At 71.1% G+C, this 114,451-nt stretch carries 95 protein-coding genes, 1 tRNA gene and 3 pseudogenes (2 of these 99 only partly in view); 54 read left to right on the forward strand and 45 right to left on the reverse strand.

What is annotated here, in order from left to right:
- From BN940_RS14140 to BN940_RS14150, 3 genes are all read right to left on the reverse strand, one after another.
- Window positions 1-1,199: the 5' portion of an acyl-CoA dehydrogenase C-terminal domain-containing protein gene (locus BN940_RS14140; RefSeq protein WP_043684063.1), read on the reverse strand. The gene continues 607 nt to the left of window position 1, outside the view; only the first 1,199 of its 1,806 coding nucleotides appear in the window; the start codon lies at window positions 1,197-1,199; its stop codon lies beyond the left edge, outside the window.
- 191 nt (window positions 1,200-1,390) lie between these two features.
- Window positions 1,391-2,005 (reverse strand): phenylacetic acid degradation protein PaaY, encoded by a 615-nt coding sequence (gene paaY / locus BN940_RS14145; RefSeq protein ID WP_043684065.1) that lies wholly within the window; start codon window positions 2,003-2,005, stop codon window positions 1,391-1,393.
- Between the two features lie 111 nt (window positions 2,006-2,116).
- Window positions 2,117-3,646 carry a DHA2 family efflux MFS transporter permease subunit gene (locus BN940_RS14150; RefSeq protein ID WP_198408273.1) on the reverse strand — a complete coding sequence of 510 codons (1,530 nt, stop codon included), beginning with the start codon at window positions 3,644-3,646 and terminating at the stop codon, window positions 2,117-2,119.
- Between the two features lie 226 nt (window positions 3,647-3,872).
- On the opposite strand from BN940_RS14150, the gene BN940_RS14155 reads away from it, so the two are divergent.
- The gene (locus BN940_RS14155; RefSeq protein WP_043684067.1) at window positions 3,873-4,760 is read left to right on the forward strand and encodes an NAD-dependent epimerase/dehydratase family protein; all 888 of its coding nucleotides are present in this window, start codon (window positions 3,873-3,875) and stop codon (window positions 4,758-4,760) included.
- Between the two features lie 258 nt (window positions 4,761-5,018).
- Here BN940_RS14155 and BN940_RS14160 read toward each other — a convergent pair whose 3' ends face one another.
- From BN940_RS14160 to ettA, 3 genes are all read right to left on the reverse strand, one after another.
- Entirely contained in the window at window positions 5,019-5,246 is a 228-nt protein-coding gene (locus BN940_RS14160; RefSeq protein ID WP_043684069.1) for a glycine zipper 2TM domain-containing protein, read from the reverse strand.
- Between the two features lie 177 nt (window positions 5,247-5,423).
- Complete coding sequence (locus BN940_RS14165; RefSeq protein ID WP_043687433.1) at window positions 5,424-5,981, reverse strand: isochorismatase family protein; 558 nt, start codon at window positions 5,979-5,981, stop codon at window positions 5,424-5,426.
- A 341-nt stretch (window positions 5,982-6,322) separates the two neighbouring features.
- Window positions 6,323-7,996 (reverse strand): energy-dependent translational throttle protein EttA, encoded by a 1,674-nt coding sequence (ettA, locus tag BN940_RS14170; RefSeq protein WP_043684071.1) that lies wholly within the window; start codon window positions 7,994-7,996, stop codon window positions 6,323-6,325.
- A 190-nt stretch (window positions 7,997-8,186) separates the two neighbouring features.
- On the opposite strand from ettA, the gene BN940_RS14175 reads away from it, so the two are divergent.
- Window positions 8,187-8,696 (forward strand): hypothetical protein, encoded by a 510-nt coding sequence (locus BN940_RS14175; RefSeq protein ID WP_043684073.1) that lies wholly within the window; start codon window positions 8,187-8,189, stop codon window positions 8,694-8,696.
- A gap of 124 nt (window positions 8,697-8,820) precedes the next feature.
- Here BN940_RS14175 and BN940_RS14180 read toward each other — a convergent pair whose 3' ends face one another.
- From BN940_RS14180 to BN940_RS14185, 3 genes are all read right to left on the reverse strand, one after another.
- Complete coding sequence (locus BN940_RS14180; RefSeq protein ID WP_043684075.1) at window positions 8,821-9,783, reverse strand: glycosyltransferase family 2 protein; 963 nt, start codon at window positions 9,781-9,783, stop codon at window positions 8,821-8,823.
- 128 nt (window positions 9,784-9,911) lie between these two features.
- Window positions 9,912-10,040 carry a hypothetical protein gene (locus BN940_RS20155; protein WP_003803595.1) on the reverse strand — a complete coding sequence of 43 codons (129 nt, stop codon included), beginning with the start codon at window positions 10,038-10,040 and terminating at the stop codon, window positions 9,912-9,914.
- 173 nt (window positions 10,041-10,213) lie between these two features.
- The gene (locus BN940_RS14185) at window positions 10,214-10,774 is read right to left on the reverse strand and encodes a YceI family protein (protein ID WP_043684076.1); all 561 of its coding nucleotides are present in this window, start codon (window positions 10,772-10,774) and stop codon (window positions 10,214-10,216) included.
- Window positions 10,775-10,984: 210 nt separating this feature from the next.
- On the opposite strand from BN940_RS14185, the gene uvrA reads away from it, so the two are divergent.
- From uvrA to BN940_RS18060, 4 genes are all read left to right on the forward strand, one after another.
- A complete protein-coding gene (gene uvrA, locus BN940_RS14190; protein ID WP_043684077.1) occupies window positions 10,985-16,663 on the forward strand; it encodes an excinuclease ABC subunit UvrA in 5,679 nt (1,892 codons plus the stop codon).
- Window positions 16,660-17,949: an aminodeoxychorismate synthase component I gene (gene pabB / locus BN940_RS14195; protein ID WP_052355890.1), complete on the forward strand. Its 1,290-nt coding sequence runs from the start codon at window positions 16,660-16,662 to the stop codon at window positions 17,947-17,949. The genes uvrA and pabB overlap by 4 nt, the downstream gene beginning before the upstream one ends.
- A 155-nt stretch (window positions 17,950-18,104) precedes the next feature.
- Window positions 18,105-18,818 carry an aminotransferase class IV gene (locus BN940_RS14200; RefSeq protein ID WP_052355891.1) on the forward strand — a complete coding sequence of 238 codons (714 nt, stop codon included), beginning with the start codon at window positions 18,105-18,107 and terminating at the stop codon, window positions 18,816-18,818.
- Between the two features lie 142 nt (window positions 18,819-18,960).
- Window positions 18,961-19,323 (forward strand): coiled-coil domain-containing protein, encoded by a 363-nt coding sequence (locus tag BN940_RS18060; protein WP_052355892.1) that lies wholly within the window; start codon window positions 18,961-18,963, stop codon window positions 19,321-19,323.
- Between the two features lie 24 nt (window positions 19,324-19,347).
- Here the strand turns inward: BN940_RS18060 and BN940_RS14210 are convergent, their stop codons facing one another.
- Window positions 19,348-20,280, reverse strand: coding sequence for a tRNA threonylcarbamoyladenosine dehydratase (locus tag BN940_RS14210; RefSeq protein ID WP_043684078.1), 933 nt, complete (start codon window positions 20,278-20,280; stop codon window positions 19,348-19,350).
- A gap of 172 nt (window positions 20,281-20,452) precedes the next feature.
- Between BN940_RS14210 and BN940_RS14215 the strand changes: the two genes are divergently transcribed.
- The 4 genes from BN940_RS14215 to purU all read left to right on the forward strand — a co-directional run bounded on the left by BN940_RS14215 (window position 20,453) and on the right by purU (window position 23,197).
- Window positions 20,453-21,091 carry a gamma-glutamylcyclotransferase gene (locus tag BN940_RS14215; RefSeq protein ID WP_052355893.1) on the forward strand — a complete coding sequence of 213 codons (639 nt, stop codon included), beginning with the start codon at window positions 20,453-20,455 and terminating at the stop codon, window positions 21,089-21,091.
- Between the two features lie 25 nt (window positions 21,092-21,116).
- Window positions 21,117-21,749 (forward strand): pyridoxamine 5'-phosphate oxidase, encoded by a 633-nt coding sequence (gene pdxH / locus BN940_RS14220; RefSeq protein WP_043684079.1) that lies wholly within the window; start codon window positions 21,117-21,119, stop codon window positions 21,747-21,749.
- Between the two features lie 7 nt (window positions 21,750-21,756).
- The gene (locus BN940_RS14225; protein ID WP_043684081.1) at window positions 21,757-22,287 is read left to right on the forward strand and encodes a flavin reductase family protein; all 531 of its coding nucleotides are present in this window, start codon (window positions 21,757-21,759) and stop codon (window positions 22,285-22,287) included.
- A 61-nt stretch (window positions 22,288-22,348) separates the two neighbouring features.
- Window positions 22,349-23,197, forward strand: coding sequence for a formyltetrahydrofolate deformylase (purU, locus tag BN940_RS14230; protein WP_043684082.1), 849 nt, complete (start codon window positions 22,349-22,351; stop codon window positions 23,195-23,197).
- A gap of 69 nt (window positions 23,198-23,266) precedes the next feature.
- Here purU and BN940_RS14235 read toward each other — a convergent pair whose 3' ends face one another.
- On the reverse strand, window positions 23,267-23,719 hold the full coding sequence (locus BN940_RS14235; protein WP_043684084.1) for a MaoC family dehydratase: 453 nt from the start codon (window positions 23,717-23,719) through the stop codon (window positions 23,267-23,269).
- 182 nt (window positions 23,720-23,901) lie between these two features.
- Between BN940_RS14235 and BN940_RS14240 the strand changes: the two genes are divergently transcribed.
- Window positions 23,902-24,810, forward strand: a complete 909-nt coding sequence (locus tag BN940_RS14240; protein ID WP_052355894.1) for a helix-turn-helix transcriptional regulator — start codon at window positions 23,902-23,904, stop codon at window positions 24,808-24,810.
- Between the two features lie 123 nt (window positions 24,811-24,933).
- On the opposite strand, the gene boxA is transcribed toward BN940_RS14240, so the two are convergent.
- From boxA to boxC, 3 genes are read right to left on the reverse strand one after another with little or no spacing between them, the layout of a single operon-like run.
- Entirely contained in the window at window positions 24,934-26,211 is a 1,278-nt protein-coding gene (gene boxA, locus BN940_RS14245) for a benzoyl-CoA 2,3-epoxidase subunit BoxA (protein WP_043684085.1), read from the reverse strand.
- Window positions 26,212-26,266: 55 nt separating this feature from the next.
- Window positions 26,267-27,694 carry a benzoyl-CoA 2,3-epoxidase subunit BoxB gene (gene boxB / locus BN940_RS14250; RefSeq protein ID WP_043684087.1) on the reverse strand — a complete coding sequence of 476 codons (1,428 nt, stop codon included), beginning with the start codon at window positions 27,692-27,694 and terminating at the stop codon, window positions 26,267-26,269.
- Window positions 27,695-27,727: 33 nt separating this feature from the next.
- A complete protein-coding gene (gene boxC, locus BN940_RS14255) occupies window positions 27,728-29,389 on the reverse strand; it encodes a 2,3-epoxybenzoyl-CoA dihydrolase (protein ID WP_043684089.1) in 1,662 nt (553 codons plus the stop codon).
- A gap of 310 nt (window positions 29,390-29,699) precedes the next feature.
- Between boxC and BN940_RS14260 the strand changes: the two genes are divergently transcribed.
- The 9 genes and pseudogenes from BN940_RS14260 (at window position 29,700) to BN940_RS14300 (ending at window position 38,999) form a co-directional block, all read left to right on the forward strand.
- Window positions 29,700-30,239, forward strand: a complete 540-nt coding sequence (locus tag BN940_RS14260; protein ID WP_084330866.1) for a 4-hydroxylaminobenzoate lyase — start codon at window positions 29,700-29,702, stop codon at window positions 30,237-30,239.
- Between the two features lie 41 nt (window positions 30,240-30,280).
- Window positions 30,281-31,822, forward strand: a complete 1,542-nt coding sequence (locus BN940_RS14265) for a 3,4-dehydroadipyl-CoA semialdehyde dehydrogenase (protein WP_043684091.1) — start codon at window positions 30,281-30,283, stop codon at window positions 31,820-31,822.
- 95 nt (window positions 31,823-31,917) lie between these two features.
- Window positions 31,918-33,483, forward strand: coding sequence for a benzoate-CoA ligase family protein (locus BN940_RS14270; protein WP_043684093.1), 1,566 nt, complete (start codon window positions 31,918-31,920; stop codon window positions 33,481-33,483).
- Between the two features lie 34 nt (window positions 33,484-33,517).
- Window positions 33,518-34,342 (forward strand): alpha/beta fold hydrolase, encoded by an 825-nt coding sequence (locus BN940_RS14275; protein ID WP_052355895.1) that lies wholly within the window; start codon window positions 33,518-33,520, stop codon window positions 34,340-34,342.
- Window positions 34,343-34,385: 43 nt separating this feature from the next.
- Entirely contained in the window at window positions 34,386-35,543 is a 1,158-nt protein-coding gene (locus BN940_RS14280; RefSeq protein ID WP_043684095.1) for an ABC transporter substrate-binding protein, read from the forward strand.
- Between the two features lie 27 nt (window positions 35,544-35,570).
- The gene (locus tag BN940_RS14285) at window positions 35,571-36,452 is read left to right on the forward strand and encodes a branched-chain amino acid ABC transporter permease (RefSeq protein ID WP_043684097.1); all 882 of its coding nucleotides are present in this window, start codon (window positions 35,571-35,573) and stop codon (window positions 36,450-36,452) included.
- Window positions 36,453-36,455: 3 nt separating this feature from the next.
- Window positions 36,456-37,547 (forward strand): branched-chain amino acid ABC transporter permease, encoded by a 1,092-nt coding sequence (locus BN940_RS14290; RefSeq protein ID WP_173424584.1) that lies wholly within the window; start codon window positions 36,456-36,458, stop codon window positions 37,545-37,547.
- On the forward strand, window positions 37,544-38,305 hold the full coding sequence (locus tag BN940_RS14295) for an ABC transporter ATP-binding protein (RefSeq protein ID WP_043684099.1): 762 nt from the start codon (window positions 37,544-37,546) through the stop codon (window positions 38,303-38,305). Before BN940_RS14290 ends, BN940_RS14295 begins: the two co-directional genes overlap by 4 nt.
- Window positions 38,293-38,999 (forward strand): annotated as a pseudogene (locus BN940_RS14300) (ABC transporter ATP-binding protein). The gene BN940_RS14295 and the pseudogene BN940_RS14300 overlap by 13 nt, the downstream one beginning before the upstream one ends.
- Here the strand turns inward: BN940_RS14300 and BN940_RS14305 are convergent.
- The 5 genes from BN940_RS14305 to fba form a co-directional block, all read right to left on the reverse strand.
- Window positions 38,977-40,122 (reverse strand): L-threonylcarbamoyladenylate synthase, encoded by a 1,146-nt coding sequence (locus BN940_RS14305; protein ID WP_084330709.1) that lies wholly within the window; start codon window positions 40,120-40,122, stop codon window positions 38,977-38,979. The pseudogene BN940_RS14300 and the gene BN940_RS14305 sit on opposite strands and share 23 nt — an antisense overlap.
- Window positions 40,115-41,365: a 5-(carboxyamino)imidazole ribonucleotide synthase gene (locus BN940_RS14310; protein ID WP_084330710.1), complete on the reverse strand. Its 1,251-nt coding sequence runs from the start codon at window positions 41,363-41,365 to the stop codon at window positions 40,115-40,117. Before BN940_RS14310 ends, BN940_RS14305 begins: the two co-directional genes overlap by 8 nt.
- Window positions 41,362-41,832 carry a 5-(carboxyamino)imidazole ribonucleotide mutase gene (gene purE / locus BN940_RS14315; RefSeq protein ID WP_052356101.1) on the reverse strand — a complete coding sequence of 157 codons (471 nt, stop codon included), beginning with the start codon at window positions 41,830-41,832 and terminating at the stop codon, window positions 41,362-41,364. Before purE ends, BN940_RS14310 begins: the two co-directional genes overlap by 4 nt.
- Before the next feature lie 137 nt (window positions 41,833-41,969).
- The gene (locus BN940_RS14320) at window positions 41,970-42,857 is read right to left on the reverse strand and encodes a phosphoribosylaminoimidazolesuccinocarboxamide synthase (protein WP_043684103.1); all 888 of its coding nucleotides are present in this window, start codon (window positions 42,855-42,857) and stop codon (window positions 41,970-41,972) included.
- Window positions 42,858-42,864: 7 nt separating this feature from the next.
- A complete protein-coding gene (gene fba / locus BN940_RS14325) occupies window positions 42,865-43,929 on the reverse strand; it encodes a class II fructose-bisphosphate aldolase (protein ID WP_043684105.1) in 1,065 nt (354 codons plus the stop codon).
- A 325-nt stretch (window positions 43,930-44,254) separates the two neighbouring features.
- Here fba and BN940_RS14330 point away from each other — a divergent pair, with 325 nt between their 5' ends.
- The 10 genes from BN940_RS14330 to BN940_RS14375 all read left to right on the forward strand — a co-directional run bounded on the left by BN940_RS14330 (window position 44,255) and on the right by BN940_RS14375 (window position 54,926).
- Window positions 44,255-45,388: an ABC transporter substrate-binding protein gene (locus BN940_RS14330; RefSeq protein WP_043684107.1), complete on the forward strand. Its 1,134-nt coding sequence runs from the start codon at window positions 44,255-44,257 to the stop codon at window positions 45,386-45,388.
- Between the two features lie 21 nt (window positions 45,389-45,409).
- Window positions 45,410-47,347: an ABC transporter permease gene (locus tag BN940_RS14335; protein ID WP_052355896.1), complete on the forward strand. Its 1,938-nt coding sequence runs from the start codon at window positions 45,410-45,412 to the stop codon at window positions 47,345-47,347.
- Window positions 47,344-48,159, forward strand: a complete 816-nt coding sequence (locus BN940_RS14340) for an ABC transporter ATP-binding protein (RefSeq protein WP_043684108.1) — start codon at window positions 47,344-47,346, stop codon at window positions 48,157-48,159. The genes BN940_RS14335 and BN940_RS14340 overlap by 4 nt, the downstream gene beginning before the upstream one ends.
- Complete coding sequence (locus BN940_RS14345; protein ID WP_043684110.1) at window positions 48,143-48,865, forward strand: ABC transporter ATP-binding protein; 723 nt, start codon at window positions 48,143-48,145, stop codon at window positions 48,863-48,865. Before BN940_RS14340 ends, BN940_RS14345 begins: the two co-directional genes overlap by 17 nt.
- On the forward strand, window positions 48,865-49,803 hold the full coding sequence (locus tag BN940_RS14350) for a uroporphyrinogen decarboxylase family protein (protein ID WP_052355897.1): 939 nt from the start codon (window positions 48,865-48,867) through the stop codon (window positions 49,801-49,803). The genes BN940_RS14345 and BN940_RS14350 overlap by 1 nt, the downstream gene beginning before the upstream one ends.
- Window positions 49,804-49,820: 17 nt before the next feature.
- The gene (locus tag BN940_RS14355; RefSeq protein ID WP_043684114.1) at window positions 49,821-50,837 is read left to right on the forward strand and encodes a dihydroxyacetone kinase subunit DhaK; all 1,017 of its coding nucleotides are present in this window, start codon (window positions 49,821-49,823) and stop codon (window positions 50,835-50,837) included.
- Entirely contained in the window at window positions 50,830-51,453 is a 624-nt protein-coding gene (locus BN940_RS14360) for a DAK2 domain-containing protein (RefSeq protein WP_043684117.1), read from the forward strand. Before BN940_RS14355 ends, BN940_RS14360 begins: the two co-directional genes overlap by 8 nt.
- 14 nt (window positions 51,454-51,467) lie before the next feature.
- Window positions 51,468-52,778, forward strand: a complete 1,311-nt coding sequence (locus BN940_RS14365) for an NAD(P)/FAD-dependent oxidoreductase (protein ID WP_052355898.1) — start codon at window positions 51,468-51,470, stop codon at window positions 52,776-52,778.
- A gap of 59 nt (window positions 52,779-52,837) precedes the next feature.
- Entirely contained in the window at window positions 52,838-53,689 is an 852-nt protein-coding gene (locus BN940_RS14370; protein ID WP_043684119.1) for a VOC family protein, read from the forward strand.
- A 115-nt stretch (window positions 53,690-53,804) separates the two neighbouring features.
- Window positions 53,805-54,926, forward strand: a complete 1,122-nt coding sequence (locus BN940_RS14375; protein ID WP_043684121.1) for a M14 family metallopeptidase — start codon at window positions 53,805-53,807, stop codon at window positions 54,924-54,926.
- 7 nt (window positions 54,927-54,933) lie between these two features.
- Here the strand turns inward: BN940_RS14375 and mog are convergent, their stop codons facing one another.
- On the reverse strand, window positions 54,934-55,566 hold the full coding sequence (gene mog, locus BN940_RS14380; RefSeq protein WP_084330711.1) for a molybdopterin adenylyltransferase: 633 nt from the start codon (window positions 55,564-55,566) through the stop codon (window positions 54,934-54,936).
- Between the two features lie 570 nt (window positions 55,567-56,136).
- Between mog and BN940_RS20250 the strand changes: the two genes are divergently transcribed.
- Window positions 56,137-56,652 carry a Rossmann-fold NAD(P)-binding domain-containing protein gene (locus BN940_RS20250; protein WP_338075594.1) on the forward strand — a complete coding sequence of 172 codons (516 nt, stop codon included), beginning with the start codon at window positions 56,137-56,139 and terminating at the stop codon, window positions 56,650-56,652.
- A gap of 32 nt (window positions 56,653-56,684) precedes the next feature.
- On the forward strand, window positions 56,685-57,503 hold the full coding sequence (locus BN940_RS14390; protein ID WP_043684123.1) for a TOBE domain-containing protein: 819 nt from the start codon (window positions 56,685-56,687) through the stop codon (window positions 57,501-57,503).
- 114 nt (window positions 57,504-57,617) lie between these two features.
- On the opposite strand, the gene BN940_RS14395 is transcribed toward BN940_RS14390, so the two are convergent.
- From BN940_RS14395 to modA, 3 genes are all read right to left on the reverse strand, one after another.
- Entirely contained in the window at window positions 57,618-58,316 is a 699-nt protein-coding gene (locus BN940_RS14395; protein ID WP_148304976.1) for an ABC transporter ATP-binding protein, read from the reverse strand.
- Between the two features lie 61 nt (window positions 58,317-58,377).
- Complete coding sequence (gene modB / locus BN940_RS14400) at window positions 58,378-59,076, reverse strand: molybdate ABC transporter permease subunit (RefSeq protein ID WP_043684125.1); 699 nt, start codon at window positions 59,074-59,076, stop codon at window positions 58,378-58,380.
- Window positions 59,077-59,080: 4 nt separating this feature from the next.
- A complete protein-coding gene (gene modA / locus BN940_RS14405; protein WP_043684127.1) occupies window positions 59,081-59,830 on the reverse strand; it encodes a molybdate ABC transporter substrate-binding protein in 750 nt (249 codons plus the stop codon).
- A gap of 371 nt (window positions 59,831-60,201) precedes the next feature.
- Between modA and xerD the strand changes: the two genes are divergently transcribed.
- Together xerD and BN940_RS14415 are read left to right on the forward strand one after the other, a co-directional pair.
- Entirely contained in the window at window positions 60,202-61,104 is a 903-nt protein-coding gene (gene xerD, locus BN940_RS14410) for a site-specific tyrosine recombinase XerD (RefSeq protein ID WP_148304977.1), read from the forward strand.
- 23 nt (window positions 61,105-61,127) lie between these two features.
- Window positions 61,128-61,619 carry an aminoacyl-tRNA deacylase gene (locus BN940_RS14415; protein WP_043684131.1) on the forward strand — a complete coding sequence of 164 codons (492 nt, stop codon included), beginning with the start codon at window positions 61,128-61,130 and terminating at the stop codon, window positions 61,617-61,619.
- Window positions 61,620-61,624: 5 nt separating this feature from the next.
- On the opposite strand, the gene BN940_RS14420 is transcribed toward BN940_RS14415, so the two are convergent.
- The 4 genes from BN940_RS14420 to BN940_RS14435 all read right to left on the reverse strand — a co-directional run bounded on the left by BN940_RS14420 (window position 61,625) and on the right by BN940_RS14435 (window position 66,001).
- Window positions 61,625-61,699 (reverse strand) — tRNA-Arg (locus tag BN940_RS14420).
- Window positions 61,700-61,760: 61 nt separating this feature from the next.
- Window positions 61,761-63,659 (reverse strand): LapD/MoxY N-terminal periplasmic domain-containing protein, encoded by a 1,899-nt coding sequence (locus BN940_RS14425; protein ID WP_043687479.1) that lies wholly within the window; start codon window positions 63,657-63,659, stop codon window positions 61,761-61,763.
- A 10-nt stretch (window positions 63,660-63,669) separates the two neighbouring features.
- Complete coding sequence (locus BN940_RS14430) at window positions 63,670-64,362, reverse strand: transglutaminase-like cysteine peptidase (protein WP_052355899.1); 693 nt, start codon at window positions 64,360-64,362, stop codon at window positions 63,670-63,672.
- Between the two features lie 229 nt (window positions 64,363-64,591).
- The gene (locus BN940_RS14435; protein ID WP_084330713.1) at window positions 64,592-66,001 is read right to left on the reverse strand and encodes an undecaprenyl-phosphate glucose phosphotransferase; all 1,410 of its coding nucleotides are present in this window, start codon (window positions 65,999-66,001) and stop codon (window positions 64,592-64,594) included.
- Window positions 66,002-66,151: 150 nt separating this feature from the next.
- Here BN940_RS14435 and BN940_RS14440 point away from each other — a divergent pair, with 150 nt between their 5' ends.
- The 6 genes from BN940_RS14440 to BN940_RS14465 are packed head-to-tail and all read left to right on the forward strand — an operon-like array spanning window position 66,152 to window position 75,128.
- Complete coding sequence (locus BN940_RS14440; RefSeq protein WP_043684133.1) at window positions 66,152-67,843, forward strand: FAD-dependent oxidoreductase; 1,692 nt, start codon at window positions 66,152-66,154, stop codon at window positions 67,841-67,843.
- Entirely contained in the window at window positions 67,840-68,817 is a 978-nt protein-coding gene (locus BN940_RS14445; RefSeq protein WP_043684135.1) for an NAD-dependent epimerase/dehydratase family protein, read from the forward strand. Before BN940_RS14440 ends, BN940_RS14445 begins: the two co-directional genes overlap by 4 nt.
- Window positions 68,818-68,874: 57 nt before the next feature.
- Window positions 68,875-70,272, forward strand: a complete 1,398-nt coding sequence (locus tag BN940_RS14450) for a GumC family protein (RefSeq protein WP_043684137.1) — start codon at window positions 68,875-68,877, stop codon at window positions 70,270-70,272.
- Window positions 70,269-71,240, forward strand: a complete 972-nt coding sequence (locus tag BN940_RS14455; RefSeq protein WP_052355900.1) for a CpsD/CapB family tyrosine-protein kinase — start codon at window positions 70,269-70,271, stop codon at window positions 71,238-71,240. The genes BN940_RS14450 and BN940_RS14455 overlap by 4 nt, the downstream gene beginning before the upstream one ends.
- Before the next feature lie 6 nt (window positions 71,241-71,246).
- Window positions 71,247-72,611, forward strand: a complete 1,365-nt coding sequence (locus BN940_RS14460; protein ID WP_148304978.1) for an O-antigen ligase family protein — start codon at window positions 71,247-71,249, stop codon at window positions 72,609-72,611.
- Window positions 72,612-72,644: 33 nt separating this feature from the next.
- Window positions 72,645-75,128: a hypothetical protein gene (locus BN940_RS14465; protein ID WP_052355902.1), complete on the forward strand. Its 2,484-nt coding sequence runs from the start codon at window positions 72,645-72,647 to the stop codon at window positions 75,126-75,128.
- On the opposite strand, the gene BN940_RS14470 is transcribed toward BN940_RS14465, so the two are convergent.
- Window positions 75,079-75,825, reverse strand: coding sequence for a polysaccharide deacetylase family protein (locus BN940_RS14470; protein ID WP_043684139.1), 747 nt, complete (start codon window positions 75,823-75,825; stop codon window positions 75,079-75,081). The genes BN940_RS14465 and BN940_RS14470 overlap by 50 nt on opposite strands.
- An 11-nt stretch (window positions 75,826-75,836) precedes the next feature.
- On the reverse strand, window positions 75,837-76,778 hold the full coding sequence (locus BN940_RS14475; RefSeq protein WP_052355903.1) for a glycosyltransferase family 2 protein: 942 nt from the start codon (window positions 76,776-76,778) through the stop codon (window positions 75,837-75,839).
- 97 nt (window positions 76,779-76,875) lie between these two features.
- Here BN940_RS14475 and BN940_RS14480 point away from each other — a divergent pair, with 97 nt between their 5' ends.
- The 6 genes from BN940_RS14480 (at window position 76,876) to BN940_RS14505 (ending at window position 83,622) form a co-directional block, all read left to right on the forward strand.
- On the forward strand, window positions 76,876-78,171 hold the full coding sequence (locus tag BN940_RS14480) for a lipopolysaccharide biosynthesis protein (RefSeq protein WP_043684141.1): 1,296 nt from the start codon (window positions 76,876-76,878) through the stop codon (window positions 78,169-78,171).
- On the forward strand, window positions 78,168-79,391 hold the full coding sequence (locus BN940_RS14485) for a GNAT family N-acetyltransferase (protein WP_052355904.1): 1,224 nt from the start codon (window positions 78,168-78,170) through the stop codon (window positions 79,389-79,391). The genes BN940_RS14480 and BN940_RS14485 overlap by 4 nt, the downstream gene beginning before the upstream one ends.
- Window positions 79,384-80,322 carry a glycosyltransferase family 2 protein gene (locus BN940_RS14490; protein WP_043684143.1) on the forward strand — a complete coding sequence of 313 codons (939 nt, stop codon included), beginning with the start codon at window positions 79,384-79,386 and terminating at the stop codon, window positions 80,320-80,322. Before BN940_RS14485 ends, BN940_RS14490 begins: the two co-directional genes overlap by 8 nt.
- Entirely contained in the window at window positions 80,322-81,488 is a 1,167-nt protein-coding gene (locus tag BN940_RS14495) for a nucleotide sugar dehydrogenase (protein ID WP_043684145.1), read from the forward strand. The genes BN940_RS14490 and BN940_RS14495 overlap by 1 nt, the downstream gene beginning before the upstream one ends.
- A 62-nt stretch (window positions 81,489-81,550) precedes the next feature.
- Window positions 81,551-82,351 (forward strand): WecB/TagA/CpsF family glycosyltransferase, encoded by an 801-nt coding sequence (locus tag BN940_RS14500; RefSeq protein ID WP_052355905.1) that lies wholly within the window; start codon window positions 81,551-81,553, stop codon window positions 82,349-82,351.
- A complete protein-coding gene (locus BN940_RS14505; RefSeq protein ID WP_043684147.1) occupies window positions 82,348-83,622 on the forward strand; it encodes an outer membrane beta-barrel protein in 1,275 nt (424 codons plus the stop codon). Before BN940_RS14500 ends, BN940_RS14505 begins: the two co-directional genes overlap by 4 nt.
- 40 nt (window positions 83,623-83,662) lie before the next feature.
- Here BN940_RS14505 and BN940_RS14510 read toward each other — a convergent pair whose 3' ends face one another.
- The 14 genes and pseudogenes from BN940_RS14510 to bcsD form a co-directional block, all read right to left on the reverse strand.
- Window positions 83,663-84,547 (reverse strand): polysaccharide biosynthesis/export family protein, encoded by an 885-nt coding sequence (locus tag BN940_RS14510; RefSeq protein ID WP_242404329.1) that lies wholly within the window; start codon window positions 84,545-84,547, stop codon window positions 83,663-83,665.
- A 274-nt stretch (window positions 84,548-84,821) separates the two neighbouring features.
- Window positions 84,822-86,018: an alginate O-acetyltransferase AlgX-related protein gene (locus tag BN940_RS14515; RefSeq protein ID WP_052355907.1), complete on the reverse strand. Its 1,197-nt coding sequence runs from the start codon at window positions 86,016-86,018 to the stop codon at window positions 84,822-84,824.
- A 13-nt stretch (window positions 86,019-86,031) separates the two neighbouring features.
- Complete coding sequence (locus BN940_RS14520) at window positions 86,032-87,480, reverse strand: MBOAT family O-acyltransferase (protein WP_043684149.1); 1,449 nt, start codon at window positions 87,478-87,480, stop codon at window positions 86,032-86,034.
- Between the two features lie 37 nt (window positions 87,481-87,517).
- Window positions 87,518-88,183: an SGNH/GDSL hydrolase family protein gene (locus tag BN940_RS14525; RefSeq protein WP_043684151.1), complete on the reverse strand. Its 666-nt coding sequence runs from the start codon at window positions 88,181-88,183 to the stop codon at window positions 87,518-87,520.
- Between the two features lie 145 nt (window positions 88,184-88,328).
- Window positions 88,329-89,000 carry an alginate O-acetyltransferase AlgF gene (locus tag BN940_RS14530; RefSeq protein ID WP_043684152.1) on the reverse strand — a complete coding sequence of 224 codons (672 nt, stop codon included), beginning with the start codon at window positions 88,998-89,000 and terminating at the stop codon, window positions 88,329-88,331.
- A 10-nt stretch (window positions 89,001-89,010) separates the two neighbouring features.
- A complete protein-coding gene (locus BN940_RS14535) occupies window positions 89,011-89,673 on the reverse strand; it encodes an SGNH/GDSL hydrolase family protein (protein WP_043684155.1) in 663 nt (220 codons plus the stop codon).
- Between the two features lie 21 nt (window positions 89,674-89,694).
- The gene (locus BN940_RS18065) at window positions 89,695-93,666 is read right to left on the reverse strand and encodes a cellulose biosynthesis protein BcsC (RefSeq protein WP_242404206.1); all 3,972 of its coding nucleotides are present in this window, start codon (window positions 93,664-93,666) and stop codon (window positions 89,695-89,697) included.
- Between the two features lie 415 nt (window positions 93,667-94,081).
- Window positions 94,082-94,966 (reverse strand): annotated as a pseudogene (gene bcsZ / locus BN940_RS19950) (cellulose synthase complex periplasmic endoglucanase BcsZ); the annotation flags it as partial.
- Window positions 94,967-97,336 carry a cellulose biosynthesis cyclic di-GMP-binding regulatory protein BcsB gene (gene bcsB / locus BN940_RS14550; RefSeq protein ID WP_158386307.1) on the reverse strand — a complete coding sequence of 790 codons (2,370 nt, stop codon included), beginning with the start codon at window positions 97,334-97,336 and terminating at the stop codon, window positions 94,967-94,969.
- Window positions 97,337-97,359: 23 nt separating this feature from the next.
- The gene (locus tag BN940_RS14555; RefSeq protein ID WP_052355910.1) at window positions 97,360-99,723 is read right to left on the reverse strand and encodes a cellulose biosynthesis cyclic di-GMP-binding regulatory protein BcsB; all 2,364 of its coding nucleotides are present in this window, start codon (window positions 99,721-99,723) and stop codon (window positions 97,360-97,362) included.
- 53 nt (window positions 99,724-99,776) lie between these two features.
- Window positions 99,777-101,954 (reverse strand): UDP-forming cellulose synthase catalytic subunit, encoded by a 2,178-nt coding sequence (bcsA, locus tag BN940_RS14560; protein WP_052355911.1) that lies wholly within the window; start codon window positions 101,952-101,954, stop codon window positions 99,777-99,779.
- Complete coding sequence (gene bcsQ, locus BN940_RS14565; RefSeq protein WP_043684158.1) at window positions 101,954-102,730, reverse strand: cellulose biosynthesis protein BcsQ; 777 nt, start codon at window positions 102,728-102,730, stop codon at window positions 101,954-101,956. Before bcsQ ends, bcsA begins: the two co-directional genes overlap by 1 nt.
- Complete coding sequence (gene bcsR / locus BN940_RS19475; RefSeq protein ID WP_043684160.1) at window positions 102,727-103,335, reverse strand: BcsR/BcsP family cellulose biosynthesis protein; 609 nt, start codon at window positions 103,333-103,335, stop codon at window positions 102,727-102,729. The genes bcsQ and bcsR overlap by 4 nt, the downstream gene beginning before the upstream one ends.
- A gap of 50 nt (window positions 103,336-103,385) precedes the next feature.
- Entirely contained in the window at window positions 103,386-103,844 is a 459-nt protein-coding gene (bcsD, locus tag BN940_RS14575; RefSeq protein WP_148304982.1) for a cellulose biosynthesis protein BcsD, read from the reverse strand.
- Between the two features lie 626 nt (window positions 103,845-104,470).
- On the opposite strand from bcsD, the gene BN940_RS14580 reads away from it, so the two are divergent.
- From BN940_RS14580 to BN940_RS14590, 3 genes and pseudogenes are all read left to right on the forward strand, one after another.
- Window positions 104,471-105,364 carry an AEC family transporter gene (locus BN940_RS14580; RefSeq protein WP_043684162.1) on the forward strand — a complete coding sequence of 298 codons (894 nt, stop codon included), beginning with the start codon at window positions 104,471-104,473 and terminating at the stop codon, window positions 105,362-105,364.
- 18 nt (window positions 105,365-105,382) lie between these two features.
- Window positions 105,383-105,888 (forward strand): annotated as a pseudogene (gene tsaE / locus BN940_RS14585) (tRNA (adenosine(37)-N6)-threonylcarbamoyltransferase complex ATPase subunit type 1 TsaE).
- Window positions 105,855-107,222, forward strand: coding sequence for an N-acetylmuramoyl-L-alanine amidase (locus tag BN940_RS14590; RefSeq protein ID WP_043684164.1), 1,368 nt, complete (start codon window positions 105,855-105,857; stop codon window positions 107,220-107,222). Before tsaE ends, BN940_RS14590 begins: the two are co-directional and overlap by 34 nt.
- A gap of 49 nt (window positions 107,223-107,271) precedes the next feature.
- Here BN940_RS14590 and BN940_RS14595 read toward each other — a convergent pair whose 3' ends face one another.
- Window positions 107,272-107,916 (reverse strand): VTT domain-containing protein, encoded by a 645-nt coding sequence (locus BN940_RS14595; protein WP_043684166.1) that lies wholly within the window; start codon window positions 107,914-107,916, stop codon window positions 107,272-107,274.
- 123 nt (window positions 107,917-108,039) lie between these two features.
- Between BN940_RS14595 and mutL the strand changes: the two genes are divergently transcribed.
- A complete protein-coding gene (mutL, locus tag BN940_RS14600) occupies window positions 108,040-109,974 on the forward strand; it encodes a DNA mismatch repair endonuclease MutL (protein ID WP_043684168.1) in 1,935 nt (644 codons plus the stop codon).
- Between the two features lie 125 nt (window positions 109,975-110,099).
- A complete protein-coding gene (gene miaA / locus BN940_RS14605) occupies window positions 110,100-111,044 on the forward strand; it encodes a tRNA (adenosine(37)-N6)-dimethylallyltransferase MiaA (protein WP_043684170.1) in 945 nt (314 codons plus the stop codon).
- Between the two features lie 64 nt (window positions 111,045-111,108).
- Here the strand turns inward: miaA and purM are convergent, their stop codons facing one another.
- On the reverse strand, window positions 111,109-112,158 hold the full coding sequence (gene purM, locus BN940_RS14610) for a phosphoribosylformylglycinamidine cyclo-ligase (RefSeq protein ID WP_043684172.1): 1,050 nt from the start codon (window positions 112,156-112,158) through the stop codon (window positions 111,109-111,111).
- A 140-nt stretch (window positions 112,159-112,298) separates the two neighbouring features.
- Here purM and hda point away from each other — a divergent pair, with 140 nt between their 5' ends.
- The 3 genes from hda to pcnB form a co-directional block, all read left to right on the forward strand.
- Window positions 112,299-113,033: a DnaA regulatory inactivator Hda gene (gene hda, locus BN940_RS14615; RefSeq protein ID WP_052355913.1), complete on the forward strand. Its 735-nt coding sequence runs from the start codon at window positions 112,299-112,301 to the stop codon at window positions 113,031-113,033.
- A complete protein-coding gene (locus tag BN940_RS14620) occupies window positions 113,030-113,731 on the forward strand; it encodes an HAD family hydrolase (protein ID WP_043684173.1) in 702 nt (233 codons plus the stop codon). The genes hda and BN940_RS14620 overlap by 4 nt, the downstream gene beginning before the upstream one ends.
- 113 nt (window positions 113,732-113,844) lie before the next feature.
- On the forward strand, window positions 113,845-114,451 hold the beginning of the coding sequence (gene pcnB / locus BN940_RS14625) for a polynucleotide adenylyltransferase PcnB (protein ID WP_052355914.1). Its footprint extends 806 nt past the window's final position; the window shows 607 of its 1,413 coding nt (coding positions 1-607); its start codon is at window positions 113,845-113,847; its stop codon lies beyond the right edge, outside the window.

A 114,451-nucleotide genomic window follows, 5' to 3' on the forward strand; every position in this document is an offset into this window, starting at 1 on the left:
AAGGCCTTGGCGATCGGGGTCAGGAGGCCCAGCAGCTTGTCGGCCTGTTCGCGCGCGCCGGCGTCCTGGCTGTGCTGCATGATGTCCACCTGCTGCGCGGCGTAGTACAGCAGCGCGCGGTTGCCCTCGGCGAACGCCTTGATCGTCAGCAGCATGCGGCGCACGTCGGGGTGCACGATGATGGGATCGGCCGGCTGGTCGGGGAACTTGGGGCCGCTCAGGGCGCGCATCTGCAGGCGCTCGCGGGCGTAGGTCGTGGCGCCCTGGAGGGCGACCTCGGCGTGCGCCAGGCCCTGGATGGCGGTGCCCAGGCGCGCCGTGTTCATGAAGGTGAACATGCAGTTCAGGCCCTTGTTGGCCGGCCCGATCAGGAAGCCGGTGGCGCCGTCGAAGTTCATCACGCAGGTGGCGTTGCCGTGGATGCCCATCTTGTGCTCGATCGAGCCGCAGGACACGCCGTTGCGCGCGCCCAGGCCGCCCTGGCCGTCGGGCAGGAACTTGGGCACGATGAACAGGGAAATCCCCTTGGTGCCGGCGGGCGCGTCGGGCAGGCGGGCCAGGACGATGTGGACGATGTTTTCCGCCATGTCATGCTCGCCGGCGGAGATGAAGATCTTGGTGCCGGTGACCTTGTAGCTGCCGTCGGCCTGCGGCTCGGCCTTGGTGCGCAGCATGCCCAGGTCGGTGCCGCAGTGGGGCTCGGTCAGGCACATGGTGCCGGTCCATTTGCCCGAGACCAGCGGCTCCAGGTAGGTGGTCTGCTGCTCCGGCGTGCCGTGCGCCTGCAGGGTGTTCATGGCGCCGTGCGACAGGCCGGGATACATGCCCCAGGCCCAGTTGGCCTCGCCCATCAGCTCGCTGATGGCCATGCCGAGGGACTCGGGCAGGCCCTGGCCGCCGTGGGCGGCGTCGTGCGACAGCGCCGGCCAGCCGCCTTCGACGTACTGGGCATAGGCTTCCTTGAAGCCCGCCGGGGTCTTGACGCCTTCGGGGGACCAGGTGCAGCCTTCGCGGTCGCCCACCGCGTTCAGCGGCGCGAGGACCTGTTCGCAGAACTTGGCGCCCTCTTCCAGGATGGCGCCGACCATGTCGGGGGTGGCCTCCTCGCAGCCCGGCAGGGACTGATAGTGGGCGGGGTAGTTCAGGACCTCGTCGCGCACGAAACGGATGTCGCGCAGGGGGGCTTTGTAGTCGGGCATCTCCGGTCTCCAGGGGGGATTGTCGAGGGCGATCGCGGCGGCCCCGAGCGGGAGCCGGACCGCACGCCGGTCGGCTCTTCGGGTTTTTCGAGCCGCTGAATCGAAATTCAAACGATCGTTTGAATTTAAGAGAAAAGCCCGTTTGAAGTCAAGCGCCCGGAGGGCCTTGCATGATCGAGCAGGGTGAGGGGTTATCCCCTGGGCCCTCTCGCACCACCGTACATGGGGTTCCGCATACCGGCGAGCCCGAAGCGGCGGCGATCGGCTTCCACCTCGGTCAGCGGCTGGCATGGCTTCAAGGTCGTCAGGCTGCGCACCGCCAGATCCTGGTAGCAGCGGGTACCGCGGCTCTTCCACGCGATCTCCTGCTCGGTCAGCTCGCGCACGATCCTGGCCGGCATGCCCGCGACCAGCACGCGGGGCGGAACGCTCATGCCGGTTTTCACCAGGGCGCCGGCGGCGACGAAGGCGGACTCGCCGATCGCGGCGTCATCCAGGATCACCGCGCCCATCCCCACCAGGGCGTTGCGGCCGACGTGGCAGCCATGGAGCACCGCGCCATGGCCGATGTGGCCGTCCACCTCGACCACCGTGTCGGTGCCGGGAAAACCGTGCATCACGCAGGTGTCCTGGACGTTGCAGCCTTCTTCCAGGATGATGCGGCCGAAGTCGCCGCGCAGGCCGGCGAGCGGCGCGACGTAGCAGCGCGGACCGACGATGACGTCGCCGATCAGCACCGCATCCGGGTGCACGAAGGCGGTGGGATGGACGACCGGCCTCAGGCCGTCGATTTCGTAACAGGGCATGCTCGCCTCCCAGCTTGGCGCCCGCGCCGGGGCCGCGGCGCGACGCCCGGAGGGCGCTTCAATTGTCTTGAGGCTAATCCTCGTGGCGGCGCGAGGCATCGTCCGTTCGGCTTAGCGCCGACGGCCGCGCCGCTTCATTCTCACCGCCGCCAGCAGGGCCAGGCCGAAGGTCAGTGCAAGCAGCATGAACGCCTGCGAATAGGCCTTGCCGATGCCCCCTGGCAGCGCGCCATAGAGGCCGACCCACCATTCGACGAGCACAGCGACGATCGCCACGCCGAGCACGCCGCCAAGCTGCCGGGTGTAATTGCTCACCATCGACGCTTGGCCGAGCTGGCGCGGCTGCATCGGACCCAGCATGGCCACGGTAAGCGCGGGGATGACGAGGCCGAGACCGATCCGGCCGACGACGGTGAAGACAACCACCTCGCCATAGCTGATGGCACCGCCACGCGCGGCGAACATGACGAAGGAGGCGCCGAACAGGCCGAGCCCGGCGACTGTGATCCAGCGCGGGGAGCAGCGGTCGGTGAGCACGCCGGCGAGCGGAATCACCACCGCCAGGGCGATGCCCGAGGGCAGCAGGGCGAGGCCGGCGAGGCTGGCGTCGTAGCCGAGCACGCTTTGCAGGAAAACCGGGATGAGGTAGGTCGAGGCGTACAGGCCGACGCCGTAGACCAGCGAGACCAGCGCGCCCATGGCGAAGCTGCGCTCGCGGAAGAGATCGAGCGCGACGATGGGCGCCGCCGCCGTCCTCGCGTGGCGGACGAACAGCACGCAGCACAACGCCACCACGCCGATGCGGGCGAGGGTGTGCGGTGCGAGCGGGCCATGCTGGCGCAGGCTGGCGATGAGCTCGATGCCGATCAGCGTGCCCGCGCACAGCACGCCGAAGCCGTACCAGTCGAAGGGGCGGCGGGCGGTATCGTCCGCGCGCGGCAGAAGGTAGAGCCCGAGCGCGCCCGCCACCGCGCAGAACGGCAGGTTGATGAGAAAGACCGCCTGCCAGCCGAAGTGGTCGAGCAGCACGCCGGCGGCCGCCGGCGCCGCTGCCGGCGCGAGCACGATGCCGAAGCTCAGCACACCCGTTGCGCGCCCCTGGATGCTGGGGGGAAACAGCCGCATCACCACCAGCATCGCCAAGGGCTGGAGCAGCCCGGCGGCGATCCCCTGGACGATGCGTACCGCGACCACCAGGCCGAAATGCGTCGCCGCCGCGCCGGCGAGGCTGGCCGCCGCCAACAGCAGATTGGAGCCGAGGAAGAGCCGCCGGAAACCGTAGCGGTCGAGCAGCCAGGGGGTGGGCAGCATGGCGAGCGTGAGCGCGGCCAGGAATCCGGTCACCACCCACTGCACCCGATCCTGGCCGAGCCCGAAGGCCGCGCTCAGCGCCGGCACCGCCACGTTGAATGAGGTGGACGCCAGCACTCCGGCGATCATGCCCATCCCGACCACCAGCAGGGCGAGCCACTTGAAGCGCTCGCCGTGGCGCCCGAGAAGGATTTCGCACGGCAGCGCCGCGGGCAGGATGCGGATGCGCTGCCGGATCATCGGCGCATTGACCTCGTCCCGGGCGTAGACGCGACCAGATCCGCGACCCACCATGGCGCGCACCTCGGACATCCATTCCTGTTCAGCCAAGTTCGTCTCCCGCGTGTGAGTGAAGCGCCGCGCACCGTGCGCGGCCCCGGTTTGCGCCTCGTACCGGCGGACGCGCCGCCGGTACTGTCGCAAGCAGTCTAAAAGCAGGAATGAGAGCCCCACGTCGTCCGAATGGACGATGGGATTTCCCCCAAGCAATGTCAGCCTGGGTCCGATAGGGCAACGTGCGCAGCACGCCGCCATTTTCTGATGGAGGACGATCAGCATGAAGGTATTAGTCGTGGGCGGTACGGGCCTGCTGGGCGGGCACGCCGCCATTCATCTGCGCGAACACGGATTCGAGGTCAGCCTCGCCTCGCGCTCGGCACCGCAGGCGCCGATCCTCAGGGAGTTTCCCTTCTTCACGCTCGACTACATCCAGGACGGGCCCGACGTGGCGATGCTGGAGGGCTTCGATGCCCTGCTCTTCTGCGCGGGTCACGATATCCGCCACATCGACCGCGACAGCCCCGCGGATAAACAGTGGCACCAGAACAACACCGTGGCGATCCCGCGCTTCTTCGCCGCGGCGCGCGATGCCGGCATCCGCCGCGCGGTAATGCTGGGCAGCTTCTATCCGCAGGCGGCGCCGGCGCTGATCGACACCAACCCCTACGTGCTTTCCCGCCATCTCTCGGACGAGGGCGTGCGCGCGCTCAGCTCGCCCACCTTCGAGGTCATGTCGGTGAACGCGCCTTTCATGATCGGCCATGTTCCCGGGCTGCCGAACGCGATGTTCGAGGCCTACACCCGCTACGCCCAGGGCCGCATGCCCGGGGTGCCGGTGTTCGGCCCCAAGGGCGGCACCCACTTCATGTCCACCCGCTCGCTCTCCGAGGCTCTGCACCAAGCCCTGATCAACGGCGTGCCAGGCAAGGCGTATCTGGTCGGGGACGAGAACATCCGCTTTGCCGACCTCTTCGGCCTGTTCTTCGAGGCCGTGGGCAACCCGCAAGAGGTGCCGGAGCTCGACCAGGAGCATCCCCTGCTGCCGGACTCGGCCCTCTTCACCGGCCGCGGCAACTACCTGTGCTACGAGGCGGATGACTCGCTCGGCTACCGCCGCAATGACGTGCGCGCGGCGGTGGCCGAACTGGTGCAGCACTATCTGTAGTTGCGCCCGCAGCGCGGCGCGGCGCGACCTCGTCGCGCTTCAGCCTGCCATGCGTGCTGCTTCCTCGCGGGTATAGTTGCTGCCCCCAAGGGGGCGCTTTTCGCCTTGGGGCGGCCCGGCGGCAAAAAAGGGCCCCCACGCTGCGCAGCCTGCGGCCGCTTGCTGCCCCCCAAGGGGACGCTCTTTGCCTTGGGGCGGCCCGGCGGCAAAAAAAAAGCGCCCGCAAGGGGCGCCCATCGTGCAAGGGATGTGATGCGTTCAGCGGTTCTTGCCGACCTGGTCGCCGATGACGCCGCCGATGGCCGCGCCGCCGACCGTGCCCAGGATCCCGCCGTTCGTGATGACGGCTCCCGCCACACCGCCCAGACCGGCGCCCGTGACGGCCGCTTTCTGGCGATGGCTCATGTTGTCCCAGGACGAGCAGCCGGCCATGGCCGCCGCCAGCAGCAGAGCCGCGCCGATTTTCCCGAATGTCCCGATCGTCATGATGGTTCTCCTTCTCGTGTACCGCGTGATGATCCATGCCTCGGCCTCCCCCGGCAAGCTCCGGGGGACCCCGCTTCGGCGTCCTGATTCCTTTATAAGCGCCGGACACCGAAAAAGGTGTGAGTCATGATGTCGATCCTTGTAATTTGTAACAACGGCGCCGCGCGGGAGGGCGTCTCACTTCACCAGCGCCAGCACGTCCCGGAAGGCCGGATGCGCCGGCGTTTCGAGCCATTCGTAGATCGCCATTTCGGACGTCACGGTCTCCAGCCCGTGATGGCGCCAGCGTTCGCAGGCGGCCGCCCAGTCCGACTCGCGCCGGGACCCGGCGCCATCGGCCACCAGCACGGGCTGGAAGCCGGCCTGGGCCAGGCCCAGGCCGGTCTGTAACACACAGATGTGGGCTTCGGTGCCCGTCAGCAACACCCGCGTGCGGCCCGCGGGCCAATCCGCCAGGAAGCCGGCCTCGCGGCAGGCGTCGAAATGGGTCTTGGTCACGACCCGGTCGACGTGCGCCAGCAGCTCGGGGTGGGTGGGGCCGATCTTGCCGGGCCAGTGCTCGGTCGCCCAGACCGGCACCGACAGCAGGCGCGCGGCCTGCGCCAGGCGCGCAACCCGGCCGCACAGGGCGTCGGTGTCGCGGATGGCGGGCAGCAGTTTTTCCTGCATGTCCACGATCAGCAGCGCGCTGGTGCCGGCCGTCAGCAAGGCCTGGTTCACATCCACGTATTTCATGGCGTCCTCCAATTGTGGCGTCTCTCCACCTCCCGGCCTGCAGGCCGGTCGGATTCGACAGGCACGGAATGGTCCGCAGGGACCATTCCATGTCCGGTCTCCCCCACCTCCCGGCTTGCAGGCCGGTCGGATTCGACAGGCACGGAATGGTCCGCAGGGACCATTCCGTGTCCGGTCTCCCCCACCTCCCGGCTTGCAGGCCGGTCGGATTCGACAGGCATGGAATGGTCCGCAGGGACCATTCCATGTCCGGTCTCCCCCACCTCCCGGCTTGCAGGCCGGTCGGATTCGACAGGCATGGAATGGTCCGCAGGGACCATTCCATGTCCGGTCTCATCCTATTATTTCAGGGCCTTGTAGCGCAGGCGGCGCGGGCGGGCGGCCTCCTCGCCCAGGCGGGCCTTCTTGTCGGCCTCGTATTCCTGGTAGTTGCCGTCGAAGAACACCACCTGCGAGTCGCCCTCGAAGGCCAGGATGTGGGTGGCGATGCGGTCCAGAAACCAGCGGTCGTGGCTGATCACCAGCACGCAGCCGGCGAATTCCAGCAGCGCGTCCTCCAGGGCGCGCAGGGTTTCCACGTCCAGGTCGTTGGACGGCTCGTCCAGCAGCAGCACGTTGCCGCCCGCGATCAGGGTCTTGGCCAGATGCAGGCGGCCGCGTTCGCCGCCGGAGAGCTTGCCGACGTGCTTGTTCTGGTCCGCGCCCTTGAAGTTGAAGCGGCCCAGGTAGGCGCGCGCGGGCATCTCGAAACGGCCCACGGTGAGCAGGTCGGCGCCGTCGGAGATGGCGTCGAAGACGGTCTTGTCGTCGGGCAGGGAATCGCGCGACTGGTCCACGTAGGCCAGCTTCACGGTCTGGCCCAGGACCACCTCGCCGGCGTCCGGGGTCTCCTGGCCGGCGATCATGCGGAACAGCGTGGATTTCCCCGCGCCGTTGGGGCCGATGATGCCGACGATGGCGCCCGGCGGCACCTTGAAGCTGAGGTCGTCGATCAGCACGCGGTCGCCGAAGGACTTGGAGACGTTGCGGAACTCGATGACCTCGTTGCCCAGGCGCTCGGCCACGGGGATGAAGATTTCCTGGGTCTCGTTGCGCTTCTGGTATTCGTGCGAGGACAGTTCCTCGAAGCGCGCCAGGCGCGCCTTGGCCTTGGCCTGGCGGCCCTTGGGATTCTGCCGCACCCATTCCAGCTCTTTCTTGATGGTGCGCTGGCGGGCGGATTCGGCGGCTTCTTCCTGCTTGAGGCGGTCTTCCTTCTGTTCGAGCCAGGAGCTGTAGTTGCCCTTCCAGGGGATGCCGTGGCCGCGGTCCAGTTCCAGGATCCATTCGGCCGCGTTGTCGAGGAAGTAGCGGTCGTGGGTGACGGCGACGACGGTGCCGGGGAACTGGCGCAGGAAGATTTCCAGCCATTCGACCGATTCGGCGTCCAGGTGGTTGGTGGGCTCGTCCAGCAGCAGCATGTCGGGCTTGGACAGCAGCAGGCGGCACAGGGCCACGCGGCGCTTCTCGCCGCCGGACAGGTTGCCGACCACGGCGTCCCAGGGCGGCAGGCGCAGGGCGTCGGCGGCGATTTCCATCTGCGTCTCGATGTCGTCGCTGCCGCTGGTGGCGGCCGCCGCGATGACGGCTTCCAGCTCGGCCTGCTCGGCGGCCAGGGCGTCGAAATCGGCGTCGGGCTCGGCGTAGGCGGCATAGACCTCGTCGAGCCGCTTGCGCGCCTCGAAGACCTCGCCCAGGCCGGCCTCGACGGACTGGCGGACGGTGTGAGCGGGATCGAGCTGCGGTTCCTGCGGCAGGTAGCCGATGCGCAGGCCCGCCATGGGGACGGCTTCGCCTTCGATGTCCTTGTCGACGCCGGCCATGATCTTCAGCAGGGTGGACTTGCCCGAGCCGTTCAGGCCCAGGACCCCGATCTTGGCGCCGGGGAAGAAGGACAGGGAGATGTCCCGCAGGATCTGGCGTTTGGGCGGCACGATCTTGCCGACCCGGTTCATGGAATAGACGTACTGTGCCATGTCTCGACCGTGTAAGGGCGCAGCGAAGGATTCGGCCGCGCAAAGTTTCGATTGTAGGCCGGACGGGCGGCGGACGGGACGGGACGGGGCGGATGGAGGTGCCCCGCAGCCGCCGCGCGGGCCCGGATGCGTCCGCCCGGCGCCCGGGCCGTACAATGCCCCCATCAGCCATCCGCCCCCGTTTCCCGTCATGACCCCTCCCCTCGCATTCACCCCGGCCGAGGCCGACCTGCTGGGCCGCACGGCCGACGCGCTGTGCGCTTATCTGGGCAAACCCGTGATCGCCGAAATCGTGGCCGAGCCCGGCGAAGGCTACGAATGGGCGCTGTTCGCCCTGCCGCTGGCCCCCGACGACGCGGACGAGGACAAGCCCCGCGTCCAGGCGGGCGGCCCGGGGGCGCGCTTCCTGGGCAGCAGCGGCGGCCTGGACCTGAGCGACGGCCAGCCGGTGGACTGCGAATTCCTCTGGGCCGTCCAGCTGTCGGACCTGGAAGGCGTGCGCTACATCAAGGTGGACGCCCAGGGCGAGGAAGTCGCCTGGACCGACACGCTGACGGACCTGCTGCCCTTCGACCTGCGCGAAGCCGAGGCGCCGGAGGACGAGGGCGAGGAAGCAGACGACGAAGGGGACGAGGAAGAAGACAAGGACGGCGAGGGCCAGGAGGGCGAGGACCCCGGCGGCCCCCCCACGGACCGCTGAGCGGCTGAGCGGGCCACCCGGGGCCATCCAGGACGATCATCCAGGACGATCCTCCGGGCCGGCGGGCGGGCCGGCGGGCGCGCCGGGAGGCGAATCCGCCCCGGGCCGCCCGCGCCAATGACCGTCAGGTCGTCACGGGGTGCTTGGCCCGCGCCGCGTCGCGCAGGCGGTCGCGCAGGTACAGCGCCGCGCCCACGGGCCACATGGCGGCCACCAGCAGGCGCGACGCCCAGCGGCTCAGGCGCCGGCCGGCGGGACGCGCCACGCGCTGCGCGCGCAGGTGCAGGCCGAAGCGGGTGTAGCGGATCGCCGCGCCGAAGAACGCGGCCGGCTGGTAGCGGAACCAGTCCAGACAGTATTCCACCGTATCGTGCGCCAGCAGCCACAGGCCCAGCGCGTGGCGGCCGCTGTCGGCCGTGCGTCCCTGGCGCGACAGGCTGTCCTTCTCGTCGTGATACACGCGGAACACCTGGTTGACGAAGCGGGTCAGGTAGCCGGCGCGGGCGATCGCGCGCCAGACCAGGCTTTCGGGCACGAAGCCGGGGATGTCCTCGGGAAAGGGGAACTGGCGCAGCACGTCCGTGCGCAGACAGCCGAATTTCTCGCCCCGGACGTGGTAGCGGAAGGTCATGTCCAGCGAGGACACGTCCATCACGTCGCGGGGATACATGTCGCCCACCACGCGGCCGTCGGGCCGCGTGCACAGGCCGGTGATCGCCACGTAGCGCCCGCGCTGGGCGGGCGGGATCTGCTCCCAGACGCCGGCCATGTGGTAGAGGGCGTTGGGATCGAGCTCGTCGTCGCTGTCGATGGCCACCAGCCATTCGCCCTGGGCGTGGCGCACCCCGGTGTTGAAAGCTGTTTTCTTGTGTTGATTGGGTTGCCAGACGTAACGGATCGGAAAGCTGGCTTCCTGCTGCCATCCCTGGACCAGGGTCCGGGTGGCATCCGTCGAGCCGTCGTCCACGACCACCCATTCAAAATCCTGGAAGGACTGTTCCCTCAGCGAGCGGTAGACGCGTTCGAGCGTGTGCGCGCGGTTGTGGGTGGGGGTGACGACGGAAAACAGATGGCGCCAGCAAGCCATGCCGGAAGGTTCCTCCAGTTTCCGATCTGCCCCATGATAGCGGACAAAAAAAACCACGGGCCGTCCGGTCCGTGGTTTCCCTTATGCCGAATTGTATATAAACAATACGGCTGGCCAGCGTCGAACGATCAGACGCGCTTGACCTTTTCGAGCATCTTGAAAACGCCCTTGGGCGCGCGCACGAACAGGCGCTTGAACGCCTTGCCAAGGCAACGGCGCTCCAGCGTGTTGCGCCGCGTGCGTTTGATTTCTGCCATGTGGATCTCCTGGTGTAAGGCGGGCTTGAAGGCCGGGCTTGAAAGCAAAACACGCTATTTTAGCAAAATTTCACCGCTCGCCGGAGCGCCCGGATGCGCGCAAGGGGCGCCGGCGGATGCCGGCTCCGCCGCCCCTCGGGTCCCGCGGCCGCCCGCGGGCGCACGCCTTCGATCTACTGGCGCACGCCTTCGATCTCGATCTGCAGGCGCACGGTGTCGGGGATGCCCGGCAGGCCGAACCCCATGCCCCACTGGCTGCGCTTGAGTTCGGTGCGGAAATCGCCGCCGCAGACTTCGCGGTTCAGGCGCTTGTTCTGGTAGCAGTTGAAGCGCACGGCGTTCAGCTTGACCGGATGGATCTGCCCCAGCAGGGTCAGGTTGCCTTCCACGGCCCGCACCAGATCGCCCTCGAAGAGGAAGGCGGTGGACTCGAAACGGGCCTCGGGGTGCTGGTCGGCCTGGAAGAAGTCGCCGCCCAGCAGGTGTTCGTCGAAGCCCTTGGAGCCGGTGCTGATCGACTTCATGTCGACGCGGATCTTCGCCTGGCCCGTCCTGGCCTCGCGGTCGAAGGCGACGTCGCCCTCGACCGTGTCGAAACGGCCGCGCACCGTGGACGTGCCGTTGTGCAGGACCTCGAAATAGACGAAGGTGTGGTCCGCGTCGGTCTTGTAGTCGGCCGCCTGGACGAGGACGGGGGCGGCACAGAGCAGGGACAGGGCAAGCAGGCGTTTCATGGCGATTCTCCGGTTTTCCAGAAGGACCGGGACGGGCCCGGCTTCATTCAGTCGATTGTAAGAATGGGACGGCGCCGGCGGGCCCTTCCGCCGTCCCGACTTCTGATGCGGATCAAGCCGGACGGCTTGCGCCGGCCGGGGCGCGGCACCCGTCACATGACCCTACCGCGCGCATCGCAAGGACGCGGCGCGCCGGATTATGATGGCGGGATGAACGCACCCATCCGCATCTTCGGCGCCCGCCAGAACAACCTGAAGAACCTGGATCTGACGATCCGCACCGGGGAACTCCTGGTGGTGACCGGCGTATCCGGATCCGGCAAGAGTTCGCTGGCCTTCGACACCCTCTACGCCGAAGGCCAGCGCCGCTACGTCGAGACGTTCTCGCCCTACGCGCGCCAGTTCCTGGACCGCATGGACAAGCCCCAGGTCGAGCGCATCGAAGGCATCCTGCCGGCCATCGCCATCGACCAGGTCAACCCGGTGCGCAATTCGCGCAGCACGGTGGGCACCATGACGGAGCTCAACGACCACCTGAAGCTGCTTTACGCGCGCGCCGGCCACCTGCATTGCCGCAACTGCGCCCGGCTGGTGAAAAGCGACGACCCCGCCAGCATCCGGCGCCAGCTGGACGGCCTGTGCGCCGCCCGCGATCCCCGTCTGGTCGTCACCTTCCCGGTCTCGGTGCCCGCCAACTTCACCGAGGACGAGGTGCGCGGCTTCCTGGAGCAGCAGGGCTACACGCGCATCCACCGCCAGGACGAGCCGGCGCCCGGCGCCATCGAAGCGCCGGCCGGCAAGCCCGCCGGCGCGCGGCGCAAGGCGGACGCCGCCGGCCGCCGCGTGCTGCACGTCGTGCAGGACCGCTTCCGCCTGGGCAGCGCCGAATCGGCGCGCGTGGACGAGGCCCTGGAAACCGCCCTGCGCCAGGGCAACGGCCGGCTCGGCGTCCACGCCCTGTTCGACGAGGGCGAGGAGGAATGGCGCTTCAGCGCCGGCCTGCACTGCGCGCAGTGCGACATCGACTACGGCGCCCCGCTGCCCAGCACCTTCTCCTTCAACTCGCCGCTGGGCGCCTGCGAGCACTGCCGGGGCTTCGGCCGGGTGATGGGCATCGACTACGGCCTGGTCGTGCCGGACGAGACCCGCAGCCTGCGCGACGGGGCGATCAAGCCCTGGCAGACCGCCAGCTACAAGGAATGCCAGGTCGAGATGGAACGCTACGCGCCCAAGGCGGGCGTGCGCCTGGACGTGCCCTGGCGCGACCTGACGGACGCGGAGCGCGGCTGGGTGATCGGCGGCGCGCCCGACTGGAAGGGCGGGCCGTCCGCCTGGAAGCACCAGTGGTACGGCGCGCAGCGCTTCTTCGACTGGCTGGAATCGCGCGCCTACAAGATGCACGTGCGGGTGCTGCTATCCAAGTACCGCAGCTACACGCCCTGCCCGCATTGCAAGGGCGCGCGGCTCAAGCCCGACGCCACGCTGTGGCGCCTGGGTCAGGACCGCGAGCCGATCCCCGGCGCGCCGCGCTTCCTGCCGCCGCACGCGCGCTGGACGCCGGAGCAGCTGGCGGCCCTGCCCGGCCTGGGCCTGCACGACCTGATGCGCCTGCCCATCGAGCGGGTGCGCGACTGGTTCGACCGCATCGAACTGGGCCGCTCGCTGGACGACGCCCTGACCGAGCTGCTGGACGAAGTCCGCGCCCGCCTGCGCTTCCTGTGCGACGTGGGCCTGGGCTACCTGTCGCTGGACCGGCAGAGCCGCACCCTCTCGGGCGGCGAGGTCCAGCGCATCAACCTCACCACCGCGCTGGGCACGTCCCTGGTGAACACGCTGTTCGTGCTGGACGAGCCGTCCATCGGCCTGCACCCGCGCGACATCCACCGCATCGTCCAGGTCATGCACCGCCTGCGCGACCACGGCAACACCCTGGTCGTGGTGGAGCACGATCCGCAGGTCATGGTCGCCGCCGACCGCATCCTCGACATCGGCCCCGGGCCGGGCGAGCGCGGCGGGCACATCGTCTTCGACGGCACGCCGGCCGAGCTGGCTGCGGCCGACACGCTGACGGGCCGCTACTTCGGCGGGCGGATGCGCATCGAGGCGCCGCGCCCCCTGCCGGTGCAGGACGGCACCCCGCGCCTGCTGCTGCAGGGCGCCCGCGCCAACAACCTGCAGGGCATCGACTTTTCCCTGCCGCTGGGCCGGCTGGTGTGCCTGACCGGCGTGTCCGGCTCGGGCAAGTCCACCCTGGTGCAGGACGTGCTCTATCCCGCGCTGCTGAAGCGCCTGGGCCGCGCCACCGAGGCACCCGGCGAATACGCCGCCCTGCTGGGCGCGGAACGCATCGCCGATGTGGTGATGGTGGACCAGACGCCCATCGGCAAGACGGCGCGCTCCAACCCCGCCAGCTACGTGGGCGCCTTCGACGCCATCCGCAAGCTGTTCGCCGCCGCGCCCCTGGCGCAGGAACGCGGCTACACGGCCGGCACCTTCAGCTTCAACACCGGCGACGGCCGCTGCCCCGGCTGCGGCGGCACCGGCTTCGAGCACGTGGAAATGCAGTTCCTGTCGGACGTGTACCTGCGCTGCCCGGACTGCGACGGCCGCCGCTTCCGCCCTCAGGTCCTGGAAGTGCGCATCGAGCACCTGGGCCGCAGCGCCTCGATCGACGAGGTCCTGGACATGACCGTGAGCGAGGCGCTGGAGTTCTTCAAGGGCCTGCGCGACGTGCAGTGGGGCCTGGCGCCCCTGGCCGACGTGGGCCTGGAATACGTGCGCCTGGGCCAGCCGGTGCCCACCCTGTCGGGCGGCGAGGCCCAGCGCCTGAAGCTGGCCGGCCACCTGGCCGAGGCGGCGCGCTCGCGGGCGCCCCAGGGGGCGCTCAAGGGCAGCCTGCTGCTGTTCGACGAACCCACCACCGGCCTGCACTTCGACGACATCGCCCGCCTGATGCGGGCCTTCCGCAAGCTGCTGGCCGCCGGCCATTCGCTGCTGATCATCGAGCACAACCTGGACGTGATCCGCGCCGCCGACTGGGTCGTGGACCTGGGGCCGGAAGGCGGCGACCAGGGCGGCCGCATCGTCGCCGAGGGCACGCCGGACGACCTGATGCGCCACCCGGATTCGCACACCGGCCGGGCGCTGTCGGACTATGCGCGGCAGGCCGACCATCCGGCCCTGATCCTGCGCGAACCCGCGCCGCGCCTGCCGGCGGCGTCGGCCAGCCCCGACATCCACATCCTCAACGCCCGCGAGCACAACCTGAAAGGCATCGACGTGCACATCCCGCGCGACGCCTTCACGGTCATCACCGGCGTGTCGGGCTCGGGCAAGTCCACCCTGGCCTTCGACATCCTCTTCAACGAAGGCCAGCGGCGCTACCTGGAATCCCTGAACGCCTACGCGCGCGCTATCGTGCAGCCGGCCGGCAAGCCGGACGTGGACGCGATCTACGGCATCCCGCCCACCGTCGCCATCGAGCAGCGCACCAGCCGGGGCGGACGCAAGTCCACCGTCGCCACCATGACGGAGATCCACCACTTCCTGCGCCTGCTGTATGTGCGCCTGGGCACCCAGATGTGCCCGGACTGCGACGTCCCCGTGGCGCCGCAGACGCCGGAGCAGATCGTGGCGCAGCTGCTGCGCGACCACGCGGGCGAACACATCGGCCTGCTGGCGCCGCTGGTGGTGGCGCGCAAGGGCTACTACACCGACCTGGCGAAATGGGCGGCCTCGCACGGCCACACCCATCTGCGGGTGGACGGCGAATTCATCCCGGTCAGCCCCTGGCCGCGCCTGGACCGCTACCAGGAGCACACCATCGAGCTGCCGGTGAGCGACCTGATCGTGGACGTGCGCGACGAGGCCGGCCTACGCGAGGCCGTGCGCGCCGCCCTGGCCCTGGGCCACGGCAGCTTCCGCGTGCTGGCCGGCCTGACCGCGCCCGGCCCGGCCACGATCGAGGCGCGCCGCGCCGCCGGCCTGGCCCCCGACCCGCGCCTGCTGACGTTTTCCATCAAGCGCGCCTGCCCGAACTGCGGCACCAGCTTCCCGGAGCCCGATCCGCGCCTGTTCTCCTACAACTCGCGCCACGGCTGGTGCCCGGGCTGCTACGGCACCGGCCTGCAGCTCACCGGCTTCACCGAGGACCAGACCGGCGAGGAATCCGTCTGGCTGGACGAGGCCACCGGCCTGCCGCAGCCCTGCTCCCAGTGCCAGGGCCAGCGCCTGAACCGCGTGGCGCGGGCCTTCCGCTGGCGCGGCCGCTCGATCGCGGAGCTGGCCTCGATGCCCGTCAGCGACGCCCAGCGCTTCTTCCTCGGCCTGGGCGCCCAGGGGCGCGAGGCCGAGATCGCGCGCGACATCCTCACCGAGATCCGCGGCCGCCTGGACTTCATGATGGACGTGGGGCTGGGCTACCTGGCCCTGGACCGCGCCGCGCCCACCCTGTCGGGCGGCGAGGCCCAGCGCATCCGCCTGGCCGCGCAGTTGGGCTCCAACCTGCAGGGCGTGTGCTACGTGCTGGACGAGCCCACCATCGGCCTGCACCCGCGCGACAACCGCATCCTGCTGGACGCGCTGACCCGGCTGGAAGGCAATGGCAACACCCTGGTGGTGGTCGAGCACGACGAGGACACCATCCGCCGCGCCGGCCACGTGATCGACATCGGCCCGGGCGCCGGCGTGCGCGGCGGCATGGTGGTGGCCCAGGGCACGGTCGAGGACATCGCCCGCAACCCGGCCTCGGTCACCGGACGCTACCTGCGCGAGCCCCTGGTCCACCCCATGAACGGCCGCCGCGCCGTCGAGGCCGGCACGCCCGGCCTGGAGATCGTGGACGCCAGCCTGCACAATCTGCGCCAGGCCAATGCGCGCATCCCGCTGGGCCGGCTGAGCGTCGTCACCGGCGTGTCGGGCTCGGGCAAGTCCACCCTGGCGCGCGACGTGCTGCTGGACAACCTCGCCCGCCGCGTCGGCGGCCAGGCGACGGGCTCGTCCTGGCAGGGCTGCCGGACGATCCGCGGCTGGGAGGCCATCGACCGGGTGCTGGAGGTCGACCAGACCCCGATCGGCAAGACGCCCCGGTCCTGCCCGGCCACCTACGTGGGCTTCTGGGACGACATCCGCAAACTCTACGCCGGCACGCGCGAATCGCGGCTGCGCGGCTGGACGGGTTCGCGCTTCTCCTTCAACACCGGCGACGGCCGCTGCCCGGAATGCGAGGGCCAGGGCATGCGCACCATCGAGATGAGCTTCCTGCCCGACGTGAAGGTCCCGTGCGACGCCTGCCACGGCGCGCGCTTCAACCAGGAAACCCTGGGCGTGCAATGGAACGGCCGCAGCGCGGGCGACGTGCTGCGCATGGAAGTCGACGACGCCATCGGCCATTTCTCCGCGCACCGCCGCATCGCCCGCGCCCTGCAGCTGATGCAGGACGTGGGCCTGGGCTACCTGACGCTGGGCCAGCCCTCGCCCACGCTGTCGGGCGGCGAGGCGCAGCGCATCAAGCTGGTCACCGAACTGACCAAGGCGCATCTGGACGAGGGCGTGCTGCGCACCGGCCGCGCCTCGCGCGTCCCGCACACCCTGTACGTGCTGGACGAGCCCACCGTGGGCCTGTCCACGGCGGACGTGGAGAAGCTGATCCGCGTGCTGCACCGGCTGGTGGATGCCGGCCACACCGTGGTGGTCATCGAGCACAATCTGGACGTCATCGCCGAGGCCGACTGGATCGTGGACCTGGGCCCCGAGGGCGGCGACGAAGGCGGCCGCGTGGTGGCCCAGGGCAGCCCCGAGCAGCTCTGCGCGGGCCGCACCCACACCGGGCGCATCCTGGCGGAATTCCTGGCGCCGCGGCAAGCGCACGGCGCCCTGGAGGCCCGGTGACCCCGCGCGGTTCTCCGGCCGCCGGGCCGGAGCCCTCCACCTGCCTGTTCGAGGACCGGCTGGCCGGCCGGTCGCTGCGGCTGCTCGATCCGGTGGCGCGCATCGCCGTCCACCGCCGCGACGAGCTGCCCGCCGCCTGGGACGCCATCGAATCCGCCCGGCGGGCGGGCCATTGGGTGGCCCTGCTGCTGGACTACGAGCTGGGCGAATGGCTGGAGCCCGGGGCCGCCGACCCGGCGGACGCCGGCGCGCGCGACCCCCTGCCCCGCCTGACGGCGCTGGTCCATGCCCGCGCGGCATGGGGCGCCTGCGGGGGGGTGGAGGGGCCGGACTCGGCGGGCCCGGCGGACCGGGCGAATGCAGCGAGCAGGACGGAAAGGCCGGGTTCGGCGGGCGGCGCGGATGGCATGCAAAGACCGGACGGCGGCCGCGTGCCGGACGGTCTGGCCGACGCCCGCGGCCTGCCCTGGCGGCCCGACCCGCGGCCGGGCGTGTCGCGCGCACGCCATGCGCAGGCCATCGAGGCCGTGCGCGCCGGCATCGCCCGGGGCGACTACTACCAGATCAACTACACCCTGCCGCTGCGGCTGGACTGGCCGGCGGGCCTGGACCCCGCGCGGGCCTACGCCTGGCTGGCCGAGCGGCACCCCGTGGCCCACGCCGCCTGCGTGTGCGACGGCGACCGCTGGGTGCTGTCGCTGTCGCCCGAGCTGTTCGTGGCCCGCGAGGGCGCGCGCCTGCGCGTGCGGCCGATGAAGGGCACCGCCCCGCGCCACGCCGACCCGGCCTGGGACCGGCAGGCCGCCGAGGCCCTGCAGCGCAGTGTCAAGAACCGCGCGGAGAACCTGATGATCGTGGACCTGCTGCGCAACGACCTGGGCCGCATCGCCGTGCCGGGCAGCGTGCGCGTGCCGGCCCTGTTCAGCCTGGAGGCCTACCCCTCGGTCTGGACGCTGACCTCCACCGTGGAGGCCGAGGCGCCGGACGCGCCGCTGGCCGAGGTGCTGCGCGCCCTGTTTCCCTGCGGCTCCGTGACCGGGGCGCCGAAGATCGCCGCCATGCGGGCCATCCGCGCGCTGGAGGCGCGCCGCCGCGGCATCTACTGCGGCAGCGTGGGCTGGCTGGCGCCCGACGGGGATTTTTCCCTCAACGTCGCCATCCGCACCATCGAACTGCGCGGCGGCCGGGCCGAGTTCGGCGTGGGCGGCGGCATCGTATACGATTCCCGGGCCGCCGAGGAATGGGAGGAATGCCTGTGGAAAGCCCGCGTCCTGAATCCGGAATGAACCTTACGGCCGCAGACCCGGCCGTCCCTCCTGCGAACCTCCACCCGTCCGCGTCCCCCGCAGCCACAAATCTGCCCGAGCTCTCCGCGGCCGCAGACCTGCCCATCCTCCCCGCGGCCGAGATCCGTCGGATCGCCCCCGATCTGATCGAGACCATGCGCCTGGAGCGGGACCGCATCGCGCTCTGGCCCGGCCACCGCGCGCGGCTGCTGGCCTCGGCCCGGGCCCTGGGCTACCCCCTGGACGCATCCGCCCTGGACGGCTGGCTGGCCGCGCGGATCCAGGCGCTGGCGCTCGAAGGGCGGCGGGCCCGGCCACCGGACGCGGGCGATCCGGCGGCCGAGGCCCCGGCAGCGATCGATGCCCCGGCGGACGCGCCGGGCACCGCCCGCCGCCTGCGCCTGCTGCTGGCGGCCGATGGCCGGCTGTCCCTGGAATCCGCGCCGCTGCCGCCGACTCCCGAGCCCGCGCGCATCGCCCTGGCGGCGGACGTCCTGGGACCGGACGCCGTGCTGGCCACCGGCGATCCCTGGCTGCGGCACAAGACCACCCACCGCCCCCGCTTCGCGGCGGCGCAGCGCTGGCTGCAGGCGCACCCCGATCATTTCGACCTGGTCTTCGGCAACACGGCCGGCGAACTGTGCGAAGGCAGCCGCTGCACCGTCTACGTGCGGGACGCGGCCGGCGCCTGGCTGACCCCGCCCCTGGCCAGCGGCCTGCTGCCCGGCGTGCGCCGCCAGGCCCTGCTGGACGCGGGCCTCGCGCGCGAAGCCCGCCTGAGCCTGGAAGACCTGCGCCAGGCTCGGGCGCTGCGGGTGTCGAACGCCCTGCGCGGCTGGCTGGAGGCCAGAATCGTCACACCCGCGTGAACAGCGCCGGGAAAAACTGATAGGCTGCCTTGCCAGAACCGCTCGACGACGACAGAAGGAAGCCGGCATGGGAAATCCGCACTATCGATCCACGCATGCCCAAAGGCTTGCCGAAAAAATTGAAGGTCCGGATAATGAGGACATGGAACCCCGTCTCCAGGCCCTCGAAACCGCCATGATCTCGACGAACGAACAGTTCGGCGGAATCCGGGTGCGCCTCGACAAGGTCGAAGAACGTCTGGACAAGGTCGAGAAACGCCTGGACAGGATCGAGGAACGTCTGGACAGGGTCGAAGAACGTCTGGACAAGATCGAGGAACGTCTGGACAAGGTCGAACACCGGCTGCAGAAGGTCGAAGAACACCTGATCCGGCATTCCGTCCTCCTCGAGCACACCGCGACGCGCGCGGACATCCTCGAAGCGCTCAATACTCAAACCAAATGGGTCATCGGCGCCGGTTTCGGACTCATGACGCTCGGCGTGGCCGTCAGCAAGCTATTCTGACGCCACCCTGTTTCTGACGCCACCCTATTTCGCCGGACTGTCCTTTGCACCCTGCGCCAGCCCCTGGCGCACCGCCCAGTCGGCCGCCGCCATGCCCATGGTGGCGGTGATCGCCACGGCGGAGCCGTAGCCCGCGCAGGACAGGCCCTGCGGCGCCGCGAGCGGCGCAGGCATGGGTGCGGACGCGGCGCCCGGCGCGCCCGCCGGCGCCCCGGCCCCGCTGTCCGGGCCGGCACCGGCCGGCCCGGCGGCGGTCCGCTGCCAGGCCGCGGGCAGCACGACCGGCTGGTCGAACCACAGGCAGTGCACCCCCATGCGCGGCACCCGGCGGCGCGGCTTGCCGCCCGCCGCCCCGCCCTTGGGGTAGCCGTGGCGCTGGCGCAGTTCCTGGCGCACCCGGCCGAGCAGGGCGTCGTGCGTCGCCACCGACAGGTCCCCGGCCCGCAGGGCCAGCGGGTCGGTCTTGCCGCCCGCCCCGCCGCACACCAGCACCGGCCAGCCCGCCGTGCGCGCGCGCAGGATCATGGCGATCTTGGCCGCCACCTGGTCGGTGCAATCCAGCAGCACGCCGGCGGGCCCCGAGAGGATGGCGTCCACGTTGCCGAGGCCGACGAAGTCGTCGATGCATTCGACGCGGCACGCCGGGTTGATGTCGCCGATGCGTTCCGCCATGGCGGCGACCTTGGCCCGCCCCAGCGTGCTGCCCAGGGCATGGACCTGGCGGTTGATGTTGGACTCGGCCACGTGGTCCAGGTCCACCAGCGTCAGCGCGCCCACGCCCGAGCGGGCCAGGGCTTCGGCGCACCAGGCGCCCACGCCGCCGATGCCGGCCACCACCACGCGCAGCCGCGCCAGCGCCAGCCGGGCACCGTCGCCATACAGGCGGTCGAGGCCGCCGAAACGGCGCGCGGCGTCCGCATCGGCATCGGTGGAATCGGCAGGCAGGGCAACGGACATCACGGCGGCGAAAAAGGGAAAGGAAAAAAGGGGAAGCCGAAAAGACGGAACAGGGGAACCGGACTCGGGAACCGGACGGGAGAATCCCCCATTTTAGCCGGGCCGCGGCCCGCCCCGCCGCGCAAGTCCTCTACAATACCGATTGTTTCTTTTCCAACGCCGCCCGTCCCCCGTGAACACGCCCGCCGTCCGCGCCAGCCAGCTTCCGCCCCCGCCGGAAGCCTTCCGCCTGCGCGACGCGGCCTGGCACCGGGCGTCCATCGAGCAGGCCCTGCGGCACTGGGACGGCCGCTCCGACCTGTGGGTCTTCGGCTACGGATCGCTCATCTGGCGGCCCGAATTCGATCACCTGGAAGCCCGCCGCGCGCGCATCCACGGCTACCACCGCGCCCTGTGCCTGTGGTCGCGCATCAACCGCGGCACGCCCGAGCGGCCCGGCCTGGTGTTCGGCCTGGACCTGGGCGGCTCCTGCGAAGGCACCGCCTACCGCATCGCCGGGCCGCGGGTCCCGGAGATCCTGGGCGCCCTGTGGGAGCGCGAGATGCCCAGCGCATCCTACATCCCGCGCTGGCTGAACTGCCACACGGCCGCCGGTCCGGTCCCGGGCCTGGTGTTCACCATGGACCGCCGCGACGCGGGCTACGTGACGGGCCTGTCCCTCGACCGGATCGTCGCCATCGTGCGCCAGGGGCACGGGCGCTACGGCCCCTGCACCGAATACGTGCTGCAAACCGCCGACGCCCTGGACGCCGCCGGCATCACCGACCGCCGGCTGCGCGCCATCGCGCGCACCCTGCGCCGCACCCCCTGACGCCCTTTCACCCCACCCAGACGCCATGTCCATCGCCGATATCCGCCAGACCTACCAGAAATTCGAGCTGCTCGAATCCGCCGCCGCCGCCGACCCCTACACCCAGTTCGACCAGTGGTTCCAGCAGGCCCTGCACAGCGAGGTCCGCGAGCCGACCGCCATGACCCTGGCGACGACCGACACGGCCGGCCGCCCCTCGGCGCGCATCGTGCTGCTCAAGGACTTCGACGCCCGCGGCTTCGTGTTCTACACCAACTATCAGTCCCGCAAGGGCCTGGAGCTGGCCGCCAATCCCCAGGCCGCGCTGCTGTTCTTCTGGCCCGAGCTGGAACGCCAGGTGCGCATCGAAGGCCCCGTCAGCCCCGTCTCGGCGGCCGAGTCGGACGCCTACTACGCCAGCCGCCCCCTGGGCTCGCGCATCGGCGCCTGGGCCTCGCCCCAGAGCCGGCCGATCACGCACGAGGCCCTGGCCGGGCGCGTGGCCGAACTGACCCGGGAACTGGGCGACGATCCGGCCCGCCCGCCCCACTGGGGCGGCTACCGGCTGGAGGCGACCCGGGTCGAATTCTGGCAGGGCCGCCCTTCGCGCCTGCACGACCGGCTGGTCTACGCCCGCGACGCCGAAGGCGACTGGGCGCTCGGCCGCATCGCGCCCTGAAATCCCCATGCGCTCGCAGCCTACGCCCGCCGATTTCCCGGCCCTGTTCTTCCGCTCGGCCCTGGGCCGGTTCCCCACCGGGGTCACCGTGGTCACGGCGGAGCATCCCGAGACCGGCACCCCCCTGGGGCTGACGATCAGCTCCTTCAGCTCGGTCTCGCTGGAGCCGCCGATGGTGCTGTGGACGCTGACGCACACGGCCGCCTCGCTGGCGGCCTTCCGCGCGCTGGACCGCTACGTCATCCACGTGCTGTCGGCCGGCCAGGTGGACCTGGCGCGCCGCTTCGCGCGGGGCCCGCAAGCGGAACGCTTCAGCGGCCTGGAACTGGAACGCGCGCCCAACGGCACCCTGATGCTGGCCGACAGCCGCTGCGCCGCCTGGTTCGAGTGCCACAACACCCAGCGCCACGAGGCCGGCGACCACACGATCTTCGTCGGCCAGGTGGAACACTGCCACCGCCAGCTGCTCTCGCCGCTGATCTACCACGCGGGCGACTTCGAGCTGACGCCGGGCAGCGAACCCCTGTCCCGCAACTGAATCCACTCCCGCTTCCTCCCGGCGAACGGGCCGACATCGCGCGCCGTCTCCCATCCACGCCATGCACAACTACATCCTGACCCTCGCCTGCCCCGACCGCATGGGCATCGTCCACACCGTCAGCGGCTGGCTGCTGACGCATCACGGCAACATCGTCCATGCCCAGCAGTTCGGCGATCCGGATTCGACGCACTTCTTCCTGCGCGTCCACTTCGCCCTGCCCGCCGCCGAGCCGGTCGAAGCCCTGGCCGCCGATTTCGCCGGCATCGCCGAACGCTTCGAGATGCAGTGCCAGTTCCACGACGCGGCCCGCAAGGCCCGGCTGCTGGTGCTGGTCAGCCGCCAGGGGCACTGCCTGAACGACCTGCTGTTCCGGGTGAGCGGCGGACAGATGCCCGCCGAGGTGGCCGCCGTGGTCTCGAACCATCCGGATTTCCGCGCGCTGGCCGAATCCCACGGCCTGCCCTTCCACCACCTGCCGGTGACGGCCGACACCCGCGCCGCGCAGGAGGCGCGGATCCTGGAACTGGTCGAGCGCGAACGGGTGGACCTGGTGGTGCTGGCGCGCTACATGCAGATCCTGTCGCCGGCGCTGTGCCGCGCCCTGCAGGGCCGCGCCATCAACATCCACCACAGTTTCCTGCCCGGCTTCAAGGGCGCGCGGCCCTACTACCAGGCGCACGCGCGCGGCGTGAAGCTGATCGGCGCGACGGCCCACTACGTGACCGAGGATCTGGACGAAGGCCCCATCATCGAACAGGACATCGAACGCGTGGACCACGCCATGGGCCCCGCCGACCTGACGCGCATCGGCAGCGACATCGAATCCGTGGTGCTGTCGCGCGCCGTGCGCTGGCACGTCGAGCACCGCATCCTGCTGAACGGCCGGCGCACGGTGGTGTTCCGCTGAGCGGTGTTCCGCCGAGCCCCGCCGGCCGGGCCTCCCGGCAGCCGCGGGGCGGCGCGCGGCCGGCCCGGCTCAGGCCTTGCCGGACGGCACTTCCAGCTCGAACAGGCTGGTCGCCTCGACTTCCAGCACCTGAATGCCGTCCTGGTTGAACAGGCGCCAGGTCCAGCGGATGATGCCCAGGTCTTCGCGCGTGGACGACACGCGCTTGGAATCCACCGTGGCCTCCAGGCGCAGCTGGTCGCCCGGGCGCACCGGGTGCATCCAGCGCAGGCGATCCAGGCCCGGCGAGCCGAACGATTCGGAATCGTGCAGGGCGGATTCGACGGCCATGCGCATGGCCAGGCCACAGGTCATCCAGCCGCTGGCGATCAGGCCGCCCCAGCGGCCCTGGCGGGCGCGCTCGGGATCGACGTGGAACCACTGGGGGTCGTAGGCGCGGGAAAAGGCCAGCATCTCGGCCTCGTTCACGGTGACCGGACCGTGATGGACCACTACGCCGGGTTCAAATTCCTTGAATTTCATGGCAGCCGCCCGATTGAAAGAAGGCCCCAATATAATCGACTTTATCGGCGGCGTTTCTGTGATGAAATAAAATGCCTTTCCAGTGCTATCTTATTTCAAATTAGGCACTATAATACATTAAGTCAACGCTGAAGCCGGTCGGTACGGGGCCATCCGCCCCAGGCCGGCCCCTCCCCCGCCCCATGCGCGACAGTCCCGAAAACGAAACCTCACGCCATGCCTTCCTGGTCGCCCTGGGCGAGCGCGTGCGCGCCCTGCGGGCGCGCCGGGGGCTCACCCGCAAGGCGACGGCGCTCGCCTCCAACGTGTCCGAGCGCCACCTCGCCAACCTCGAAAGCGGCGTGGGCAACGTCTCCATCCTGGTCCTGCTGCAGATCTCGCAGGCGCTGCGCTGCACGCTGGCCGAACTCATCGGCGACGTGACCACGTCCAGCCCGGAATGGCTGCTGATCCGCGAACTGCTCGAATCCAAGGACGAGGCCGTCCTGCGCAACGTGCGCATCGCCATCGGCGAACTGCTGGGCACGGGCGGCGAAAACGCCCAGCGCAGCTCCCGGATCGCCCTGATCGGCCTGCGGGGCGCGGGCAAGTCGACGCTGGGCAAGATGCTGGCCAGCGACCTGGGCTTCTCGTTCGTCGAACTGAGCCGGGAAATCGAAAAATTCGCCGGCTGCAGCGTGGCCGAGATCCAGTCGCTCTACGGCATGAACGCCTACCGCCGCTACGAACGCCGCGCGCTGGAAGAAGCCCTGCAGATCTATTCCGAAGCCGTGATCGCCACGCCGGGCGGCCTGGTGTCCGAGCCCTCGACCTTCAACCTGCTGCTGTCCTACTGCACCACCGTCTGGCTGAAGGCCACGCCCGAGGACCACATGAAGCGGGTGATCGCCCAGGGCGACCTGCGCCCCATGTCGGCCAACCCCGAGGCGATGCAGGACCTGAAGAACATCCTGGCGGGGCGGGCGGCGTTCTATTCCAAGGCCGAATTCCACATCAACACCAGCGAACAGCCCCTGCGCCAGACCTTCCAGCTCCTGCGCCAGACCGTCCGCACGGCCATCGACCCCCATCTCCTGGCCACGCCGCTCTGAGGCGGCGCGGGAGGCGCGCAAGCGCCCGGGAGCACCGGGCAGCGCGCAGGGCCGCGCCGGCCGCGCGCTCTTGCCGGCACAGACCGCCGGCGCGGGCCGCCGGCGCCGATCCCGACGCCGGACTCAGTAGGTCTCGAAGTGCAGGCGGCCCTGCGCCTTCAGTTCGGCGTGCACGTCCGGCCAGCGCTGCCCGCCGGCCTCGACCACGCTCCTGAGCGCATCCAGGGAGCCCAGCTCCATGCCCTTGAGGCCGCAGACGTAGATGTGCGTCTCGGGCTGCTGCAGCAGCGCCCAGACGTCCTCGGCGCGTTCGCGCAGCAGGTCCTGGACGTAGCGCTTCGGCTGGCCGGGTTCGCGCGACAGGGCCAGGTTGATGTCGATGAAATCCTTGGGCAGCCGCATCAGCGGCCCGAAATACGGCAGCTCCCGCTGCGTCCGGGCGCCGAAGAACAGCATCAGCCGGCCGCGGTATTCGTCGGTCCGGGCCAGGCGGCGGCAGCGTTCGGTCATGGCGCGCATGGGGGCCGAACCGGTGCCGGTGCAGATCATCAGCAGATTGGCCTCCGCCAGGTTCGGCATCAGGAAGGTGCTGCCCAGGGGCCCGATGACCCGCACGCTGTCGCCCCGGTGCAGGTCGCAGAGATAGTTCGAGCACACGCCGCGCACCGCGCGGCCGTCGTAGTCCCGGGTGACGCGCTTGACCGTGATCGACAGGTTGTTGTAGCGCGGCCGCTCGCCGTCCCGGGGGCTGGCGATGGAATACTGCCGCGCGTGATAGGGCCGCCCGCGGGCGTCCTCGCCGGGCGGGAAGATGGCGACGGACTGCCCTTCCAGGACGGGAAAGGGCAGCCGGCCGAAATCCAGCACGATATGGTGAATGTCGCTTTCCGCGCTGTCCTCGGTGATCCGGTAATTGCCCACCACGGTCGCCGTGGCGGCGTGCTGGTGCGTGTACAGGTTGACGTAGGGATGGGCGGCGGACCAGGGCGGCACGCCGGAGCCCGCCGAGGTCGAGGGCGTGCCGTCCAGCACGGACTCCTCCGCGGCCTGCCCGGCGCCGTCCGCGGCGCGCGCCGCCTGCGCGCCGTCCTCGTCCGCGGCGTCTTCCTCCAGCCCTTCGGGCAGGGGCTGCTCCTCGGGCAGGGCGCTCCAGCCGAACTGCTCTTCGATCGGATAGGCCTCGTCGGCCAGCACCCGGATCCAGTTGTCGATCGCGCCCGTCGGGCACACCGGCAGGCAGGCCATGCAGCTGCGGCAGACGTCCGGCCGCACGACGTAGTTGCTGGCGTCGTGGGTGATGGCGTCGATGGGACAGGCTTCCTCGCAGGAATTGCAGCGGATGCAGATTTCCGGATCGATCAGATGCTGTTTCATGACCGACGCTCGGGTCGCTACCGTCATGATGATTCTCCCGATTGGATGAGGGCCGCCCGCCGCGCGGACGGCCCGGCGGCGGTCAGTTGAAGCGCACGTACTCGAAATCGACCGGCTGGCGGTTGATGCCGATGACCGGCGGCGCGATCCAGTTGGCGAACTTGCCGGGCACGGTCACCTGCCCCATCAGCGAGGCCACGAAGGCGCGGTCCTCGTCCGTCGCCAGCCATTCGTGCTGGTGCAGGCGCCACTGCTCCTCGGTGAGGACCTGGCCCTCGGGGGACACGCGCACGTCCGCGAGCGCGCCGATCTTGCGGTTGAAGGCCTTGTGGGGGATCCGGAGGCGGAATTCGATGCCGTGCTTCTCCAGCACCTTGTTCCAGCGGGCGACGCCGCTGGCGGCGTCGCGGATGTAGTCGTCGCGCAGCACCTCGTTCAGGGCGTTGAGCATCGGCACCTCGATTTCCCGCAGCTGGCCGTCGGCGACCGAGAGGATGCGGTAGGCGTCGTTCTTCAGCTGGTGGTCGTCGGTGCGCTTGCCTTCCTCGAAGCGCCCCTTCAGGCCCGCGCTGTAGTACATGGCCGCATTGGAGGACTGGTCGGCGCCGAACAGGTCGATCGTGACGCTGAAATGGAAGTTCAGGTAGCGCTGGATGGTCGGCAGGTCGATCACGCCCGCGGCGCGCAGGGTGGCCGGGTCGTCGGTCTTGAGCTGGTTCATGACCTCGGCCGTCCGCTGGACGATGCGCGACACGCCGGACTCGCCCACGAACATGTGGTGCGCCTCCTCCGTCAGCATGAAGCGGGTCGTGCGCGCCAGGGGGTCGAAGCAGGATTCCGCCAGGGCGCAGAGCTGGAACTTCCCGTCCCGGTCGGTGAAGTAGGTGAACATGTAGAAGGCGAGCCAGTCGGGCGTCTTCTCGTTGAAGGCGCCGAGGATGCGCGGGCTGTCCTCGCTGCCGGAATTGCGCTGCAGCAGGGCGTCGCCCTCTTCCCGTCCGTCGCGGCCGAAATAGCGGTGCAGCAGGTACACCATGGCCCAGAGGTGGCGCCCTTCCTCGACGTTCACCTGGAACAGGTTGCGCAGGTCGTAGAGCGACGGCGCGGTCAGGCCCAGGTGGCGCTGCTGCTCGACCGAGGCCGGCTCGGTGTCCCCCTGGGTCACGATGATCCGGCGCAGGTTCGCCCGGTGCTCGCCCGGGACCTCCTGCCAGACGTCCTTGCCGATGTTGTCGCCGAAGTGGGCCTTGCGCTCGCCGTCGCGCGGGGTGAGGAAGATGCCCCAGCGGTAGTCCGGCATCTTGACGTAGTCGAAATGCGCCCAGCCGTCGGGCTTCACGCTGACCGCCGTGCGCAGGTAGACGTCGGCGGTCTGGGAGTTTTCCGGGCCCATGGTCTGCCACCAGTTGAGGTAATTGGGCTGCCAGTGCTCCAGGGCGCGCTGCAGGACGCGGTCCTCGGACAGGTTGACGTTGTTCGGGATTTTGTCGGAATAGTTGATGCCGGACATGAGGTGTCTCCTTGGATGGGGGAAGGGCCCGGGTCAGACGCGGTTCCAGTCGAAATCCGCCTTCTCGCCCTTGCCGTACAACTTCAATGCGCCTTTGTCTCCCGAGGCGTTCGGGCGATAGAAGATCCAGTTCTGCCAGGCCGTCAGGCGGCCGAACACGCGGGTCTCCATGGATTCCTCGCCGCCGAAGCGCAGGTTGGCCTCCAGCCCGGTGAGGGCGTCGGGCGACAGCGCGGCCCGCTCCTCGACCACCAGCCGGATCTCGCTTTCCCAATCCAGGCTGTCCACGGCGAAGGTGACCAGGCCCAGCGCCTCGGCCTGCGCGGCGGACAGCGGCGCGCCGGCCTGGCCGCGCACGGCCTCCAGCGGCGCCTGCTCGCCATGGAAGCGCGCCCGCAGGCGGCCCTGGCCGCTCACCATGGGGTAGTGGCCGAAGTTCAGCGTGGTCACGCCGATCGCCGCCGGCGCGTCGGCGTCGGGATCGTCCAGCATGTAGCTGCGGTCGCAGGCCAGGGCCACTTCCAGCAGGGTGCCCACGAAGCACGAGCCGGGCTCGATCAGGGCGAACAGGGAGCGGGACGTGACGTCCAGCCGCGCCAGCGTGCGCCGCAGCATGCCCAGGGTCTCGCGGACGAACCAGTGCTCGCCGGCGAAGCGCTGCAGCACCTCGTCCACCGCGCGGACGCGCTCCGGGTCGCCCGCGCTGCGGAACACCCAGGTGCCGATGTCGGGCTCGTTGGTCCTCAGCTGCAGGATCGCGTCGTCCAGTTCGCGGGCGAACGCCAGCGGCCACCAGTCGGCGCCCTGCGCCAGAATGCCCTCGATACCGTCGGGCGTGCCGGCCTCGGGGCCGCGCAGCAGCCAGTAGGCGACGCGCTGCGCGCGATCGATCCGCACCTCGACGTGGCGATAGCCGAGGCTGTCGGGCCCGTCCGCGCGCGCCAGCGGCGTCAGCGGCACCCCTTTCCCGTCGGCCGGCCGGTCGCTGCCGGCGGCCAGCGCGCGCGCGCGCTGACCGACTTCCTCATGGAAGCGGGCCGGCTTGACCAGATCGTCGACCAGCCGCCAGGCCTTGGCGCGCTGGCCGCGGACGCCCTCGACGAGGGTGCAGAAGATGTCCGCATGGTCGTGGCGGACCTTGCGCTTGTCGGTGACGCGCGTCAGGCCGCCGGTGCCGGGCAGCACGCCCAGCAGGGGCACCTCCGGCAGCGAGACCGACGAGGAGTTGTCGTCGATCAGCAGGATCTCGTCGCACGCCAGGGCGAGCTCGTAGCCGCCGCCGGCGCAGGCGCCGTTGAGCGCCGCGAGGAACTTCAGCCCGCCATGGCGGCTGGAATCCTCGATGCCGTTGCGCGTCTCGTTGGTGAACTTGCAGAAATTGACCTTCCAGGCATGCGAGGACAGGCCCAGCATGAAGATGTTGGCGCCCGAGCAGAAGATCCGGTCCTTCAGGCTGGTGATCACGACGGCGCCGACTTCCGGGTGCTCGAAGCGGATCCGCTGCAGGGCGTCGTGCAGTTCGATGTCCACGCCCAGGTCGTAGGAATTGAGCTTCAGCTTGTAGCCGGGCTTCAGCCCGCCGTCTTCGGCCACGTCCATGGCCAGGGTCGCGACGGGGCCATCGAACGACAGGACCCAGTGCCGGTACTGGCTGGGCTCGGTGCGGAATTCGATGCGGGGCGCGGCGTTCGTCATGATGCAGTCTCCATAAATCCATGAATCGGTGACATGAAAAATAATTCATCAAGTCCAGTTTTTTGCATCATATTGCATGTTTTGATCGGAGTCAAGAAGCGTGGGACACCTCGCTTTTTCCTGCCCTATACGTACAGCCCCTTTCGCCCCAGAGGCGCCACGCTCAAGGATATGCAACATAATCCCATCAAGGAAAACCCTAGACTCGATCTTGATATGCACTATATTGCTTGACAGCGAAAAATAAAAATTTTAAGTTTGATCCATCCCGCACAACGAACCGCACGACAAACCGGACATGGACATGGACATGAGCAGCGACACGAGCACGGATACGAGCAGGGACACGGATACGGGCCCGACGGATACGGGTACGGACGGGGGCGTCGCGGCCCTGCACCGCCTGATCCGCCCCGTCACCGACTTCATTGGCGCGCAGCCCCTGGACGCCGCCCTAGGCGAACGGCTGAACCGGCGCTTCCCGGCCGACGGCCCACTTTACGCGCAGGTGCTGGACCTCTGCCGCGCGGGTCTGCGCGAAGGCTGGATCTGCCCGCGCGAGCACGGCGGCATCCGCTACGGCCGGGTCATCCCGCCCGACCAGGCCCTGGGCGGCTTCTCGGTGGACATCGTGCTCATGAAGGACATCGCCGGCCCGCGCCACCGCCATCCTCTCGGCGAGATCGACCTGATCCTGCCCGTATCCGGGCCGTCCGGGCCGGCGCGGTTCGACGGCCATCCCGCCGGCTGGCTGGTCTACGGGCCGGATTCGGTCCACCGCCCCACGGTGTCCTCGGGCGAGGCCTTCGTGCTCTACCTCCTGCCCCAGGGGCAGATCGACTTCCACTGACCCTCTCCAGGGCCCTCCCCACCCGATACCTCCCCACCACGATGATCGAACTCAAGAACCACAGCCAGGGTCGATGGCGGCCCGTCAGCGGACGCCCGGCCGTCCTCGCCGATCCCGTGCTCGGCACCGGACTCGCGCACGCGGGCGCGGCGGACATCGACATGGCCGCCTGCTACGCCTGGGCCCGCGAGCGGGGCGGCCCGGCCCTGCGGGCCCTGCGCTACCCGCAGCGCGCGGAGCTGCTGGACCGCATCGCGCGCACGCTGCAGCGGCACCGCGACAAGTATTTCGAGATCTCCCTGCAGAATTCGGGCACGGTCAAAAACGACAGCGCGGTGGACGTGGACGGCGCCCTCTACACGCTGGGCCACTACGCCCGGCTGGGCGCCGGCCTGCCCGACGCGCACCACCTGCCGGACGGCGCCCCCGAGGCCCTGAGCCGCGACGGCGCGTTCGCCAGCCAGCACGTCCTGGTTCCCTCGCGCGGCGTGGCCCTGCTGATCAACGCCTTCAACTTTCCCGCCTGGGGCCTCTGGGAAAAGGCCGCGCCGGCCCTGCTGTCCGGCGTGCCCATCGTGGTCAAGCCGGCCACGGCCACCGCCTGGCTGACGCACGAGATGGTCGCCGACGTCATCGAGGCGGACATCCTGCCGCCGGGCGCCCTGAGCATCGTCTGCGGCCGCCCCGAAGGGCTGCTGGACGCGCTGGAGCCGCTGGACACGGTCTCGTTCACCGGCTCGGCCGACACCGCGGCCGCGCTGCGCGGCCATCCCCGCATCGCGCGCGACGGCGCGCGCCTGAACGCCGAGACCGACAGCGTGAACAGCGCCATCCTCGGTCCCGACGCCGGCGAGGCCGCCATCGGGCTGCTGGTGCGCGAGACGGTCCGCGAAATGACCGTCAAGTCCGGGCAGAAGTGCACGGCCATCCGGCGCATCCTGGTGCCGCAGGCGCACTACGACGCCATCGGCGCCCGCATCGCGGAAAAGCTGGGGAGAATCGCCGTCGGCGATCCGCGCGACCCCGGCGTGCGCATGGGCAGCCTGGTCAGCCGCACGCAGCGCGACGCCGTGGAAGCCGGCATCCGCCAGCTCGCGCAATCGTGCGACGTGCTGTTCGACGGCGCCCGCCGCAGCGCCGTGCAGGCGCCGCCCGACAGCGCCTGCGTGGCGCCCGTGCTGTTCGGCACCCGCGATCCGGACGGCCATCCCGACGTCCACCGGACCGAGGTCTTCGGCCCCGTGGCCACCCTGATTCCCTACCGCGACGCCGCGCACGCCCTGGACCTGGCGCGGCGCGGCATGGGGTCGCTGGTGGCCTCCGTCTACGCCGAGGATCCGGGTTTCCTCGCCGAGGCGGCCGCGCGGCTGGCGGAAAGCCATGGCCGCGTCCACCTGGTCAGCCCCGAAGTCGCCGAATCGCACACCGGCCACGGCAACGCCATGCCGCAGTCCAGCCACGGCGGCCCGGGCCGCGCCGGCGGCGGCGAGGAACTGGGCGGCGCACGGGCCCTGCGGCTCTACCACCGCCTGTCCGCGATCCAGGGCTGGACGGGCGCCCTGGCCCGGATGGCGCCCGCCTGATCCCGCACGGTCCGCCCGCCCGATCCCGCCCGCGCATCCGGCGGCGGCGAACGGCACAGCAGCAAAACAGAACAGAACATTTTTGGAGACATCGCATGGAAACCTGCCCCGCACGCCTGAATTTCGCCGACCACCTGGTCAGGCTGAACGCCGGCCGCGCATCCAAGGCCGCCTACATCGACGGCGAACGCAGCCTCAGCTACGCCGAGCTGGCGCAGCGCATCGCCCGCTTCGCCGGCGCGCTGCGCGGACTCGGCATCCACCGCGAGGAGCGGGTGCTGCTGCTGATGCACGACACCACCGACTGGCCGGTCGCCTTCCTGGGCGCGCTGCAGGCGGGCGTCGTCCCGGTCGCCGTCAATACGCTGCTGACGGTCGAGGACTACGCCTACATGATCGAGAACAGCCGCTGCCAGGCGGCCATCCTCTCGGCTCCGCTGCTGGGCACGCTCCAGGCGGCCCTCGCCAGGACCGCCCGCCACGAAGTCCGGCACGTCGTGATCTCCCGCCCCGAGGGGCCGTTGGCCGAGGGGCTGCTGGACTTCGACGCGCTGGTCGAAGGGGCGCCGGCGCTGCCGGCGGCCGATACCCAGGCAGACGAAATCGCCTTCTGGCTCTATTCGTCCGGCTCCACCGGCCAGCCCAAGGGCGTCGTGCACACGCACGGCAATCTCTGGCACACGGCCGAGCTGTACGGCAAGCCCATCCTGGGCGTGCGCGAGGACGACGTCGTCTTTTCCGCCGCCAAGCTGTTCTTCGCCTACGGCCTGGGCAACGGCCTGACCTTTCCCCTGTCGGTGGGCGCCACCACCATCCTCATGAAGGACCGGCCCACGCCGGACGCGGTCTTCGAGCGCCTGACCCGCTACCGGCCGACGGTCTTCTGCGGCGTCCCGACGCTGTTCGCCAGCATGCTGGCCTCGCCCCACCTGCCCGCGCGCGAGCAGGTCGCCATGCGGATCTGCGCCTCGGCGGGCGAGGCGCTGCCCCGGGAGCTGGGCGAACGCTACACGCAGCACTTCGGCTGTCCGATCCTCGACGGCATCGGCTCGACCGAGATGCTGCACATCTTCCTGTCGAACCAGCCCGGCGGCATCCGCTACGGCACCACGGGCAAGCCGGTGCCGGGCTACGAGGTGGAACTGCGCGACGAGGCCGGAGCGGCCGTGCCGCCGGGCACGATCGGCGACCTGTACATCAAGGGCCCGAGCGCGGCGCTGATGTACTGGAACAACCGCGACAAGTCCCGCGACATCTACCGCGGCGCCTGGCTCAAGAGCGGCGACAAGTACACCTGCGACGCGGACGGCTACTACACCTACGCCGGCCGCAGCGACGACATGATCAAGGTGAGCGGCCAGTACGTGTCGCCCGTCGAGGTCGAGAGCGTGCTGGCCCGCCACCCTTCGGTGCTGGAGGCCGCCGTGATCGGCGCGCCCGACGCCGACGGCCTGACCAAGACCGTCGCCTACGTGGTGCTGCGCCCCGGCGTCGTCCAGGACGAGCGCACCGAGCCCGAGCTCAAGGACTTCGTGAAACGGAACCTGGCGCCCTTCAAGTACCCGCGCTCCATCTGCTTCCTGGACGAGCTGCCCAAGACCGCCACGGGCAAGATCCAGCGGTTCCGCCTGCGGCAGCAATGCGAGGTCGAACGTGCATGAACACGATCCCGCCGCACCGCCGGAGCGCCGTCCCATGAGCCCGGCCCCCGCGCCCGGCGCCCCGGGATTCCAGGCCATCCGGTTCCAGGGGCGCGCACTGGACATCGAATACCGGATCATCCCCGCCGCCCGGCCGGACGCGGAGTGGCTGGTGTTCCTGCACGAGGGCCTGGGCTCGCTGTCCATGTGGAAGGACTGGCCCGAGCGGCTGTGCGCGGCCGTGCAGTGCCGCGGCCTGGTGTATTCGCGCGCCGGCTACGGCGCCAGCACGCCGCGGGCGCCCGGGGAGCGCTGGCCGGTCGAATTCATGCACCGGCAGGCGGACGAGGCGCTGCCGGCGCTGCTGGACGCGCTGGGGCTCGGAGCGGAAAAACCCATCCTCTTCGGCCACAGCGACGGGGCGTCGATCGCCCTGCTCCACGCCGCCCTGCACCCCGGTCGGGTCCGGGCCGTCGCGGTCGCGGCCCCGCACATCTTCGTCGAGGACGTCACCCTCGCCAGCATCGAGCGGGCCCGCGCCGCCTACCTGCACACCGATCTGCCGCACCGGCTGGGGCGCTACCACCAGGACCCCGATTCGGCGTTCTGGGGGTGGAACGACGTCTGGCTCGACCCGGCCTTCCGCGACTGGAACATCGAGCCGGCCCTGGCGGACATCCGCTGCCCGGTCCTCGCCATCCAGGGGCGGGACGACGAATACGGCACCCTGAAGCAGATCTACGGCATCCGGCGCAAGCTGCCGCAGACCGAGCTGTGCATCATCGAGCAGTGCGGGCATTCGCCCCACAAGGATCAGCCCGCGGCGGTGCTGGAGGCCATGGCGGCCTTCGTCGGCCGGCTGCGGGACTCACGCGGATGAAGGTCCGCCCCTCTGCATGACAAAGAAACCAAGGAGTAGACACATGCGCAAACTGCTGATCGGCGCCGCCCTGGCCGCCGCCCTGGGAACCTCGGCCGCGCCGGCCGCGGCCGCCGTCAAGGTGGGCCTCATGCTGCCCTACAGCGGCACCTACGCGGCCCTGGGCGAGGCCATCGAGAACGGCTTCAGGCTCTACCTGCAGGAACAGGGCGGCACACTCGCCGGGCAGGACATCGAGTTCTTCAAGGTGGACGACGAATCCGATCCCTCCAAGGCCTCCGAGAACGCCAACCGCCTGATCCGGCGCGACCAGGTGGACGTCCTGGTGGGCACCGTGCACTCGGGCGTGGCGCTGGCCCTGGCCAAGGCGGCCAAGGAATCCGACACCACCCTCATCATCCCGAACGCGGGCGCCGACGCCCTCACCGGATCGCTGTGCAGCGAGCAGGTCTTCCGGACGTCCTTCACCAACTGGCAGCCGGGCTTCGCCATGGGGGCGGTCGCCGCCGACAAGGGCTACAAGAAGGCCGTGACCATCACCTGGAACTACGCCGCCGGCAAGGAGGCCACCGACGGCTTCAAGGACGGCTTCGAGCGCAAGGGCGGCAAGGTGGTCAAGCACCTGTCCCTGCCCTTCCCCAAGGTGGAGTTCCAGCCCCTGCTCACCGAGATCGCCGCGCTCGAACCCGACGCGGTCTTCACCTTCTTCGCCGGCGGCGGCGCCGTGAAGTTCGTGCAGGACTACGCGGCCTCGGGCCTGGGCAAGACCATCCCCCTGCTGGGCAGCGGCTTCCTGACCGACGGCACGCTGAAGGCGCAGGGCGAGGCGGCGCAGGGCCTGCTCACGACGCTGCACTACGCCGACGGCCTGGACACCCCCCGCGACAACGCCTTCCGCGCGCACTACGCCCAGGCCTACGGCGGCGCCCAGCCCGACGTCTACGCCGTCCAGGGCTACGACGCCGCGCAGCTGCTGGCCGCCGGCCTGGCGGCCGCCCAGGGCGACGCCGGCAGGAAGGACGTCCTGCGCCAGGCCATGCGCGACGCGACGATCGACAGCCCGCGCGGCGCCTTCAAGCTCTCCAAAGCCGGCAATCCCGTCCAGGACATCTACCTGCGCGAGGTCCGGGGCGACCGGAACCAGGTGGTCGGCGTCGCCAGCAAGGCGCTGGCCGATCCGGCCCGCGGCTGCCGGCTGTAAGCGCAGGACCCGCCAGGAGACCCCACCGTGGACCCGACCATCTTCCTGATCCAGTGCCTCAACGCGATCCAGTACGGCCTGCTGCTGTTCCTGGTCGCCAGCGGACTGACGCTCATCTTCGGCATCATGGGCATCATCAACCTGGCCCACGGCAGCTTCTACATGGTCGGCGCCTACATGGCCTTCGCGCTCCAGCCCGTGGTCGGCCCGTTCCTGGGCGGCGGCTTCGCCGCCACCCTCCTGGCCTGCGTGGTCCTGGCCGCGGCGCTGGGCTACGTCCTGGAATGGGCCTTCTTCAGCTACCTGTACACGCGCGACCACCTCCAGCAGGTCCTGATGACCTACGGACTGATCCTGGTGTTCGAGGAACTGCGCAGCATCCTGGTCGGCAACGACGTGCACGGCATCGCGCCGCCCGAATGGCTCGGCGGCTCCATCCCCCTGGGCGGGGTGATGACCTACCCCGTCTACCGGCTGTTCATTTCCGCGGTCTGCCTGGCGGTCGCCGGCCTGCTGTACTGGGTGCTGAGCCGCACCCGGCTGGGCATGGCGATCCGCGCGGGCGCCAGCAACCGCGAGATGGCCGGCTCGCTGGGCATCGACATCGACCGCCTGTTCCGCGTCGTCTTCGCGCTCGGCGTGGCCCTGGCGGCCCTGGCCGGCGCGATCGCCGCGCCCGTGAGCTCGGTCTACCCGGGCATGGGCCACGCCGTCCTCATCATCAGCTTCGTCGTGGTGGTGATCGGCGGCATCGGATCGATCCGGGGCGCCTTCCTGGCGGCGATGCTGGTGGGCGCCGTGGACACCTTCGGCCAGGTCCTGTTTCCCCAGGCTTCGGGGATGCTGGTCTACCTGCTGATGGCCGCCATCCTGCTGCTCAAGCCCGAAGGGCTCTTCAAGCAAGGCTGAGACATGCGATACCGTATACGCCCCGCACTGCTGCTGGCGCCCGCCGGCCTGCTCCTCGCCGCCCTGGCGCCCTGGGTCCTGGACGGCTACCACGCCGGACTGGCGATCAAGATCATGATCTACGCGCTCTTCGCCCTCAGCCTGCAGCTGCTGGTGGGCGGCGCGGGCCTGATCAGCCTGGGCCATGCCGCCTTCTTCGGCATCGGCGCCTACGCCGCCGCGCTGCTGTCGCCCGAATCGGGGCCGGCGAATTTCTTCTGGCTCATCCCCTGCGCCGTGGCGCCCGCCATGGCCTACGCCGCGCTCACCGGCGCGCTGGCCCTGCGCACCCGCGGGATCTATTTCATCATGATCACCCTGGCCTTCGCCCAGATGGCCTACTACGTCTTCCACGACACCGAGGCGGGCGGCGGCAGCGACGGCATCTACCTGTCTTTCCGCCCGGAATGGCGCATCGGCGGCCACACCCTGCTGAACGTCGACGGCCCCCATGCGTTCTACCTGTTCACGCTGGCCGTGCTCGCCCTGGCCTGGCTGTTCCTGGCCGTGCTGATGCGCTCGCGCTTCGGCGCGGCGCTGACCGGCATCCGCATCAACGAGCAGCGCATGCGCGCGGCCGGCTACGCGACCTTCTCCTACAAGTTCACCGCCTACGTGCTGGCCGCGGGGCTGGCCGCGCTGGCGGGCATGCTCTACGCGGCCAAGGACGGCTTCGTCAATCCCGAGCTCCTGGCCTGGGAGCAGTCGGGCCTGGTGCTGCTGATGGTCATCCTGGGCGGCCTCGGCCGCCTGGGGGGCGCGGTCGCCGGCGCGGCCGCGCTGACGCTCCTGCAGGAAGCCTTCCAGTCGGAGGCCCTGTTCGGCGGCCTGGCGTCCCATTGGCACCTGCCCTTCGGGCTGAGCATCATCGCCCTGGTCGCCCTGCTGCCCCGCGGCCTGGCCGGCCTGCTGGACCGGCCGGGCGTCCGGATCGCTTCCGGCGCTTCCGGCGCTTCCGGGTCCGCGGGGTCCGCCGCACCCGGCCCCCGCTCCGCCGGCCGGACCGGCGCCGCTCCCGAATCCGCCCCGCAAACCACCTACAGGCCCCAGCCATGACCCAGCCCCTGCTTTCCGCAAGAAACGTCTCGCGCCGATTCGGCGGGCTCGTCGCCCTGGACGGCGTCTCGATCGACCTGTCGCCGGGCGCCATCCACGCCGTGATCGGCACCAACGGCGCCGGCAAATCGACCCTGGTCCACATCCTGTCGGGAGAACTGGCCCCCAGCGGGGGCGAGATCCTCATGGACGACCAGGACGTCACGCACTGGACGCAGCCGCGCCGCGCCCAGGCGGGCCTGGGCCGCAGCTACCAGCGCACCACGGTGTTCCCCGCCCTGTCGGTCCACGAGAACTGCCGCCTGGCGGCGCAGGCCCGATGCCAGAAATTCTGGCACTGGACCCACCCGGCCCGCCGCTGCAGGCAATCCAACGAAGCGGCGGACCGCGCCCTGGAGCAGGCCGGGCTGACGGACCTGCGGGACCGCGTCGCGGCCTCCCTGTCGCACGGCAAGAAGCGCCAGCTCGAAATCGCCATGAGCCTGAGCACCCGCCCCCGGGTGCTGCTGCTCGACGAACCCCTGGCCGGCATGGGTCCGGAGGAGACGGAGCGGATGCTGGACCTGCTGAGCGCGCTGCGCGCCGACCACGCCATCCTGCTGATCGAGCACGACATGGACGCGGTCTTCAAGGTGTCGGACACGATCACGGTGATGGTCAACGGCGCCGTGATCGCCCGCGGCGATCCCGCGTCGATCCGCGGCAACGCCGCGGTCCAGGCCGCCTATCTGGGAGACGAGGCCCCATGCCTGCACTGATCGAAGCCGCGGGGCTGGACACCTATTACGGCGAGAGCCACATCATCCGCGCGGTGGACCTGCGCATCGACGCGGGCGAGTCGGTCGGCCTGCTGGGACGCAACGGCATGGGCAAGACCACGCTGATCCGCACCCTGGTCGGCCACGTCCGGCCCGCCCGGGCACGATCACGATCCGCGGGCGGGCGGCGCCCCGGCAGCCGCACCGGATCGCGCGGCTGGGCATCGCCTACGTCCCGGAGGGCCGCGGCATCTTCCCCAATCTCAGCGTGCGCGAGAACCTGCTGGTCGCCGCCCGTCCGGGCCATTCCCGCCGGAGCGACTGGAGCTGCGAGCGCGTCCTGGCGCTCTTTCCCCGGCTCGGGGAACGCCTGGCGCACGGGGGCGGCCAGCTCTCGGGCGGCGAGCAGCAGATGCTGGCGATCGGCCGCGCCCTCATGACCAATCCGGACGTGCTGATCCTGGACGAGGCCACCGAGGGCCTGGCGCCGCTGGTGATCGCCGAGATCTGGCGCGTGATCCGCGAGGTCCGCGCCACGGGCGTCTCGACGCTCATCGTCGACCGGAACTACGGCAAGGTGCTGGCCCACACGGACCGCTGCCTGATCCTGCAGAAGGGCGAGGTCGTGGCCGAGGGCGGCAGCGCGGCGATGGCCGCCCGGACGGAGGATCTCAGGCGCTACCTGGGCGTCTGATCCCCAGGCCCTGGAAGGTCGCCGCCGCCCGCCCGATCCGGTCGTTGACCGCCTGCCAGGCGGGCTCCGCCGGCGGGCGCTCCAGCACGATCCCGTCGTAGCCGCGGACGTCCAGCCGGCGCAGCAGCGCGTACAGGTCGCGGGCATAGCCACGCGGGTCGGCGGGCACGGCCACCCAGTCCACGCCGGGCCATTGCGGCAGTTCCCCGCCGTCCTCGAACACCACGGCGGCCAGGCGCGCGCCGCCGAGGCCGCCGCGCAGCCAGTCGAGCAGGGCCGCGCGGTCCATCAGGGCGAGCGGCGTGCGCGGCGCGTAGTGCGCCTTGAGCGAGCCCGACACGCGGGGCGCCGCCGCGTCGGGCAGCGCCGGGGCCACGCCCAGCACCTCGGCGATCTGCGCGGCGGTGACGTGGCCGGGGCGCAGCAGCACGGGGCCGACGCCCCGGTCGAGGCGCGACAGGTCGAGAATCGTGGACTCGATGCCGACTTCGGAAGGACCGCCTTCGAGGATCATCAGCGCCTGCTCGTCCAGGTCGGGGAATTCGCCGCGCACGTGGTCGGCGCGCGTGGGCGAGACCTGGCCGAACTGGTTGGCCGACGGCGCCGCCACCCCGCCGCAGCCGTGCGGCTTGAGGACGGCGAAGGCGTGCAGCAGCCGCTGCGCCACCGGATGCGAGGGGCAGCGCAGGCCGATGCTGTCCTGGCCGCCGCTCACCGTGCCCGGGATGCGGGCCGCGCGCGGCAGGATCAGGGTCAGCGGCCCCGGCCAGAAGGCCGCCATCAGCCGGCGGGCCTCGAGCGGGATCGAGGCCGCCCAGTAGCCCGGGTCCGTGTCCGGCGCCAGGTGGACGATGACGGGGTGGTCGGCCGGCCGCCGCTTGGCGGCGTAGATGCGCGCGACCGCCTCGGGGTTTTCCGCGTCGGCCCCCAGGCCGTAGACGGTCTCGGTCGGGAAGGCCACCAGCCGGCCCTGGGCCAGCCGCTGGGCGGCCTCCAGGATCCGGGCGGGGCCGGCTTCGGCGCGCGCCGCGTCCGTACCGGGCGCGGCCGTCTCGCCCGCGCCGGGACGCGGCCCGGCCGCCTCCGCCGCGTTTGCGCGCGGACCGGGGCGCGGATCAGGCATCGGCATCGGGCAGCCCCAGCACGGCCGACACCCGGGCGATGCGCTCGCGCAGCTGCGCGGCGTCCGCGCCGAGGATGTTCACATGGCCCATCTTGCGGGCGCGGCGTGCCTCGGACTTGGCGTACAGGTGCAGGCGGGTGCCGGGCACCGCCAGCACGCCGGCCCAGTCGGGCTCGCGCCGCCGGCCCTGCGCGTCGAACCACAGGTCGCCCAGCAGATTGAGCATGGCGGCCGGCCGCAGCAAGGCGGTGTCGCCCAGCGGCAGCCCGGCCATGATGCGCGCCTGCTGCTCGAACTGGCTCACCAGGCAACCGTCCTGGGTGTAGTGGCCGCTGTTGTGCGGGCGCGGCGCCATCTCGTTGGCCAGCACGCGGCCATCGCGCAGCACGAAGAATTCCACGCACAGCACGCCGTGGTAGTCCAGGTGGTCGGCCAGGGACAGGGCATGGCCGCGCGCCTGGTCGGCGATCCCGGCCGGCACCGAGCCGTCCGCGACCGCCAGCGCCAGGATGCCGTCCCGGTGGACGTTGCGCGACGGCGGGTAGCTGACGGCGCGGCCGCGCAGGTCGCGCGCCACCACCACCGAGATCTCGTGGTCCAGGGGCTGCAGGGCCTCCAGGATGCAGGGCACGCCGCGCAGCGCGCCGAAGGCCTGGCGGGCCTCGTCGCGCGAGGCCACGCGGACCTGGCCCTTGCCGTCGTAGCCGAAGCGGACGGTCTTGAGGATGCCGGGGAACAGCGCGTCGGGACAGGCGTCCACGTCGGCGGCGCAACGGATGGCCGCATGGGCGGCCACCGGCACGCCCGCCGCCTGGATGTAGGATTTTTCCGCCAGCCGGTCCTGGGCCACCGCCACGGCGTCGCCTGAGGGCGTCGTGATGCGCGAGCGCGCCAGGCGGCGCAGGCTGTCGGCCGGGACGTTCTCGAATTCCGTGGTCACGGCGGCGCAGCGCTGCGCCAGGCGGTCGAGCCCGGCCGCGTCGTCGTAGGCGGCGCGGATGTGCGCGTCGGCCACCATGCCCGCCGGACAGGATTCGTCCGGGTCCAGTACCGCCACGCGGTAGCCCAGGGCCTGCGCGGCCTGGCAGAACATGCGGCCCAGCTGGCCGCCGCCCAGCACGCCCAGCCAGGCGCCGGGAGGCAGCGGCGCGGCGCCCCAGGCCGCGGCGGCCGGGGATGCGGCCGAAGACGCGGCGCCGGCCTCCCGCCGCGCCGTGGGATCCGTGGCCGGCACCTCGCTCATGGCGCCTCCGGCGGCACGACCATGGCGCGCGCGGCCTCGGTCTGGCGCGCGCGGTAGTCCTGCAGCCTGCGCAGCAGCGCGGCGTCGGTCATGGCCAGGTTGGCGATCACGTGCAGGGCGGCGTTGGCCGCGCCCGCCTCGCCGATGGCGAAGGTGCCCACCGGCACGCCACGCGGCATCTGCACGATGGACAGCAGGGAATCCTCGCCGCGCAGGTAGCGCGAGGGCACGGGCACGCCGAACACCGGCACCGGCGTCAGCGCCGCCATCATGCCGGGCAGGTGGGCCGCGCCGCCCGCCCCCGCGACGATGGCGCGCAGGCCGCGTTCCACCGCCCGGGCGCCGTATTCGGCCATGTCCAGCGGCATGCGGTGGGCGGACACGACGCGTGCTTCGTAGGCGATGCCGAATTCGTCGAACACCGCCGCCGCGTGGCGCATCACGTCCCAGTCGCTGGACGAGCCCATGATCAGGCCGGCCAGCGGCGCCGCGCCGGACGCGGACACGGACGCGGAAGAAGACGCGGACGCGGACACGGAAGAAGACGCGGACGCGGGCGCAGATGCGGACGCGGAGGCGGAGGCGGATGCGGATGCAGGCGAAGTCATGCCGCGCCCCGGGTCAGGCGCTCCAGGGCTTCGCGGTACTTGGCCGCCGTGCGCTCCAGCACGTCGGCCGGCAGGCGCGGCGCCGGCGCGGTCTTGTCCCAGTCCTGGGTTTCCAGCCAGTCGCGCACGAACTGCTTGTCGAAGGACGGCGGGCTGATGCCCACGGCATAGCCGTCCGCCGGCCAGAAGCGCGAGGAATCGGGCGTCAGGACCTCGTCCATGAGGTGCAGCGTGCCGCGCGCGTCCAGGCCGAACTCGAACTTGGTGTCGGCGATCAGGATGCCCTGGCCGCGGGCGTATTCGGCGGCCTCGGCGTACAGGGCCAGCGTGACGCGGCGCAGTTCGGCCGCCAGGTCGGCGCCCACCTGGGCGACGACGTAGTTGAAATCGACATTCTCGTCGTGCTGGCCGAATTCGGCCTTGGCCGCGGGGGTGAAGATCGGCTCCGGCAGGCGTTCGGCCTGGCGCAGGCCCGGCGGCAGGGCGATGCCGCAGACCGCGCCGGTGGCCTGGTAGTCCTTCCAGCCCGAGCCGATCAGGTAGCCGCGCGCCACCGCCTCGACCAGGATGGGCTCCAGGCGCTTGACCACCATGGCGCGCCCGGCCACCTGCTCGCGTTCGCCGGGGGCGACCACGTCTTCCGGCGCGATGCCGGTGGCGTGCGTGGGAATCAGGTGTCCCAGGCGCCCCAGCCAGAATTCGGTCAGGGCCGTCAGGACCTGGCCCTTGCCGGGGATGGGGTCTTCGAGGATCACGTCGAAGGCCGAGATCCGGTCGGTGGCGACGATGAGCAGCTTGTCTTCGCCCACGGCGTACATGTCGCGGACCTTGCCGCGCCCCAGCAGGGGCAGCGACTCGATGGAGGATTGGAGCAGGGCCTTCATTTCGGGTTTATTTCACCAATTGCTTGAGTTCGCCGGCGGCGTAGCGCGCGGCCATGTCCGACAGCGGGATCGGCTTGATCCTGGACGCGTGGCCGGCCGTGCCGAACTGCTCGTAGCGCGCCAGGCAGACTTTCTTGGCGGCCTCGCGGGCGGGCTTGAGGTATTCGCGCGGGTCGAACTTGGACGGGTTTTCCGCCAGGAAGCGGCGGATCGCGCCGGTCATGGCCAGGCGGATGTCGGTGTCGATGTTGACCTTGCGCACGCCGAACTTGATGGCTTCCTGGAGTTCTTCCACGGGTACGCCGTAGGTTTCCTTCATGTCGCCGCCGAACTGGCGGATCTCGGCCAGCAGTTCCTGGGGCACGCTGGAGCTGCCGTGCATCACCAGGTGGGTGTTGGGCAGGCGGGCGTGGATTTCCTTGATCCGCTGCACCGACAGGATGTCGCCGGTGGGCTTGCGCGTGAACTTGTAGGCGCCGTGGCTGGTGCCCACCGCGATGGCCAGGGCGTCGAGCTGGGTGCGCTTGACGAAGTCGGCGGCCTGCTCGGGATCGGTCAGCAGCTGCTCGCGGGTCATGGTGCCCTCGGCGCCGTGGCCGTCTTCCTTGTCGCCCTTCATGGTTTCCAGGGAGCCCAGGCAGCCCAGTTCGCCTTCCACGGTGACGCCCAGCTTGTGCGCCATGGCGACCACCTGCTGGGTGACGTCGAGGTTGTATTCGTAGGAGGCGATCGTCTTGCCGTCGGACATCAGCGAGCCGTCCATCATGACGCTGGAAAAGCCCAGCTCGATGGCGCCGCGGCACACGTCGGGCGACTGGCCATGGTCCTGGTGCATGACCACGGGGATGTGCGGATAGGACTCGACGGCGGCCTGGATCAGGTATTTCAGGAAGCCTTCGCCCGCGTACTTGCGCGCGCCGGCCGAGGCCTGCATGATCACGGGGCTGTCGGTCTGGGCGGCGGCTTCCATGATGGCCTGGACCTGCTCCAGGTTGTTGACGTTGAACGCGGGAATCCCGTAGCCGTGCTCGGCCGCGTGATCGAGGAGCTGACGCATGGAAACCAGGGCCATGGCTGGACCTCCAGAAAAGAATGGAATGGTGGAAAAAACGGATTCCGGGATTTTAAGGCGGAATGCGAATTGCTGCTGAATGCGCGCCCGCGGCATCCAGGGCGCGAAAACCCCCGGCAAGCCTCGTGCCGCGGGCTTTGGCGCCCGCCCTGTGGGCCGCGGCCGCACGTGAATGCTTATGCGCGGCAGCCATAAGCCCACGCATAAAATGCCCGCTTGCTTTATATTTTGCCTATGGGCCCGCCGACCGGTTCGGACACGGCTGGTCCGCCGGGCGGGTCCGGCACCCATCCGATTCCTGAGTCCGACACCGGAGTGAGACAAAATGGCACACCACCGTATTTTCCGCATCCTCGCCGTGGCCGCCGTCGTCGCCCCCACGGCATTCCTGGCGGCGCCCGCAGCGGCGGCCGACGGCGTCGCCAAGATCGGGGTGTTCCTGCCCCTGACGGGCGAAAACGCCGAGAACGGCCAGCAGATCCGCAAGGCGGTCGAGCTGTACGTGAACGAATACAACCAGCAGAAACACGCCCACAAGATCGAGCTGCTGGTGCGCGACGACCGGGGCGAGCCCAAGACGGCCACCAACATCGCCCGCGAATTCGCCCAGGACAAGGACCTGATCGCGGCGGTGGGCAGCTTCACCAGCACCGCGGCCATGGCGGCCGCGCCCATCCTCGACAAGGCCGGCATCCCGCAGATCTCGCCCACCTCGTCGCACCCGGACTTCACCGGCCTGGCCAAGTACGCCTTCCGCGGCACGCCGACCCAGTCCATCGAGGCGGACCGGATCGCCGACTACGTGGCCGACAAGCTCGGCGGCAAGACCGCCGCCATCGTCTACCGCCAGGACGACTGGGGCAACTCGGCCGCCAAGGTCTTCCGCAAGAGCTTCGAGGCCAAGGGCGGCACCATCGTGGCCGCCGAGGCCGTGGCGCCCGACACCCGCGACCTGCGCACGCTGGTCACGGTCCTGAAGGAAAAGAACCCCGACAGCGTCTACGTGGCCCTGCATTACGCCAGCGCCGCCGTCCTGGCGCAGCGCATGAAGGCCGCGGGCTGGAATCCCAAGGTCATCACGTCCACCGCGCTGTACACGCACCAGCTCGTCGAGCTCGCCGGCAACGACGCCGTGGAAAACTGGCACGTGCCCGCCTTCTTCTTCGCCGAAAGCAAGGAGCCGGTGGTGCAGAACTTCGTGGCCGCCTACAAAAAGGCCTACGACCAGACGCCCAACGCCTTCGGCGCGGTGGGCTACGACTCGATCGCCATGATCGGCACCGCGCTGGACGACGTTCCCGGCAGCGGCACCGAAGGCCGCAAGGCGCTGGGCGACAAGCTGTTCGAGGTGCAGGTGCGCGGCACCACCGGCCAGATGAAATTCGACGCGAACGGCGACATCGACAAGACCATCACCTGGCTCGAAATCAAGGGCGGCAAGTTCGTGCAGGCTCCCTGAACCCCGCGCCGCCTCAGCACCATGGTCGTCCTGATCGAGCAGTTCATCAATGGCCTGGCCATCGGCAGCGTGTATGCCATCGTGGCGCTGGGCTTCGCCCTGGTGTTCGGGGTGGCCAAGGTCGTCAACTTCGCCCAGGGCTCGCAGGTCATGGCGGGCGCCTACCTGGTGTGGGCCGGCACCGCGCTCTGGGGCCTGCCGCTCTGGGCCGCCTTCCTGGCGGCCCTGGCCGGCTCCGTCCTGATCGCCCTGCTGATCGACCTGATCGCCGTCGAATGGCTGGGCGATTCGGCCGAGATCGCCCCCCTGCTGAGCACCCTGGCCCTGTCCTTCATGCTCGATCAGGGGGTGCGCCTGATCTGGTCGCCCGACCCGGTCGCCTTCCCCAACCCCTTCGCCGGCATCAGCCTGCAGGCCGGTCCGCTGTACTTCGGCGCCACCGACCTGGTCATCCTGGCCGTCACCCTCGCCTTCATGGCGGTCTTCAGCCTGCTGCTCAAGTTCAGCTGGCTGGGGCGCTCCATCCGCGCGGCGGCCCAGGACGCCGTGGCCGCCCAGCAGATGGGGGTGCGCACGGGTCCGGCCAAGCTGGCCGTGTTCGCCCTCTCGGGCGGGCTGGGCGCCCTGGGCGGGGTGCTGGTGGGCATGTACTTCCAGCAGATCGACCCGTCCATGGGCCTGCCGTTCGGCCTGAAGGGCTTTGCCGCCGCCATGGTGGGCGGCGTGGCCAGCCTGCCCGGCGCCGTCCTGGGCGGGCTGGTGCTGGGCGTCTTCGAGTCCCTGGCGGGCGGCTACATCGGCTCGGCCTACCGCGACATCGTGGCCTTTTCCCTCCTGCTGCTGGTGCTGGTGCTGCGCCCGCAGGGGCTGCTGGGCTCGCGCGCCCTGCAGGGCCTGGGCGGCTCGCGCGGGGCCGGGGCGATCCCCACCACCTCGCCCCTGGCCGACAATTCCGGCTTTCCGGTCACCGTCATGGGCACGCGGCCCATCCCCATGCGCTGGACCATGGGCCTGACGCTGCTGATCGGCCTGCTGGCCAGCTTCGCAATGGACGGCTACTGGTCGGGCGTGCTGGCCCAGGGGGCCATCTTCGCCACGGCCGCGCTGGGCCTGACCGTGCTGACCGGGATGAGCGGCTACGTCTCGGTCGGCAACGGCGCCCTGATGGGCGTGGGCGCCTATGCCTGCGCCCTCATCACCACCCGGCTGGGCTGGCCGTTCGAGCTGGTCCTGCCGTCGGTGATCGTGATCGGCGCCCTGGCCGGCCTGCTGTTCGCCTATCCCATCCTCAAGCTCTCGGGCCACATGGTGGCCCTGGCCACGCTGGCGCTGGGCCAGATCGGCTACCTCGTCATGCTCAACGCGATCCCGCTGACCCGCGGCCCGATGGGCATCGGCGGCATCGGCGAGCCGCGCTTCGCCCTGCTGGGCGGGCGCGCGCTGGAATTCCCGGGAGCCATGACCGCCCTGTGCTTCGCGGTGCTGCTGCTGGCGCTGTACCTGGTGCACCTGCTGCAGCGCGGCCACCTGTCCATGAACTTCCAGCTGATCCGCGAGGACCGCCTGGCGGCCGACGCCTACGGGGTGCACGCCACGCCCTACGTCGTCATCGCCTTCATCACGAGCAGCATCATGGCGAGCCTGGGCGGCATGATGTTCGCCTACCAGCAGGCCTACGTCAGCCCCGATTCATTCCTGATCCTGTTCTCCTTCCTGCTGCTGACCATGGTGCTGGCGGGCGGCATCGTCTCGCCCTTCGGGGCCGTGGCGGGCGGCATCGCGCTCATCGCGCTGCCCGAGCTGCTGCGCGGCCACGCCGAATACCGCGAGCTCATCTACGGGACGGTCCTGATCCTCATCATCAAGTTCCTGCCCTCGGGCCTGACCTCGCTGTCCTTCGGCCGCCGCCGGGCGCCGGCCGCCCCGGCGCCCGCCGCGGGAACGGGAGGCACGCCATGATCAGCATCGAGGGCCTGAGCAAGACCTTCGGCGGCCTGCATGCCTGCGACGACCTGAGCCTGAGCATCGAACCGGGCTCCACCACGGCCATCGTGGGCCCCAACGGCGCCGGCAAGTCCACCCTGGTGCAGCTGATCTCGGGCGTCATGCGGGCCGACGCGGGCACGATCCGCCTCGGCGCCACCGACGTCACCCGGCTCGCGCCGGCGCATCGCTTCTCGCTCGGCATGGTACGCAGCTTCCAGACCGCGCGCGTGTTCCCCGGCATGAGCGTGCTCGACAGCGTGCGCGTGGGCGCCTATTACGGCCTGTTCTACGCCTCGCACCCGTTTTCCGTGGGCAGCACGGTGCGCGACGCCGCCGCCTCGCTGCTGCGGCTGCCCGCCTGGCGCGCGCGCTACCGCGAGGCCGAGCGCCACGCCCTGGACATCATCGGGCTCTTCGGCGAGCGCCTGGCGACGCGCCTGGACCACTACACCTACACCCTGTCGTACGCCAACCGCCGGCGCGTGGAAATCGCCCGGGCCCTGGCCAGCCGCCCCCGGCTGCTGATGCTCGACGAGCCCACCGCCGGCATGAATCCCACCGAGACCGAAGAGCTGGCCGCGCTGCTGCGCGACATCAAGGCCGCCCGTCCGGAGCTCACGCTCATCTTCATAGAGCACAAGATGAACGTGGTGCGGCAGATGAGCCAGCGCGTCGTCGTCATGGATGCGGGGCGCATCATCGCCGACGGCACGCCGGAGCAGGCGCTGAACGACCCGAAGGTGATCGAAGCCTACCTGGGAGGCCGCGGTGCTGCTCAGACTTGAATCGGTCAACGTGTTCTACGGGCCGGTGCAGGCCCTGCACGAGGTCAGCATCGAGGTCGCCGCCGGCGAGGTGGTGGCCGTGCTGGGCGGCAACGCCTCGGGCAAGTCCACCACCATCAAGACCGTCCTGCAGCTGGTCAAGCCGCGCGACGGACGCGTGCTGCTGGACGGCGAGGACCTGGCCGGCGCCAGCACGCCGGACGTGATCGCGCGCGGCGTGGCCTCCATCCCCGAATCGCGCCGGCTGTTCGCCGAGATGACGGTCGAGGAAAACGTGCTCATGGGGCTGTACGCCCAGCGGCGCGGCCTGACGCGCGCGCAGGCGCGGGCGCGGCTCGACGAGGCCGTGGCCCAGTTCCCCCGCGTGCGCGAGCGCCTGCGCCAGGTGGCCGGCACGCTGTCGGGCGGCGAGCAGCAGATGGTGGCCATGGCGCGCGCCCTCATCCAGCGGCCGCGCATCATCGTCATCGACGAACCCTCCATGGGCCTGTCGCCCGCCTACGTGGACATCGTCTACGATCTGCTCTTCGACTGGAAGCGGCGCGGCACCACGATGCTCGTCGTCGAGCAGAGCGCCAACCGCTCGCTGGCGCTGTCCGACCGCGCCTACGTGCTGCAGAACGGCGCCATCGTGATGCAGGGCCCCTCCGCCGGACTGGCCCGCGACCCGAACATTCAATCCGCCTATCTCGGAGGTATGCAGTGATGGACAAGATGCAACGTTTCATGGCCGCCGCCCGGGGGGAACGGGTGGATGCGCCGCCGGTGGGCAGCTGGATCCACTTCGGCAGCGCCCTGTGGGAACCCGAGCTGTCCGCCGACGTGCACCTGCGCTTCCTGCGGGCCTACGACTGGGACTACCTCAAGGTCATGGACGACTACCGCTTCCCCACCGAGGGCGGCCTGCGCGAAGCCGCCACGGTGGACGATCTGCGCGCCATCGGCGGCGCGCACCTGCCCTACGACAACTTCGACCGCCAGATGGAGGTGCTGCGGCGCATCAAGCGCGGCGCCCCGGACGTCCCCACCCTGGACACCGTGTTCTCGCCCTTCCAGACCGTCATCCGGGCGCTGGGCGACGGCGTGGTGCCGCTGTTCAAGGCGCACCCCGAGGCGGCGCACGAAGTCATCGGCAGGGTGGCCGACCGCCTGGCGGACTTCGTCCGGGCCTCGGCCGGCGTCACGGACGGCATCTTCTTCGCCGTCAACGGCGCCTGCGCGGACGCCGACGGCTGGGGGCTGGACGCCGCCCAGTTCGCCGACTGGGTCGCGCCCTACGACAAGCGGGTGCTGGAAGCCGCCGGCGACCGCGTGCGGGTGATCCACGTGCACGGCTACGACCTGATCCCCGAATGGGTGGACGACTACCCCGCCGAAGTCATGAGCTGGTCGCACAACCAGTCCCGCCCCACCCTGGGCGAGGTGGCGCGGGCCGGCCGCTACGTGCCCATGGGCGGGCTGAACGAGGTCGGCACCCTGTACTGGGCTCCGAGCAAGGTGCGGGCCAACGTGCTGGCCAGCCGCCGGGAGACCGGCGACCGCCTGATCGTCGCGCCGGGCTGCACCCTGCATTCGGACACGCCGCCGGCCATCTTCCACGCCCTGGCGGCCGCGGCCCGCATGCCGCTGCCGGCCGGCGACTGAATTCCGGGAGCCCCGCCATGAGCCGCCGCTATTTCATCAACGATCCCGATGAATTCGTGCTGGAAGCCGCCGAGGGGCTGACGCTGGCCCATCCGGGGATCGCCTGGCAGCGCGAGCCCTTCTTCCTCTACCGCCGCACGCCGGCCAGCGGCAAGGTCGCCCTGCTCTCGGGCGGCGGCACGGGGCACGAGCCGCTGCATGCCGGCTTCATCGGTCCGGGCATGCTGGACGGCGCCGTGCCCGGCGCCGTGTTCGCCTCGCCCACGGCCTTCCAGATCAGCGCCGCCACCCGCCACGTGAACGCCGGCCGGGGCGTGCTGCACATCGTCAAGAACTACACCGGCGACGTGCTGAATTTCTCCATCGCCGCCGAAATCGCCGCCGACGAGGGCATCCCGGTCGCCCGCGTGCTGGTGGACGACGACCTGGCCACCGACATCGCCGGCTCCCGCACGGGCCGGCGCGGCACGGCCGCCACGCTGGTGGTCGAGAAAATCTGCGGGGCGGCGGCCGAGGCCGGCGCCGACCTGCCGGCCCTGGCCCGGCTGGGGCAGGAAGTCGTCGCCCGCACCCGCTCCATGGCCCTGTCCCTGGACGCCTGCACCCACCCCGGCACCGGCGCGAAATCCTTCGACCTGCCCGCCGACCAGGTCGAATTCGGCGTGGGCATCCACGGCGAGCGTGGCCGCGGCCGCATCGCCTTCGACCGCGCGGACGCCCTGCTGGCCCAGCTGGTCGATCCCCTGGTCCGGGCGCTCGAACTTCAGCCGGGCAGCCCCGTGCTGGCGGTCGTCAACGGTCTGGGGGCCACGCACCCCACCGAACTCTACCTGCTGACCCGCTGCCTGCACCGGCAGCTGGGCGAACGCCACATCCCCGTGGCCCGCACCCTCACGGGCTCCTACGTCACTGCCCTGGACATGACCGGCGTCTCGATCACGCTGAGCCGCATCGACGAACCGCTGCTGCGCTGGTGGGACGCCCCGGTCGACACGCCGGCCCTGCGCTGGCAGGAGGACGCGCATCATGCCTGACTCGCTCGCACGCCGCTGGATGGACGGCTTCGCAGCCGATTTCGCCCTGGAAAAGGAGCGCCTGGGCGCGCTCGACCGCGCCGCCGGCGACGGCGACTTCGCGGTCAACCTGGCGCAGGCGCTGAAACGCGCCGCGGCCGGCCTGCAGGCGCTGCCCGAGACGGCCACCGACGCGCAGGCCTGGACGGCCGCCGCCAACGGCTTCCTGCATACGGGCGGCACCAGCGGGCCGCTGCTGGGCATGTGGCTGCGCGAGCTGGCCAAGGCCTGGGCCAGCCACGATACGCCCCTGGCCGCGCTGGCCGCCGGCGTGGCCGCCGGGACCGCCGCCGTGCAGCGGCTGGGCGGGGCGCAGGCCGGCGACCGCACCATGGTGGACGCCATGCTGCCGGCCGCCCGGGCCCTCGAAGATTCCCTGCGGGACGGCGCCGCGCTGGCCCAGGCCCTGGAGCGGGCCGCCGGGGCGGCCGGCGAAGGAGCGCGGGCCACGGCCCGCATGACGGCCGCCCTGGGCCGCGCCAGCTACGTCGGCGAGGCCGCCGCCGGGATCGAGGATCCGGGCGCGGCCGCCATCGCCCTGTTCTTCCGCGCCGGCGCCCGGGCCTGCGCCGCCTGAGCGAGGAGTCCCGGATGGGCACCCGTCCCACGCAATCCACCGCCGGCATCCCCTCGATCTGGTCGGCCGTCACGCCGCCGGGGCCGGACTGCCCCGCGCTGCAGGGCGAGCTGCGCACCGACGCGGTCGTCATCGGGGCCGGCTTCACCGGCCTGTCCGCCGCCCTGCACCTGCGCCAGGCCGGCGCCGAGGTGGCCGTGCTCGAGGCCGCCGACCCGGGCTGGGGCGGCTCGGGCCGCAACAACGGCCAGGTCATCCCCACCCTGACCCGCCCCGATCCCGACGACATCGAGGCGCGCTTCGGCGCGGCGGGCGAACGCTTCGTGCTGATGCTGCGCGACAGCGCCGCGCTGCTGTTCGACCTGGTCGCGCGCCACGGCATCCCGGCGGAAGCCGAGCAGACTGGCTGGGTGCAGCCCGTGCACAGCCCCGGCCGCATCCGCATCGCCGAACGGCGCCACCGGCAATGGCTGGCGCGCGGCGCCCCCGTGGAGCTGCTGGACCGGGCCGCCGTCGGCCGCATGACCGGCTCGGACGCCTGGTACGGCGGCTTCTGGAACCGCAGCGGCGGGCACGTCAATCCCCTGGCCCTGGCGCGCGGCATGGCCCGGACCGTGACGGCGCTGGGCGCGCGCCTGTACGGCCGCAGCCCGGCGCTGCACTACGAGCGCCGCGACGGGGCCTGGCACGTCCGCACCCCGGGCGGCACGGTGCGCGCCCGGGCCCTGATCCTGGCCACGAACGCCTACACCGACGCCTTTTCCGGGGAACTGGCCCCCCGCATCGCCCGCCAGGTGGTCCCGGTGCTGTCCTGGCAGATGGCCACCGAGCCCCTGGACGAAGCGGCGCGCCGGGCCATCCTGCCGGGCCGGCAGGCCATGTCGGACACCCACGGGGAACTGTATTTCGCGCGCCACGACGCCCGCCACCGCCTGATCACCGGCGGCAACCTGCTCATCCCCCTCCGCGAGCGGGCGCGGCTGTCCGCCTACATCGGCCGGCGCCTCGAACGCCTGTGGCCCGCCCTCGGCGCGGTCCGCTTCGACTACGTCTGGAACGGCTACGTCGGCATGACCGACGATTTCATGCCGCGCTTCCATGCGCTGGGCCCCGACGGCTGGGCCTGGGCCGGCTGCAACGGGCGCGCCGTGGCCCTGTCGTTCGCCGTGGGGCGCGAATTCGCCCGCGCCGTCGGCGGCACGCCCAGCGACCAGCTCGCGCTGCCCCTGACCGACCCGCGCCCCCTGCCCCTGCGCAACCTGGTCCGGCGCATCGCGCCCTGGATGCTGCTCCGCTACCGCATGCTGGACAGGCGGGAACTGTGACGCGGGGGCGGCCGCCCGACACGGACGCCCGCCACCCTGGACATCGACGAGGAGGTTTCATGCTGGCAACCCTGGAAGGACTGGATCACGTGGTGGTCACCGTGCGGGACCTGGACGCCGCCGCGGGCCAGTGGCGCGCCCTGGGCTTCACCCTGTCGCCGCGCGGCACGCACAGCGCCCACCTGGGCACCGGCAACTACACCCTCATGTTCGAGGACGACTATCTCGAACTGCTGGGCATCCTGCAGGCCACCGAGCTCAACGCGCCCAGCCGCGACTTCCTGGCCCGCCGCGGCCAGGGCCTGGAACAGGCCGCCTTTCGCACCCGCGATGCCGCGGCGGGCGCCGCGGCGCTGGCCCGGCAGGGCATCCAGGCCGTCGGCCCGGTGGATTTCAGCCGCCCGGTGAGCCGGCCCGACGGCGGCCGGGCCGAGGCGGCCTTCAGCATCTTCAACTGGCCTCCGGACCAGCGCCCCGCCGACCTGCGCATCTTCGCCTGCCAGCACCATACCCGCGAGGCCGTCTGGCTGCCCGAGCTGACCCGCCATGCCAATACCGTCGCCGGCATCCGCCGGGTCGAGGCCATCGCGGCGGACCCCGCCGCCGCGGCCCGGGCACTGGGCGCGCTGCTGGACGCTGCTCCCGAAACCACCGCGGCCGGCGCGCGGATCCGCACCGGCCCGGGCCGGGCCGACATCCATTTCATGACCGCGGATGCGTTCGCCCAGGCCTACGCCCTGCCGGCGGGCGTGGCCCTGCCCGCCCAGGGCGCGGCCGCCCTGGCGCTGCGCGTGCGCGACCTGGAGGCGGCCGCCCGGTGCGCCGGGCCCGCCGCCTGGCGCACGGCCCGCGGCGTGGCGCTGCCTCCCGATCTGGCCAGCGGCGTGCTGCTGGCCTTCGAGGCGGATTGAGGAATGGCGAAACCGGACGGAACGGACGCGAAGCCGGACAACAGACGCGAAGCCGGACGGAACGGACGGATGGAACGGACGGACGGAACGGCATCGAAGGAATGAAGGAATACCCATGAACCCTCTCGCCCCCGCGGCCCTGGCGCACGCCTGCTTCATGCCCACCTATGCCGGCGCGCGCGCCCATTTCCTGGCCGCGGCAGCCGCCGCCGGCGCGCCCACCGACATCCTGGTGCACGAGCAGGCCCGCGGCCCCGACGGCAGCACCCTGAGCACGGACGTGGCCGTGCTGGGCCCGCGCGACGCCGAACGGGCGCTGCTCGTCGTCAGCGGCACCCACGGCCCGGAAGGGTTCACCGGCTCGGCCGCCCAGATCGCTCTGCTGTACCGCCTGGCCGTGCAGCCCCCGCCCGCCGGCCTGCGCATCGTGCTGGTGCACGCCATCAACCCCTGGGGCTTCGCCCATCTCAGCCGCACCACCGAAAACAACGTCGACCTGAACCGCAACTTCATCGACTGGGAAGCCCCGCCGCCGGACAATCCGCTCTACCCGAGCCTGCACGCGGCCCTCACCGCCCAGGAATGGAGCCCCGAGGCCCTGGACGCCGCCGAAGCGCGCCTGCAGGCCTGGATCCGGGTGCAGGGCCACGCCACCTTCGTGGACGTGCTCGCGCGGGGCCAGTACACCCATCCCCACGGCGTGCACTACGGCGGCGCCGGACGCGAATGGTCGAACCGGACGCTGGAGACCCTCCTCCAGCGCCACCTGGCGGGGGTGCGGCGCATCGGCCTGATCGACTGGCACACCGGCCTGGGCGAACGCGGCCAGCCGTTCTTCCTGTGCTTCAACGAACCCGGGGACGCCGGCTGGGAGCGGGCCTGCCGCTGGTGGGGACGCGACCGGATCGAGACCCGGGCCGGCTTCGACGGCTCGGCCCGCCCCCGCTACCAGGGCCTGCTGTTCCAGGGCGTGCAGCGCTACGCCCCGGCCGCCGAAGTCACCGGCGCGGTCATCGAGTTCGGCACGCTCGCCAGCGCCGAGACCCGGCGCGCCCTGCAGGCCGACAGCTACCTCAAGACCCACCCCGGCCTGCCGCAGGACCAGGCGCGCGCCCTGCGCGCGCTGCTGCTGGAGGCCTTTTCCCCCCCGGATCCGGACTGGAAGCGCAGCGTGCTGGGGCACGCCCTGCGGATCCAGGAACAGGCGATCCAGGGCGTGGAGGCCTGGCCGGCCTGATCGGGCATCAGGCCCCGGCGCCGCGCCGGGCGGACTTCGGCCGGAACGCCCGGACGACCTCGTCGCGGGTTTCGACGTACGGGCCGCCGATCAGGTCCAGGCAATAGGGCACGGCCGCGAAGATGCCGGGCACCAGGACGGCGCCGTCCTCGCCGCGCAGGCCTTCCAGCGTCTCGCGGATGGCCTTGGGCTGCCCGGGCAGGTTGATGATCAGGGCGGCGTGCTCCGGCAGCTCGCGGATCACCGCCACCTGGCGCGACAGGATGGCCGTGGGCACGAACTTCAGGCTGACCTGGCGCATCTGCTCGCCAAAGCCCGGCATCTCGCGGGTGGCCACGTCCAGGGTGGCCTCGGGCGTCACGTCGCGCCGCGCCGGGCCGGTGCCGCCGGTGGTCAGCACCAGGTCGCAGCGCGCCGCGTCCACCAGCTCGCGCAGGGCGGCGGCGATGCCGGCCCGCTCGTCGGGGATCAGCCGGGCGACGACCTGCGGCGGCCGCGTCAGGGCCGACGCCAGCCAGTCCCGCAGGGCGGGGATGCCCTGGTCCGGGTAGACGCCGGACGAGGCCCGGTCGGAGACGGACACCAGGCCCACGATGAGTTCGTCGGGATGGCTGCGGCGCAGGGGAAAGGAATCGCTCATGGGATAGACTGTGCGGACATGGAAACACGGACATTCTATAGGCGCGGGCCGGCTGCGCAGGCTTGGGCGGGCACCGGCGCGCCTTGCGCCGGCGCCGCGCGCGGACGCGGACGAGGCGGACGGGGCGGCTGTCGTGTGCGCGGCGGCCGTCGCGGGCGAGGCGGTCGTCGCGGGGAAGGCGGCCGTGACGGCGCACACCCTGCTGCTGGTCGGCGGCGACCTGTGCATCCGCGCGGCGGCCATGCTGGACGCGGCGCGCTGGACCTGCATCGGCCTGCGGCGACGCGCCATGGACGCCCGGCCCGGCGCGCGGATCCGCTGGCTGCGGGCCGACCTGGCCGACCCCGCGGCCCTGGCCGGGGCGCTGGCGGCCCTGCCGGCGGCGTGTGGACGCATCACCCACATCCTCTACGCGCCCGCGCCCGACGCCCGCACGCCCGAGGCCTATGCCCGGGCCTATCCCCTGGGCCTGCGCGCCCTGCTGGACGCCCTGCCCGACCCCGATGCCTTGCGGCGCTGCGTGCTGGTCGATTCCTCGGCCGTCTGGGGCCGGACGCGGCCGGCCAGCGGGTGGACGAGGACACGCCGCCCGCGCCGGCGGATTTCCGCGGCGCGGCGATGCTGGAGGCCGAGGCCCTGCTGCACGCCCGGCTGCCCGGACGCGGCGTGGCCCTGCGCCTGTCGGGCCTGTACGGCCCCGGGCGGCTGCGGCTGGCGGAAGGCCTGCGCACCGGGCGCATGGCCGCGCCCGACGGCCCGGGCCACTGGGCCAACCGCATCCACGTCGAGGACGCCGCGCGCGCCTGCGCCCACCTGCTGGACCTGGCCGACCCTCTGCCCTGCTACATCGGCACCGACGACCATCCGATGCCCACGGCGGACCTGTACGAGGCGCTCGCGCGGATGGCGGGCGGGCCGACGCCCGCGCGCGCAAGCCGCCCGCCCGACGGCAAGCGCCTGTCGAACGCGCGGCTGCGGGCCAGCGGCTGGACGCCCGCCTGGCCCGACATGCTCGACGGCTACGCCGCCTGCCTGGGGGCGGCCGACGCGCCGCGCTCCCTCCATGTACCATGTGCTCGCTCTTGAGCCGCTCCGGTCCGCCCCGTACACTGTCCCCCATGCCGAACACGCCCCTTCCCCTCGAACTGAGCACCACCCTGAGCCTGCGCAGCGGCGACCAGAACTGGGGCACGGAACGACGCATGGCCCTGCTGGCCGCCATCGGCACCGAAGGCTCGATCAGCGCGGCGGCGCGCAAGGTCGGGCTGAGCTACAAGGCGGCCTGGGACGCGGTGGACATGATGAACGGCCTGGCCGGCGGCCTGCTGGTCGAACGCGTCACCGGCGGCAAGCGCGGCGGCGGGGCGCACCTGACCGAGCGGGCGCGCGAACTCGTCGCCTGGTACCAGGCGGCCCAGGCGGAGCACCAGCGCTTCATGCAGGCCCTGGCGCGCTTCGGCCCCGACGGCACCCGCCACCTGGACCTGCTGCACAGCATGGCGCTGCAGACCTCGGCCCGCAACCGCTACGAGGGCGTCATCGGCGCCGTCCATTCCGGCCGCATCAACGACCGCATCCGGCTGGACCTGGACGAAGGCGTCTGCCTGACCGCCACGCTGACCCACGCCAGCACCGAACGGCTGGGCCTGGCAACGGGCCGGCGCGCGCTGGCCTTCCTGAAGGCCCAGGCGGTCCGCATCCGGCCGCCGGCGTCCGGCGGCGTGGCCACCGATCCCGAAGGCCTGAACCGCTGGACCGGCCGCATCGGCCACCGCGCCGACGACGGCACCCTGACGGAAATCAGCCTGGACATCGGCCCGAGGGTGCGCATCACGGGGCTGGCCGACCCGGACGCCCCGGGCGGCGGCCTGGTCCCCGGCGCCCCGGCCGAGGCCTGCTTCCAGGCCACCGACGTGCTGATCGGCACGATGGATTGAGATCGGACATGAAATGGTCCGCTGCGGGCCATTTCATGCCTATCCGATCCGGGGGCCTTGCAATGCACGAGGTGGAGGGGTGCCACAATTTGAAAATGGCCCCGGCCGCCTCCCTCAGGCCCCGGCGCCTCGTTCGACACGCTCGGCGTCCCCCTGGATTTCCCCATGGGCGATGTGGAAGACCTCGTCGGCCAGGGCCTGGACGTCGGCCTGGTCGTGCGTGATCAGCACCGTGGGAATGTCGATGTCGCGCTGCAGCTGCGCGAGCTCTTCGCGCATGTGCGTCCGCAGGCCGGCGTCCAGGGCCGACAGGGGCTCGTCCAGCAGCAGCAGTCCCGGATCGGTGGACAGCGCCCGGGCCAGGGCCACGCGCTGGCGCTGGCCGCCGGACAATTCGGCCGGATAGCGGTCCAGCAGCGCGCCCAGGCCGAAGGCCCGCACCCAGCGCTGCGCCCGTTCGGGCAGCGGGCGGCGGCCATGCAGGTTCAGCCATCCGCGCCGCAGGCCGAAGCCGATGTTCTGGCGCACCGTCAGGTGGGGAAACAGCGCATAGTCCTGGAACAGGTAGGCCAGCCGCCGCTCGCGCGGCGGCACGTCCACCCGCGCCCCGGCGTCGAACAGGACCCGGCCGGAAACCTCGATGCGGCCCCGGTCGGGGCGCAGCAGCCCGGCGATGGCCTGCATCGTCAGGCTCTTGCCCGAGCCCGAGGGCCCGAACAGCGCCACCCGCCGGGCGTCGGTGCGCCAGCGCGGGCGCAGCAGAAAGCCGTCGTCGCCGCCGACGCGGCACTCGATATCGACCGACAGGCTCATGAGGACGGACCTCCCCGGTCCGGGGCGCCGCCCGGGCGCCGGACGCGATGCCGCCGCGGGCTCATGACGCGCTCCGGCGCGCGGGCCGCCCATTGCGCCCGCCGCGTCCGCCCGGCACCAGCCAGGACGCCAGGCACAGGATGGCGACGCAGGTCGCCGACGTGACCAGCACCAGGACGTTGGCCGTGTCGTCGTTGCCCGCCTGGACCGCTTCGTAGATGGCGATCGACAGGGTCTGCGTGCGGCCCGGGATGTTGCCGGCCACCATCAGCGTGGCGCCGAATTCCCCCAGCGCGCGCGCGAACGCCAGCAGCACGCCCGCCAGGATGCCGCGCGTCGCCAGCGGCAGGCTGACGCGGAAGAACACCGCGGCGGGCGACACACCCAGCACGGCGGCGGCCTGCTCCAGCCGGTGGTCCACGTCCAGGAAGGCCGCCCGGGCGGCTTTCAGCACCATCGGGAAGGCCACCACGGCGGCGGCCACCACCGCGCCCTGCCAGGTGAAGACCAGCTCGATGCCGTACGAGCGCAGCCATTCGCCCAGCCAGCCGCGCCGGCCGAACAGCACCAGCAGGTAATAGCCGGTCACCGTGGGCGGCAGCACCATGGGCAGGGTCAGGAACGCATCGACCACGTCGCACCAGCGCGAGGACCAGCGCGACAGCCCCCAGGCCACGGCGATCCCGCCGATCGTCGCCAGCACGGTCGCCCAGCCGGCGACCTTCAGCGACAGCAGCAGCGGGACCCAGATGCCGCTCATCGGATCAGGGCCGGGCGAACCCGTAGCGCGCCAGCACGGACTGGCCGTCGGCCGACAGCACGAACTTCAGGAAGTCGGCGGCCTCCGGCGCGCGCCCCGCGCGCTGGACCAGGGCGATCGGGTAGACCACCGGGGTGGGCGTTGCGACCGGCTGGACGACCTTGACCTTGTCCTTCGCAATCGCGGCATCGGTGGCGAAGACGAAGCCGGCATCGACCTCGCCCCGCTCGACGTAGCTCAGCACCTGGCGCACGTTCTCGCCCAGGATCTCATGCGCCTTGACCGTGTCCCAGGCGCCGGCCTTCTCCAGGGCGGCCTGGGTATAGCGGCCCACCGGCACGGACGCCGGATTGCCCAGGGCGATGCGCGTCACGCCCGCCTTCTTCAGGTCGGCCAGCGAGGCGATCCCGTGGGGATTGTCGGCCGGCACGATCAGCACGACCTCGTTGCGCACGAAATTCACCCGGGTCGCGGGATCCACGGCCTTGGCGGCCTCGGCCTTGTCCATGGCCTTCTGGTCCGCCGAGGCGAACACGTCGGCCGGAGCGCCTTCGGTGATCTGGCGCAGCACCACGTCCGAGGCGCCGAAGGTCGTCAGCACCTTGGTGCCCGGATGGGCGGCCTCGTATTGCGTCGCCAGTTCCTTGAACGCATTGGTCAGGCTGGCGGCCGCCGACACCAGGACTTCGCCGGCGACGGCCGGCATCACCACGCAGGTCAGGGCGCACGCGGCCACCCAGGTACGAATCTTCATGCAGGACTCCTTGGTTTCGAGCTTGGTTCCGGTCTACGATCCGGTCCACGGCCCGGTCTGTGATCCGGTGTTGGTTCCGGCTTTCGTTCCGGTCTTCAACCCGGTCTCCATTCCGGCCAGGGTCCGCCCGGTCGCAGGGCATGACCCATGCATGCCGCGGGCGGACGAGACACTCATCGTAATATATATAGGTATATTCCGCCATTCGTTCCGCGTAATGATCGACATCGGGATTGACATCGGACAAGCGCGGGACGACATGCAAGCCCACCGGTTCCTGCCGGCCCAGGCGGGACAAAGCGGCCGCGCGGGCCCCCGCCGGCCCGGACGGGTAAAATCTCCGCATGCCCACGACGGACGCCCCAGCGGACATGGCGCAGCCTTCCCCTTTCCCGACGATCGACGCCTTCCTGGACGCCCTGTGGCTGGAGGACGGCCTGGCGGACAACACCCTGGCCGCCTACCGGCGCGACCTGTGCGCCTTCGGCGGCTGGCTGCGCGCCGAACACGGCCGCACCCCCGAATCCGCGCGCCGCGAGGACATCCAGTCCTGGCTGGCGGCCCAGCACCGGCAGACCAAGGCCAGCACCGCCAACCGCCGCCTGGCCGCCCTGCGGCGCTTCTTCCTGTGGGCGCTGCGGCGCGGCTTGTGCGCCGAGGACCCCTGCCTGGGCCTGCGCAGCGCCCGCCAGCCCGCCCGCTTTCCCAAGACCCTGTCCGAGGCCCAGGTCGAGGCCCTGCTGGCCGCGCCGGACGTCGGCACCACCCTCGGGCTGCGCGACCGCGCCATGCTGGAAACCCTGTACGCCACCGGCCTGCGGGTCAGCGAGCTGGTCGGCCTGGACGTCCAGGACCTGAGCCTGAGCGACGGCGTGGTGCGCGTCGTGATGGGCAAGGGCGGCAAGGACCGCCTGGTCCCCCTGGGCGCCGAGGCCCTGCACTGGATCGAGCGCCACCTGCGCGAAAGCCGGCCCGCCATCCTGGGCGCGCGCCCCTGCGACGCCCTGTTCGTCACCGCCCGGGGCGCCGCCATGACGCGCCAGGCCTTCTGGCTGCTGATCCGCAAATACGCCCTGCAGGCCGACATCCGCGTGCCCCTGTCGCCCCACGTCCTGCGCCACGCCTTCGCCACCCACCTGCTGAACCACGGCGCCGACCTGCGCGTGGTGCAGATGCTGCTGGGCCACGCCGACATCTCCACCACCCAGATCTACACCCATGTCGCCCGCGAACGGCTCAAGACCCTGCACGCGCAGCACCATCCACGCGCGTAAGACCGCGGCCGCCAGGATTCCCCATGTCCAAGACCAAGCACACCTCCGAGACCCCCGCCACCCACTGGCTGCGGCAGCAGAAGATTCCCTTCGGCGAGCATCCCTACGACTACGTCGACCACGGTGGCGCGCGCGAGGCCGCGCGCCAGCTGGGCGTGCCCCTGCATCAGGTCGCCAAGACCCTGATCATGGAAGACGAGCAGGCCCGGCCGCTGGTCGTGCTGATGCACGGCGACTGCGAAGTCTCGACCAAGAACCTGGCCCGCCAGACCGGGGCCAAGAAGATCGCGCCCTGCGCGCCGGAAACCGCGCAGCGCCATTCGGGCTACCAGGTGGGCGGCACCTCGCCCTTCGCCACGCGCAAGCGCATGCCGGTCTGGGTCGAGGCCGGCCTGCTGGACTACGACACGGTGTACCTGAACGGCGGCCGGCGCGGCTACCTGATCAGCGTGGCGTCGAGCGTGCTGACCGGGGCGCTGGGCGCGAAACCCGTGTCGGTGGCATTGGAAGAATAGATTTCTGGCGCCTCCGGCAGGAATCGAACCTGCAATCTTCCCTTAGGAGGGGAAAGTTATATCCATTTAACTACAGAGGCGCAGCGGGAACGGCCGCCCGGGGAACGGACGGCCGCACGGATGCGAGCTGGCGATTATAGTCTACGACCCGGCCGACAGGTCCGCCACCGCGCCGATCTCCCGGGCGGTATCCAGGACGGCCGCCAGCAGGCGGCGGGCGCCCGGGCTGTCGGCCTGGGCGGCCAGCAGCGTGCCCGACACGCGGAGGTATTCGGGCCGGATCTCGTGCAGGTACAGCAGCGCCTCGGGCTGTTCGGCGAACCGCCGCAGGCCCAGGCGCACGCCATGTTCGCGCAGCATCGCGGCGAACGCCACCACCTGCGCGCGCTGCGCCACCAGCCCGTAGGCGTCCAGGTCGATCAGCAGGCGGGCGCTCTGGTCGGGCATCTCCGCCAGCAGGCCGGCGAGTTCGCCGCGGAATTCCTCGTGCAGGATCGAGGCCAGCGATACGCGCAGCACCAGGTCGCCCGGATGGGTGCGCAGCCAGCCCAGCCCCAGGCCGACGGCCTGGAGGTCGCAGGCCGCCGACAGCCCCAGGCGCACCGCCGGCGGCATGAACAGGTAGCCCGACAGGGGCTCCGAGGCGCCGGGCTCGTGCAGGGTCAGCAGGCCCAGCGTGCGGCCCTCGGAGGCGGCGGATGGATCGCGCCGGGTGGCCAGGGCGAACCAGTCCTCGTCCAGAGCATTGCGCAGCAGCGTGCGCCAGGCCTGCTCGCCGCCGCCGCGGCCGCCCGTGAGGCTGCGCAGGTCCTCCCCCGGCAGGTATTCCACGTCCGTATGGCCGGCGCTTTCCGCCCGCATCAGGGCCTCGTCCAGGCGCGACAGCACGTCGCCGAGCGGTTCGCCCGGCTCGAAGTCCGTCAGCACCATGCGCCAGCGGCACAGCCCGGCCTGGCCCAGCTGGATGCGCTGGGCCTGCAGGATCTCGCCCACGGCCTGCGCCACGCGCACCGCCATCGGGCCGGGCATCATCGGCAGGACGAAGGCGAAGTCCGAGCCGTTCAGGCGCGCCAGCCAGGCCTGCGGCCCCAGCCGTTCGCGCAGCACCTCCAGCACCAGCCGGCCCATGTTGCGCAGCCACCGGTCCACGACCTGGCGGCTCATGGTCTGGTTGATCGCCTGCAGGTCGCACTGGCGGAACAGCATCACGTGGCCGTCCACGCCCTGGTCCGGCGCGGACGGCTCCAGCATGCGGCGCAGTTCGTTGATGAAATACTTGCGGTTGGCCAGGCCCGTGACCTCGTCCTGGTTCAGTTCGAGCTCCAGCGACTCGATGCGCGACTGGCGCTCCGCCGCCGTCGCCCGCACCTGCTCGTGGGTGCGCGTGATGATGCGCGCGACCTCGCGCAGTTCGACCATGGCCGGGTGGCGCACCGGCGGCAGGTCGTCGCCCGCCGCCGCGTCCGCCATGGCCTGCACCCGCGCCGTCACGTCATCCTGCAGCGCCTGGCGCAGCCAGCGCATCAGCACGAGCACGAACAGTCCCCACAGCACGCCGGCGCCCAGCGTCAGCAGCACGATGCGCACCGTGTTGGCCCACAGCGCATTGCGCGCATAGGCGTCGTCGGCCTGCAGCCGCACCACGCCCAGCTGGGTCCAGCCGTTGGTCACCTGGCGCTGGGCCTCGTGCCGCTCCAGCGGCAGCAGGTGGCTGAACCAGTCCGGCGCGGCGATCCGGCTGTCGCGGCCGTCCTCTTTCTGGCGGCGGGTCAGGATCCGGCCCGTGGGATCGAGGAACTCGATCACCCGGAACTGGCCGCTGTCGAACAGCACGGAGATCAGCAGTTCGCGCACCGTGGGGTCCTGATTGGACGGCTGCGACAGGGTCAGGGCCAGGGACGTGGCGGTGGCGTCGCTCTGCCCCTGGAGCTGGGCGTCCAGGTACTGGCGCGCGGAGCCGACGCTGACGATGATGGCCCCGGCCAGGATCACCAGGATCGCCAGGGTCACGCTCAGCAGGAGCTGTCTCAACAGGGACATGACTTTCCTTTCATTCCATCACGGCCGAAAACAGCCGCGCCACGCGCGAGACGTCGAATCCGGCAGGAAGGCGCGCCGCGCCGCCGCGCACCGTTTCCCACCAGGCGTATATCCCCTTGCGGGCATCGAAACTGAACACCGGCATCAGGTCCGGCCGGGCGCTCGCCGGCAGGACCCGGTCCACCAGATTGTCGAGCACCAGGGGCTCGGAGCGGGGCTGCGGGTAATAGCCCAGCACCATATGGGCGACGCTGCGTCCGCCGACCCGGGCGCGCGCATAGACGAAGCGCAGCCTGTCGGGCGGGACCCCCAGGGACAGCAGGGAAAAATACTTGCCGATCACATAGTCTTCGGCATCCCCGGCCCCCTTGGCGAGGGATTCCAGCGGCGTGGCCCAGTAATCCACCTGCCCCCAGAGGGCGAGATCCTCGCCGGCGACCAGGGCGTCGTTCCAGAAGGCGTTGACCATGCGCAACCGCCCCTGTTCGTCCAGGGCGGCGGTCCGGGCCTGCATGACCTGCCAGGACTCGGCCGCGCGGGCCGTCCTGGCCCCGTACTGCCGGCGGGCATAGGAGGTCAGCAGGATCGGGTCGAACGTGACGGCGGGCGCCGGCCCCCAGGCCAGCGCCAGGCACAGGGCCAGCGCCGTCAGCCCCCACGACAGGGCCCGGACCCTGGCAGCGGTCGGCTGACGATAGGGCATCCGCAGATTTTGATACAAACCGGGAAACAACGCAAAATTCCCGTACTTATCACGAGGATACTGTCGGAATTACACACATTCTTCCCTGAGTGTCCGGAATCGGCGTCCAGTTCCGGAATGCGGACGGAATACGGCCAGGGTGCGGCCGGAATGCGGCCGGGATGCGAGGCGGCACGCCGCACGCGGCCGCCCGGAAGCCGCCGCGCCGGGGCCGCGCAGCCCCGCGACCTCAGGGCTGGCGGTTCATGAAGCCCCTGACGACCGTCAGGAAAATGATCCGCAGGTCGAGCGCCAGCGACCAGTTGTTGATGTACCACAGGTCGTGGTCCACCCGGCCCTGCATCTTGTCGAGCGTGTCCGTGCGCCCGCGGAACCCGTTGATCTGCGCCCAGCCGGTGATGCCGGGCTTGACCTTGTGGCGCTTCATGTACGACTCGACCAGCCACTTGTACTGTTCGTTGTGGACCAGCGCGTGCGGCCGGGGGCCGACGATGGACATCTCGCCGCGCAGCACGTTGAAGAACTGCGGCAGCTCGTCCAGGCTCGTGCGCCGCAGGATGCGGCCCAGGCGCGTGATGCGCGGGTCGTCGGGCGCCGCCTGGGTGACCTGCCCGTCGGCCTCGTCGTGGACCTCCATGGAGCGGAACTTGTAGACGTTGAACGGCTCGCCGTTGAGCCCCAGGCGCCGCTGCCGGAAGAGGACCGGGCCGGGCGAGGTGCAGCGGATGGCCAGCGCGATGAGTCCGCACAGGGGCAGGATCGCCAGCACGATGAGGCCGCCGATCAGCAGGTCCTCGAGGCGCTTGACCAGGCGGTTGGTCCCCGCCATGGGGCTGCTGCTGATGTCGATCCCGTACATCCCCGCCAGATTGCGGACCCGGTAATTGAGCAGCGGGATGTCGCCGAATTCGGGGAAGAAGCGGATTTCCACCATCAGGTCGCGCAGGGCATAGGTGATGGGCTTGACGAACAGCGCTTCCTCGATGGGCAGGCAGATCCAGATCTCGTGCGCCTGCGTGTCCAGGATCCGCTCGCGGATCTCCTTGAGCCAGCCGGTGCCGCCGGCGACCCTCAGGCGCGCATGGACGGCGTAGCCGTGGCGCGCCAGTTCGGGGGCCACGGCGTCGATCTGGCCCGAACCGCCGAACGGTTCGAGCACCACCACGCGCTTGAGGTTGCGGCCCAGCCGCCGCTGGTGGCGCAGCAGCAGGGCCCAGGCGATGCGCAGGCCCAGGCTCTGGGCGAGCACCAGGCCGACGGTATAGACGAACCACAGGCGCGAATATTCGGAGGACAGCTTGAAGGCGAAGCCCAGCAGCGCCAGCAGGCCGATCACGATCAGCCAGCCCAGGCAGACGCGCGACAGCTGGTCCACCAGGCTGCGCCCGCGCCACGAGGCGTAGGACCCCAGCAGGGCCTGCACCAGCACGAACAGCAGCGCCATCCCCAGGCTGGCGATGAGATAGTCGGCGGAGAGCTTCCAGGAATCGAAGCGCAGCCAGTGCGCCTCGTGCGCCGACAGGAAGACCAGGACCAGTTCGGCCAGGGCCGCCAGCAGGCCCATGGGATACTGATCGGTGATCAGGGGCCGTGTCGCCTGTGGCCAGGAAAACGGCTTGCCGGGGTTCAAGGGATCCATGTCGTGGGATTCGAGCCCGGGAGTCGGGATTCCAATCCTGATGCGAGCATCTGTTGCCAACCCGTGCGATTGTAAACCAGGAGTAACCATGGACCGGGGCGGCGGTGCCTCTTAGAATGGAGCCCGCCCCGACAGGCCCATCGGACCCTCATGATCACGGACGCCAACCACATCCCGCAGGGCAGCCGCCTGCGCACGGACCTCTGCATCATCGGCGCAGGCCCCGCCGGCATCACCCTCGCCCTGGCGCTGCGCCGGGCCGGACTGGACATCGTGCTGCTGGAAAGCGGCGGCGAGGAAAAGCACGCGGCCACCCAGGCGCTGTACGAGGGCACGGTGCAGGACGCCCGCCTGCACAGCGCGCCGGACACCTACCGCGTGCGCCGGTTCGGCGGTTCGTCCACGCTCTGGGGCGGACGCTGCATGCCCCTGGATCCCATCGACTTCGAGCGCCGCGACTACATCCCCGACAGCGGCTGGCCGTTCGGCGCGGACGCATTGGCGCCCTACTACCCGCGGGCGAACCGGCTCTGCGAGGCGGGCGATTTCGCCTACCGGGCGCAGGACGCCTTCCCCGGCGGCATGAAGCCGATGATCCAGGGCTTCGAGAGCGACGAGTTTTCCACCGACTTCCTCGAACGGTTCAGCTGCCCGACCGACTTCGGCCGGCGCTACCGGCACCTGCTGGCCGACTCGGCCATCCGGGTCCTCACCCACGCCAACTGCTGCGGCTTCGAGCCTTCCCCGGCCGGCGGCGCGGCCACGGACGCGGGCGGCGGGCGGGCCGCGCGGGTCGGCGCGGCCATCGTGCGCACCCTGCGGTCCACCGCCTTCACGGTGGAGGCCCGCACGTACGTGCTGGCGACCGGCGGGCTGGAGACGGCGCGCCTGCTGCTCGCTTCGCCCGGCAACGGCGGACGGGGCCTGGGCAACCGGCACGACGCCGTGGGCCGCTATTACATGTGCCACATCGCCGGCACCATCGGCACGGTCGACCTGTCGGCCGCCGCCGCGGTCTGGCACGGCTACCAGCGCGGCGCCGACGGCGTGTACTGCCGGCGGCGCCTGGCCCTGAGCGCACCGGCCCAGCGCAGGCTCGGCGCGGGCAATTTCATCGCCCGGCTCCACCACCCCCGCATTCCCGACCCGGGCCACGGCATCGGCATTCTTTCGCTGCTCTACCTGGCGCGGCCGGCCATCCCCTACGAATATGCCCGCCGGCTCTACGAAGAGGACGGCGCAGGGGGCGGCGCGGCGCGCGGCAACCGGCTCGCGCACCTGGCCAACGTGGTGCGCGACATGCCCGGCACCGCCGCCTTCCTGTGGCACTGGCTGCGCCGGCGCACCCTGGCCGAGCGCAAGTTTCCCTCCATCGTCGTCTCGCCACGCAACCGGCGCTACACGCTCGACTTCCACGCCGAACAGGCGCCCGGCCGCGACAGCCGCGTGACGCTGGGCGGCGGGCTGGACGCCCTGGGCATGCCGAAGCTGCACGTGGACTGGCGCTACCAGCCCCGCGACGTGCACACCGTCGCCACCGCCCTGGCCCGCCTGGACGCGGCCCTGCGGCACAGCGGCGTGGGCCGCTTCGACTACGACCCCGAACGCATCGAAGCCGAAATGACGCGCTACGGCGCCTACGGCGGGCACCACATCGGCACCGCGCGCATGGGCGACGATCCCCGCACCAGCGTGGTCGATGCCGACTGCCGCCTGCACGAGGCCGGCAACCTCTTCCTGGCGGGTTCCGCGGTCTTCCCGACCTCGGGCCAGGCCAATCCCACCCTGACCATCGTCGCGCTGGCCCTGCGGCTGGCGGATCACCTGAGGAGCAGGATGTGACGTCCCGGATACTGATACTCGGCGCCAACGGATACGTGGGCTCCCGGCTGCTGCGCCGCCTCGCGCACGCCGAGGGCCTCGAAGCCGTCGGCGCGGGCCGCGGCCGCCCCGCCGGCGCGCCGGCCTCGTTCCTGGCGTTCGACGCCACGGATGCCGAAGCCCTGAGAAACGCGCTGGCCGCGGGCTTCGATGCCGTCGTCAACTGCGTCAGCGGTCCCCCAGCCGTCATCGCCGGCGGCGCCCGCGCGCTGGCGCAGGCGCTGGACAGCCCGGGATGCGCGGCCCACCTGATCCACTTCAGCTCCATGGCCGTCTACGGCTCGGTCAGCGGCGAGGTCGGCGAAAGCTGCCCGCTCAACGGCGACGTGAGCGCCTACGCCCGCGCCAAGGTCCAGGCGGAACAGGCGCTGCGCGGCACGCGCGCCGCCACCATCCTGCGCCCCGGCTGCATCTACGGCCCGGGCAGCCCCCAATGGACCGAACGCATCGGCGCCTGGCTGCGGGCCGGGCGCATCGGCGACCTGGGCCCCCTGGGCGACGGCTGCAGCAACCTGGTGTACATCGACGACGTCTGCCGGGCCGTGCAGGCGGCGCTGCGCGCGCCGGCCGCGGGCTGCCGGGCCTACAATCTGGCCATGCCGGACAGCCCCAGCTGGAATCTGTACTTCGAGCGCTACGCCCGCCACCTGGGCCACGTGCCGCTGCGGCGCATCGGCGCGCGGCGCCTGCGCCTGGAAACGCGCCTGCTGGCCCCCGCGCTGAAGATCGCCGAACTCGCCGGCCGCCGGCTCGGCGTGCACGGTCTGCCCGCCCCCCTGCCGCCCTCGCTCCTGCGGCTCTGGAGCCAGGACATCCGCCTGGACAGCCGCCGCGCGAGCCAGGCGTGGGACCTGCGCTGGACGCCCCTGGAAGAAGGCCTGCGGCAATGCGCCGCCGCTGCATCGCCGCCGCCGGGGCCGTTCGATGGACCCTGACCCCGCCAGCACTTAGAATAGTCGGCCTGAGCCCCCTCATCGGATACCCCAGACCCCGTGCAGAACGTCCCCAGCGAACCCGGCTTCCTCTCCCTGCGGCAGATCCACGCCATGCTGGCCGCCCGCCGGGCGCTCATCCTGAATGTCGCGGGCAGCCTCTTCTTCCTCACGGTGATGCTGACCCTGCTGCTGCCCAGGACCTGGACGGCGTCCAGCAGCCTGTACATCAACTACCGGGAAGACGATCCCCTGGGCGGCCAGGGCCTGTCGGCCCTGCTCGACGACAGCTACATGCAGACGCAGCTGGAACTCATCCACAGCCAGCGCGTGGCCGAGCTGATGATCGAACGCCTGCGCCTGCACGACACGCCGGAGTACCGCACGTCCGTGGCGCGCCACGGCAAGGACCGGGCCGAGCAGCTGCTGGTCAAGGACCTCCTCGACAGCAGCCGCATCGAACACTCGCGGGGCAGCCGGGTCGTCACGATCAATTTCGACGCCGACTCCCCCCTGGCGGCGCGCGATCTGGCCGATGCCATGGTCCGCAGCTACATCGAACTGGGCGAGCAGATGACCTCGTCGCGCGCGCGCAGCCGGTTCGAGCAGTACAACGCCCAGCTCGAACAGCTGCGCAACGAGGTCGACCGCATCCAGGACGAGCTCACCCGCTACCAGCAGCAGCACGACATCCTCAGCGTCCAGGAGCACGGCGACCAGGAAAGCGCCCGGCTCACCGAACTGAACAAGACCCTGCTCGCCCTGCAGACCGAGCTGCAGGACGCCCGCTCCGCCCAGGCCGGCACGCGCGCGCTGCTGGCATCGGGCATCGCGCCGGACGAAACCCCGCTGGCGGCCCAGTCGCCCATCATTCACATGCTGAAAGAGCAACTCAGCATCGTGGACCGCCAGCTGGGCGACGTCCAGGGCCGCCTGGGGCCCCGGCACCCGACCATACGCGGCCTGGCGGCCGAACGGCAGAAGCTCCTGACCCGCATCCGGCGCGAGGCCGATGCTCTGCTCACGGGCGCCGACAGCCGCGTCGCCCAGCTCGCGGCACGCGCCGATCTGCTGCAATCCGACATCGACCAGCAGCGCGGCAAGGTGCTGGCCCTCATGAAGGCGCGCAACCAGATCGCCACCTACGAGCGCCAGCTGGCCAGCGCCCAGCAGATCTACAGCGCCGCCCTCAAAAGTTACGACACCCTCAGCATGGCCAGCAACGTCCTCTCCCCCAACGTGACCATCCTGCGGGCCGCCGAGCTGCCCGCCACCCCCAGCAGACCCCGCATCGGCCTCAATCTGGCGCTGGGCCTGCTGGCCGGCCTGCTCGTCGGGGTGCTGCTCGCCCTGCTGCTCGAACTGCTGCAGCGGCGCGTGCGCACGGCCGACGACCTGCTGTACGACCCCGAACTGCCGCTGCTGGGCCAGGTCGGGCTGACGGAGCGCCTGGCATGACGCCGGCCAAGGAACTCCTGAGCCGGCTCGACGCCCGGACGTCGGGCGCCGACGGCCTCGAACCGACGGCCGGGCGCATCGGCGACCATTTCCTGCAATCGGGCCGCCTGAGCGAGGCCGACATCCAGCGCATCGCCCGCAAGCAGGAGGAATCCCGCCTGCGCTTCGGCGACGCGGCGGTGGCGCTCGGCCTGCTCGACACCGGCGAAGTCGAGCAGGCGCTCGCGCAGCAGTACCACTACCCGACCGCCGCGCTCGACGCCGTGCTGGCCGGCTACCCGGTGGCCCATGCGCCGCACAGCCCCGAAGCCGAGGCGATCCGCCACCTGCGGACCCAGATCATTCTGAAGCTGGACATGACGCAGGCCCGCTCGATCGCCCTGATGAGCCCCCTGGGCGGCGAGGGCAAGGCCTACGTGGCCGCCAGCCTGGCGCTGGCCTTCGCCCAGAACGGGCAGCGCACCCTGCTGGTCAATGCCGACCTGCGCCACGCCCAGCACTCGGGGCTGCTCGACAGCCAGCGGCCGCAAGGCCTGTCTTCCGTGCTGGCCGGGCGCCACAGCCTGGCCCAGAGCCTGATCACGCCCAATTTCGCCCGCCTGCGGGTCCTGGACGCCGGGCCGCTGCCGCCGAACCCCACCGAACTGCTGCTGGCCCCGGCCCTGAACAACGTGCTGGCCCAGGCCGCCGAGCACTTCGACATCCTCATCCTGAACACGCCCCCGGCCCTGCAATACCCCGACGCCCAATTGATCGCCCGGCAGGTCGACGCCTGCGTCATCGTGACCCGGCAGCACCAGACCCTGATCCGCGACGTCCGCCGCAGCCAGCACCTGATCCTGTCGGCGGGCGGACGCCTGCTGGGCACCGCGCTGAACACCAGCGCGGGCAAGAAGCCGGCCGGGCCGGCGGACGCCCGCCCGGCGGGCTGGCTGCACAGGCTGCGCCGGGTCCTGTTGCGGGGCTGAGTTCCCGTGCCCCTCTCCCGCACGTCCAGGCCCGATTTGCCCGGCCTGCTGCTCCAGCCCCACGTCGTGGCCGGATTCCTGCTGGCCTGGAGCTTCATCATCGCCCTGGTTCCCATGTCCCCGGACTACCTGAACCCGGATTTCCCCCTGGAAAACAGCCTGGCGAACGGGTCCCTGGGGCGCCAGATCCAGCTTCTCTTCCTGCTGCTGCTGGCCGTCTGGCAATGCCTGCGGCATCGGGCCGCCAGCCTGGAAACCCTGAAGCACAGCAATCCCTTCCTGCTGCTGGTCCTGCTGTACTGCCTGGCTTCGACGCTCTGGTCGCCTTACCCCTTCGTCACCCTCAAGCGCGGCATCGTCCTGAGCATCCTGATCGCCATCGGCCTGGCAACCCCGCCGCCGCTCGGCACCCCGCAGCAGCTGGCCCGCACCCTGCTGGCCACCCTGAGCCTGCTCTGCTTCCTTTCCCTGCTGGTCGCCCTGGCCTTTCCCAGCGTCGGCACCGATCCCGTGCTGGACCATGCCTGGCGCGGGATCACCTGGCACAAGAATCAGCTGGGCAACGTCGCCGCCTATGCCATGCTGCTCTGGCTCTACGAGTGGACGCGCAGGGACCTCGACCGCGGGCTCTGCGCCGCCGGCATGCTGCTCAGCCTGTTCATCCTGGTCATGGCCCGCAGCTCCACCGCCATGCTGATGACGGCCCTGTCCTGCGCCGTCTACCTGTACGGCAACTGGACCTGGCTGCGCAAGACCCGCATCGACCTCATCCTGATGCTGGGCGGGCTGGTGCTGCTGATCCTGTTCCTGCACTTCCATTTCATCGCCACGGGCCGGCTGCCGACCTGGCAGGACCTGACCGGCCCCATCGCCGGCCTGTTCGGCAAGGGCACCGACCTGACCGGGCGCACCAACATCTGGCACCTGGTCTGGCTCTCGATCCAGCAGCATCTCCTGCTGGGCATCGGCTACGGCGCCTTCTGGCTGGGCATCGGCGGCCCGGCGCAATACATCGGCGATGCCCTGTTCTGGATGCCGAACCATGCCCACAACGGCTATCTGGACATCCTCAACGAACTGGGCGTGGTGGGCCTCGTCCTGTTCATGCTGGCCCTGCTCTGGCATCTGGGCTGCCTCCTGCGGCTCATGCGCCACGACCGGCGCGAAGCCACCCTGCATCTGGCGATCTTCTCCATCATCGCCGTCAGCAACCTGACGGAAACCGATTTCCTGAGCGGCACGCTGTTCCAGAACCTGATGCTGCTGTATTCCATGATGCACGTCTCGGCCCGGCTGGCGCGGGCGCGCCGCGCGCCGCCGCACCGGCACGCACCGCCCCCGCGGGATGCGGCGGCAGCGGGACGCCCCTGACGGCGCGAGACGCCCTTGAACGAGCCTCCGACCATGAACCCACGCTCCGTACTGGCCTGCTGCCTGCTGGCCTGGCTCTTGCCCTTGGTCCCGGCCGCGCAGGCGGACGAGCCCCCGGCCGCGTTCACCCAGGCATCGGACGGCACGGACTTCTACCCCTTCGCCATCGACGAAGACCGCCTGGCCGGCCCGCCGGCGCAGACGGCGCTGAACCACCCGCTCGGCCCGCAGGACCGGCTCTTCGTCAAGCAGGGCCATTTCTACGCCGTGGGGCCGGACGGCGTGCCGGACACCGGAGACGACGTCCGCGTCCGCCTGTTCGGCATCAATCTGAGCTTCGCCGCCAACTTCCCCTCGGCCGCCGAAGCCCCGGCCCTGGCCCGCCGGCTGCGCGCGCTGGGCTTCAATGCCGTGCGCCTGCACCACCTCGACTTCCACCTGAACGACCCGCAGGCAAGCGCCGATGCCGAGCCCAAGGGGATCCTCACGACCGGGCCCTACCCCAGCTTCGATCCCCGGGCCGTGGAACGCCTGCGCACCTTCATCCAGGCGCTGTCGAAGGAAGGCCTCTACATCGACCTCAATCTGCGCGCCGGCTACCGCTTCCGGCCCGCCATCGACGGCCTGCCCCCGCTGGACGAGGGCCGGAGCCAGCTCGCCGACGTCGACACGCCCATTTACGTCTATGAGCCCCGGCTGATCGAACTGCAGGCCCGCTACGCCACGACGCTGATCCAGTCGCTCGGTCTGGCCGGCAATCCGGCGCTGGCGCTGGTGGAAATCAACAACGAATCCTCGCTGCTCAGCGCCTGGCAAAGCGACATCTGGCACGGAAATGACTGGCCGAGAACCATCCCCCAGGCCTACCGCGGCATCCTGCGCGCGCAATGGGAAGCCTGGATCGGACGGCGCTACGGCTCCCTGGAGGCCGCCTGCCGGGCCTGGGACCGCTGCGGCGACCCCGACGTCGCGGCCTTGCCCGCGGCCTCCCTGTTCGGCGCCCATGCGGCCAGCCCCTCCCTGATGCAGCGGCTCGGCAACCGGCTGGAGCGCGGCCTGGAACAATGGCTGCCGCGGGCGCGCGACGACTCGGCGGAACCCGACCCGGACGGCCGCTACGCCCAGGACTTCCTGGAATTCCTGACCCAGATGGACCGCCGCTACTTCGAGCGGATGCGCCAGACCGTGCAGGCGGCCGCGCAGGCGCCCGTCCCGGTCACGGGCACGCAGATGAGCTACGGCGGCGTGCTGAACTTCGATTCCCAGGCCGCCATGGATTACCTGGACGATCACATCTATATCGGCCATCCCAGCTATGCCAACGGCAATTCCTGGCAGTCCGAGGACTGGCGCATTCCCGACACGTCCACCGCAGGCGCGGGCATCGGGAACCTGCTGGCGCTGTCGCTGCGGCGTGAAGCCGGCAAGCCCTTCGTCATCAGCGAATACAACCACTCGTTCCCCGCGCCGCGCGGCGGCGAAATCCCGCCGCTGATGGCCACCGTGGCCACCCTGCAGGATTGGGACGGCCTGTTCTTCTTCGACTATGCCGACGAGCCGCAGCCGCGCCGCGCGCCCTGGTATTTTTCCCTGAGCGGCAACTGGGGGCAGTACGCGCTGATGGGCCAGAGCGCCCGCCTCTTCCGCCAAACCCTGATCGAGCCCCTGGCCGGGCAGGCCGTCCTGCCGCTGACCCATGCCCGGCGGCTGGCGCTGGCGCGCCGCGGCACCATCAATTCGGGCACCCTGGCGGCCGACCTCGAAGCCCGCTACGGGGCCACCCCCCGGCTGGCCTGGAGCCGCCAGATCGCGGAAAAGATCCTGCAGGATCCCGCCGCCGGCGACGCGCCGCAACCCGCCCTGGCCGATGCGGCCGCGGACGCCACCCCCGACGGCTCGGTGCGCCATGACGCGGCGCGCGAGCGGGTCATCCTGGACACCGACCGGATCTGGGGCGTGTTCGGCCTGCTGGAGCCCGGAGAAAGCCTGTCCGGCCGGTTCTTCGGGCTGCGCCTGGCCGGCGGCCCGAAGAACCAGCCCGTCCAGGTCCTGGCAACTCCGCTGGACGCGGCCGGCCTGGAACGGTCGCAACACATCCTGCTCAGCCTGGGCAGCGCCACCCGCGGCACGCAGCCGGGCTCGATGCCGCCGCGCCCCACCGCGCTCATTCCGTATCCGGGCAAGTCCGGCTGGCTGACCCTGGAGCCCGGGCCGCTGTCCAAGGGGCCTTCGGGCCAGCTCGGCACCCGCGCCCCGGCCTGGCTGGCGCGCAGCGACGTCGAGCTGGGCATCCCGCTGCCCACCGGCGACATCCGCATCTATCCCCTGGACGGGACCGGCGCGCGCCGGGCGGCGCTGCCCCCCGAGGCCTATCGGGCCGACGCCTCGGGCGGGTTCACCTGGGTCCGCCTGCAGGCCACGGCGCGCACCGCCAGCCCCTGGTACGAGATCGAGATCGCGCCGGGGCTCAGGCCCGCGCCCGCCAGTACGCGATCGCCTCGCCCACCGGCAGGATGAGGCAGCCGCGCCGGCACGCGGCGGCCACGAACGCGTCCAGCTCGCCGGGCCGGCAGCCGTAGGGGCCGCAGTCCGGCTCGACCTCGTGGGTGTTGAGCAGCAGCCATCCGCCCGGCGCCAGGGCGTCCAGCCAGCCCCGCCAGGCGGCCGGCTGCCGGCCCTCGCCATAGAAGCGGTGGCATCCCAGCAGGTTCAGGTCGGCGCGCCCCTGGTGCAGGCCGCCGCCCAGGATGCGGGCCGACGCGTGGCGCGCCGCCACCAGCCGCTTGGACCGCAGGCCGTAGCGCCCGAAGGGGTAGGCGAAGTGTTCGCCCGCCCGCGGCCCCAGGTGCCGGCGCAGGTAGGCCAGGTTGCGGTCGAGATCGTCGCGGATCCGGCCGGCCGGGGCGCGGGCATAGGCCTGGTGCGCCCAGCCGTGGCTGCCGATCTCGTGGCCGGCCGCCTGCAGGGAGAGCAAGGCATCGAGCGTATGGGCGGCCCGCCCATCCTCCTGGCCCCCGGTCAGCGAACCGGCCGCATAGAAGGTGCCCCGGCCGCCGTGGTCTTCGAGGATGCGGGCGCCCGTGCGGGCGGCGGATCCCAGGATGTCGTCGAAGGTGACGCTGACCACCGCCGCCTCCGGCGCGAGCGGCAGCCAGCGCCGCAGGCCGTGGCGGGCGGCCAGGCGGCCGAGGCGTTCGAGCGGCGGGCTGCCCATGGCGGCCGGCCCTAGCGCGCCCCGCCGCCCAGCCGCAGCACCCGGGCCAGCCGGGCCAGCTGCCACTTTTTCAGCTCGCGGCGGAAATGGGCGTCCTCGAACTGGGGCAGGCCGCGCAGGGCGGCGTAGGCGTAGCCGGCGATCATCAGCAGGCCGCCGATGACGTACGGCTTTTCGCGCATGCGGTTGAGCCCCGTGGCCAGGGCGTACAGCGGGTGGTAGCCCATGTACCAGTTGCCCCGCCCCCAGCGCAGCCGGCCCACGTACAGATTGCGGTCCGAGGAACCCATGATGCGGTGGTGCCAGAGCCAGGCGTCGGGGTGCAGGAAACTGAGGGTCTTCCAGCCCAGCAGGCGGGCTTGGTGCACGTCGATGCCGTCCCAGGCCAGGTGCTGCACGAAGCCGCCGATGGCCTCGAAAGCCGTGCGCCTGTAGAGCTTGAACTGGCCGGCCACCTGTTCTTCGATGTGCCGTTCCTTGACGAAACGCCCGCCGGATTCGTGGTAGACCTTGCCGGACACCGCCGCCAGCTTCGGATCGGACTGCAGCCGCCCGATCATGATTTCCAGATAGCGCGGGCCGAAGGACATGTCGCCATCGAGCTTGGCGATGTATTCGTAGTCCTGGCGCCGGATCCGTTCCTTGCCGAAATCGAAGGCGGCCACGACGCCGCCGCCCAGCTTGCGGAACCCCCGGTCGTTGCGGACCACCAGGCGGATGAAGGGATGCTTTTCCGCGTATTCGCGCACGATGTCGGGCGTGGCGTCGCTGGAGCCGTCGTCGACCAGGATCCATTCCATCGGCCGCCAGGTCTGCGCCACCATGGAATCGAGCGTATGGCGCAGGTAGCGCGACTCGTCGCGCACCGGCGAGATGACCACCAGGGGGATGACGAGCGGGTTTTCTGCGGGGGTACGGGTGATGGGATGCAGGACGTGCGAATCGGCAGGCATGGAGGCGCGGGCTTGGGATTTCCGGGGTGGCGGGCTTCGTCCGGCCGAAGAGCGCGGACACAATTAAAATCATCCTACAACATTCCAGGAACTCCATGTGCCGCCTCCCCGCCTGCTGGGCCAAGCCGCCCTGTCCATGCTCGACCAGGCCTGCCTCAGCGCCCTGAACCTCGCGCTGGGCCTGATCCTCATCCGCCTGGTCAGCAAGGGCGCCTACGGCGTGTACTCGCAGATCTTCGCCGCGGGGCTGTTCGCCACCAGCATGCTCGAAGCGCTGGTGTCCAATCCCATGGTCAACCTGGCCTCGGGGCGCTCGGGCGCGCGGCTGGGCGGCCTGATCGAGAACATGGGCCGCTACCAGGGGCGCATCAGCACCGGGCTGGCCGTGATCCTGGGCGCGCTGTGCGCCGGGTGGTCGGCCGCGGCCGCGGACCAGGCCCACCCGCTGCTGCTGGGCCTGGCCTTCGGCCTGTTCGTCAAGGCCAATGCGCTGCGCGAATACGCCCGCAGCGTGGCCTTCCTGGATTTCAAGCCGGCCCGGGTGCTGCGCATCGACCTGCTCTACGCCGCCTGCGTCCTGCTGGGCACCCTGCTGCTGGCCCGCTTCGACCGGCTCGGCCTCGAAGCCCTGTTCCTGGTCTTCGCCCTGGCCAACGTCCTGGCCCATGTCCTGGCGGACGTCCTCGCCCCCGGGCCGGCCCGCGCCCCGGCCCCGCCCGGGCGGGGCGGCGCATGGATCGGGCGGTCCCGCCCCGCCCGGGCGGATTACGCCGAGACCGTCGGCCAGGCCTGGAAGCGCGGCCGCCTGGGCGTCCCGGGCGCCGGGCTGGCCTGGGGGGTCAACTACAGCTACCTGTACCTGGCGGCCCTGTGGCTGGGGCCGCAGGCGCCCGCCGAACTGACGGCCTCGCGCCTGCTGCTGATGCCCATTTCCCTGTGCGTGGTCGCCTGGTCCCGCGTCGCCCGGCCCCGCATCGGCCAGCTGCTCGCCCAGCCGGACGCGGGGCGCATCCACCGCCTGCTGCTGCGTTCGGTGGCCGCGCTCGTCGCGCTGGCGCTGCTCTACATCGCCTTGCTGCAAGGGCTGTTCCCCTGGCTGCAGGTGCACGTGCTGGCCGGCAAGTACGACACGGTGCAGCCGCTGCTGCTGTGGTGGGGCCTATACTTCGTCGTCTACACGGCCCGGTGGGTCGGCACCATGGCGCTGATGGGCCAGGATGCGTACGGCTACATGCTGATCGAATCCATCCTCAGCTTCATCGCCATCTTCGTCGCCCTCAAGGTGGCCGTGGACCGCCATGGCCTGCCCGGCGCCATCATCGCGCTGATCGCCGTCGAACTCTTCAGCCTGGCCATGACGTGGGGCAGGTATTGGTACCAGAACCGGTCATGAATCCCGATCCGTCCCCTCTCCGCGACACGGCCTCGCGCAGCCTGCCCGGGCTGCGGATCGCGCTGCACGCGGATCTGGCGCCCCTGGAGTCCGCCTGGCGGGCCCTGCTGCCCCGATGCGACTGCTCCGCATTCCAGACCTGGGCCTGGAACCGCGCCTGGCAGGACTGCATCGGCGAGGCCCAGGGCGTGCGGCCCCGCATCCTCCTGCTGTGCGACGCCGACGGACGGGTGCTGGGACTCTTTCCCCTGGGGCTCTACCGCCGCGGCGGCCTGCGGGTGCTGGCCTTCCTGGGCGACGTGGTGTCCGACTACCGCATGCCCCTGCTGGCGCGCGACTGGATCACGGGCGTCCCGGCCGGCGCCTTCGCCGGCCTGTGGCGCGAATGCCTGGCCCTGATCGCCGAGGCCGACGTGGTGCTGCTGGAGCGCATGCCGGCCGGATTCGACGGGCGGCCCAATCCGATGGCCGCCCTGGCGGGCGCCGAGCACGTGGAAAACGCCTGGCTGGCCCGGCTGCCCGCCAGCGCCGAAGCGTACCGGGCGCAGCGCTCCAGGAAGATGCTGGCCGACAACCGGCGCAACATGCGCAGGCTGCAGGACCAGGGCGCCTGCAGCCACACGCCGGCGCACGCGCCCGATGCCGCCGATGCCGTCCTGGCCGAACTGTTCCGGCAGAAATCCCGCCGCTGGCGCGAAACCGGCAGCCGCGACCTGTTCGCCGACCCCGCCTACCGGGCTTTCTACGGCACCCTGACGCGCGACGAGCTGGCCGGCGGCCTGGTGAGCCTGTGCAGCCTGCGGGCCGGCCGGGCGCTGGTCGCCACGCACTGGGGACTGGCGTTCCGGGGCCGCTATTACTGGATCCTGCCCGGCTACACCGGCGGCGAGCTGGCCCGCTATTCCCCCGGCCGCCTGCTGCTGCAGGCCCAGATCGAATGGGCCATCGGGCAGGGCTTCGAGGTCTTCGACCTGACCGTGGGCGAAGAAGCCTACAAGAAGGCCTGGGCCGGCGACAGCCTGCCCCTGTACCGCTGGCGCCAGGCCCGCACGTTCAAGGGACATCTCTTTCTGTACGCCGGCCGCCTGAAGGAGGCGGCCCGCAACATCCGCTGGCTGCGCCGCGGCATCCGGCGGCTCAGGCAGCTCAGGCGGTTCAAGCAGATCGAGCAGCTCAAACACATCCAGCGGCCCGAGCGCCCCGGAGGCCCCCATGACTGACCCACGCGCGGCGGACATCAGCCTGTGCATCTGCACTTTCCGCCGCCCCGCCCGGATCGACGCCCTGCTGCACGCGCTGTACCGCCAGACCGCCCTGCGGCGGGTGCGGGAGATCATCGTGGTGGACAACGACCCCGGCCGCTCGGCCGCGCCCGTCCTCGAACGGCATGCGGCGTCCTGCCCCGTGCCGCTGGTGGCCGCCCACTGCCCCGAACCGAACATCTCCCTGGCGCGCAACACCGCCATCCGCCAGGCGTCGGGCGACTGGATCGCCATCATCGACGACGACGAGACCCCGGTGGCCGGATGGCTGCAGCACCTGATCGAACTGGCGCAGGCGCAGGCCGCCGACGGGGTCTTCGGGCCGGTCGTGCCGGTGTATCCGGACGCGACGCCCGCCTGGATCATCGAAGGCCGCTACTTCGAGCGCCGCCGCCTGCCCACCGGCGCCCTCGTCCCCCGGACCGACGTCCGCAGCGGCAACGTGCTGCTGCGCCGCAGCCTGCTGCTGCAGGAGCCCGGCCCCTTCGATCCCGCCTTCGGCCTCACCGGGGGGAGCGACACCCTGCTCTTCTGCCGCCTGCTCGACCGGCGGGCCCGCTTCCTGTGGTGCGACGAGGCCGTGGTCCACGAGCCGGTCGAGCCGGGCCGGGCCACGCTGCGCTGGCTGCTGAAACGCGCCTATCGCGGCGGCCAGAGCTTCATCCGCGTCAGCGCACTGACCACGCCGGGCTGGCGCAAGCCGCTGCGGCTGGCCTGGCTGCTGGGGCGCGCGGCGCTGCAGCTGCCGGTGGCCCTGGTCCTGGCCCTGGGCTGCTGGCCCTGGAACCCCGTCCGGGCCATCCACTACCTGCGGCTGGCCAGCGCGCAATGCGGCAAACTCGGCGCGGCCGTGGGGCTGCACTATCAGGAATACCGACCAAGGACATGATGAAAATCGCCATCGCCGGCACCGGCTACGTGGGGCTCTCGAACGCCATCCTGCTCGCCCAGCACCACCGGGTCGTGGCCCTGGACATCCGCGCGGACCGGGTCGAGAGCATCAACGCCCGCCGCTCGCCCCTGCACGACCCCGAGATCGAGGCCTACCTGAGCGAGCGCCCACTGGACCTGAGCGCGACGCTGGACAGGCAGGCCGCCTACCGGGACGCCGACTTCGTCCTCATCGCCACGCCCACCGACTACGATCCGCGCACCAGCCGCTTCGACACCGGCAGCGTCGAAGCGGTCATCCGGGACGTGATGGCGATCAACCCGCAGGCCGTGATGGTGATCAAGTCCACCGTGCCGGTCGGCTTCACCACCCGCACCCGCCGCGCCCTGGGCACCGACCGCCTGATCTTCTCGCCCGAGTTCCTGCGCGAAGGCCGGGCCCTCTACGACAACCTGCACCCCTCGCGCATCATCGTGGGCGAGCGCTCCGACCGGGCGCGCCGGTTCGCCGGGCTGCTGCAGCAGGGCGCGATCCGCCAGGACATCCCCGTGCTGCTGACGGACTCGACCGAGGCCGAAGCCATCAAGCTGTTCGCCAACACCTACCTCGCCATGCGGGTGGCCTATTTCAACGAACTGGACAGCTATGCCCAGACCTTCGGGCTGGACACCCGCCAGATCATCGACGGGGTCTGCCTCGACCCGCGCATCGGCAGCCACTACAACAATCCCTCGTTCGGCTATGGCGGCTACTGCCTGCCCAAGGACACCAAGCAGCTGCTGGCCAACTACAGCGAAGTGCCCAGCAACCTGATCCAGGCCATCGTCGACGCCAACCGGACGCGCAAGGATTTCATCGCCGAATCCATCCTCGCGCGCAAGCCGAAAGTGGCCGGCATCTACCGCCTGGTCATGAAGAGCGGCTCGGACAACTTCCGCGCCTCGGCGGTCCAGGGGGTCATGAAGCGCCTCAAGGGCAAGGGCATCGAGGTCATCGTCTACGAACCCACGCTGGAGGAAGACACCTTCTACGGCTCGCGCGTGATCCGCGACCTGCAGGCCTTCAAGGCCGAAAGCGACGTGATCGTCGCCAACCGCATCACGGCGGAAATCCGCGACGCCGCCGAGCGGATCTATTCCCGCGACCTCTTCGGCAGCGACTGAGCCGGCGCGCCGGGCGCCAATGCTAAGATGGGCCCGCACGTCCACCCCCCTCCCGAATGCCCATGCCGCGCGATTCCCGACCCGAAATCCCCACCCGGCCGATCTTCGGCCTGGAGATCATGGCGGTGCGCTTCGACGAGGCCGTCCAGGCGATCGCCCAGGCCTGCCGCCGGCCGGACGCCGGCGCGGCGCGGGTCGTCGTCACCCCCAACACGGACCACATCGTCAAGCTCGAACGGCGGCCCGGATTCAAGCGGGACTACGCCCGGGCCGACTTCATCTTCGCCGACGGCATGCCCCTGGTCTGGGCCAGCCGCCTGCTGGGGCAGCCGCTGCCCGAGCGGGTCACCGGCGCGGATCTGTTTCCGGCCCTGTGCCGCCAGGCGGCCGCGGAACGCTGGCGCGTCCTGCTGATCGGCGGCCAGCCCGGTGCCGAGGATGCGCTGGCCGGCGGCTTCCAGCGGCATTTCCCCGGGCTCGACATCCGCATCGTCAGCCCCTCCATGGGCTTCGACCCGCTGGGCGAGGAAGGCCGGGAGATCGCCCGCCAGGTGCGCGAACGCGCGCCCCACCTGGTCTTCGTCTGCCTGGGCCTGCCCAAGCAGGAACAATGGGCCCTGCATCACGCCCCCAACCTGCCGGGCGGCGTGCTGCTGTGCGTGGGCGCGGCCATGGAATTTGCCCTGGGCCTGAAATCGCGCGCGCCCCTGTGGATGCGGCGCCTGGGCCTGGAATGGCTCTGGCGCCTGCTTTCCGACCCCGCCCACCTGTGGCGCCGCTACCTGGTCGACGACCCCTATTTCCTGGTGATCTGCTGGCGGCAGTGGCGCCGCCTGCGGGCCGGACGCCGGAGGGATCCATGAGCCCGGGAGGCTGGTGCAGACTTCCGCTCCTCCTGCTGCTGGCGTGCCCGCCGCCCGCGCCCGCCCAGGTGCTCTTTCCCAATGCCCTGGATTACAGCCTCCGCGCGCAAAGCAGCATCCAGTCCAACAGCAACCCCGCCAAGCTCGCCAGCAACGGTCCGCAGGCGGGCTCTGGGACCACCCTGGTCAACACCATCGGGCTGGCGGCCCGCATCCCCCTGCTGTCGGACGACACCCGCCTGGACATCGCGGGCGTGGCGGGCGATGCCCGCTTCGCGGACCAGCCCAGGCTGAACTACCAGCCCCGGATGCTGAACGCCGCCCTGCACTGGCGGGCCGGCCGGCTGCTGGCCGGCCGGGTGGGCTACCAATACCGGCGCACGCGCTACGACGCCAACCGCATCTGGCCCGACAGCGACACGGTCGACGACCGGAGCCTGGATGCGGAAATCGGCCTGCGGGTATCGGAAGACCTGACCTTGCCGGTGCTGCGCGTCTACGAACAGAAGGCGCGCTACGAAACGACGAGCAACCGGACGCTCTTCGACCGGAATACGCGAGGCTGGGAAATTTCGGCCCGCTACCAGCGGACGACCGGCTCCACCGCCGCCGCCGGTTTCAGGCAGGCCGAAACCCACTATCCCCTGCGCTATCAGCTGGCGCGCAGCGGCCTGGACGACGCATACCAGGACCGCGAACTGTTCGCCGAGACCAACTGGCAGTACAGCGTCAAGACGGGCCTGTATGCCCGCGTGGGCCTGCTGCAACGCGATTACGTCCATTATCCCGAGCGCGACACGCGGCTGCTGACGCTGGACGCCCAGGTCACCTGGCAATACTCGCCCAAGACCGATCTGCGCCTGAGCACGTGGCAGCATCCCTACAGCGACGACCAGGATCCCGACATCCTGTATTCGATCCGGCGCGGGATCGGCCTGAGCGCCCGCTGGCGGCCCACCGTGAAGACGAGCCTGAGCCTGCTGGCCGATTATGAGCGGCAGAACGACAAGAGCCTGACGGGCACGGACATCCTGAATCATCGCACGCAGTACGGCTCGCGCCTGAGCTGGCAGGTGCATCCGAACGTCAGCCTGAACCTGGAGGGCTTCCGCGTCGACCTGGACAGCGACGTCCCCTGGAACCGCTATCAGCAGAATGTGGTGCGCTTCGGGATCAACCTCACCACCGGCAGCGGCAACCCCCAGGTGGAGCGGATGTTCAGCCCCGCCGAATGCCGCTGGACCTACGTGGAATCCGACCTCTGCCCTTAGGGCCCGTTCCTTGGCGCCCGTCCGGAGCGCCGGCGTTCATTCAGAACCAGCGCTCGTCCACGTGGATCACGTCGCCCGGCAGCACCGGGTCGCCCATGTCCACCTTGAAAGTATCCAGTTTGCCGGACTTTTCGTCGTTGCGGCTGATGGAGATGCGGCTGTCCGAGGCCCGCGGGTTGAGCCCCCCCGCCAGGGAAACGGCGCGCATGACGTTCATGTCCTTTTCCATGGGATAGGCGCCGGGATGGCCGACTTCGCCGTAGACGAAGAAACGCGGCGCCAGCGGCACGTACACCACGTCGCCGGGCTGGAGCTGCAGGTCCTGCACGGCGGGGGACGGCACCGTGCGGCTGCCCAGCGCCACTTCGATGCGCTGGCGCCCGGCGTCCGGCGGGCCGGACTGGCGCATGACCACCAGGGTTTCCGCCGCATCGTTCCTGAGCCCGCCGGCCTGCGCCAGCAGTTCGAGCAGCGACAGGTGCCCCTCGATGGCGTAGCGCCCGGCGCGCTCGACCTGCCCCAGCACCGACACCACCCGGCTGCGGACCTGGGCCACTTCGATGGAGACCTGGGGATCGCGCAGGAAACCGCCGTCGCGCAGGCCTTTCTCAATGCGCCGGGCGACGGCGGAGGGCGACTGGCCGTCCACCCGCAGGACGCCCAGGAAAGGCACCGTGATCTCGCCATCCTGCGTGACGGTGATGCGGGCGTTGAGTTCGGGCTGGCCGTAGATCAGCAGCTGCAGCACGTCGCCCGGGCCGATGGTGCTTACGGCGGCGCCGTTGAGCGGCGCGGCGACGGCCCCGGCCTGCGTCAGGGCGGGCGGCGCCTGCACCGTCGCGGGCGGCACCACGGCCTGGGCGAATGCGCCCCAGCACGCCATGGACAGGAACAGGCCCAGGAACTTCCGCAACGCCCCATGCATCGGCAACACGCGATTCTCCGCCAGTGCGGGTCGGCGAGGCGACCCTGGATCAGATCCGGCGTCTCCGGCAGGCATCGAAGCCCCACCCCGTGCGCGAAAGTGTCCGCGCGGGGGCGCGGCCGCAAGCCTCCGGCCGGGAAGACGCGCGCAATCCGAAATTATAAGACATGCGCCACGGCGGCCCCGGCCGCACGCGGCCCGCGGCCGGGCCGGATCGCTCCCGCACCGGCGCGCAGGCGCACGGCCCTTCCGGCCTGCGCGGGACGGGGCCCGGTCATCCGCCGGGTCCGCGCGGGACCGGATCCTCCATCCAGGCCCGCTCCGCGGGCGCCACGGGCATCTGCAGCACCCGTTCGGGGATTTCCCAGATCACCAGTTTCGGCGGCGTCTGGCGAAACGACGGGCTGGCGAAATACTGCTGCGCGGACCCCCAGAAATCGCCGCCGTCGCGCGCGAAGCTGGGCACGACGGCCTGCAGGCCGTTTTCGAGGAACGGCGTGAAATTGGACGTCCGCGAGAACGAGGTGCCCAGCAGCGCCAGGGTCGGATTGCCGGCGTCGCTGAACAGGTCGTCGGCCGAATCGGCGCTGGCCGAGGGCTCGGCGGCCGCGGTCAACGTGGTCGTCCGGACCCGGTCGGGGGCCGGCTTCCAGCGCGCCGGCAGCCAGTCGATGCCCGCCAGGCGGACGAGATCGCCTTCGCGCTCGTGCTCCGGCCCGGCGCTCAGCGTGAAATGGCGCGGCGGGGCCGCCGCCACGCCGGTGCGGCGCACGGCCTGGGCCACGGCCTCGGCCGCCAGGCGGGCGCCGTGCTCGGACCAGTGGGTGTCGGTACGCAGGAACGGCGGCTGCCCCGCGCGGGCGGCCTGGTCGAGCACCGGGAAGAGATCGACCAGCGGCACCTGCCGCTGCCGCAGGCCGGCCATCCAGTCGTCGAGCCGCCCGGCGCTGGACGCGGGCCGGTACAGATCGCACAGCTGCGCCCGCTCGACCCGGCTCTTGTCGGGCACGACGGCCACCAGCAGCCCGATCCCCTGGCGGCTCAGACGGTCGCGCACCCGCGCGACCGCGTCGAGGCGCGCGGCCGCGTCGGCCCGGGCGTGCGGATGCACGGCCAGTTCGTCGACCAGGAACAGCCAGCCGGGGCAGCCCTGCCGCACCCGGGGCCCCAGGCTGCCGGTCAGCAGCCAGCCGGCGCCCCGTTCGGCATCGGCCAGGGCGGTGGGAAAGGCACCGCGCGCGAGCTGCCCCGCCAGGTACTGCGCCGTGCCGCCGTCGGCGAAGCGCTCGAAGGTCCGCTGGGCGGGCGGCACGGCGATCCGGCCGTCGCCCCAGTCGCGCAGGGCCGAAAGGGCCGCCAGCACGAGCACGGCCAGAAAGACCGCCCCCGCCGCCTGGCGCGCCAGGCGGGGCGGCTTTTCCGCGTACAGGTAGCCGCCAAGCGGGTCTCGATCCGGTGCCGGTGCGTTCATGTCGCTCTCCCGCTCAGAACTGGAAATACAGGAAGGGAACCGCGTCGCGGCTCGCCACCAGCGCAAAGGCCAGCAGGAAGCCCGCCACCGGCCACAGGTCGATGAACGCCAGCACGCCGGCCGGCAGGCGGCCGCGGATGCGGTCCCGGTAATGGGGCAGGACGACGCAGGCCAGGCCCAGCAGCAGCCCGACCAGGTGGGACGCCTGGAAATCGACCCGCAGGGCGTCGCCCAGCGCCCAGCCGCTCAGGCCCAGCTGGGCGCGGTACATGAGCAGGGCGGTGTCGAAATCGGGCGCGCGGAAGATGGTCCAGGCGAGCCAGACGAACAGCAGGGTCAGGCAGCGCGACAGCAGCACCGGCACGGCCGGCAGCCGCCAGGCCCGCCAGGCGCGCGCCAGCGCCAGCGCCACGCCGTGGGCCAGGCCCCAGAGCAGGAAATTCCAGCTGTCGCTGCCATGCCACATTCCGGCGATGGCCATGGTGATCAGCAGGTTGACGTAGGTGCGCACAGGCCCCTTGCGGTTGCCGCCCAGGGGGATGTACAGGTAGTCGCGGATCCAGGTGGACAGGGAGATGTGCCAGCGCCGCCAGAAATCCTGGATGCTGGTCGCCAGGTAGGGATGGTTGAAGTTTTCCGGGATGCGGAAGCCCTGCATCTGGCCCAGGCCGATGGCCATGGCGCTGTAGCCCGCGAAATCGAAGAACAGCTGCAGGGAATAGGCGAGGCAGCCCAGCCAGGCGTCGGCGAAGGTGGGCTCGGGCAGGGCGAAGGCCGCGCCCACCAGGGGCGAGAGCGTGTCGGCGATGAGCACCTTCATGCACAGGCCGACCATGAACTTGCGCGCGCCGGCGGAAAAATTCTCCCAGGAGAAGGGGCGCGAGACCAGCTCGTGCTCGACCCAGACGTAGCGGACGATGGGGCCCGCGATCAGCTGGCCGAACATGGCCTTGTAGGCCCCCAGCCGGATGAAGCTACGCGCCGGGCGGCACAGGCCGCGGTAGACGTCCACCAGGTAGGAAATCGCCTGCAGGATGATGAAGGACAGCCCGATGGGCAGGGCCACGCGCTGCCACTGGACCGGCATGGCGCCGGCCAGCGGGGCCAGGCCGTTGTAGGTCTGGACCAGGATGTTGATGTACTTGAACCAGAACAGGATCGAGGCGTTGAGCACGATCAGCGCCGCCAGCAGCCAGACGCGGCCGTGCCGGGCCAGGAGCCCGCCCCGCGGGCCGCCGGCCGCCGGCGCGCCGTGCGGCAGGGCGTCGAGCGCCAGGCCGCCCAGCCAGGTGACGATGGTCAGGGCGATCAGCAGCAGCAGGAAGGTGGGGCTCCACCAGCCGTAGAAGATCCAGCTCGCCAGCAGCAGGACGCCGTTGCGCCAGCCGGCCGGCGCCAGGGCATAGACGAGCAGGAAGGCGGGCAGGAACAGCGACAGGAACTCGAAGGAGGAGAAGATCATGCCGGCACTCCTCGACACGCGCCGCCGGGGGCCGGCCTCATTTTTTGCGCTGTTCCAGCTGGCGGATCGACGGCAGCGCCCCGATCGCGCCGACGATGGCCTTGCTCCAGGCCTCGTAGCCTTCGTCCTTGAAGTGCTGGCCGTCGAAGGTGCGCCACTGCCCCGGCTTGGCGAAATCGAGCGAGTTCACGTAGGTGCAGGGCGCCACGTTGCGCGACAGGAACTGCACGGCCCGCTCGACCCGGTCGTTCTTCTTGTCGTACTTGCCGCCGGGCTGTCCCCAGGCGGGGCCGACCCAGACGCAGGTCGTCTTGCTCGCGGCGATGGCCTTGGTCAGGCTGGTGATGCTTTGCCAGGCCCAGGCCTTGGGGAAGAGCTCGTTGGCGTAGGAGCCCATGGTGTCGCCGATGATGACCACGATCACGTCGGGCTTGTCGGCGTCGAGCAGCTGCCGGATCGGCTGCGTGCGCATGGTGGGGCCGTAGGCCTTGGTCGGCTCCTTGTCCTTCTTCTCGGCGCCGCAATCGACCGTGCGCGGCTTGATCCAGTCGCCCGCGCTGGCGCCGCAGGCGCCGATCGTATGCACGTGGGCGGCTCCCTGGGCATACAGGTCCTGATGCAGGAAATCGGGAAATTTGTAGAGCATGTGGCTTTCGCCAATGATCAGAAAGCTCAAGCCGGCCAGGGCTGCGGTCACTGCCATCGTCAAGGTTCCAGGAAGGGAGGATCAACTGGGAATCAATGGGGAATCAACTGCGCATCGATCGGGGATCGAGCGGGAATCCACCGGGAAGCAAGCGGGGATCGATCGGAAATCAATGGGGAATCGATCAGGAATCGTTCGGGAATCAATGGGCCACGGCATCCTTCACCTGAAAGAAGCGATGCGCCGGATCGCCGGGGACCAGAAACAGGGTGTAGCGTTCGCCCGCCTCCAGCACGCCCAGGTCGAGCGGGCCGCCGGCGGGCTGGCCCGCACACAGCAGCTGGACGCGCAGCGCCACCGGATTGACCTGGCGGCGGGCCTGGCCGCCGGCGGCCACGTCCTGGAACAGGTCCACCTGGCGCCCCGCCACCCGCACGCTGGCGGGCTGGCACCGGGCATTGCGGTTGTAGAACGCGACCGAGGCCTTGACGGCGCTGAAGTCCTCGGGGGTCTCGCGCAGCAGCAGCGGTGCGAGCCCGCCCTGGTCGCGCACGCCGACCACGGTGACGAATTCGCCGGGCGCCAGCGTGAGCCTGACCGGGGCATGCTCGCCGCCCGCCGTCAGCGTGCCGCTGAGCTCGGTGCCCCCCGGCACCATCTGGTAGTCGCTGACGCGCCGCTGCGCGTCCAGTTCGAGCGCCGATGCCGAATCGGAGGCCGTCACCCGCAGGGCCTCGTCCAGGCCGTCGGCAAAGCGCAGAAAGGCCGCGTCCTGGGCCGGGCCGGTGGGGTACAGCGGGATGTCGACCGCGCCCGCCGGCGCGGCCAGCGCCAGGCCGGCGGCCAGCGCGATGGGCAGGAGGAATTTCTTCATGTGGATAGCTTCATTTTTTACGCAATGCCTGGACGGCGGGTGACTGGGCCAGCGCCTTGGCGATGGCGTCGCCCCACTGCCGGTACCCCGCTTCGGTGAAGTGCTGGCCATCGGTGGTGGCCCAGGCCCCGGGCTTGGAAAAGCCCAGGGAATCGATGTAGGCGCAAGGCGCCACGTTGTGTTTCAGGAAGGCCGACATCTGTTCCACGCGCGCGAAGGTCTTGTGGAACTTGCCGCCTTCGGTGCCCCAGGCCGGCCCGACCCAGACGCAGGCCGTGCCCGACTGGCCGACCGCCTTGGTCAGGGAGGTGACCTGCTGCCAGATCCAGGCCTTGGGAAAGACGTCCTTGCCGTAGCCCGCCATGGTGTCGCCCATGACGATCACCAGCAGGTCGGGCTTGTCGCGGGACAGCAGCTGCGTCACCGGCACCGTGGCGGCCCCGCTGCCCAGCAGGGCGACCGGGCCCGCATCGCGCCGTTCGGCGCCGCCGCAGGTGCCGGGCGTGGCCTTGAGCCAGTCGGCGGCATCGGCGCCGCAGACCCCGAAGCTGTGCACCCGGGCGCCCTGCCGGACCAGGTCCATGTGCAGGGATTCGATGAGGTAGTTGCGCGCGGTCAGGTGGCTGTCGCCGATGACGAGGATGGACAGGCCCGCCAGCAGGGAAGTCAGCATAGAAAGGTCTCCCGGATGTCCTTATCGGCCATAGGCCTGGCTGAAAGGCGAACGGTAGGGCTCGACGGGCAGCGACATCAGGCCCGACTGCGGGTAGAAGAAATAGCGCAGGTACAGGCCGCCGGACCACTGGCGGTAGTCGCTGGCGTTGTCGGCCCCCAGGCGCGCGCCCAGCACCCACTGCGGCGCCATGCGGTATTCGGCCGCCGCGCTCAGGTTGTAGCCCACGCCGGTCTTGCTGGAGCCCGGGTAGTAGCCGCCGCTCACGCCCGACAGCTCCGGCCGTTCGAGCGCCGCGATGGCGGCCAGGGCCGCGTTCTGCATGCCGCCGTCGTTCGGGAAGAGCGGCGCGTCGCCCTGCTTGATGCGCTGCACCCCGACGGAGCCGTCGATGCGCCAGCTGAGCGGGCCGTTGCGCTGCGCCCAGGTGATCGGCAGGCCGACGGAGTAGTAATGCTTCGGGCTGAAGTAGCCGCCGTGGCCGTAGGTGAAGTAGCTCAGGTCCTTGTCGTAGAACGTGGCGTTCAGGTTCAGGCCGGCCAGCAGCTGGGCGTCGGGCTCGTCGATCAGGCGGAAATAGGTGCCGAGGTTGAATTCCTTGCGCTGGTTGGAAGCCACGTTGTGCCCCCGCAGGCTGTGCCAGGCGGCATTGCCGTAGATCCCGCCGCCGCCGAAGTCCTTGCTGAGCGTGAACCGGGCCCCGCTTGCCGTGACGCCGCCCCACTTCAGGCCCAGGCGCGAATCCTCCATGCCGGCGAACGACAGGACGCTGTCCGTGACGGCGCGGCGCGACACGTCGAGCCGGTAGGTGACCGTGCCGGCATCGTCGAGCACCCCGTCGAACAGCGCCCCGCCCACGAAATTCTGCTCCTTGAATCCCAGGGGCGTGACGCCGGCGTCGAACTTCATGCCGCGCGTCTCGTAGCCCAGCGCCAGGCCGACCCCGGTCTGGCGGCCCGTGTCGGGCACGGCGGAGCTGGCCACCATGGACAGCGGCCCGCCGCCGAAGGTGCCCAGGGCATAGCCCGCCGAGCCCAGCGAACCCGTGCTGATCACCGTGGGCGTGACCTGGACGGCGATCTTGCCGTTGCCCGCCGGCATGCGCACCTCGATGGGCGTCTGCGCCTCGACCAGCTGGCTGGTGCCGGAATCGCCCTCGCGGTTGCGGAACTCGACCCCGGCGCGGATCTCGGGGCTGCGTTCCTGGCGGACCTCGTCGAGCTCGCGGGCCGCCGCCGTCATGCCGCGCGCGGACGCAGCCGTATCGAAGGGATTGGCGGACCGCGCCGCGGCGGCGCCGCCGGCGAAGGCCGGCGCCGGGTCGGCCGGCACCGCAGCGGCGGCGTAGGCAGGGGCCGCGGCGGCGTAGGCCGGCGCGGGCGAGGCCGGCGGCAGCGCCGCCTGCCGGGCCGCGGCGCCGGCCGGATACCCGCCGGCCGCGCCGGGCAGGGCGGGCGCCGCGGGCACATCGACCGCCAGGACCTCGGCCGGCGCGCCGGGCAGCGAGGCGTCGGCCGGCGGCAGGTCGGCCGCCAGGGTTTCCTGCGCCAGCGGCACCGCCACCGGGCGGACCGGGGCCATGCGCTGGCCCGGCAGGCCCACGAAAGGATTGTCGGAACGCACCAGGGTCTCGGAGCCGGGCGCGGCCGCCACCGCGACCGGCCGGCTGCTTTCCAGGGCCACCGCCTTTTCGAGCAGGTCCTGGGCTTCCGAAGTCTTGCCCTGGGCGCGGTAGACGCGGGCGGCGCTGGTCAGGATGTCGATGTCGTTCGGCGCCAGCGACACGGCGATCCCCGCCTCGCGGGCGGCGCGCCGTTCGTTGCGCAGCTGCTGGGCGACCTGGGCGGTCCCCAGGTGCAGCGCGGCATTGTCGGGATCGGTCTGGAGCAGGTTTTCGTACAGTTCGAGGGCCTGGTCCCCCTTGCCCGCGGCGGCGTACATGCGCGCCAGCGCGCCCACGGCCACCGGGTCCTTGGGCTTGCGCTTGAGCACCGGCGCGATCATGTCGTAGGCGGCCACGAGATCGCCGCTTTCCCGCAGGGAATCGGCTTCGTGGATGCGGTAGCTGTCGGACAGGTCCGCGAGCGCCTGGCGCTGGGCGCCGCTGAGCGGCTGGCGGGCGGCCTGGCGCAGGATGGCGCCCGCCTCGATGGTCTGGTCGGAACGCAGCAGCAGTTCCGCGTAGACCAGCGTGGCGTCCATGCCCCGGCTGCCCCCCTGGTCGCGCAGGGGGCGCAGCAGGTCCAGGCCCCGGCCCAGTTCGCCGACGTCGGCATATCCGCGCGCCAGGGCGCCCAGCGTCTGCACGTCGTCGGGCCGGGTCTGGCCGCGCACCCGATCGAGCAGGGCGACGGCCTCGGCCTTGCGCCCCTGCCGCGCCAGCTGCCCGGCCTGCTGCACCAGGGCATTGCGTTCGAGGTCGGCGGCAAAGGCGCGCATGGGCGCCGTGCGCCGTCCCTGGGGGATGCGGGCCAGGGCCTCGCGCGCCGCATCCGGGCGGCCCTGCTGCTGGGCCAGCATCGCGCTGGCGTAAAGCGCCTGGGGATCGTCGGGATGGATCGCCAGCAGGCCGTCGACCAGTTTGCGGGCGTCCTTGTCGCGCCCCGCGTCCTGGTAGATCTGGGCCAGCTGATAGCGCAGCCAGGGGTCGTCGGGATTCTTCGCCAGGGCGTCCTCCAGCGACTGCCGGGCGGCGCGGACGTCGCCCGAGGCCCGCGCCACCTGGGCCATGCCGGCCAGGGCGCCGGGGTCGTCGGGATGCTGCCCGAGCACCCGCTGATAGGCCGCCCGCGCCGCCTCGGTCTTGCCCTGCTCGAACAGGATGTCGGCCAGCTTCACCGTGGCCGCCGTTTCCCGGGGCTGGCGCTTGGCGGCCTTTTCCAGCACCTGCTGCGCCTCGGCCAGCTTGCCGGCCTGATGCAGGGATTCGGCGCGTTCGATGTCGGCCCAGTAATCGGCCGCGTCCAGGGCGCCCTGCCAGGCCTTGCCGCCGCGGCGCGCCCGCTGCAGGTACTGGCGGGCCTGGGTCCATTCGCCCTGGCGCATCCGCAGGATCCCCATGGCGCCCAGGGCCTGGTTGTCGTTGGGATTCCTGTCCAGGATGGCCTTCAGCTGCGCCTCGGCCTGCGCCAGTTCGCCCTGGTCGACGAGCTTGGCCGCCTGCGCCACCTGGCTGCTCAGGGCGCTGGCGCGCGCCGCCGCGGCCGCCGCGCGTGCCTGGGCCTGGGCCTGCGCCCGGTCCTGCGCCTGCGCCTGGGCGCGATCCCGCGCCTGGGACTGCGCCTGGACCTTGCCGCCCTGCGCGAGCTGGTCGCGGATCTCGGTGTCGTCCGGATGCTTGGCCAGATACTGCTCGAACACGGCCCGGTACTGCGGTCCCGGGGGGCCCATCCAGATCAGGGCGTCGCGCCAGCTTTCGGTGGCCTGGCTGCCGACGTCGCTGCGTCCGGACAGCGCCGCGAGCTGCTGGATGCCCTGGACCCGGGTGGCCTCGTTGCGCGCCAGGTGGCGGCCCAGGATCAGCTTGATCTGCGCGTCGTCGGGATGCTGGGCCGCCAGCCGCTGCAGGCCGGCGATGGCCTCGGGCAGGCCGCCGTCGGTGTATCCCAGGTACATGTAGTATTCACGCCCCAGGGCCCCCAGCGGCGCGCGCCCGGCGAAGATCTTCCTGTAGGTGGCCGCCGCCTGGTCGAACTGGCCCGCGGCGGCGAACTGGCGCGCCTGGTTCAGCAGGGCCGCCTTGCTGGCCTCGTGCAGGCCGACGTCCTGTTCGAGCAGGGCCGTGGCGGGGTCGTTCGGGTAGGAGGCCTTGAGCTGCTGCAGGTATTTCTTCGCCTCGGCCAGCCGTTTCTGGTTCAGGGCCACCCGCGCGAGTCCGTCGAGCGCCTGGGGATTGCCCGGGCTGATGAGCAGCAGCTTGTTCCAGACCTCGGCGGCGCGGTCGTCGTTCTGCCTGCCCTGCCAGTAATGGCCCTGTTCGATCAGCGCCTGCACCGCGTCCTCCGCCCAGACAGGCTGGCTCAGCAACACGGCGCACAGGCCGCCCAGCGCTATTTGCTTGTACCGGAACATGCTTTCTCCCACGAAACGGATAGGCGGCCATCAGGCCCAAATTGGAAACGCCCTTCGGACCAGCCCAGGCCGAACAGGCTGAGCATGAAATCGTAGTAAGGCAGAAAATCCTGCAGGGCCCCGGCCTGCACGGCCTGGGGCAGCAGCGCCCGCGCGCGGGCCTGCTGCGCCTCCCGCAGCGGCGCCAGGCCCAGCGCATCGAAGTACGGCACCAGGGCGGCGGAAAAGCCGAACGGCCCCGCGCCGCGCGCCTCGCCGGTCCGGGCATCGACGGACTCGGGGGCTCGCCCTGCGGCGCGGCGCCCACGATCCGCGCCATGCCGCCCAGCGCGGCCAGCAGTGCGTCGCGCAGCGGGTCCTGCGCCGCGGTCATCCCGGCCCAGAGATACACGCGGATGGCGTCGTAGCTGCCGGTGGCGCCGCTCTGGGCATCGGGGACGAAGCCGGCCGCCTGGTCGGCATAGCGATAGACCGTCCAGTCGGGCGCCAGGCCGTGCGGCGCGACGTCCCGCAGCATGCGCAGCGTATTGTCGGCGATCCGGTCCCAGGGGCCGCGCGGCGATGCCTGCTGCAGCCGGCGCAGCAGGAAAACGGGCAGATAGCTCGGGTTCAGCCGCCAGGTGCCCTGCTCGGGCGTATAGAAGAACTCGCGGCCGGGCAGCAGCATGGTGCCCAGGTCGGGCAGTTCGGACACCTCTTGCGCCTGGATCAGCACCAGCAGCGCCTGCGCCTGGCGGACGTACGCCGGATCGCCCCACAGCCGGCCGGCCTCCAGCAGGGCGTAGACGAACCAGAGATCGGCGTCGGCCGCCGAATTGGCGTCCATCACGCCCCAGGCCTTGCTGTCCGGGTCCTGTCCCCAGATCCAGGCGGGCAGGCGGCGCTCCGCCTGGCCATGCGCCAGGTTGTCGACCGTCCAGCGCCAGAGCTGGTCGAAGGTCTTCCGGTCGCCGGCCACCAGGGCGAAGAACATGGCGTAGGACTGGCCTTCGGAGGTGCTCTGCTGCCTGCCCGCGCGCGCGTTGAGCACCCGTCCGTCGGGCTCGACGAAGTGCTCCTTGAACTGCTGCCACAGCGGCCAGTCGGCCATGCAGTCTCCTTGCGCGCGCACCGCCGCCGGCGCCAGCATCAGGCAGACGCAGCAGGCCAGGCAGGCGCGCAGCACCCAGGCCTGCCGGGCCGCGCCGCGCCATGCGTGCGCCAGGGACAGGGCGGGCCGCATTCAGTCCGCCGCCGCCGGACGGCGGCGCATCATCCGCCAGAGGGCCAGCGCCAGGATCACCAGCAGCAGCACGCCCACCCAGTCCCAGATCCGGCCGAAGGCGGGCAGGCCGTTCCAGTACCGGGCCAGCGTCCATTCGATCCGCCGCCACCAGCCCAGCTCGCCGACGGAATAGGTGTACTGGTTCACCAGGGGGCTGATCTTGTGCGCGTCCACGGCCGCCAGGCTGCCGCTGAGGCCCTGCTCGTAATCGGACTCGTCGAGCAGCGCGCTGACGGCGTAGGCCTGCCCTTCGGGCGCGCTGCTGGCGATCAGGACCACGCTGCGGCCCGAGGTGACGGGGGATTCAAAGCCGGCGAAGATCGTCTCGACTCCCTCGCTGGAATACGCCAGGTCGGTGCGCGGCGCATCCTGGCTTTCGCGCGGATCGGGCGTGGGCCACAGGTGCGATTTGTAGACCCGGTCCGAGGTGTCGGCGTGCTTGCCCTGCCCCGCCACCAGGGCGGGCATGGACTTGACCCAGCCCTCCAGCCAGGCCTGCTGGCCCGAGGCGATGACCACGATGTCCTTGTCGGCCTGCTGCAGGCCTGCGGCGCCGAACGCCACCTGGACGCCGGTGCCCGGCAGGCCGGTGGACTCGCCGAAGCGGCCCATCAGCACCAGGTAGGTGCCGACGTCGGCCTCGGTCGGCCGGTCCGCCAGCACCACGGCGGTCTCGGACAGGTCGGCCATGCGGGTGTAGGGGAAGCCGCTGCCGCTGAAGGCCGCCAGATTCGGCATCGGCATGAAGTGCGGATATTGCGACAGGTCGAGCGACGACTCGGGCTCGATGCGGCCGCGGACGTTGTCGATGATGATGTCGCGGCACTGGCCTTCCTTGATGTAGTCGTACATGAACTTGAATTCAAGCTCGGACTTCGCCACCAGGCGGGCCAGGGGAACGGTGGTCCGGACCTCGACGGGCAGCATCTCGCCCTCGCCCAGCGTATCGGCCACGCTCTTGTCCGCCAGCTGGTCGATCGACAGCAGGGGATAGGACTTGAGGAACTGGTCGCGCGCGCTGATCAGCAGCGAGGAATTGACCGAGCCGGTCTGCGGCGTGTAGCGGTAGCGCAGGTCGATGGGCACCGGCCCCTCGTGCCAGCCGAACAGGTCCGGCGCCACCCGCAGGGGCAGGCGGACCGGCGCGCTGTCGTAGCCCGCGACGTCCAGGTCGGCGCCGGACAGGATCTCGCCGAACTTCACCGGCCGGTCGGACGGAATCCAGCGCGGCGCATCGTAGGGCTTGCGCGCGGCCAGCGGGTCGAGCTGCGTGATCACCGCCTGGCGGCCGACCAGGGCCTTGCTGCCCGTCACCAGCGCCTGGGCCGCCTGCACGAGTTCCTCGTCGGAGCGGCCGGCGACCACCAGCAGCCGGCCGTTGGCGTCGTTGGGATTGGTGGCCACGGCCACCGTCGGGCCGGTGAGCTTGTCCAGGCCCGCCATGCCGGCGGCCTGGCCCTTCACGAAGACGACGGCGTTGCCCTTGTCGGGATAGCGCAGGTCGAAGGACGCCGGGAATTCCGCGCCGCGGTATTCGGCCAGCGCGCCGAACCAGGAGGCCACCATGCCCGCCGAGCGCAGCACGGCGGCGTCGCGCCCGCTGGCGAAGACGAAGGGCAGGACGAGCCGGCGGGTGTCGCGGCGGTCATAGAAGGGCAGCGGCAGGATCGACAGGTCCTCGGGCAGGGACAGGCGCTGCACGGCCAGCTCCAGCTGGCTCTGGTTGCTGACGTTGGCCCACAGGCTGGAATGCAGCGGATCCTCGCAGTCCAGGGTGTAGTGCCCGATCAGCTGCAGGCGCAGGTGGTTGAATTCGGTGATCAGGCGCGGCGGCAGATCGATCGACCGCAGCAGGCTGCGGCCCGCCGTGTCCTTGGGCACGGGAATGCTGTAGGCCACCTGGTTGTTCACCAGGACGTTGATGTGCGAAAGGTCGCTGAGCAGCGCCGGCGAATAGGCGTAGGTGAGGTTCAGGCGGGCCGCCGTCACCAGTTCGTCGGCGCGGATGCTGAAGGGCACGTCGTCGCTGCCGTCCACTCCGCGCAGATTGAGCGGGAACCGGGCGCCCAGCTGCTCCAGCGAGAGCTTGTACTGATAGTCGGGCGCGGCGGCGGGCGCCTCGGGCAGCAGTCCGGCGTCGGCGGCCGGCGGCACGGCGGCGTCCGCGGGCGCCACGCCGCCGTCGTCCGCCAGCCGTTCCTGCGCCGGCGCGCCCGCGGGAGCGCCCGAAGTCGAGCCCTGTGCCTGTACGCTCCCCGAGGCCAGCGCCAGCATCAGCATCGGCGCCCACAGCCAGCGGGATTGCATGGACCAAGTAGACTTTTTCATCAGATGCCCTCTATCGATGCGTTTCATTCGGAATCCATCTGCAGGCGGCGCCGGGCGCGCGTGCGCAGATGCAGGTAGAAGACGGCCGCGGCCAGCGCCACGCCCAGCAGCAGCGCCAGCAGCATCAGCAGCGGATGGCGGCTGAGGAACCAGGCCACGGTCCGGACCGCGCCCAGGCTGCCGACGTAATAGCTGCTGGCGCGCGACAGGACCTGGAAACGATCGCCCTGCCAGGCCGCCAGGCCGCCCTGGACCTGCCCTCCCTGGACCGGATCCAGGGCGAAGGCCTCCACGAGCTGGGCCAGGCGGGCGCCATCGCCCGCGGCCAGCACCACCACGCTGCGGCCGGCCGTCACCGGCGACTCGAACCCGGCCAGCCAGTCGCTGCCCGCGCGCGCACGGCCGCCGGCCGTCTCGCCCGCGCCGGCCACCCAGCGGTACGCCTGCCGGATCAGGGCGCCGACCGACCACTCCGTCTCCGCGGCCGGCGCCCCGGCCGCGGAGACATGCCCCGCCCACTGGCGCAGCAGCGCCGAGGGCGGGCCGGATTCGACCAGCAGCACGTCCTTGCCGGCCAGGGCCGGAGCCTTGGCCTCGGCGGCCCGCAGCACCCGGATGCCGCTGGCGGGCAGGCCGGTGGACCGCCCCGCCGCCCCCAGCCAGGTCAGCAGGGCGCCGTATTCCTCGTCCCCGGCCTGGTCGGGCAGCACCGCGACGGTTTCCGACAGGTCGGCCATGCGCGTGAAGGGAAAGCCCACGGTGCTGAAAGCCGCCAGATCGGGCATGGCCTTGTGATGCGCGACGCCCGACAGGTCGAGCGTGGATTCGGGGTCGATGCCGCTGCGCCAGTTGTCCACCTGGCCGCCGCTGCATTCGGGCCGCTCGGGCATCTTGTAGCGGAACTGGAACTGCAGGCTGGACAAGGCGCTCAGGCTGCCCAAGGGGATGCGCACCGTATCCTGCTGGACGGAAGGATCGTCGCCGGTCCAGCGGCGCAGGCGCTCGTCGCGGCCTTCCAGCAGTTCCTGGCGGATCGTGGCGCGGTTCAGCAGCACATCGAGCCGCCCCTCGTCGGCCGGGGACTGCGCCGAATGCCGGTAGCGCAGCGACAGCGGCACGTCCCTGGTCTGCCAGTCGGACAGGTCGGGCGGCAGGCGGAAATCGACCGTGATGGGCTCGGGTACGCGGCCCGAGCGCGTGAATCCGCCCACGGCGCCCAGCTCGCCCAGCGCCACCGGGCGGTCCGTCGGGATCCAGTTGGGCGCGTCGTAGGGCTTGCGCGGCCGCGTTTCGAGGTTCTTCAGCAGCGCCGTCGGGCCGGCGAGCACCTGGCCTCCCAGCACCAGCATGCGCGCCGCGGTGCGGATCTCCTGGTCCGTGCGCCCCGTGACGACGAGCAGCTTGCCGGCGGGATCGTTGGGATTGGTCCGCAGGGCGACGGTGGGGCCTTCGAGGGCCGGCAGATCGAGGCCGGGCGGGAGGTCGGCCGCGCCGGCGACCACCACGCCGTGGCCGTGCGCGGGCAGATCCCGCGTGCCGACGGAAAAATCGGCGCCGCGGTAGCTGGCCAGCGCGCCCATCCAGGAGGCGATCATGCCGGCGGCCTCGATCCGGGCGTCGCTGGCGCCGGCGACGAGGAACGGCAGGTGCAGGCGGCGCGGATCGTGCCGGTCGAAGAACGGCGCGGGCAGCAGGCTCAGGTCGTCGGGCAGGACGAGGGGCTCGACGTCGAGCACCAGCCGGCTGGACTGGTCGATGTCGGCCCAGAGGTCGGGGTGCACGGGATTCTCGCACTGCAGGGTGTAATGCCCGATGAGCTGCAGGCTCAGCAGATTGTCCGGCCGGAAGAACCGCACCGGCAGGTCGAGCCAGGCATGCGCTTCGTCCTGCGGGCCGGGCGCGGCCGTTGCGGATGCGGCCGTTTCGGGCGAGGCCGTTTCCAGCGGCACCGTGGCGGCCAGCTCGCCGTTGAGCATGATCTTCAGATGCGAGAGCTTCTGCAGCAGCGCCTGCGAACGGCTGTACCGCAGATCGATCCGCGCCCGCGCCACCCGCTGGTCGGCACGCACGCCGAAGACCAGCTCGCGGTGCCCGTCGACGCCGCGCAGTTCCAGGTTCCTGCGTTCACCCAGCAGGCTGAACGGCAGGACGTACTGTTCGGTGCCCGCCATGGGCTGCCCGGCGTCCGCGGCGGCGGTGGGTTCGATGCCGGGTCCGATGTCCTGCTCGATGCCCTGACCGGCGCTCTGGCCGGCATCGGATCCGGCGCCCTGACCGGCGTTCTGGCCGACGCCCTGCGCCACGCCCGGCCCGGCGCCCGGCTGGAGGGCGTCGGCGGCAAGCGGCTGGGCGCCCGCCGCCGCGGCCAGGGCCAGCAGCGCGAGCATGCCCAGCCAGCGGCACGTCCTGGAGGCGGTCCGGCGCCCCGGGCACGCCACCCTCATGATTGCGCAGCCGGCGTTTCGGCCATCGGACCCGGACGGCGGCGCAAGAGGCGGCCCAGTTCGCGCCCCGACTCGCGCAGCAGCACGCCGAAGCCGCGCCCGCCGATGCGGCCGATCTGGCGGATGGCTTCGAGCGGGGAATCGGGCGCCGAGGCATGCCAGGCCTCGGCCCAGATGTTGGCGCGGGCGAAGGTCAGCTGCACAAGCTCGACCTGCTGGGCGATGGACAGGCCCTCGAAGTACAGGCCCAGCCGCTGCCCCCGGCAGAAGCGCACGATGGCGGGAAACACCCGTTCCTCCCGGCCCCGATAGAGCGAGACTTTGATGGCCTGCCCGGGCGACAGCGGCAGTTCCTGGGGCAGGACCAGCCCCAGGCCGTCCTGGGAGAAATCGCTGGTCTGGCAGCGGATCCGGTGGCCGCCCGGCAGCGCCACGGTGGCGTCGAGCGTCTGCAGGACGCGCGGCGAACTGCGGATCTGGCGGCGTTCGCCGGCGACCGCCACGCTGGCGCTGCAGACCACGAGGTTGAGGAAGGTCCAGCCCATGTTGAGGAGGATGGTCTGGAACACCCCGGCGTCGCCGACGTGCTGCACCAGCATGACGGTGCCCACGATCATCCCGGCCGCATTGAGCAGCAGCAGGATGATGTAGGGGCGGGCCAGGCGCCAGTCGAAATAGGCGCGCTCGGACGTGCCGCCCTTGGCGGTGACGTTGAACACCGGCGAGGCCGGATCGATCACCGCCGCCAGCGTGGGGCGCATCAGGTACCAGGCCAGCACCGATTCGTAGACCTCGTTCCAGAACGAATGGCGGAACTTGCCCTGGACGCGGTAGTTGGTCAGCTGGGCATGCAGGATGTGCGGCCCGGCATAGACCACCACCATCAGGGCGGAGGCGTCGAAGACCCGCGCCCCGAAGAACAGGTAGGCCAGGGGCGCCGTCAGGAAGACCAGGCGCGGCAGGCTGTAGAAAAAGTGCAGGGCCGCGCTCGCGTAGCAGACGCGCTGGCTGATCGACAGGCCCTTGCTGAACAGGGGGTTGTAGCGGCGGAAGATCTGCGCCATGCCGCGCGCCCAGCGGATCCGCTGGTTGATGTGCCGCGACAGGTTCTCGGTGGCCAGCCCGGCCGCCTGCGGAATGGCCAGGTAGGCCGTGTTCAGATCCAGCTTGTTCATCTTGAGGGCCGTCAGCGCATCCTCGGTCACGCTTTCGACCGCCATGCCGCCCACGGCCAGCAGATGCTCGCGGCGCAGCACCGCGCACGACCCGCAGTAGAAGGTGGCGTTCCACAGGTCGTTGCCGTCCTGGGTCAGGCCGTAGAACAGCTGCCCTTCGTTGGGCACGTTGTGGAAGACCTCCAGGTTGTTTTCGAGCGGATCGGGCGAGAAGAACACGTGCGGCGTCTGCAGCATGGCCAGCTTGGGGTCCTTCAGGAACCAGCCCATGCACACCTGCAGGAACGAGCGGGTCGGCACGTGGTCGCAGTCGAACACGGCGATGAATTCCCCGTCGGTGCGCGGCAGCGCGGCGTTGATGTTGCCAGCTTTGGCGTGGCGGTTGTCCTCGCGCGTCAGGTAGCCGACCCGCACCCGCGCGCAGAAATCGCGGAACTCGGGGCGGCGGCCGTCGTCGAGCACGTAGACGTTCATGCGGTCCGCGGGCCAGTCCATGGACAGGGCGGCCAGCACCGTCTGGCGCACCACCGACAGCGATTCGTTGTAGGTGGGGATGTACACATCGACGCTGGGCCACAGGCGGGTGTCGGCCGGCAGCATGACCGGCTTGCGGTGCAGCGGCCAGGCCGACTGGAAGTAGCTCAGCAGCAGCACGGTCAGCGCATAGAATTCGGCCAGCAGCAGGCCGTAGCCGAAACTCGCGTCCCACCAGGACTCGAAGCCGAGGGACTGCGTCACGCGCCAGTACATGTAGCGCAGCGAAGCCGCCACCGAGATCGACATCATCGCCAGCGTGATCAGGCGCGACTGCGAGGCGCGGTTGAGCACGAAGGCCACGCAGAAGACCAGGATCCCGAAGACCGCCTGCTCGACCAGGTCGAGGTAGGTGGTGACGACGAACCAGCCCAGGACGGCCACCAGCATCAGCGCCAGCAGCTGGACCCAGCCCGGACGCCACACGGGCAGGCCCGTCCACCACGCTCCGACTTTATCGACCATCACGACACCTCCGCTCGGCTGTAGTGCAGGCGGTCGCCAAGCCATCGGGAACATGCCGCGATGTCGTGGGCCGCTTCGCTGTGGGGGGCGTACTGGAAGATGGTCTGGCCGAAGGCCAGCGCCTCGCTCAGCGATTCATCCCGATGCACTCCGCCCATCATGTGGGGTTCAAAGGCGTCGCGCAGCATCCGCGCGACGTCCTGGTTCAGCCGGCGCTCCTGGTCGAGCTGATTGAGCACGAAGCCGTACCCCTGGAAGCGGGGGTTGGCGGCGCCGTAGGTCTGGATCAGGCGCTGCAGCTGCGGCACCGTCATGTAGGAACCCGCGTCGGGCAGCACCACGGCGACGGCCAGATCCGCCGCCGACAGGGCTTGCGCCAGGTAGGGGCTGGGCCCGGGCGGCGTGTCCAGCAGCACGATCTGCTCCTCGGGCAGCCCGAGGCCGTCGAGCGCCCGCGCCAGCCAGTCGGCGCGCTCGGCCAGCCGGCGCTCGAAGGCCAGCCGCCGCGGCTCGTCGCACAGCCCGTAGGGCACGAGCGACACGCCCCGCGCCGTCGTCAGCAGGGCGTCCCGCAGCCCGACCGGGGCCTCCGCGGCCCAGGCCAGCCCCAGGCCCTCGCGCAGGGGCAGGCCGAAGTAATGCTGCAGGCTGTTCTGCGGATCGAGGTCGACGGCCAGCACCGGATGTCCCGACAGCCGCAGGGCATCGGCCAGATTGGCGGTGAGCGTCGTCTTGCCGACACCCCCCTTGGCCGAAACGACGGCAACGACTTTCATCGTCCGTCCAGGCGCCGGAAGAGCGCATCGAGCCGCGCCGGCGGGGGCGGCGGCGCGGCGGCCTCCGCGGCGGCCTCGGGCACGACGGGCGAGTCCTCCTGCGCGAGGCGCGAGAACAGGCCGCTCAGGCGTCCCGCGGGCGCGGGGCTTGCCGGCGCCGCGGCAACGATGGCGGCCGTGCCGGCGGCGGCGGCCGCAAGCACGGCGGCGATCGGCGCAGGCGCGGGAGCGGCGAAGGGCGTGGACGCGGTAGAAACGGCGGGCGCAGCAGGCGCAGGCGCGGGCATGGCGGTCGGGGCCGATGCGAACGCGGGCGCCATGGCGGGCGCGCCGGTGCCCTCGGCGGCGGGCGGCGCCGCGGGCGCCGGCGCCTCGGACGGGGGCGGCAGATCGGGCACGTGCGATTGCCAGACCGAGCGGTCGCGCGGCTCGGCGGGCGGCGCCGGCGGGGGCGCCGTGCCCGCCAGGGGCATGGCGCCCAGCAGCGGCCAGCGTTCGGTCATGTCGTGGCGCGCGTCCAGGCTGCCGAGCTCCTGGTACTGGCTGGCCGCCGAGGGCTCGAAGAAGGCGAACAGCTTGTCGATGTCATCGGTCGATTCTTTCATGGTGTCCTCCGGACGGCGCGCGATTCCCGCATGAGATTCCCGCATGAGTGTCATCTCCCGAAGCGATAGTTCAATATTCCGTTCTCGTCCCGGCCCTCGAAACGCACCAGCAGCGCATTGCCGGCCCCCAGCAGCAGGAACCACTGCTGGTAGACGCCTTCGAGAAAGCTGCCCAGCCAGTCGGGCGGCTCGGCGCCGAAGGCCTCGGCGAAGGGCGCGTAGGCGTGCGAAATGCGCAGGCAGTCGGGCTGCTCGGACAGCGCGACGCACCCCCAGCCCATCTGCGACCAGTGCCGGTTGGCGGCCGCTTCGATGTCGGCCAGGGTCTCGCATTCCGGCAGGGCCAGTTCCTGCGCCGCCTGCATGCCGGCGGCGCGCATCGTCTGGCGCAGCTCGTCGACGTCCAGCCTCGACTGCAGGGCCTGCGCCACCGCCCTCAGGAACACGGTCCACTGCGCGGCGCGGCGCTGGCTTTCGAGATACGCGGTGTAGCGGGGATCATTGGACATGGTGGACTCGATGGAAATGACGGGCGGGAACACGGCCGGAGGCCGGACGGGCGGGCGTCCGTGCGCGGGCCGACGGCCGGATGGAGGCCGCGGCGCCGGAAGGCGGCAGCACGCCGCATCCCGGAGGAACGGCAGGGGACGGCAGGAGCGGCGAACCGGCGAAGCGGCTACCGTGGGGGGCTGGGCGAGGTCCGGCCAGGCGGCCAGGAAGGGGGCAGGTACGGTGGATCGGTAAGCTTTCCCAATCGCGACTTCGGATCATGGTGGAAGCGTTACTCGGCAAGTCGGAGCCACCGGTTTCCGGCCGGTGTTCTTGAAGCATGAACTTGCGTCCTAAATCCCTGAATGCATCAGGAACCGATACAGATTCTACACATTTGAAGAATGTGTGACCACCCCTGACAATTGAAACCCCGATTGAAACCTGGATCGAAGCCGCGAATCGCAGCCCGGACCCGAGCCCGCATTCAGGCCTGGAGCGGACCTCGATCGGCCCCGGAGCGGACCCCGATCCACTCTCGACCGGCCCTGGAGCGGACCCCGAGCAATTCCCGATCCCTCCTCGATCGGACCCCCGCTCCACCGGCCACGTACAATCTCACACCAGCCCCGCCCGACCGCCGCCCATGTCCGTCATCCCGCTCATCCTGCCCGACTTCCTGCTGATCGCCCTGGGCTGGGTCCTGCTGCACCGGCTGGGATTCGACCAGGCCTTCTTCGCCGGCGCGGAAAAACTGGTCTATTTCATCCTGTTCCCCGCCCTGCTGTTCCACTCGATCACCCGCACACCGTTGGAACCGGGCAACACCTCGGTGCTGCTGGCCGCCACCGTCGGCGTGATGCTCGGCGGCATCGCCCTGGCCTGGCTGGGCCGCCTGGCGGTGCGCCCGGATCCGGCGGCGCACGCCTCGGTCGCCCAGTGCGCCTTCCGCTTCAACACCTACCTCGCCCTGTCCCTGGCCGGCGGCCTGGGCTGGCCCGGCGCGCAGACGACCATGGCGGTGATCGTGGGCTTCGCCGTGCCCATCAGCAACATCGGCGCGGTGCATGCCCTGGCCAGCCGCCACGGCGGGCGCGCCCTGCGCGAGATCGCGCGCAACCCCTTCATCCTCGCCACCCTGGCCGCGCTGGCCTGCAACTTCCTGCGCGTGCCCATCCCGCCCGTGCTCGACGTCACCCTGGGACGCCTGGGCGCCTGCGCCATCGCCGTCGGCCTGCTGTGCGTGGGCGCCACCCTGTCGCTGCAGGGCGGCCGCGCGCATGCGCCGCTGATGGCCTGGATGGTGGCGGCCAAGCTGGTCCTGCTGCCGCCGGTCGCGCTGGCGCTGGCCTGGGCGCTGGGCCTGTCGGCCGGCGAACGGCTGGTCCTGCTGCTGTTCAGCGCCCTGCCCACCGCTTCCTCGGCCCACGTGCTGGCCGCCCGCATGGGCGGCGACGGCCGGCTGGTGGCGGTCACCATGTCGATCGGCACGCTGCTGTCGGCCCTGACCCTGCCACTGTGGCTGGATGCCGCAACCTGAATCCCGGAGGCCCCCACCATGACTCCCCCGCTTCCTTCCATCGACTGGCCCCTGCCGGACGAAGACGCCACCGTTGCCCTGGCGCAACGGCTGGCCGGACTGGCCTGCGGCCGCGCCCCGGGCGGCCCCGCCGCCGGGGACGCATCCACCTGCGCGGCGAGCTGGGCACGGGCAAGACCACCCTGGCCCGCGCCCTGCTGCGGGCCGCCGGCGTGACCGGCCGGATCAAGAGTCCCAGCTACGCGCTTCTTGAAAGCTATAACGTTTCTAACTTATACTTCTATCACTTTGATTTCTATAGATTTAGCGATGCACACGAATGGCGGGACGCGGGCTTCGACGAACTGCTCGACGAACACGCGGTCGTCCTGATCGAATGGCCCGAGCAGGCCGGCACGCGGCTGCCGCCCCCGGACCTCGACATCCGCCTGGAATATGACGGCGCCGGCCGGCATGCCCGACTGACCGCCTGCAGCGAAAAAGGACAGCAATGGCTGACGCACCTGGACCCGCCGCGCCGATGAGCGCCCCCGCCGCCCCCCTGCGGCGCAAGATGATCGCGGGCGGCTGCGCCCTGTTGCTGCTGCCCGTCGTACCGCGCCTGGCGCAGGCCGCCACCATCCTGGCGGTGCGGACCTGGCCGGCCGACGAATACACGCGCGTGACCCTGGAAATGGACACCGAGCTGAAGGCCGAGCACTTCACGCTCGACCATCCGCACCGGCTGGTGGTGGACATCGAGGGCGTGCGGCTGAGCGCCGCCATCAACGACCTGGTCTCCAAGATCCGGCCCAACGACCCCTACATCGGCACCGTGCGCGTGGGCCAGAACCGCCCCGGCGTGGTGCGCCTGGTGTTCGACCTCAAGCAGGACGTCGCCCCCCAGGTCTTCACCCTGAAGCCCATCGGCGAGTACAAGTACCGCCTGGTGCTCGACCTGTATCCGAAGGTCGCGCAGGATCCGCTGATGGCGCTGCTGAAGGACGCGGAAAACGACCCGCTCGCCGGCATCCTGGAAAACCTCGCCCAGGACAGCCCCACGGAGGCGCCCATTCCCTCCGTGGAAGGCCAGAAGCTGCCGCCGGTCGCCCGCAAGCAGCCGGACGAAGACGTCGCGCCGCCTCTGCCGCGCGCGACGCCCGGCGCCCGCCCGGGCCGCCCGATCCTGATCGCGCTGGATCCCGGCCACGGCGGCGAGGACCCGGGCGCCATCGGCAAACGCGGCACGCGCGAGAAGGACGTCGTCCTGCAGATCGCGCACCGCCTGAAGAAGCTCATCGACGCCCAGCCGAACATGCGCGCCTACCTGACGCGCGACCGCGACTATTTCGTGCCGCTGAACGTGCGCGTGCAGAAAGCCCGCCGCGTCCAGGCCGACCTGTTCATCTCCATCCACGCCGACGCCTGGATCAAGCCCTCGGCGCGCGGCTCGTCGGTCTGGGCGCTGTCGCAGCACGGCGCCACCAGCGCCGCCGCCCGCTGGCTGGCGAAGAAGGAAAACGACGCCGACCTGATCGGCGGCGTGAACCTGGGCGCGCACAACGCCCAGGTGGCCAAGGTGCTGCTGGACCTGTCCACCGGGGCGCAGATCAACGATTCCATCCGGGTCGGGACCCAGGTCCTGAACGAGATCGGCAAGATCAACCAGCTGCACAAGAACCGCATCGAGCGCGCCGGCTTCGCCGTGCTGAAGGCGCCGGACATCCCCTCGATCCTGATCGAGACCGCCTTCATCAGCAATCCCCAGGAAGAACAGCTGCTGCGCACCTCGGCGCACCAGCAGCGCATCGCCAACGCGGTGCTGAGCGGGATCCAGGATTATTTCTCGGCGCACCCCGCGCTGGCGCGGCGCGCCTGATACCGTCCGGGGCCCGCCGACGCCGGCGGCGCCCCGGCCGGGCGTGGCGTCAGGCCGAGCCCGTCTTGCGGCCGCGCAGCAGCTTCCACAGCACCCCGCCGGCGGCCGGCACGGCGGCCGCCCCCACGCCGATCAGCACGATGGTGTTGAGGTGTTCCTTGATGATGGGGACGTTGCCGAAGAAATAGCCCAGGGTGATCAGGCCGGCGATCCAGGCGACGGCGCCCAGCGCGTTGTACAGCTGGAAGGTCAGCCAGCGCATGCCCGCGACCCCGGCCACGAAGGGCGCGAAGGTCCGGAACAGCGGCAGGAAGCGCGACAGCACGATGGTCTTGCCGCCGTGCCTTTCGTAGAAGGCGTGGGTCTTGATCAGGGCCTTGCGGTCCAGGAAGCGGTAGTCGCGCGAAAAGACCTTCGGGCCGATGAAGCGCCCCACCTGGTAATTGACGGTGTTGCCCAGGATCGCGGCCGCGATCAGGATGCCGCCCAGCAGGACCGGGTCCAGCAGGCCGGAGGCGCCGAAGGCCCCGGCGATGAACAGCAGCGAATCCCCGGGCAGGAACGGCAGCACCACCAGCCCCGTTTCGCCGAAAATGATGAGCGCCAGGATCAGGTAGATCCAGGCGCCGTATTGCGCCACCCAGACCCCCAGGTACTGGTCGATGTGCAGGACGAGTTGGAACAGTTCAGCCATTTGGCCGCGAGACCTCGAAAGATGATGGGAAAGGGCGTGCCGGGGATCATACCGGAACGCGGCGCGCCCGCGGCCCGGCCGGCCGGGCGAAACCCCGGGCCAGCGCTCACTATAATCGTTTTCATGATGCGAACCATTGCCGCCCTGCCCGACATCCTCATCAGCCAGATCGCCGCGGGCGAAGTCATCGAACGCCCCGCCTCCGTTCTGAAGGAACTGCTGGAAAACGCCCTGGACGCCGGCGCGCGGGCCATCGAGATCCGCCTGGACGGCGGCGGCATCCGCCGCATCCTGGTGGCCGACGACGGCCACGGCATCCCGCCCGACCAGATGCCCCTGGCCCTGCAGCGCCACGCCACCAGCAAGATCGCCACCCTGGCGGAGCTGGAATCGGTGGCCACCCTGGGATTCCGGGGCGAGGCCCTGGCCTCCATCGCCTCGGTCGCCCAGCTGACCCTGACCTCGCGCACCGCCGGGGACACGCAGGCCTGGCAGCTCGCCGCCGGCCAGGCGCGGCCCGTGCCGGCGGCGGGCGCCGTGGGCACGCGCGTGGACGTGCGCCAGCTGTTCGACCACATCCCCGCGCGGCGCAAGTTCCTGCGCAGCGAGCAGACCGAATACGCCCATTGCCTGGACGCCGTGGAACGCATCGCGCTGGCGCATCCCGGCGTGGCGCTGCGCGTGTTCCACAACGACAAGCCCCAGCGCAACTGGCCGGCGACCGACATCCACGGCCGCATCCGCGACGTGCTGGGCGACGAATTCACGGCCCAGAGCCTGCCGGTATCGGCCGAGCAGGGACTGGTCTCGCTGGAAGGCTGCATCACGCGCCCGACCTTCGCCCGCAGCCGGGCCGACCGCCAGTACCTGTACGTCAACGGCCGCTACGTGCGCGACCGCACGGTGTCCCATGCGGTGCGCCAGGCCTACGCCGACGTGCTGCACGGCGACCGCCAGCCGGCCTTCGTGCTGTTCCTGACACTGGACCCGGCCGGGGTGGACGTGAACGTGCACCCGGCCAAGCACGAGGTGCGCTTCCGCGACAGCGGCGCGGTGCACCGCCACGTCGCCCAGGCGCTGGGCGAGACCCTGGCGGGCCGCGGCGGCGCCGCCGTGGACGGCCCGGCCGAGGCGCCGCCCGCGCCGACGGAGGGCGACGCCGCATGGCGGCCGGGCACGGCCCCGGGCGCCGCGGCCCCCGCGGCATCCCGGTCCGGCGGCGCGCCCGCGGCCTTCTCCGGGGCCGCGCACGCCGCCCGTCCCGCCTCCCCCTACCCCGCCCGGATTCCCGTCCAGCAGCGTTTCCCGCTGAACGACCGGGTCCCGGTCCAGGACTGGCGCAAGCTGTACCAGCCGCTGGACGCGGCCGATGCCGCCGTTCCGGGACGGGAAGGCGCTGGAGGGGAGGACGCCGGAAACACGCGAGCCGCCGGGGACGCCGGCCTCTCCGGAGGCGTCGACCCGCACGCCCCCGACCTGCCCCTGGGCATGGCCCTGGGGCAGCTGCACGGCATCTACATCCTGGCCCAGAACGCGCGCGGCCTGGTCCTGGTGGACATGCACGCCGCGCACGAGCGCGTCGTCTACGAAGCCCTGAAGCAGGCCCTGGACCAGGCGCCCCTGCCGGCGCAGGAACTGCTGGTCCCGGTGGTGTTCACCGCCACGGAGATCCAGGTGGCCACCGCCCAGGCGCACCAGGACACGCTCGACGGCCTGGGCCTGCGGATCCGCGCCACCGGCCCGGCCTCGCTGGCCGTGCGCGCCGTGCCGGCCCTGCTGGCCCGGGGCGACATCGAAGCCCTGGCGCGCGGGGTGCTGGCCGACATCGAACGCATCGGCCATTCGGCCCGGCTGACCGAGCAGCGCAACGAGCTGCTGTCCACCATGGCCTGCCACGGCGCGGTGCGCGCCCACCGGCGGCTGACGCTGGACGAGATGAACGCCCTGCTGCGCCAGATGGAACGCACCGAGCGCGCCGACCAGTGCAACCACGGCCGCCCGACCTGGTTCCAGTGGAGCCTGGCCGACCTGGACCGGCTGTTCATGCGCGGGCAGTAGGCGGCGCGAACAGCGGACAACGGATGCCGCGCGACGGACGCCCCGGCCGGGGGGACACGCCCCTGCCCGCCCCTGCCCCGCCCCGAGCACCGCGCCCGCCCCGGCGGGTCGGCGATAATGCCCCCATGTCCACGAATGCCCCCGTCCTGATCTGCCTGGCCGGCCCCACGGCCTCCGGCAAGTCCGCCGCCGCCCTGGCCCTGGCCGGGCGCTGGCCCATCGAAATCATCGTGATGGATTCGGCCACGATCTATCGCGGCATGGACATCGGCACGGCCAAGCCCACGGCCGGGGAACGGGCGCGGGTGCCGCACCATCTGCTGGACATCCGCGACCCGGCGCAGTCGTATTCGGCGGCGGAATTCGCGCGCGACGCGGCGGCGCTGGCGCAGGAGATCCGCGCGCGCGGCCGCATCCCGCTGCTGTGCGGGGGCACCATGCTGTACTACAAGGCCCTGCGCGAGGGGCTGAACGACCTGCCCCGCGCGGACCCGGCCATCCGCCAGGCCCTGGACGAGGAAGCCCGGACGCGCGGCTGGCCGGCCCTGCACGCCGAACTGGCGCGCGTGGATCCCGCCACGGCCGCCCGGCTGGCGCCCAACGACAGCCAGCGCCTGCAGCGCGCGCTGGAAGTCTGGCGCGGCAGCGGCCGGACCCTGGGCGACTGGCTGGCCGAACCGCCGCGGCCCGCGCTGCCCGGCTGGCGCTTCGAGACCATCAGCCTGGAGCCCTCCGACCGCGCCGTCCTGCACGCGCGCATCGCGCAGCGCTACCAGGCCATGATCGGCGCGGGCCTGCTGGACGAGGTCCGCGCCCTGCACGCCCGCGCCGACCTGCATCCGGGCCTGCCCTCGATCCGCTGCGTGGGCTACCGCCAGCTCTGGGACCATCTGGACGGGCGCATCTCCCTGGACCGGGCCATCGACCAGGCCATTGCCGCCACCCGCCAGCTGGCCAAGCGCCAGATCACCTGGCTGCGGTCCCTGCCGCAACGGACCGGCGTGGACTGCCTGTCGGACCGTGCCGTGGCGGAAACAGCGCGGCACTTCGCCCGGATGCTGGGGGATTGAAGGCGCACCCGAAGCCGGCATCCGGCTCCGGCGCCTAAAGGACGGGCGCAAGGCCCGCCCCGGATCAGTCCACGATCGTCTGCGCGCCGCCTTCGGCCCGGGCTTCGATCGCGCCCAGCGCATGGACGGTTTCGCCCTGGGCGCGCAGGGTGGCGGCGATGGCGTCGGCCTGGGCCGGGTCCACCACCAGCACCATGCCGATGCCGCAGTTGAACACGCGCGCCATTTCCTGGTCGGCCACGCCGCCCTGGGCCTGCAGCCACTGGAACAGCGCCGGCCACTGCCAGGCGTCGCGGTGCAGGCGGGCGCACAGGCCCGGCTTGAGGATGCGCGGCACGTTTTCCAGCAGGCCGCCGCCGGTGATGTGCGCCAGGCCCTTGATCGCCGCGCCGTGGGCCGCCAGGGCGGCCAGCACGGACTTGACGTAGATGCGGGTGGGTTCCATGACCACGTCGCCCAGGGGGCGGCCGTCCAGGTCCTGGTCGGGGCGCGCGCCGGCGTGCCGCAGGATCTTGCGCACCAGGGAATAGCCGTTGGAGTGCGCGCCGCTGGAGGCCAGGCCCAGCACCGTGTCGCCCGCCCGGATGCCGGCGCCGTCGATGATCGCGGATTTCTCGACCGCGCCCACGGCGAAGCCCGCCAGGTCGTATTCGCCGTCCGGGTACATGCCGGGCATTTCCGCCGTCTCGCCGCCGATCAGGGCGCAGCCGGCCAGCTCGCAGCCGCGCGCGATGCCGCCCACGACGCGGGCCGCCGTGTCCACGGACAGCTTGCCGCAGGCGAAGTAGTCCAGGAAATACAGGGGCTCGGCGCCCTGGACCAGGATGTCGTTGACGCTCATGGCGACCAGGTCGATGCCGACCGTGTCGTGGCGCTGCCACTCGAAGGCCAGGCGCAGCTTGGTGCCCACGCCGTCGGTGCCGGACACCAGCACCGGCTCGCGCAAGTGGCGCGGCACCTCGAACAGGGCGCCGAAGCCGCCGATCCCCGCCATCACGCCGGGCCGCATCGTGCGGGCCGCCAGGGGCTTGATGCGGTCGACCAGCGCGTCGCCGGCATCGATGTCGACCCCGGCGTCGCGGTAGGTCATGGAGGGGGAGGTGCCTTGTGTCATGAGAAAAACCGCCGAATGTGCAAGAATTGCAAGTTTGGATATTCGCCTGATTTTACGATGAAGTTCCGCTTCGCATGATCGGGCCTGCACGGCGCAGGCCCGGATGCGGTCCCGGACGCCATCTTGCGACGCACGCCCCGATGCCTTCCACCCCTTCCGCTCCCGCCCAGCCCCAGGCGCAGCAGCTGCTGCTCGACATCCTGCCGGGCACGATGCCGTCGCTGGACGGCTTCGTGGCCGGCGCGAACCTGGCCGCGCTCGAAGCCGTGCGCGGGCTTGCGCCCGGGCGCGCCGTGTACCTGTGGGGCGGCGTGGGTTCGGGACGCAGCCACCTGCTGCGCGCCCGCGCGCAGGGCGCGGGCTGCCATTACCTGGACGCGCGCTCCCCGGCGCAGCGGCTGCACGCCCTGGCCACCGACGAGGACCAGGCCCTGTCCCTGGTGGCGGTGGACGACGTGGCCGACCTCAATTCCGCCGCCCAGGCCGCGCTGTTCGCCCTGTTCAACCGCTGGCGCACCGCCGCCGGCACGCCGGGCGCCTTCGCCCTGCTGACGGCGGGCGACCGCGCGCCTCTGGCCATGCCGCTGCGCGAGGACCTGCGCACCCGCCTGGGCTGGGACCTGGTCTACCGTCTGGAGCAGCTGTCCGACGAGGACCGCGCCCAGGCCCTGCGCGACCGCGCCCGGGAACGCGGGCTGCAGCTGTCCGACGAGGTCCTGCACTGGATCCTGACCCGCTGCGACCGCGACATGGACCGCCTGACGGCGCTGATCGACAGCCTGGACCAGTATTCCCTGGCGCGCCACCGCCCCATCACCCTGCCCCTGCTGAAAGACCTGCTGGCCGACGCGCCGGCCCTCCCGAGGACCCCATGACCCCGACCCATCTGGCCCTGTTCGACCTGGACCACACCCTGCTGCCCTTCGACAGCGACTATCAGTGGGCCGAATTCCTGGCGCGCACCGGCCGCGCCGGCGATCCAGCGGAGGCCCGCCGCCGCAACGACGAACTGATGCGCCGCTACAACGAAGGCACGCTGTCGGCCGAGGAGGCCGCCGATTTCATGCTGGGCCTGCTGCGCCTGGGCCGGCCCGACGAACTCGACCGCTGGCACCTGGACTACATGGCCGAGATCGTCGAGCCGGGCATCCCGCGCGCCGCGCGCGAACTGGTCGCGGAACACCAGGACCGCGGCGGGCTGTGCGCCATCGTCACCGCCACCAACGCCTTCGTCACCACCCCCATCGCCCGCGCGCTGGGCATCGAACACCTGATCGCCACCATTCCGCAGCGCGACGCGCTGGGCGGCTACACCGGCCGCATCGAGGGCACGCCCAGCTTCAAGGCGGGCAAGGTCCTGCGGGTGCGCCAGTGGCTGCGGGACCAGGGCCGGCAGCTGGAGGACTTCGACGAGTCCTGGTTCTACAGCGACTCCATGAACGACCTGCCCCTGCTGGAGGCCGTGACCCATCCGGTGGCCACCAACCCCAGCCCGGCGCTGCGCGAGACCGCCGCCGTCCGGGGCTGGCGCATCCTCGACCTGTTCGGCGGCCTGAAGGATGCGAAATCCTAGGGGTTCCTGGAGGTTTCCAGGGATTCCGGGAGGGATGCGGCCGCCGGCGGCGGTTCGCCCAGAATCTCCCCCGCCGGGGGACACCGGCGATACAAAGCCTTAAAATACGCGCCATGCTCAAGCAGACCATCAAGAATTTCGTCGCGCGCCTGTTCGCGACCCCGCCCAGCGGCCCGGTGCGCCTGTCGCGCGACAAGCACGGCATCGACCGGCGCCTGGTGTCGCGGCACGCCATCAAAGTCTGCGAAGTCCTGAACCAGCACGGCTTCGACGCCTATATCGTGGGCGGCGCGGTGCGCGACCTGATCGTCGGCCTGGAACCCAAGGACTTCGACGTCGCCACCAACGCCACGCCCAACCAGGTCCGCCCGCTGTTCCGGCGCGCCCGCATCATCGGCCGGCGCTTCCAGCTGGTGCACGTGGTGTTCGGCCAGGAAATCATCGAGACCTCGACCTTCCGCGCGCCGTCCTCCGGCAACCAGGAAACCGACGAGCACGGCCGCATCCTGCGCGACAACGAATTCGGCACGCACGAGGAAGACGCCGCGCGCCGGGACTTCACCATCAACGCCCTGTACTACGATCCCCTGAAGGAAGAAGTCATCGACTTCCACCAGGGCGTGGCGGACCTGAAGAACCGCGTGGTGCGCATGATCGGCGACCCGGAAACACGCTTCCGCGAGGACCCGGTGCGCATGCTGCGCGCGCTGCGCTTCCAGG

The sequence above is a fragment of the Castellaniella defragrans 65Phen genome (assembly GCF_000612685.1).
GTDB lineage: Bacteria > Pseudomonadota > Gammaproteobacteria > Burkholderiales > Burkholderiaceae_B > Castellaniella > Castellaniella defragrans.

Bases quoted from the DNA above. Each gene is read 5' to 3' on its own strand.
- BN940_RS14535 (WP_043684155.1), bottom strand. From the start codon at position 89,673: ATGCTGACTTCCCTGCTGGCGGGCCTGTCCATCCTCGTCATCGGCGAC.
- BN940_RS14580 (WP_043684162.1), top strand. From the start codon at position 104,471: ATGTCCGTCATCCCGCTCATCCTGCCCGACTTCCTGCTGATCGCCCTG.
- BN940_RS14180 (WP_043684075.1), bottom strand. From the start codon at position 9,783: ATGGCTTGCTGGCGCCATCTGTTTTCCGTCGTCACCCCCACCCACAAC.
- BN940_RS14330 (WP_043684107.1), top strand. From the start codon at position 44,255: ATGGCACACCACCGTATTTTCCGCATCCTCGCCGTGGCCGCCGTCGTC.
- BN940_RS14595 (WP_043684166.1), bottom strand. From the start codon at position 107,916: ATGGCTGAACTGTTCCAACTCGTCCTGCACATCGACCAGTACCTGGGG.
- BN940_RS14465 (WP_052355902.1), top strand. From the start codon at position 72,645: ATGAACCCACGCTCCGTACTGGCCTGCTGCCTGCTGGCCTGGCTCTTG.
- BN940_RS14500 (WP_052355905.1), top strand. From the start codon at position 81,551: ATGCCGCGCGATTCCCGACCCGAAATCCCCACCCGGCCGATCTTCGGC.
- uvrA (WP_043684077.1), top strand. From the start codon at position 10,985: ATGAACGCACCCATCCGCATCTTCGGCGCCCGCCAGAACAACCTGAAG.
- BN940_RS14530 (WP_043684152.1), bottom strand. From the start codon at position 89,000: ATGAAGAAATTCCTCCTGCCCATCGCGCTGGCCGCCGGCCTGGCGCTG.
- BN940_RS14295 (WP_043684099.1), top strand. From the start codon at position 37,544: ATGACCCAGCCCCTGCTTTCCGCAAGAAACGTCTCGCGCCGATTCGGC.
- BN940_RS14340 (WP_043684108.1), top strand. From the start codon at position 47,344: ATGATCAGCATCGAGGGCCTGAGCAAGACCTTCGGCGGCCTGCATGCC.
- BN940_RS14225 (WP_043684081.1), top strand. From the start codon at position 21,757: ATGCGCTCGCAGCCTACGCCCGCCGATTTCCCGGCCCTGTTCTTCCGC.
- BN940_RS14185 (WP_043684076.1), bottom strand. From the start codon at position 10,774: ATGAAACGCCTGCTTGCCCTGTCCCTGCTCTGTGCCGCCCCCGTCCTC.
- bcsD (WP_148304982.1), bottom strand. From the start codon at position 103,844: ATGTCCAATGATCCCCGCTACACCGCGTATCTCGAAAGCCAGCGCCGC.
- boxB (WP_043684087.1), bottom strand. From the start codon at position 27,694: ATGTCCGGCATCAACTATTCCGACAAAATCCCGAACAACGTCAACCTG.
- BN940_RS14485 (WP_052355904.1), top strand. From the start codon at position 78,168: ATGAATCCCGATCCGTCCCCTCTCCGCGACACGGCCTCGCGCAGCCTG.
- BN940_RS14620 (WP_043684173.1), top strand. From the start codon at position 113,030: ATGACCCCGACCCATCTGGCCCTGTTCGACCTGGACCACACCCTGCTG.
- bcsA (WP_052355911.1), bottom strand. From the start codon at position 101,954: ATGGTCGATAAAGTCGGAGCGTGGTGGACGGGCCTGCCCGTGTGGCGT.
- BN940_RS14365 (WP_052355898.1), top strand. From the start codon at position 51,468: ATGGGCACCCGTCCCACGCAATCCACCGCCGGCATCCCCTCGATCTGG.
- boxA (WP_043684085.1), bottom strand. From the start codon at position 26,211: ATGACGGTAGCGACCCGAGCGTCGGTCATGAAACAGCATCTGATCGAT.
- BN940_RS14440 (WP_043684133.1), top strand. From the start codon at position 66,152: ATGATCACGGACGCCAACCACATCCCGCAGGGCAGCCGCCTGCGCACG.
- boxC (WP_043684089.1), bottom strand. From the start codon at position 29,389: ATGACGAACGCCGCGCCCCGCATCGAATTCCGCACCGAGCCCAGCCAG.
- BN940_RS14430 (WP_052355899.1), bottom strand. From the start codon at position 64,362: ATGCCCTATCGTCAGCCGACCGCTGCCAGGGTCCGGGCCCTGTCGTGG.
- BN940_RS14155 (WP_043684067.1), top strand. From the start codon at position 3,873: ATGAAGGTATTAGTCGTGGGCGGTACGGGCCTGCTGGGCGGGCACGCC.
- xerD (WP_148304977.1), top strand. From the start codon at position 60,202: ATGGCGCAGCCTTCCCCTTTCCCGACGATCGACGCCTTCCTGGACGCC.
- BN940_RS14360 (WP_043684117.1), top strand. From the start codon at position 50,830: ATGCCTGACTCGCTCGCACGCCGCTGGATGGACGGCTTCGCAGCCGAT.
- BN940_RS14270 (WP_043684093.1), top strand. From the start codon at position 31,918: ATGGAAACCTGCCCCGCACGCCTGAATTTCGCCGACCACCTGGTCAGG.
- mog (WP_084330711.1), bottom strand. From the start codon at position 55,566: ATGAGCGATTCCTTTCCCCTGCGCCGCAGCCATCCCGACGAACTCATC.
- purM (WP_043684172.1), bottom strand. From the start codon at position 112,158: ATGACACAAGGCACCTCCCCCTCCATGACCTACCGCGACGCCGGGGTC.
- BN940_RS14505 (WP_043684147.1), top strand. From the start codon at position 82,348: ATGAGCCCGGGAGGCTGGTGCAGACTTCCGCTCCTCCTGCTGCTGGCG.
- purU (WP_043684082.1), top strand. From the start codon at position 22,349: ATGCACAACTACATCCTGACCCTCGCCTGCCCCGACCGCATGGGCATC.
- BN940_RS14305 (WP_084330709.1), bottom strand. From the start codon at position 40,122: ATGCCTGATCCGCGCCCCGGTCCGCGCGCAAACGCGGCGGAGGCGGCC.
- BN940_RS14310 (WP_084330710.1), bottom strand. From the start codon at position 41,365: ATGAGCGAGGTGCCGGCCACGGATCCCACGGCGCGGCGGGAGGCCGGC.
- BN940_RS14555 (WP_052355910.1), bottom strand. From the start codon at position 99,723: ATGCTCGCGCTGCTGGCCCTGGCCGCGGCGGCGGGCGCCCAGCCGCTT.
- BN940_RS14395 (WP_148304976.1), bottom strand. From the start codon at position 58,316: ATGAGCCTGTCGGTCGATATCGAGTGCCGCGTCGGCGGCGACGACGGC.
- bcsB (WP_158386307.1), bottom strand. From the start codon at position 97,336: ATGAAAAAGTCTACTTGGTCCATGCAATCCCGCTGGCTGTGGGCGCCG.
- BN940_RS14455 (WP_052355900.1), top strand. From the start codon at position 70,269: ATGACGCCGGCCAAGGAACTCCTGAGCCGGCTCGACGCCCGGACGTCG.
- modA (WP_043684127.1), bottom strand. From the start codon at position 59,830: ATGAAGATTCGTACCTGGGTGGCCGCGTGCGCCCTGACCTGCGTGGTG.
- BN940_RS14260 (WP_084330866.1), top strand. From the start codon at position 29,700: ATGAGCAGCGACACGAGCACGGATACGAGCAGGGACACGGATACGGGC.
- BN940_RS14415 (WP_043684131.1), top strand. From the start codon at position 61,128: ATGTCCAAGACCAAGCACACCTCCGAGACCCCCGCCACCCACTGGCTG.
- paaY (WP_043684065.1), bottom strand. From the start codon at position 2,005: ATGCCCTGTTACGAAATCGACGGCCTGAGGCCGGTCGTCCATCCCACC.
- BN940_RS14165 (WP_043687433.1), bottom strand. From the start codon at position 5,981: ATGAAATACGTGGATGTGAACCAGGCCTTGCTGACGGCCGGCACCAGC.
- bcsR (WP_043684160.1), bottom strand. From the start codon at position 103,335: ATGAAAGAATCGACCGATGACATCGACAAGCTGTTCGCCTTCTTCGAG.
- pdxH (WP_043684079.1), top strand. From the start codon at position 21,117: ATGTCCATCGCCGATATCCGCCAGACCTACCAGAAATTCGAGCTGCTC.
- BN940_RS14515 (WP_052355907.1), bottom strand. From the start codon at position 86,018: ATGAACGCACCGGCACCGGATCGAGACCCGCTTGGCGGCTACCTGTAC.
- BN940_RS14590 (WP_043684164.1), top strand. From the start codon at position 105,855: ATGGCTGACGCACCTGGACCCGCCGCGCCGATGAGCGCCCCCGCCGCC.
- BN940_RS14275 (WP_052355895.1), top strand. From the start codon at position 33,518: ATGAGCCCGGCCCCCGCGCCCGGCGCCCCGGGATTCCAGGCCATCCGG.
- BN940_RS14375 (WP_043684121.1), top strand. From the start codon at position 53,805: ATGAACCCTCTCGCCCCCGCGGCCCTGGCGCACGCCTGCTTCATGCCC.
- BN940_RS18060 (WP_052355892.1), top strand. From the start codon at position 18,961: ATGGAACCCCGTCTCCAGGCCCTCGAAACCGCCATGATCTCGACGAAC.
- BN940_RS20155 (WP_003803595.1), bottom strand. From the start codon at position 10,040: ATGGCAGAAATCAAACGCACGCGGCGCAACACGCTGGAGCGCCGTTGC.
- BN940_RS14525 (WP_043684151.1), bottom strand. From the start codon at position 88,183: ATGGCAGTGACCGCAGCCCTGGCCGGCTTGAGCTTTCTGATCATTGGC.
- BN940_RS14280 (WP_043684095.1), top strand. From the start codon at position 34,386: ATGCGCAAACTGCTGATCGGCGCCGCCCTGGCCGCCGCCCTGGGAACC.
- BN940_RS14390 (WP_043684123.1), top strand. From the start codon at position 56,685: ATGCCGAACACGCCCCTTCCCCTCGAACTGAGCACCACCCTGAGCCTG.
- BN940_RS14470 (WP_043684139.1), bottom strand. From the start codon at position 75,825: ATGGGCAGCCCGCCGCTCGAACGCCTCGGCCGCCTGGCCGCCCGCCAC.
- BN940_RS14425 (WP_043687479.1), bottom strand. From the start codon at position 63,659: ATGTCCCTGTTGAGACAGCTCCTGCTGAGCGTGACCCTGGCGATCCTG.
- BN940_RS14335 (WP_052355896.1), top strand. From the start codon at position 45,410: ATGGTCGTCCTGATCGAGCAGTTCATCAATGGCCTGGCCATCGGCAGC.
- purE (WP_052356101.1), bottom strand. From the start codon at position 41,832: ATGGGCTCGTCCAGCGACTGGGACGTGATGCGCCACGCGGCGGCGGTG.
- BN940_RS14210 (WP_043684078.1), bottom strand. From the start codon at position 20,280: ATGTCCGTTGCCCTGCCTGCCGATTCCACCGATGCCGATGCGGACGCC.
- ettA (WP_043684071.1), bottom strand. From the start codon at position 7,996: ATGGCACAGTACGTCTATTCCATGAACCGGGTCGGCAAGATCGTGCCG.
- BN940_RS14175 (WP_043684073.1), top strand. From the start codon at position 8,187: ATGACCCCTCCCCTCGCATTCACCCCGGCCGAGGCCGACCTGCTGGGC.
- BN940_RS14520 (WP_043684149.1), bottom strand. From the start codon at position 87,480: ATGATCTTCTCCTCCTTCGAGTTCCTGTCGCTGTTCCTGCCCGCCTTC.
- BN940_RS14490 (WP_043684143.1), top strand. From the start codon at position 79,384: ATGACTGACCCACGCGCGGCGGACATCAGCCTGTGCATCTGCACTTTC.
- mutL (WP_043684168.1), top strand. From the start codon at position 108,040: ATGATGCGAACCATTGCCGCCCTGCCCGACATCCTCATCAGCCAGATC.
- fba (WP_043684105.1), bottom strand. From the start codon at position 43,929: ATGGCCCTGGTTTCCATGCGTCAGCTCCTCGATCACGCGGCCGAGCAC.
- BN940_RS14265 (WP_043684091.1), top strand. From the start codon at position 30,281: ATGATCGAACTCAAGAACCACAGCCAGGGTCGATGGCGGCCCGTCAGC.
- BN940_RS14200 (WP_052355891.1), top strand. From the start codon at position 18,105: ATGCGCCTGGAGCGGGACCGCATCGCGCTCTGGCCCGGCCACCGCGCG.
- bcsQ (WP_043684158.1), bottom strand. From the start codon at position 102,730: ATGAAAGTCGTTGCCGTCGTTTCGGCCAAGGGGGGTGTCGGCAAGACG.
- miaA (WP_043684170.1), top strand. From the start codon at position 110,100: ATGTCCACGAATGCCCCCGTCCTGATCTGCCTGGCCGGCCCCACGGCC.
- BN940_RS14290 (WP_173424584.1), top strand. From the start codon at position 36,456: ATGCGATACCGTATACGCCCCGCACTGCTGCTGGCGCCCGCCGGCCTG.
- BN940_RS14435 (WP_084330713.1), bottom strand. From the start codon at position 66,001: ATGGATCCCTTGAACCCCGGCAAGCCGTTTTCCTGGCCACAGGCGACA.
- hda (WP_052355913.1), top strand. From the start codon at position 112,299: ATGCCTTCCACCCCTTCCGCTCCCGCCCAGCCCCAGGCGCAGCAGCTG.
- modB (WP_043684125.1), bottom strand. From the start codon at position 59,076: ATGAGCGGCATCTGGGTCCCGCTGCTGCTGTCGCTGAAGGTCGCCGGC.
- BN940_RS14320 (WP_043684103.1), bottom strand. From the start codon at position 42,857: ATGAAGGCCCTGCTCCAATCCTCCATCGAGTCGCTGCCCCTGCTGGGG.
- BN940_RS14475 (WP_052355903.1), bottom strand. From the start codon at position 76,778: ATGCCTGCCGATTCGCACGTCCTGCATCCCATCACCCGTACCCCCGCA.
- BN940_RS14240 (WP_052355894.1), top strand. From the start codon at position 23,902: ATGCGCGACAGTCCCGAAAACGAAACCTCACGCCATGCCTTCCTGGTC.
- BN940_RS14355 (WP_043684114.1), top strand. From the start codon at position 49,821: ATGAGCCGCCGCTATTTCATCAACGATCCCGATGAATTCGTGCTGGAA.
- BN940_RS14235 (WP_043684084.1), bottom strand. From the start codon at position 23,719: ATGAAATTCAAGGAATTTGAACCCGGCGTAGTGGTCCATCACGGTCCG.
- BN940_RS14370 (WP_043684119.1), top strand. From the start codon at position 52,838: ATGCTGGCAACCCTGGAAGGACTGGATCACGTGGTGGTCACCGTGCGG.
- BN940_RS14510 (WP_242404329.1), bottom strand. From the start codon at position 84,547: ATGCATGGGGCGTTGCGGAAGTTCCTGGGCCTGTTCCTGTCCATGGCG.
- BN940_RS14160 (WP_043684069.1), bottom strand. From the start codon at position 5,246: ATGACGATCGGGACATTCGGGAAAATCGGCGCGGCTCTGCTGCTGGCG.
- BN940_RS14350 (WP_052355897.1), top strand. From the start codon at position 48,865: ATGGACAAGATGCAACGTTTCATGGCCGCCGCCCGGGGGGAACGGGTG.
- BN940_RS14495 (WP_043684145.1), top strand. From the start codon at position 80,322: ATGAAAATCGCCATCGCCGGCACCGGCTACGTGGGGCTCTCGAACGCC.